The sequence below is a fragment of the Chengkuizengella axinellae genome (assembly GCF_030730905.1).
In the GTDB taxonomy this organism is placed as follows: Bacteria; Bacillota; Bacilli; order Paenibacillales; family KCTC-33759; genus Chengkuizengella; species Chengkuizengella axinellae.
Window position 1 is genome coordinate 1 of record NZ_JAVAMP010000010.1, and the last position, 115,343, is coordinate 115,343.

Annotated in this window: 110 protein-coding genes, 10 tRNA genes, 1 other RNA gene and 1 pseudogene (1 of these 122 running past the window's edge); 105 read left to right on the forward strand and 17 right to left on the reverse strand. The window is 35.3% G+C overall.

Translation table 11 applies throughout. From position 1 onward, the window contains the following. Nucleotides 1-37 precede the first annotated feature (37 nt). The 19 genes from Q5Y73_RS16905 (at nt 38) to Q5Y73_RS16995 (ending at nt 10,802) form a co-directional block, all read left to right on the forward strand. Nucleotides 38-128: transfer RNA gene (locus Q5Y73_RS16905), tRNA-Ser, on the forward strand. 17 nt (nt 129-145) lie between these two features. Beyond that, nucleotides 146-222: transfer RNA gene (locus Q5Y73_RS16910), tRNA-Met, on the forward strand. A 64-nt stretch (nt 223-286) separates the two neighbouring features. After that, a tRNA-Val gene (locus Q5Y73_RS16915) sits at nt 287-362 on the forward strand. A gap of 3 nt (nt 363-365) precedes the next feature. After that, nucleotides 366-441 (forward strand) — tRNA-Thr (locus tag Q5Y73_RS16920). Between the two features lie 10 nt (nt 442-451). Next, nucleotides 452-528 (forward strand) — tRNA-Asp (locus Q5Y73_RS16925). 154 nt (nt 529-682) lie between these two features. Next, a tRNA-Phe gene (locus tag Q5Y73_RS16930) sits at nt 683-758 on the forward strand. A gap of 21 nt (nt 759-779) precedes the next feature. Then, nucleotides 780-864, forward strand: a tRNA-Tyr gene (locus Q5Y73_RS16935). Between the two features lie 5 nt (nt 865-869). Next, nucleotides 870-945: transfer RNA gene (locus Q5Y73_RS16940), tRNA-Lys, on the forward strand. Between the two features lie 201 nt (nt 946-1,146). Further along, on the forward strand, nt 1,147-1,944 hold the full coding sequence (locus Q5Y73_RS16945) for a ParM/StbA family protein (protein WP_305993102.1): 798 nt from the start codon (nt 1,147-1,149) through the stop codon (nt 1,942-1,944). 68 nt (nt 1,945-2,012) lie between these two features. Next, nucleotides 2,013-2,183, forward strand: a complete 171-nt coding sequence (locus tag Q5Y73_RS16950) for a hypothetical protein (RefSeq protein ID WP_305993103.1) — start codon at nt 2,013-2,015, stop codon at nt 2,181-2,183. 82 nt (nt 2,184-2,265) lie between these two features. Next, nucleotides 2,266-2,350 (forward strand) — tRNA-Leu (locus tag Q5Y73_RS16955). Between the two features lie 402 nt (nt 2,351-2,752). Next, nucleotides 2,753-4,177: a dihydrolipoyl dehydrogenase family protein gene (locus Q5Y73_RS16960; RefSeq protein ID WP_305993104.1), complete on the forward strand. Its 1,425-nt coding sequence runs from the start codon at nt 2,753-2,755 to the stop codon at nt 4,175-4,177. A 15-nt stretch (nt 4,178-4,192) separates the two neighbouring features. Next, the gene (locus Q5Y73_RS16965; protein WP_305993105.1) at nt 4,193-4,849 is read left to right on the forward strand and encodes a TVP38/TMEM64 family protein; all 657 of its coding nucleotides are present in this window, start codon (nt 4,193-4,195) and stop codon (nt 4,847-4,849) included. A gap of 17 nt (nt 4,850-4,866) precedes the next feature. Continuing rightward, complete coding sequence (locus Q5Y73_RS16970) at nt 4,867-6,123, forward strand: ABC transporter substrate-binding protein (RefSeq protein ID WP_305993106.1); 1,257 nt, start codon at nt 4,867-4,869, stop codon at nt 6,121-6,123. Next, a complete protein-coding gene (locus Q5Y73_RS16975; RefSeq protein WP_305993107.1) occupies nt 6,107-7,000 on the forward strand; it encodes an ABC transporter permease in 894 nt (297 codons plus the stop codon). Before Q5Y73_RS16970 ends, Q5Y73_RS16975 begins: the two co-directional genes overlap by 17 nt. A 107-nt stretch (nt 7,001-7,107) precedes the next feature. Continuing rightward, a complete protein-coding gene (locus Q5Y73_RS16980) occupies nt 7,108-7,800 on the forward strand; it encodes an ABC transporter permease (protein ID WP_305993108.1) in 693 nt (230 codons plus the stop codon). A gap of 24 nt (nt 7,801-7,824) precedes the next feature. After that, on the forward strand, nt 7,825-8,919 hold the full coding sequence (locus tag Q5Y73_RS16985) for an ABC transporter ATP-binding protein (RefSeq protein WP_305993109.1): 1,095 nt from the start codon (nt 7,825-7,827) through the stop codon (nt 8,917-8,919). Nucleotides 8,920-8,965: 46 nt separating this feature from the next. Beyond that, nucleotides 8,966-9,553, forward strand: a complete 588-nt coding sequence (locus tag Q5Y73_RS16990; protein ID WP_305993110.1) for a CDP-alcohol phosphatidyltransferase family protein — start codon at nt 8,966-8,968, stop codon at nt 9,551-9,553. Between the two features lie 214 nt (nt 9,554-9,767). Beyond that, on the forward strand, nt 9,768-10,802 hold the full coding sequence (locus tag Q5Y73_RS16995) for an FUSC family protein (RefSeq protein WP_305993111.1): 1,035 nt from the start codon (nt 9,768-9,770) through the stop codon (nt 10,800-10,802). An 88-nt stretch (nt 10,803-10,890) separates the two neighbouring features. On the opposite strand, the gene Q5Y73_RS17000 is transcribed toward Q5Y73_RS16995, so the two are convergent. Continuing rightward, nucleotides 10,891-11,583 (reverse strand): hypothetical protein, encoded by a 693-nt coding sequence (locus tag Q5Y73_RS17000; protein ID WP_305993112.1) that lies wholly within the window; start codon nt 11,581-11,583, stop codon nt 10,891-10,893. A 449-nt stretch (nt 11,584-12,032) separates the two neighbouring features. On the opposite strand from Q5Y73_RS17000, the gene Q5Y73_RS17005 reads away from it, so the two are divergent. From Q5Y73_RS17005 to Q5Y73_RS17030, 6 genes are all read left to right on the forward strand, one after another. Further along, nucleotides 12,033-12,980 (forward strand): MraY family glycosyltransferase, encoded by a 948-nt coding sequence (locus Q5Y73_RS17005; protein ID WP_305993113.1) that lies wholly within the window; start codon nt 12,033-12,035, stop codon nt 12,978-12,980. Between the two features lie 553 nt (nt 12,981-13,533). Then, entirely contained in the window at nt 13,534-15,273 is a 1,740-nt protein-coding gene (locus Q5Y73_RS17010; RefSeq protein ID WP_305993114.1) for an ABC transporter ATP-binding protein, read from the forward strand. Nucleotides 15,274-15,287: 14 nt separating this feature from the next. Next, a complete protein-coding gene (locus Q5Y73_RS17015) occupies nt 15,288-17,312 on the forward strand; it encodes an ABC transporter ATP-binding protein (protein ID WP_305993115.1) in 2,025 nt (674 codons plus the stop codon). Nucleotides 17,313-17,348: 36 nt separating this feature from the next. Continuing rightward, complete coding sequence (locus tag Q5Y73_RS17020; RefSeq protein WP_305993116.1) at nt 17,349-17,510, forward strand: hypothetical protein; 162 nt, start codon at nt 17,349-17,351, stop codon at nt 17,508-17,510. Between the two features lie 122 nt (nt 17,511-17,632). Next, the gene (locus Q5Y73_RS17025; RefSeq protein ID WP_305993117.1) at nt 17,633-17,833 is read left to right on the forward strand and encodes a DUF378 domain-containing protein; all 201 of its coding nucleotides are present in this window, start codon (nt 17,633-17,635) and stop codon (nt 17,831-17,833) included. A gap of 145 nt (nt 17,834-17,978) precedes the next feature. Continuing rightward, a complete protein-coding gene (locus tag Q5Y73_RS17030) occupies nt 17,979-18,185 on the forward strand; it encodes a DUF378 domain-containing protein (protein WP_305993118.1) in 207 nt (68 codons plus the stop codon). 100 nt (nt 18,186-18,285) lie between these two features. Here the strand turns inward: Q5Y73_RS17030 and Q5Y73_RS17035 are convergent, their stop codons facing one another. Continuing rightward, nucleotides 18,286-19,515 (reverse strand): MFS transporter, encoded by a 1,230-nt coding sequence (locus tag Q5Y73_RS17035; RefSeq protein WP_305993119.1) that lies wholly within the window; start codon nt 19,513-19,515, stop codon nt 18,286-18,288. 200 nt (nt 19,516-19,715) lie between these two features. Next, the gene (locus Q5Y73_RS17040; protein ID WP_305993120.1) at nt 19,716-20,177 is read right to left on the reverse strand and encodes a MarR family winged helix-turn-helix transcriptional regulator; all 462 of its coding nucleotides are present in this window, start codon (nt 20,175-20,177) and stop codon (nt 19,716-19,718) included. Nucleotides 20,178-20,414: 237 nt separating this feature from the next. Here Q5Y73_RS17040 and Q5Y73_RS17045 point away from each other — a divergent pair, with 237 nt between their 5' ends. The 25 genes from Q5Y73_RS17045 to Q5Y73_RS17165 all read left to right on the forward strand — a co-directional run bounded on the left by Q5Y73_RS17045 (nt 20,415) and on the right by Q5Y73_RS17165 (nt 43,049). Next, nucleotides 20,415-21,488 carry a PucR family transcriptional regulator gene (locus tag Q5Y73_RS17045; protein WP_305993121.1) on the forward strand — a complete coding sequence of 358 codons (1,074 nt, stop codon included), beginning with the start codon at nt 20,415-20,417 and terminating at the stop codon, nt 21,486-21,488. 85 nt (nt 21,489-21,573) lie between these two features. After that, nucleotides 21,574-22,695: an ABC transporter ATP-binding protein gene (locus Q5Y73_RS17050; protein ID WP_305993122.1), complete on the forward strand. Its 1,122-nt coding sequence runs from the start codon at nt 21,574-21,576 to the stop codon at nt 22,693-22,695. 145 nt (nt 22,696-22,840) lie between these two features. Continuing rightward, nucleotides 22,841-23,776, forward strand: a complete 936-nt coding sequence (gene hprK / locus Q5Y73_RS17055) for an HPr(Ser) kinase/phosphatase (RefSeq protein WP_305993123.1) — start codon at nt 22,841-22,843, stop codon at nt 23,774-23,776. A 71-nt stretch (nt 23,777-23,847) separates the two neighbouring features. Then, entirely contained in the window at nt 23,848-24,753 is a 906-nt protein-coding gene (gene lgt, locus Q5Y73_RS17060; protein ID WP_305993124.1) for a prolipoprotein diacylglyceryl transferase, read from the forward strand. 42 nt (nt 24,754-24,795) lie between these two features. Further along, complete coding sequence (locus tag Q5Y73_RS17065) at nt 24,796-25,305, forward strand: acyltransferase (RefSeq protein ID WP_305993125.1); 510 nt, start codon at nt 24,796-24,798, stop codon at nt 25,303-25,305. 156 nt (nt 25,306-25,461) lie between these two features. Then, nucleotides 25,462-26,637, forward strand: a complete 1,176-nt coding sequence (locus Q5Y73_RS17070; RefSeq protein ID WP_305993126.1) for an ATP phosphoribosyltransferase regulatory subunit — start codon at nt 25,462-25,464, stop codon at nt 26,635-26,637. Nucleotides 26,638-26,664: 27 nt separating this feature from the next. Continuing rightward, the gene (hisG, locus tag Q5Y73_RS17075; RefSeq protein ID WP_305993243.1) at nt 26,665-27,273 is read left to right on the forward strand and encodes an ATP phosphoribosyltransferase; all 609 of its coding nucleotides are present in this window, start codon (nt 26,665-26,667) and stop codon (nt 27,271-27,273) included. Nucleotides 27,274-27,303: 30 nt separating this feature from the next. Continuing rightward, nucleotides 27,304-28,593, forward strand: coding sequence for a histidinol dehydrogenase (gene hisD / locus Q5Y73_RS17080; RefSeq protein WP_305993127.1), 1,290 nt, complete (start codon nt 27,304-27,306; stop codon nt 28,591-28,593). Further along, nucleotides 28,586-29,179, forward strand: a complete 594-nt coding sequence (gene hisB, locus Q5Y73_RS17085; RefSeq protein ID WP_371320228.1) for an imidazoleglycerol-phosphate dehydratase HisB — start codon at nt 28,586-28,588, stop codon at nt 29,177-29,179. The genes hisD and hisB overlap by 8 nt, the downstream gene beginning before the upstream one ends. A gap of 3 nt (nt 29,180-29,182) precedes the next feature. Then, nucleotides 29,183-29,812: an imidazole glycerol phosphate synthase subunit HisH gene (gene hisH / locus Q5Y73_RS17090; RefSeq protein WP_305993129.1), complete on the forward strand. Its 630-nt coding sequence runs from the start codon at nt 29,183-29,185 to the stop codon at nt 29,810-29,812. Nucleotides 29,813-29,830: 18 nt separating this feature from the next. Then, nucleotides 29,831-30,589 (forward strand): imidazole glycerol phosphate synthase subunit HisF, encoded by a 759-nt coding sequence (gene hisF / locus Q5Y73_RS17095; RefSeq protein ID WP_305993130.1) that lies wholly within the window; start codon nt 29,831-29,833, stop codon nt 30,587-30,589. Beyond that, nucleotides 30,586-31,269, forward strand: coding sequence for a bifunctional phosphoribosyl-AMP cyclohydrolase/phosphoribosyl-ATP diphosphatase HisIE (gene hisIE / locus Q5Y73_RS17100; protein WP_305993131.1), 684 nt, complete (start codon nt 30,586-30,588; stop codon nt 31,267-31,269). Before hisF ends, hisIE begins: the two co-directional genes overlap by 4 nt. After that, on the forward strand, nt 31,259-32,065 hold the full coding sequence (hisJ, locus tag Q5Y73_RS17105; protein ID WP_305993132.1) for a histidinol-phosphatase HisJ: 807 nt from the start codon (nt 31,259-31,261) through the stop codon (nt 32,063-32,065). Before hisIE ends, hisJ begins: the two co-directional genes overlap by 11 nt. A gap of 72 nt (nt 32,066-32,137) precedes the next feature. Next, nucleotides 32,138-33,088, forward strand: coding sequence for a ribose-phosphate diphosphokinase (locus Q5Y73_RS17110; RefSeq protein ID WP_305993133.1), 951 nt, complete (start codon nt 32,138-32,140; stop codon nt 33,086-33,088). A gap of 116 nt (nt 33,089-33,204) precedes the next feature. Next, nucleotides 33,205-33,603, forward strand: coding sequence for a peroxiredoxin-like family protein (locus Q5Y73_RS17115; protein ID WP_305993134.1), 399 nt, complete (start codon nt 33,205-33,207; stop codon nt 33,601-33,603). Beyond that, nucleotides 33,600-33,728 carry a hypothetical protein gene (locus Q5Y73_RS17120; protein ID WP_305993135.1) on the forward strand — a complete coding sequence of 43 codons (129 nt, stop codon included), beginning with the start codon at nt 33,600-33,602 and terminating at the stop codon, nt 33,726-33,728. The genes Q5Y73_RS17115 and Q5Y73_RS17120 overlap by 4 nt, the downstream gene beginning before the upstream one ends. 243 nt (nt 33,729-33,971) lie before the next feature. Beyond that, the gene (locus tag Q5Y73_RS17125; protein WP_305993136.1) at nt 33,972-35,663 is read left to right on the forward strand and encodes a tetratricopeptide repeat protein; all 1,692 of its coding nucleotides are present in this window, start codon (nt 33,972-33,974) and stop codon (nt 35,661-35,663) included. Between the two features lie 96 nt (nt 35,664-35,759). After that, nucleotides 35,760-36,713, forward strand: a complete 954-nt coding sequence (gene trxB, locus Q5Y73_RS17130; RefSeq protein WP_305993137.1) for a thioredoxin-disulfide reductase — start codon at nt 35,760-35,762, stop codon at nt 36,711-36,713. A gap of 312 nt (nt 36,714-37,025) precedes the next feature. Next, complete coding sequence (locus Q5Y73_RS17135) at nt 37,026-37,982, forward strand: ROK family glucokinase (protein WP_305993138.1); 957 nt, start codon at nt 37,026-37,028, stop codon at nt 37,980-37,982. A gap of 22 nt (nt 37,983-38,004) precedes the next feature. Continuing rightward, nucleotides 38,005-38,889 (forward strand): RNase adapter RapZ, encoded by an 885-nt coding sequence (gene rapZ / locus Q5Y73_RS17140; RefSeq protein ID WP_305993139.1) that lies wholly within the window; start codon nt 38,005-38,007, stop codon nt 38,887-38,889. A gap of 12 nt (nt 38,890-38,901) precedes the next feature. Next, nucleotides 38,902-39,876 (forward strand): gluconeogenesis morphogenetic factor MgfK, encoded by a 975-nt coding sequence (gene mgfK / locus Q5Y73_RS17145; RefSeq protein ID WP_305993140.1) that lies wholly within the window; start codon nt 38,902-38,904, stop codon nt 39,874-39,876. A gap of 5 nt (nt 39,877-39,881) precedes the next feature. Continuing rightward, nucleotides 39,882-40,811: a DNA-binding protein WhiA gene (whiA, locus tag Q5Y73_RS17150; protein ID WP_305993141.1), complete on the forward strand. Its 930-nt coding sequence runs from the start codon at nt 39,882-39,884 to the stop codon at nt 40,809-40,811. A gap of 127 nt (nt 40,812-40,938) precedes the next feature. Continuing rightward, nucleotides 40,939-41,208, forward strand: coding sequence for an HPr family phosphocarrier protein (locus Q5Y73_RS17155; RefSeq protein ID WP_305993142.1), 270 nt, complete (start codon nt 40,939-40,941; stop codon nt 41,206-41,208). 265 nt (nt 41,209-41,473) lie between these two features. After that, nucleotides 41,474-42,223 carry an SIMPL domain-containing protein gene (locus tag Q5Y73_RS17160; RefSeq protein WP_305993143.1) on the forward strand — a complete coding sequence of 250 codons (750 nt, stop codon included), beginning with the start codon at nt 41,474-41,476 and terminating at the stop codon, nt 42,221-42,223. 64 nt (nt 42,224-42,287) lie between these two features. Beyond that, entirely contained in the window at nt 42,288-43,049 is a 762-nt protein-coding gene (locus tag Q5Y73_RS17165) for an SIMPL domain-containing protein (protein ID WP_305993144.1), read from the forward strand. Nucleotides 43,050-43,324: 275 nt separating this feature from the next. Here Q5Y73_RS17165 and clpP read toward each other — a convergent pair whose 3' ends face one another. After that, nucleotides 43,325-43,909 carry an ATP-dependent Clp endopeptidase proteolytic subunit ClpP gene (gene clpP / locus Q5Y73_RS17170; RefSeq protein ID WP_305993145.1) on the reverse strand — a complete coding sequence of 195 codons (585 nt, stop codon included), beginning with the start codon at nt 43,907-43,909 and terminating at the stop codon, nt 43,325-43,327. Nucleotides 43,910-44,068: 159 nt separating this feature from the next. Next, nucleotides 44,069-44,143: transfer RNA gene (locus Q5Y73_RS17175), tRNA-Arg, on the reverse strand. 368 nt (nt 44,144-44,511) lie between these two features. On the opposite strand from Q5Y73_RS17175, the gene Q5Y73_RS17180 reads away from it, so the two are divergent. From Q5Y73_RS17180 to ssrA, 11 genes are all read left to right on the forward strand, one after another. Further along, nucleotides 44,512-45,534, forward strand: a complete 1,023-nt coding sequence (locus Q5Y73_RS17180) for a sugar-binding transcriptional regulator (protein ID WP_305993146.1) — start codon at nt 44,512-44,514, stop codon at nt 45,532-45,534. Between the two features lie 76 nt (nt 45,535-45,610). After that, nucleotides 45,611-46,615 carry a type I glyceraldehyde-3-phosphate dehydrogenase gene (gene gap, locus Q5Y73_RS17185; protein ID WP_305993147.1) on the forward strand — a complete coding sequence of 335 codons (1,005 nt, stop codon included), beginning with the start codon at nt 45,611-45,613 and terminating at the stop codon, nt 46,613-46,615. 104 nt (nt 46,616-46,719) lie between these two features. Then, nucleotides 46,720-47,901, forward strand: a complete 1,182-nt coding sequence (locus Q5Y73_RS17190) for a phosphoglycerate kinase (protein ID WP_305993148.1) — start codon at nt 46,720-46,722, stop codon at nt 47,899-47,901. 57 nt (nt 47,902-47,958) lie between these two features. Next, nucleotides 47,959-48,711 (forward strand): triose-phosphate isomerase, encoded by a 753-nt coding sequence (tpiA, locus tag Q5Y73_RS17195; RefSeq protein ID WP_305993149.1) that lies wholly within the window; start codon nt 47,959-47,961, stop codon nt 48,709-48,711. Next, nucleotides 48,712-50,250, forward strand: a complete 1,539-nt coding sequence (gene gpmI / locus Q5Y73_RS17200) for a 2,3-bisphosphoglycerate-independent phosphoglycerate mutase (protein ID WP_305993150.1) — start codon at nt 48,712-48,714, stop codon at nt 50,248-50,250. Between the two features lie 15 nt (nt 50,251-50,265). After that, nucleotides 50,266-51,549, forward strand: a complete 1,284-nt coding sequence (eno, locus tag Q5Y73_RS17205; protein ID WP_305993151.1) for a phosphopyruvate hydratase — start codon at nt 50,266-50,268, stop codon at nt 51,547-51,549. Between the two features lie 220 nt (nt 51,550-51,769). Next, nucleotides 51,770-52,531 carry a sugar phosphate isomerase/epimerase family protein gene (locus Q5Y73_RS17210; RefSeq protein WP_305993152.1) on the forward strand — a complete coding sequence of 254 codons (762 nt, stop codon included), beginning with the start codon at nt 51,770-51,772 and terminating at the stop codon, nt 52,529-52,531. Nucleotides 52,532-52,599: 68 nt separating this feature from the next. Beyond that, a complete protein-coding gene (gene secG / locus Q5Y73_RS17215) occupies nt 52,600-52,839 on the forward strand; it encodes a preprotein translocase subunit SecG (RefSeq protein WP_305993153.1) in 240 nt (79 codons plus the stop codon). A 177-nt stretch (nt 52,840-53,016) separates the two neighbouring features. After that, the gene (rnr, locus tag Q5Y73_RS17220) at nt 53,017-55,260 is read left to right on the forward strand and encodes a ribonuclease R (RefSeq protein ID WP_305993244.1); all 2,244 of its coding nucleotides are present in this window, start codon (nt 53,017-53,019) and stop codon (nt 55,258-55,260) included. Between the two features lie 80 nt (nt 55,261-55,340). Further along, nucleotides 55,341-55,820, forward strand: coding sequence for an SsrA-binding protein SmpB (gene smpB / locus Q5Y73_RS17225; RefSeq protein ID WP_305993154.1), 480 nt, complete (start codon nt 55,341-55,343; stop codon nt 55,818-55,820). Between the two features lie 174 nt (nt 55,821-55,994). Then, nucleotides 55,995-56,361: a transfer-messenger RNA gene (ssrA, locus tag Q5Y73_RS17230) on the forward strand. A 316-nt stretch (nt 56,362-56,677) separates the two neighbouring features. Here ssrA and Q5Y73_RS17235 read toward each other — a convergent pair. Continuing rightward, nucleotides 56,678-57,598 (reverse strand): DMT family transporter, encoded by a 921-nt coding sequence (locus Q5Y73_RS17235; RefSeq protein WP_305993155.1) that lies wholly within the window; start codon nt 57,596-57,598, stop codon nt 56,678-56,680. Nucleotides 57,599-57,796: 198 nt separating this feature from the next. On the opposite strand from Q5Y73_RS17235, the gene Q5Y73_RS17240 reads away from it, so the two are divergent. Continuing rightward, on the forward strand, nt 57,797-58,906 hold the full coding sequence (locus Q5Y73_RS17240; RefSeq protein WP_305993156.1) for a P-loop NTPase family protein: 1,110 nt from the start codon (nt 57,797-57,799) through the stop codon (nt 58,904-58,906). A 138-nt stretch (nt 58,907-59,044) separates the two neighbouring features. Here the strand turns inward: Q5Y73_RS17240 and Q5Y73_RS17245 are convergent, their stop codons facing one another. Together Q5Y73_RS17245 and Q5Y73_RS17250 are read right to left on the reverse strand one after the other, a co-directional pair. Beyond that, nucleotides 59,045-59,839, reverse strand: a complete 795-nt coding sequence (locus Q5Y73_RS17245) for an alpha/beta fold hydrolase (protein WP_305993157.1) — start codon at nt 59,837-59,839, stop codon at nt 59,045-59,047. Next, a complete protein-coding gene (locus tag Q5Y73_RS17250; protein ID WP_305993158.1) occupies nt 59,836-60,375 on the reverse strand; it encodes a PadR family transcriptional regulator in 540 nt (179 codons plus the stop codon). The genes Q5Y73_RS17245 and Q5Y73_RS17250 overlap by 4 nt, the downstream gene beginning before the upstream one ends. A 199-nt stretch (nt 60,376-60,574) precedes the next feature. Here Q5Y73_RS17250 and Q5Y73_RS17255 point away from each other — a divergent pair. Next, nucleotides 60,575-62,786 (forward strand): annotated as a pseudogene (locus Q5Y73_RS17255) (glycoside hydrolase family 3 C-terminal domain-containing protein). Nucleotides 62,787-62,926: 140 nt separating this feature from the next. Here Q5Y73_RS17255 and Q5Y73_RS17260 read toward each other — a convergent pair. Then, entirely contained in the window at nt 62,927-63,694 is a 768-nt protein-coding gene (locus Q5Y73_RS17260; RefSeq protein WP_305993245.1) for a helix-turn-helix domain-containing protein, read from the reverse strand. 2 nt (nt 63,695-63,696) lie between these two features. Further along, nucleotides 63,697-64,533, reverse strand: a complete 837-nt coding sequence (locus Q5Y73_RS17265) for a VOC family protein (protein WP_305993159.1) — start codon at nt 64,531-64,533, stop codon at nt 63,697-63,699. Nucleotides 64,534-64,749: 216 nt separating this feature from the next. On the opposite strand from Q5Y73_RS17265, the gene trpB reads away from it, so the two are divergent. After that, nucleotides 64,750-65,910 carry a tryptophan synthase subunit beta gene (gene trpB / locus Q5Y73_RS17270; RefSeq protein WP_305993160.1) on the forward strand — a complete coding sequence of 387 codons (1,161 nt, stop codon included), beginning with the start codon at nt 64,750-64,752 and terminating at the stop codon, nt 65,908-65,910. Nucleotides 65,911-66,243: 333 nt separating this feature from the next. Further along, nucleotides 66,244-67,293 (forward strand): bifunctional transcriptional activator/DNA repair enzyme AdaA, encoded by a 1,050-nt coding sequence (locus Q5Y73_RS17275; protein ID WP_305993161.1) that lies wholly within the window; start codon nt 66,244-66,246, stop codon nt 67,291-67,293. Between the two features lie 265 nt (nt 67,294-67,558). Here the strand turns inward: Q5Y73_RS17275 and fabF are convergent, their stop codons facing one another. Beyond that, a complete protein-coding gene (gene fabF / locus Q5Y73_RS17280; protein ID WP_305993162.1) occupies nt 67,559-68,791 on the reverse strand; it encodes a beta-ketoacyl-ACP synthase II in 1,233 nt (410 codons plus the stop codon). A 379-nt stretch (nt 68,792-69,170) separates the two neighbouring features. Here fabF and Q5Y73_RS17285 point away from each other — a divergent pair, with 379 nt between their 5' ends. Next, the gene (locus Q5Y73_RS17285) at nt 69,171-70,895 is read left to right on the forward strand and encodes a stalk domain-containing protein (RefSeq protein ID WP_305993163.1); all 1,725 of its coding nucleotides are present in this window, start codon (nt 69,171-69,173) and stop codon (nt 70,893-70,895) included. A 122-nt stretch (nt 70,896-71,017) separates the two neighbouring features. On the opposite strand, the gene Q5Y73_RS17290 is transcribed toward Q5Y73_RS17285, so the two are convergent. Beyond that, the gene (locus Q5Y73_RS17290) at nt 71,018-71,596 is read right to left on the reverse strand and encodes an LOG family protein (RefSeq protein WP_305993164.1); all 579 of its coding nucleotides are present in this window, start codon (nt 71,594-71,596) and stop codon (nt 71,018-71,020) included. 122 nt (nt 71,597-71,718) lie between these two features. Here Q5Y73_RS17290 and Q5Y73_RS17295 point away from each other — a divergent pair, with 122 nt between their 5' ends. Further along, on the forward strand, nt 71,719-72,252 hold the full coding sequence (locus Q5Y73_RS17295) for an AAA family ATPase (RefSeq protein ID WP_305993165.1): 534 nt from the start codon (nt 71,719-71,721) through the stop codon (nt 72,250-72,252). A 78-nt stretch (nt 72,253-72,330) separates the two neighbouring features. Here Q5Y73_RS17295 and Q5Y73_RS17300 read toward each other — a convergent pair whose 3' ends face one another. Continuing rightward, complete coding sequence (locus Q5Y73_RS17300; RefSeq protein ID WP_371320232.1) at nt 72,331-73,128, reverse strand: sulfurtransferase; 798 nt, start codon at nt 73,126-73,128, stop codon at nt 72,331-72,333. A gap of 246 nt (nt 73,129-73,374) precedes the next feature. After that, nucleotides 73,375-74,211, reverse strand: coding sequence for an MBL fold metallo-hydrolase (locus Q5Y73_RS17305; protein ID WP_305993167.1), 837 nt, complete (start codon nt 74,209-74,211; stop codon nt 73,375-73,377). Between the two features lie 113 nt (nt 74,212-74,324). Between Q5Y73_RS17305 and Q5Y73_RS17310 the strand changes: the two genes are divergently transcribed. From Q5Y73_RS17310 to Q5Y73_RS17325, 4 genes are all read left to right on the forward strand, one after another. Further along, the gene (locus tag Q5Y73_RS17310) at nt 74,325-75,266 is read left to right on the forward strand and encodes a helix-turn-helix transcriptional regulator (RefSeq protein ID WP_305993168.1); all 942 of its coding nucleotides are present in this window, start codon (nt 74,325-74,327) and stop codon (nt 75,264-75,266) included. Between the two features lie 100 nt (nt 75,267-75,366). Further along, on the forward strand, nt 75,367-76,209 hold the full coding sequence (locus tag Q5Y73_RS17315; RefSeq protein WP_305993169.1) for a DUF2785 domain-containing protein: 843 nt from the start codon (nt 75,367-75,369) through the stop codon (nt 76,207-76,209). Between the two features lie 18 nt (nt 76,210-76,227). After that, the gene (locus Q5Y73_RS17320) at nt 76,228-77,142 is read left to right on the forward strand and encodes a phosphotriesterase family protein (RefSeq protein WP_305993170.1); all 915 of its coding nucleotides are present in this window, start codon (nt 76,228-76,230) and stop codon (nt 77,140-77,142) included. 74 nt (nt 77,143-77,216) lie between these two features. After that, on the forward strand, nt 77,217-77,996 hold the full coding sequence (locus Q5Y73_RS17325) for an MBL fold metallo-hydrolase (protein ID WP_305993171.1): 780 nt from the start codon (nt 77,217-77,219) through the stop codon (nt 77,994-77,996). Nucleotides 77,997-78,106: 110 nt separating this feature from the next. Here the strand turns inward: Q5Y73_RS17325 and Q5Y73_RS17330 are convergent, their stop codons facing one another. Then, nucleotides 78,107-78,790: a L,D-transpeptidase family protein gene (locus Q5Y73_RS17330; RefSeq protein ID WP_305993172.1), complete on the reverse strand. Its 684-nt coding sequence runs from the start codon at nt 78,788-78,790 to the stop codon at nt 78,107-78,109. A 106-nt stretch (nt 78,791-78,896) separates the two neighbouring features. Then, a complete protein-coding gene (gene pdxR / locus Q5Y73_RS17335) occupies nt 78,897-80,375 on the reverse strand; it encodes a MocR-like pyridoxine biosynthesis transcription factor PdxR (protein ID WP_305993173.1) in 1,479 nt (492 codons plus the stop codon). A gap of 129 nt (nt 80,376-80,504) precedes the next feature. Between pdxR and Q5Y73_RS17340 the strand changes: the two genes are divergently transcribed. From Q5Y73_RS17340 to nagZ, 12 genes are all read left to right on the forward strand, one after another. Continuing rightward, complete coding sequence (locus tag Q5Y73_RS17340) at nt 80,505-81,098, forward strand: GNAT family N-acetyltransferase (RefSeq protein ID WP_305993174.1); 594 nt, start codon at nt 80,505-80,507, stop codon at nt 81,096-81,098. Nucleotides 81,099-81,295: 197 nt separating this feature from the next. Beyond that, on the forward strand, nt 81,296-81,562 hold the full coding sequence (locus Q5Y73_RS17345) for an alpha/beta-type small acid-soluble spore protein (protein WP_371320229.1): 267 nt from the start codon (nt 81,296-81,298) through the stop codon (nt 81,560-81,562). 200 nt (nt 81,563-81,762) lie between these two features. Continuing rightward, complete coding sequence (metK, locus tag Q5Y73_RS17350) at nt 81,763-82,971, forward strand: methionine adenosyltransferase (protein WP_305993175.1); 1,209 nt, start codon at nt 81,763-81,765, stop codon at nt 82,969-82,971. A gap of 281 nt (nt 82,972-83,252) precedes the next feature. Next, nucleotides 83,253-85,913, forward strand: a complete 2,661-nt coding sequence (locus Q5Y73_RS17355; protein WP_305993176.1) for a stalk domain-containing protein — start codon at nt 83,253-83,255, stop codon at nt 85,911-85,913. Nucleotides 85,914-86,103: 190 nt separating this feature from the next. After that, nucleotides 86,104-87,261 (forward strand): sensor histidine kinase, encoded by a 1,158-nt coding sequence (locus tag Q5Y73_RS17360; RefSeq protein WP_371320230.1) that lies wholly within the window; start codon nt 86,104-86,106, stop codon nt 87,259-87,261. Between the two features lie 9 nt (nt 87,262-87,270). After that, a complete protein-coding gene (locus Q5Y73_RS17365) occupies nt 87,271-87,993 on the forward strand; it encodes a response regulator transcription factor (RefSeq protein WP_305993177.1) in 723 nt (240 codons plus the stop codon). Nucleotides 87,994-88,117: 124 nt separating this feature from the next. Next, nucleotides 88,118-88,522, forward strand: coding sequence for a hypothetical protein (locus Q5Y73_RS17370; RefSeq protein ID WP_305993178.1), 405 nt, complete (start codon nt 88,118-88,120; stop codon nt 88,520-88,522). A gap of 230 nt (nt 88,523-88,752) precedes the next feature. Then, nucleotides 88,753-90,663 (forward strand): ATP-dependent helicase ComFA, encoded by a 1,911-nt coding sequence (locus tag Q5Y73_RS17375; protein WP_305993248.1) that lies wholly within the window; start codon nt 88,753-88,755, stop codon nt 90,661-90,663. Then, nucleotides 90,660-91,409, forward strand: coding sequence for a ComFC family protein (locus Q5Y73_RS17380; RefSeq protein ID WP_305993179.1), 750 nt, complete (start codon nt 90,660-90,662; stop codon nt 91,407-91,409). Before Q5Y73_RS17375 ends, Q5Y73_RS17380 begins: the two co-directional genes overlap by 4 nt. Before the next feature lie 87 nt (nt 91,410-91,496). Continuing rightward, entirely contained in the window at nt 91,497-92,228 is a 732-nt protein-coding gene (locus Q5Y73_RS17385; protein WP_305993180.1) for a DUF4184 family protein, read from the forward strand. A 24-nt stretch (nt 92,229-92,252) separates the two neighbouring features. After that, a complete protein-coding gene (locus Q5Y73_RS17390) occupies nt 92,253-92,753 on the forward strand; it encodes a GNAT family N-acetyltransferase (protein WP_305993181.1) in 501 nt (166 codons plus the stop codon). A gap of 34 nt (nt 92,754-92,787) precedes the next feature. Then, nucleotides 92,788-94,068 (forward strand): beta-N-acetylhexosaminidase, encoded by a 1,281-nt coding sequence (gene nagZ, locus Q5Y73_RS17395; protein ID WP_305993182.1) that lies wholly within the window; start codon nt 92,788-92,790, stop codon nt 94,066-94,068. A gap of 99 nt (nt 94,069-94,167) precedes the next feature. On the opposite strand, the gene Q5Y73_RS17400 is transcribed toward nagZ, so the two are convergent. Then, on the reverse strand, nt 94,168-94,929 hold the full coding sequence (locus tag Q5Y73_RS17400) for a glucose 1-dehydrogenase (RefSeq protein ID WP_305993183.1): 762 nt from the start codon (nt 94,927-94,929) through the stop codon (nt 94,168-94,170). 203 nt (nt 94,930-95,132) lie between these two features. Here Q5Y73_RS17400 and Q5Y73_RS17405 point away from each other — a divergent pair, with 203 nt between their 5' ends. From Q5Y73_RS17405 to argB, 22 genes are all read left to right on the forward strand, one after another. Continuing rightward, on the forward strand, nt 95,133-95,741 hold the full coding sequence (locus tag Q5Y73_RS17405) for a TetR/AcrR family transcriptional regulator (RefSeq protein ID WP_305993184.1): 609 nt from the start codon (nt 95,133-95,135) through the stop codon (nt 95,739-95,741). A gap of 158 nt (nt 95,742-95,899) precedes the next feature. After that, complete coding sequence (locus Q5Y73_RS17410) at nt 95,900-96,316, forward strand: flagellar protein (protein WP_305993185.1); 417 nt, start codon at nt 95,900-95,902, stop codon at nt 96,314-96,316. Between the two features lie 97 nt (nt 96,317-96,413). Continuing rightward, entirely contained in the window at nt 96,414-96,677 is a 264-nt protein-coding gene (gene flgM / locus Q5Y73_RS17415; protein ID WP_305993186.1) for a flagellar biosynthesis anti-sigma factor FlgM, read from the forward strand. Nucleotides 96,678-96,698: 21 nt separating this feature from the next. Continuing rightward, nucleotides 96,699-97,199, forward strand: a complete 501-nt coding sequence (locus Q5Y73_RS17420) for a flagellar protein FlgN (RefSeq protein WP_305993187.1) — start codon at nt 96,699-96,701, stop codon at nt 97,197-97,199. A gap of 38 nt (nt 97,200-97,237) precedes the next feature. Beyond that, a complete protein-coding gene (flgK, locus tag Q5Y73_RS17425; protein WP_305993188.1) occupies nt 97,238-98,806 on the forward strand; it encodes a flagellar hook-associated protein FlgK in 1,569 nt (522 codons plus the stop codon). 24 nt (nt 98,807-98,830) lie between these two features. Then, nucleotides 98,831-99,736 carry a flagellar hook-associated protein FlgL gene (gene flgL / locus Q5Y73_RS17430; protein ID WP_305993189.1) on the forward strand — a complete coding sequence of 302 codons (906 nt, stop codon included), beginning with the start codon at nt 98,831-98,833 and terminating at the stop codon, nt 99,734-99,736. A 17-nt stretch (nt 99,737-99,753) separates the two neighbouring features. After that, on the forward strand, nt 99,754-100,326 hold the full coding sequence (locus Q5Y73_RS17435) for a DUF6470 family protein (protein ID WP_305993190.1): 573 nt from the start codon (nt 99,754-99,756) through the stop codon (nt 100,324-100,326). Between the two features lie 133 nt (nt 100,327-100,459). Continuing rightward, nucleotides 100,460-100,906, forward strand: coding sequence for a flagellar assembly protein FliW (gene fliW / locus Q5Y73_RS17440; RefSeq protein WP_305993191.1), 447 nt, complete (start codon nt 100,460-100,462; stop codon nt 100,904-100,906). A gap of 1 nt (nt 100,907) precedes the next feature. Next, nucleotides 100,908-101,138, forward strand: coding sequence for a carbon storage regulator CsrA (csrA, locus tag Q5Y73_RS17445; RefSeq protein WP_305993192.1), 231 nt, complete (start codon nt 100,908-100,910; stop codon nt 101,136-101,138). 200 nt (nt 101,139-101,338) lie between these two features. After that, nucleotides 101,339-102,715, forward strand: coding sequence for a flagellin N-terminal helical domain-containing protein (locus tag Q5Y73_RS17450; RefSeq protein ID WP_305993193.1), 1,377 nt, complete (start codon nt 101,339-101,341; stop codon nt 102,713-102,715). A 212-nt stretch (nt 102,716-102,927) separates the two neighbouring features. Continuing rightward, nucleotides 102,928-103,329: a flagellar protein FlaG gene (locus Q5Y73_RS17455; protein ID WP_305993194.1), complete on the forward strand. Its 402-nt coding sequence runs from the start codon at nt 102,928-102,930 to the stop codon at nt 103,327-103,329. Nucleotides 103,330-103,344: 15 nt separating this feature from the next. Next, nucleotides 103,345-104,913 carry a flagellar filament capping protein FliD gene (gene fliD / locus Q5Y73_RS17460; RefSeq protein ID WP_305993195.1) on the forward strand — a complete coding sequence of 523 codons (1,569 nt, stop codon included), beginning with the start codon at nt 103,345-103,347 and terminating at the stop codon, nt 104,911-104,913. A gap of 25 nt (nt 104,914-104,938) precedes the next feature. Beyond that, nucleotides 104,939-105,334 (forward strand): flagellar export chaperone FliS, encoded by a 396-nt coding sequence (gene fliS, locus Q5Y73_RS17465; RefSeq protein ID WP_305993196.1) that lies wholly within the window; start codon nt 104,939-104,941, stop codon nt 105,332-105,334. Next, nucleotides 105,327-105,662: a flagellar protein FliT gene (locus tag Q5Y73_RS17470; protein ID WP_305993197.1), complete on the forward strand. Its 336-nt coding sequence runs from the start codon at nt 105,327-105,329 to the stop codon at nt 105,660-105,662. Before fliS ends, Q5Y73_RS17470 begins: the two co-directional genes overlap by 8 nt. A gap of 65 nt (nt 105,663-105,727) precedes the next feature. Next, nucleotides 105,728-105,958 (forward strand): hypothetical protein, encoded by a 231-nt coding sequence (locus Q5Y73_RS17475; protein WP_305993198.1) that lies wholly within the window; start codon nt 105,728-105,730, stop codon nt 105,956-105,958. A 520-nt stretch (nt 105,959-106,478) separates the two neighbouring features. After that, a complete protein-coding gene (gene hpf, locus Q5Y73_RS17480) occupies nt 106,479-107,033 on the forward strand; it encodes a ribosome hibernation-promoting factor, HPF/YfiA family (protein WP_305993199.1) in 555 nt (184 codons plus the stop codon). A 610-nt stretch (nt 107,034-107,643) separates the two neighbouring features. Then, the gene (gene secA, locus Q5Y73_RS17485) at nt 107,644-110,169 is read left to right on the forward strand and encodes a preprotein translocase subunit SecA (RefSeq protein WP_305993200.1); all 2,526 of its coding nucleotides are present in this window, start codon (nt 107,644-107,646) and stop codon (nt 110,167-110,169) included. A gap of 100 nt (nt 110,170-110,269) precedes the next feature. Continuing rightward, a protein-coding gene (gene prfB / locus Q5Y73_RS17490; protein WP_305993201.1) for a peptide chain release factor 2 occupies nt 110,270-111,377 on the forward strand; the annotation gives its coding sequence in 2 pieces (ribosomal slippage) (nt 110,270-110,341 and nt 110,343-111,377; 1,107 coding nt in all). 83 nt (nt 111,378-111,460) lie between these two features. Next, a complete protein-coding gene (locus Q5Y73_RS17495) occupies nt 111,461-112,357 on the forward strand; it encodes a YitT family protein (protein ID WP_305993202.1) in 897 nt (298 codons plus the stop codon). 96 nt (nt 112,358-112,453) lie between these two features. After that, the gene (gene argC, locus Q5Y73_RS17500; protein ID WP_305993203.1) at nt 112,454-113,503 is read left to right on the forward strand and encodes an N-acetyl-gamma-glutamyl-phosphate reductase; all 1,050 of its coding nucleotides are present in this window, start codon (nt 112,454-112,456) and stop codon (nt 113,501-113,503) included. 16 nt (nt 113,504-113,519) lie between these two features. Continuing rightward, complete coding sequence (gene argJ, locus Q5Y73_RS17505; RefSeq protein ID WP_305993204.1) at nt 113,520-114,749, forward strand: bifunctional glutamate N-acetyltransferase/amino-acid acetyltransferase ArgJ; 1,230 nt, start codon at nt 113,520-113,522, stop codon at nt 114,747-114,749. A gap of 55 nt (nt 114,750-114,804) precedes the next feature. Continuing rightward, nucleotides 114,805-115,343, forward strand: the 5' portion of a protein-coding gene (gene argB / locus Q5Y73_RS17510; protein WP_305993205.1) for an acetylglutamate kinase. 262 nt of this gene lie beyond the right edge of the window; the window shows 539 of its 801 coding nt (coding positions 1-539); the start codon lies at nt 114,805-114,807; its stop codon lies off the right edge, out of view.

Sequence of the window (115,343 nt, forward strand, 5' to 3'; positions counted from 1 at the left end):
TAATACCTGTATATGTATATGTTTGATTTGACTTATTGGAGAGATACCCAAGTGGCTATAAGGGGCTCCTCTGCTAAGGGAGTAGTCGTGTAATGCGTGCGTGGGTTCGAATCCCACTCTCTCCGCCAGATCAATAATTGGATTTGTCGGTGTAGCTCAGCTGGCTAGAGCGTACGGTTCATACCCGTGAGGTCGGGGGTTCGATCCCCTCCACCGACACCAAAAAAATACTTGATTTAATGGACAAGATTGTGATAATATAAAAAAAGTCTTGTCTAAGAAATGAGGACGCTTAGCTCAGCTGGGAGAGCATCTGCCTTACAAGCAGAGGGTCGGCGGTTCGATCCCGTCAGCGTCCACCACACGCCGTTGTAGCTCAACTGGTAGAGCAACTGACTTGTAATCAGTAGGTTGGGGGTTCAAGTCCTCTCGACGGCACCATGTAATACTAGGAGCTGTGGTGTAGAGGCCTAACATGCCTGCCTGTCACGCAGGAGATCGCGGGTTCGAATCCCGTCAGCTCCGCCATTAAAGAAACACATAAGGGGTGATGAACCCAGCAGGGTTCGTTGAAGCATAAGCTTCGTAAGGAAATACTTCGCAGTCTCGTAACAAAGTGAAGAGTATCCCGTCAGCTCCGCCACTAAAGATAATTTAAACCTCACTTTAAGGGGTAAAGTTTGGCTCGATAGCTCAGTCGGTAGAGCAGAGGACTGAAAATCCTCGTGTCGGCAGTTCGATTCTGTCTCGAGCCACCATTTGCAAATTGAATATTTTGTGGAGGATTAGCGAAGTGGCCAAACGCAGCAGACTGTAAATCTGTTCCCATCGGGTTCGGTGGTTCGAATCCATCATCCTCCACCATTTGCGAGCCATTAGCTCAGTCGGTAGAGCACCTGACTTTTAATCAGGGTGTCGAAGGTTCGAATCCTTCATGGCTCACCATTTAATTAATAAATCAACTTCCTATAAGGAAGTTTTTTTGTATCTTCAATTAACAGTACAAACTAACAAATTTCCATATATCATCACATAACTTCATTCTCATAAATGTAGCATGTTGACCAATCCATCGATCATAAATATTAATTATACTCATAAAAAAGGTATGTTATTGTATTTATTTTAAAGATGGGAGGAATTTAGATGAGTGCTATTATTGGATTAGATTTAGGCAGAAGTTATGTAAAAGCATATACAGGTTCTAAAATATTTCATTTTCCTTCTATTATTGGAGAATGGCGTGACCGTAGATTATTAACTGATTATGGTGAGAATGCGATAGAATGTTATTTTAATGATGAGAAATTTTTTGTTGGTACCTTAGCGCAAAATGAATCAGAATTTTATAGAAGTATGATGACAGATAATAAATCTCATACGGATGCACGTTTGTTGGCATTAATATCAATTCACCGTGCAGCATTATCAGATAATATCTTAGTGGTTACAGGTCTGCCTGTTGCACAGCATAACGATACAAATAAAAAGAAATTGCAGGAGTTATTAGTGGGTTATTGGGAAATTGAAGTAAACGGTATTGAAAGAAATTTTCACATATCTGATGTAAAGGTGGCTGTTGAAGGTGGAGCTGCTTTTTGGTCATCACCTAAAGACGGTTTAATTAGAGTGGTTGATGGTGGAAGCAAAACGATTAATTATGTAACTATGATCAATAGACGATATGTTGATAGAGAATCTGGTTCGCTTCCTTTTGGGTTTGGAACCAATAAATCGGGTAATAATAAGGAGTTAGCAAATCGAATTGCTGGTGAAGTAAGTAAAAAGTGGGGAGATCTCGATGAAGTATGGGTTGTTGGTGGAAAAGCACGTGAATTAACCGCATTACTACAACCTTACTTTCCAAATGCTAAGCCAATGCAAAATCCACTTTATGCGAATGCCATTGGTTATTATCGAATTGGCAAAACAGTTGAGTCATGAGCTATAAGAGAAGAACGGTGTGTTTTAATCTGGAGAATCGTAGTGAAAATGACTTATATGAGTGGTGTATGGCTGAAAGTGATAATTTTAGTAAATTTGTAAGAGATATTTTATCCTTATATAAGGATAACCAAGCGTTAATAGAAACTAAACGAAATGATGCTTCAATTATTGATGAATTTATGATAAAGAATAAAATGAATGACGATGATAAGATGTATATGAATGATATTTTATAGCACGATCATTTTGAAATGTAAACCAGTAGTTGACACTTAGCTAAAAAATATGATAACATCAATGAGTCAATAATTTAATCATGCGCGTGTGGCGGAATTGGCAGACGCACTAGACTTAGGATCTAGCGTCTTACGACGTGGGGGTTCGACTCCCTTCACGCGCACCATCTTAAAAAATGATGATAATACAAATACAATTATCCTGAAGTCACCTATGGGTGATTTTTTTATTTTATTACTTCCAATACCATCACAACTCTGCTGAAATAGAGGAAAATAAAATTCTAGTTTTTCACGTAAAACAATTAATAACTTTTCTGCTCCTCCACCGGTTAATGAATGAACACGGTTTATGAGAAAAAATTCTCAGTCCTCTTAATTATCTTTGAAAAGTTTGATTTTTTCAATTAATTCCTATAACCCTGCTACTCTTCCTAAATTTTATACTGGACAAGTTTTTAAATTAATACATAATTAATATGAATGTAATTTATATTACAGATAAATGTAATGATTGTTTGTTACATTAAATGAAGAAAATATCCTTTGAGGAAAAGGTGTGAAAATAAATGAAGAAATATGATCTAATTGTAATTGGAGGAGGAGCAGGTGGTTTAACTGCTGCTGCTGGTGGAGCTAATTTTGGTGCGAAGGTTGCCTTAATTGATAAAGCATCTTTTGGTGGAGACTGTTTATGGACGGGATGTGTACCCACCAAATCTTTAATTCAATCCGCTAAAATAGTACAAACGGCGAAAAAAGCATCTCATCTTTTTGATTTGGAAGTAAGAGGTGTACCTAATTTTAAGGCAGCTAGAGACCGTTTAAATGAGTCCATCGCTACCATTCAAAAACATGATGATGATCAAAGATTTATTGATATGGGAATTGATGTTTATCATGGTTCAGCAACATTTAAAAATGAAAATGAAATTAAAATTAATGGTGAAACAACCATTAAAGGTAAACGTATTGTTATTGCAACAGGCTCAAGACCTATGATTCCTCCAATTGATGGTATCAAAGAAACAGGATATCTTACAAATGAAACTGCATTGCAGTTAGACAAACAACCTGAATCTTTATTGGTGGTAGGTGGAGGACCAATTGGTTTAGAATTTGCACAATCTTTCACCAGATTTGGAACGAAAGTCACTGTAGTGGAAATGGGGGCTACGATTTTAGGTAAAGAAGATTCCGACCTGGTTCCATACGTAATTGATTCTTTAAAAAGTGAAGGTGTGCAATTTATTACAGGTGCTAAAGTAGTGAAAACCGCTTTAACAAGTGCTGTCAAAGAAGTTACAATCGAACAAAACGATCAGCAATTTGTGTTAAAATTTGATGAGATTTTATTAGCTTCAGGCAGAGTTCCTAATTCAGATAAGCTTGAGCTTGAAAATACAGACATTAAGACAAATCGTGGGTATATTACAGTAAACAAAAAGCTGCAAACAAGCGTTCCTCATATATATGCAATTGGAGATGTAAACGGGTACTATCCTTTTACGCATAAAGCAGGTTATGAAGGTAAGTTAGTGGTTTCTAATGCCGTATTTGGCTTGAAGAGAAATGCTGATTATACTAATCTGCCATGGGTAACATATACAGATCCAGAGCTCTTCCACTTAGGATTAACAGAGGAAGAGGCAAGGAAATCTGGTAAAAAAATCAAAGTATATAAAACACCATTAGATGATGTGGATCGTTTTGTTTCAGATCATGAAACAAAAGGGTTAATTAAAATCATTGCAGATGAAAAAGGAGTTATTTTAGGAGCACATGCTGTAGGTCCTGGTGCAGGAGACTTTATGCAAGAGGTTGTTTTTGCTAAGCAGTTTGGACATAAAATTGGCTCCATATCCAATGTGATTCATCCTTATCCAACTCATGTTGGTGGTGTTCAAAGAACTGCGGATTTATATTGGAGAGAGAAACTGGCTTCAAGTTCTATAATGAATGTATTAAAAAATTATGTGAAATGGTTTAGATAAATGGAGGGGCTATAGATGAATAGGTCTATCAAAAAATTATTATTGTTTGCACTTCTTGTTGCTGTAGGAATTACAATATTATTTGTGTTTGATCTTCGACGATTTACACCCGAAAATATTAGAGATTTCATTTTATCATTTGGTGTATGGGCTCCTATATTATATATTTTTCTATACACAGTACGACCACTCATTTTTTTCCCAGCTATCGTATTAACCTTATCCGGAGGTTATACTTTCGGTCCATGGTGGGGAACTCTATACGATTTAATAGGAGCAACAATGGGAGCATGTTTGGCGTTTATTATCGCTAGAACCTTGGGGAGAGAAACTATAGAGCGTTGGTTAGGTGATAAAATAAAAAAAATGGATGATATTTCAGAGGAAAAAGGGTTCAAAACCATTTTATTTATTCGCTTAGTTCCACTAATTCCTTTTGATGTGATTAATTATGGAGCAGGTTTATCTAAGGTGAAACTGAAAGACTATGCACTAGCTACTTTGATTGGTATCCTGCCAGGTGCTTTTGCTTACAATTATCTCGGAGCCTCTTTTCATAATTTTTCAACTGAATTTTATTTTGCCATTGCACTAGTCCTTATATTAATGTTGGTGCCTACCATCTATAAATGGTCAAAAAAAAAGAAAAAATTAGCGAATATTAAAGGTTAGAATAGGGGATGTAAGCTTTGAATAAAAGGGTTATTATTTTATTGCTCCTGATCAGTATTTTAATGATTGTTTTATCTGGATGCGGTAATCAAAATCAAACAGAACAAACACAAACCAGTTCGGAAAATTTATTAGAAACTGAAACTGATTGGGAAACCATTTTGAAAGAGGCTGAAGGGCAGACTGTTAACTTTCATATGTGGGGTGGAGATGAGAGGTACAATCGTTATATTGATGAATTCATAGCACCGAAATTAAAAGAGTCAACTGGTGTTGTTTTAAATAGAGTAGCTATTCAAGATACAAAAGATGTCATGAATAAATTGAATAATGAGAAGTCTGCAAATAAAACAGATGGAACTGTAGATATCATATGGATCAACGGTGAGAATTTCAAACTTGCAAAAGAGAATGAACTGTTATGGGGTTCATTTGCATCACAATTGCCTAATGTGAATCAGTATGTAGATATTAATGCACCTGACATACAATTTGATTTTGGGCAAAATACAGAAGGGTATGAAGTTCCTTGGGGAAAAGCTCAGTTTGTTTTTATTTATGATGAGTCTAATATAACTCACCCTCCTACATCCTTTGAGGAGCTTGGTGAGTGGATGGAAGAAAACCCAGGGAAGTTTACGTATCCTGCGCCACCTGATTTTACAGGGAGTGCGTTTGTAAGGCAAGCACTATATGAAACTACAGGTGGATATGAACAATACTTGGAACCTGTAAACGATATAGAACAAGATTTCACTCCATTATGGAATTATTTAAATGAAATTGAGCCTAATCTATGGCGTAACGGGGAAACTTACCCTGAAAGCTTGGCTAAATTAGATCAGCTGTTTAGTAGTGGTGAAGTGTGGATGACAATGGCATATGATCCTGGAAAAGCATCCAGCCATATTGAACAAGGGTTGTTTCCAGACACGACTCGTACGTTTGTTTTAGATGGAGGTACAATATCGAATACACATTATTTATCCATTCCATATAATTCTAACCATCAAGCAGGGGCAATGGTAGCCATTAATTATTTGTTATCACCTGAGGCTCAGCTAGCAAAAATGGATCCAGAGCATTGGGGAGAAGGGATGGCATTAGATCCTTCTAAATTAGATGATGTTGATCAAAAGAAATTAGAGGAGCTTGATCTTGGTATAGCAACTTTGCCTGCGGAACAATTGGCTGAATTTAAAGTACCAGAGATTCCAGCAAATTATGTAAAAGTATTAGAGGAAGGTTGGTTTGAGTATGTTGCAAAAAGGTAATCCATATCTTTATGTATTACCTGCAGTACTTTTTATCTTAATATTTTTTTTCGGTGGGTTGTTTCAGGGTTTGCTACAAAGCTTTGGTATCACACCATATAATAAAGACTTGGTTTTTACTACCTTAGCTTATCAGGAGCTGCTTCAATCAGCAGACTTTTGGCAATCTCTCTTACTCACCTTTAGAGTATCATTTTTATCTACTATGTTATCTGGACTTCTTGGAATACTTTTTGCATTTATTTTATTTATAATGGCATTAAAGGGATATGATTCTAATACAGCTTCATTATTTTATCGTATTTTTCAGTATCCTTTAGTTATTCCTCATTTAGCTGCTGGGTATTTATTTTTACTGCTGCTGATGCAGAGTGGCTGGATTTCTAGAATTGGTTATCACTTTGGTTGGGTTGAAGAAATTCACCATTTTCCTATTCTTGTGAACGATACTTTTGGGTGGGGTATGATTTTAACTTACACATGGAAAGAAGCACCATTTATTACCTTGATGATCTATCCAGTTTTATTTAGAATTCATAAATCATGGTATGAAGTTGCAAGGTTGTATGGATCCAATACGAGAAAATTTATAAGCAATATTGCAGTACCACTTATTTTACCTGCTTGGTTGTCGTCTTTATTTATCGTATTTGCGTTCACCTTCTCCGCTTTTGAAATTCCATATTTGTTGGGTGTGACCTATCCTAGGCTGCTGCCCGTTTACTCATTTGAGTTATTTACACATGGAGGATGGATGGAACGTTCACAATCACTGGCATTAAATATTATATTGGCCTTCATTACAGCGATATTAGGCGGTTTATCTTATAAAATAAGCAAGAGATGGTTATTGAATGAAAGGAGGGGGTGGGAATAAGGCTAAAAAATATATGGACTCTATTTATCATCTTTTTTTTAATCTTGTTTTCATTCCCATTATTTGCGCTTATATTTACTAGTTTTGCTAAAGGCTGGAGATGGCCGATGCTTTTGCCAAGCGATTTTAGCTTGAGGGCCTGGGAGTATGTTTTTTCTCCTTCTGCAGGAACATGGGGAGCGATTGGAAGCAGTTTATGTATTGCTTGTATAGTAACACTAGTAAACATCTTAATCTGTTTACCAGCAGCAAATGTAATTGCACGAGTGAATTTTAAAGGAAAGATATGGGTAGAAGGCATTTTATACTCTCCTTTAATTATCCCGCCATTCATTACAGTGATGGGTATTCATATTACATTTATTCATTTAGGTTTAACTGAAACGATTTTGGGTGTTATTTTAGCTCATATTGCACCTACCTTACCTTATATGTTAAGGGCGCTCGTGATTAGTTATCAGACTTTGGGATTTAGCTGGGAGGAACAGGCTAAGATGCTTGGAGCGGGAACTCTAAATCGACTTCGATTTGTTTTGCTTCCACACCTTCTTCCAGGTATAGTTGCAGGTTCGAGTTTAACTCTGTTAGTTTCTTTAAGCCAATATTTAATAACGTTTCTAATTGGAGGAGGGCAGGTTGTTACACTGCCAATTATTTTATTTCCATTTATCAGCGGTGGGGATATAGCTATAGGTTCTGCGTATACGATTTTATTTGCTGGAATTGCATTGTTCTCTCTTTGGTTGATGAATAGTTTATTAAAAAGATATTATAAAACGCGTATCTTATTCATTAGATAGTGCAGGTTTTAGGTGGAGGATGTAATGGGTGACTTAGTAATTACAAAAATGAGCAAGAAATTTCAACATCAGATTACAGCAAACGATTCTAGTTCTAATCCTCCGTTTCAATTGCGATCCGCAGATCTAAAGATCCATGAAGGAGAATTTTTTGGAATAATAGGTCCTTCAGGATGTGGGAAAACTACACTTCTAAAATGTATCGCTGGATTAATTTCTCCAGATAAAGGCGAAATATTTTTAGGAAAAGAAAATGTAACACATGTCCTACCAGAGAAAAGACAGTTTTCTATGGTGTTTCAACAACCTTTGTTATTTCCACACATGAAGGTGATAGATAATGTTGCATTTGGATTAAAAATGCAGGGTATTAATAAAAAAATGCGTTGGAATAAAGCTAAAGACATGCTTCAATCTGTGGGTTTATCAGGTTATGAATATAGACATCCTTCCGAGTTGAGTGGTGGACAGCAGCAAAGGGTTTCATTAGCAAGGGCACTGCTTATGAATCCAAAAGTACTTTTTTTAGACGAACCATTCAGTGCATTAGATCCAGACTTACGTGAAGAGATGCGAGAATTGGTCAAACTGCTTCATCAAAAATTAAAAGTAACCGTATTATTAGTTACACATGACCGAGAGGAAGCCTTTCAATTAGCAGATCGACTAGCAATCATGGACGAAGGCAAGGTCTTGCAAATAGATAGTCCTAAACTATGTTATGAAAAGCCTGTGAATGTTCAGGTAGCCAAGTTTTTAGGTTCCAAGAATGTGATTGAAGGTGAAGTATCAGACGGAATATTTAGGGGAAAACATTTAGAAATAGCTTATACAAATTATGCTTTTTCAGAGAATAAAGGATGGATTATTATTCGTCCAGAGTTGTTAAAGAGAATACATTCTGAAATCATAAGTCGTGAAGAAGGAATATTTAACTTTACAGGTCGAATAACAGAAGTATCTTACCGTTCTGGATTTGTTCATTACAAAGTAAATGTACACGGACAAACACTTTATGTGATTGAATCAAACCAATCTGATCTGCCTGAAGTAAATGAACAGGTGACCTTGCAATTAAACATGAAAAAAGTACACTTTATTCCACAAATGGGGTCTTAAAAATTGTGGTGGTGGTTGAACAAAAAAAGTGTGAGGAGTGAGGATGATGTTAGATACACATGCTCGACATGTTGTGCAGCCATTCATTAAACGAACGGCCCAGTTATTATTAAATTTAGGATTAACAGCGAATCAAGTGACATGGATAGCGTTTCTTATAGGTGTAAGCACAGGTGTTTTCATCTATTTTGAGTTTATGGTTACAGCTGTGATTTTACTCTGGGTTTCAGGGTTTCTAGATGCAATTGACGGATCAATGGCTCGTGAGCAGAAGAAAACAACGGCTTGGGGTACGGTTATGGATATTACATTTGATCGTATTGTAGAGCTTTCTGTAATCATTGGATTAGCTGTAGCCTTTCCAGAGGCACAGTTTGTATTGTTGTTATTAACAGCATCGATTGTGTTTTCAATGACCGTATTTTTAACCGTGGGCGCCTTATCTGAGAAAAAAGGAATAAAATCTTTTTATTATCAAGCGGGTTTAGCTGAACGAACAGAAGGCTTTATTTTATTTTCAATGATGATCATATTGAATCATTGGCTGATATGGATCACCGTATTGTTTTTTATCGTTGAAATGTTTACGGCAATGCAACGTTTGCTGGAAGCTAGCAAAATATTGAAGGAATAGGTGTTTACTTAAAATAATTGGTAATTATTATAGTGATGCAATTTTTTTCTAGACCTATGATCATAAAAGTAGTAAATTTATATAATAGAAAAATGAATCTAACTAAGTGCTGATTTGAAACTGAATTCAAGTCAGCACTATTTTCATCTTCGAGAGACACCGATAGGAGTTTTTGTTCGTATGATATTGTAGAAGGAATTGAAAGGATTTAGTTATGAATAAAGTAAAAAATTGGCTTGCTTTGTTATTTGGCAAACGAATCTTTAAAACTGGATTATCGGTATTTATAACTGCAACCATATGTGAGTTATTAAATTGGCCAGTATTGTTTGCCATCATTGCAGCGATTGTAACAATTGAACCTACAGTTAACGCTTCAATCCAAAAAGGAAAAATACGTTTACCAGCAGCTGCTATGGGAGCTGGAGTGGCTATGTTTTTTGATTTTGCACTAGGACAAACCCCAATTTCCTATGCCTTAGCAGCTGTGATTACCATCTTATTGTGCCATAAGTTTCGTTGGGATGATGCTATTATCGTTGCTACATTAACCGCGGTAAATATGATAGCAATAACGGAAAACGATTTTTTTGTTAGTTTTATAACAAGAGTTGGAACTACATCTGTAGGCATTATTACTTCTGTTATAGTAAACTTTTTTGTGCTTCCACCTAATTTTATGGGGCAAATATCCAAGGCCAAAATTAATTTAATGTCGGATACTAAAGCGCTAGTAGATAAGATCATATCCTTTCAATTGGACCAAAAAGGAAATCTTGAAGATTTGGAAAAAACATTGTCTTCATTACAGAAGCGAGTCAGTCATACGATAAAATTAATAGATTACCAGAAGGAAGAATACCGCTATCATCGTTTCAAGAAAACAGAATATAAACTTTTAAAAAATTTACAAACAAAAATGAATCTTTTAGATAAAATAAATCATCATGTAGCGGATCTATTGTATTTAACTTCTGAGCATCAATGTATTCAGAAAAATGATAAGGATGTTTTAAAGAAGGCTTGGCGTGATATAGCGTTATATTTTGATTGGCAGCAAAAAAACGGTGAAAAGACGTATGAGATTCATCAAAATATTTCAGCTCTCTTTTATATATTACATCGACAGATTGATGTTGAGAAAACGGAAGATTATATGGATAAAAGCAGCTCCATAGCGTATGAGTTGCTGGCGATTCATTCTTTGATCTGCAAAAAGTCATTTTTTAAACCAACCGAAACAAGTTAAAAACACCTTACTTTACCTTCGCAAATGTAGTCAAAAAAACCGTGATGCTTTATGATGAAAGCAATATTCACGGTATGAAATTGAAATATCATTCATTTCCAGATATAAATTGATTTGAATCACTTGTTAGGGGATTTACAGGAAAATATACTTGAGGTTTTTGAGTTGTGTATATATCGTTTCCTCTTAATATTTTTAATTGCTCCCATTCTATTTGAATGATAGAAAAGAAGTTGCTCATCATAGCTTGAATATCAGATTTATTTAGTTTCATGTTTTGTTTGGCTTCATTTATTAATAAAAAAACGAGGGTTCGTAAATAATCTTTAACACTTTCATCAGCATTCATACCTAATTTAGTTGCAATAAAAGTATGCGTGGCAGCTAATGACAATCGGCTGTTATCGTCTGCTTCTACTTTAAAGAAACTAAAATCCAACCAAGGATATAGTTTTTTAGACAATGTCAGCAATATTTTTCTTAAATGAAAAGTTGAGGGATCATTTTCATTGAGGGATTGGCACAAATATTTATTTAGTTTCCATACATTATTTAAATCATTTATTTGGAAAGATTCATACATACATTTTATCATTAATCCATGAAACTTAATAAAATGATGATCGATTAAATGTGACAAATATTGCTGTAAATCAGTTAGGGAATGCAATTCATCTTTTTGTAAATATTTAATGATCTCGGAATAATAAGGGGTTAATTCCACAGCTGCTTCTGGTTTTAATGTTCGGACATAAAACAATAGTTTTGTATCATTCCTCATTGCTCTCACCTCCTATATATATGACATTTACATAACATAAAACCCAAGGGTATATTTATATGTCATTAATATTAACATTAACATTTGGTTATTACACTGCGCCAAACTAAAATTCCATAAAAAAACCTATCAATTAACACATATGCGTTATGTTATATAACATGTTGTGCTGAGGGTAATGAAACACCTGCTGTATGACAGTCCCTTTTCTTCAAGGAGGAGGCAACAGCTTAATTTCAAAGTGACTAGCGATATATCAGTACTTCCTGTAATAGTCTAACTTTCAGCGGGTACTGAAAGAAAGATTCTATTTATCATATTCAAGTTTGATTTATTTGAATGTGTACTTGTCTTAGTGTGATTACATCAATTTTTATGTTATCGTATGAGCTATTGTTATTTCGGAAAAACTAACGATCATTGAGATGTAAGAGGATGTGATCGTTATTTTGTTTTACCTTCTCCCATTTATAGTAGCGTTTGGAACAGTATATGCATTGGTGCCAGTAATGAAGGATGCTGCCATAAAAATAAAGTTTGTGGATCAACCGAGCAAAAGAAAAATACATCATTCCCCTATTCCTTTAATGGGTGGGGTAATCATATATGTTGGTTGTATATGTTCCATGTTGATTTTTGATGGGCTTTCGACTAGAACTTTATCTTTGTTGATTGGAGGAACAACCTTATTATTGGTTGGGCTATTGGATGACTGGTACAAAACAAAAGGGTTAGATTTTCCTGTAATGCCTAGAATTATTATTTATCTTTTGGCATCGTCCATTCCAATTTTTTTCGGATTAAAAATTGAAGGGATCACAAATCTAACGGGGGAGGGTATGATTTTTTTTCCAAACTGGATTGGTTGGATAGTGACGATAACCTGGGTTTTTTGCATCACAAATATGGTCAACTTTATTGATGGAGTAGATGGTTTAGCGACAGGAATAGTTACGATTTCGGCAAGTACTTTGTTTGTAGTATCTATCCTAATAGATCAGCAGGGATCAGCCACTATGGCCATCATCATCGTGGCATGCTGTTTAGCTTTTCTTGCATATAATTTTTATCCTGCAAAAATTTTTATGGGGGATGCAGGCGCTATCTTCTTAGGTTATGCACTGGCTATTCTTTCATTGGATGGAGCATTAAAAAGTGCGACCATGGTATCCATTATTGTATCTGTATTTGCAATTGGCGTTCCTATATTTGATACGATTTTTGTGTTGATTAGAAGACTAATTCAGAACAAAGGGCTGCACAAAGCAGATAATCTTCATACTCATCATAGTTTAATGAAATGGGGACTTACTCAGATCCAAACGGTATCTTTTTTATATTTAATTGGTGTTGTTTTTTCCCTAATGTCTATTATAATATTCTTAGTTTTCAAATAAGAAATGTTCAGTACCGGCAAAAGTAATAGGACTTAACATTATACTTTTTTGCTTTATTTTTGTGGTAATTAAAAAATGGATTGACAATATTCTTGTTTCAGTGTTAAGGTTATATAGAATTTTTAATATGAAATTTTTAGTAAAGGAGGGTTTTTAATGAACTTCATGACAATGTTATTTCAAAAGTTTGATTCAAGAGTTGATTTTAGAACATATCATATCGATTTAGAGACCTCTCCATCGGTGGATTTATTTTAATAAATAAATAATCCATTACACTCAAATAAACGATGGCGCAGGTCACTATTGATCTGTGCCTTTTTATTTTCTTTTTTAAAAAAAGGCATTATCATCCATTGGTATTGCCTTTTTTGTTTTTTCTAAAATAGTAAAATTATAGAAGAAAAATGTTGAATTTAACAATAAAGGAGTGATTGTATTTTTTAAGGGGGTGGTTTTAAGGAAAAAGAGCTTGAGTTTATGGATTTGTATGGTAACATGAAATATGAAAAAACAAACATATGTTCTCATTATTGAGAAAGGGGGATAAAACTTGTTTTCTGTATTAGTGAAGTTGGGATGGTTTTTTAAAAGACATTGGATTCGTTACACTATTGCGATATTTTTGCTCATCTTAGTAGGTGTATTGGAAATCATTCCACCAAAATTGTTAGGGGTAGCCGTAGACTATATTCAAAATGGTACTCTGACATTCAATAAATTGCTTGAATTGATTTTAATTTTAGGTGGATTGGCAATTGTAATCTATGTGATTACTTATGTATGGATGTATCAATTGTTTGGTGGTTCATTTCTTGTTGAACGTACAAAACGCTCTAGACTTATGAAACATTTATTGAAAATGACGCCTACATTTTATGAAAAAAATAAAACAGGGGACTTGATGGCTCGAGCAACAAATGATTTAAAGGCAATATCCATGACGGCTGGTTTTGGGGTTCTGACACTAGTGGATTCCTCTATTTATGCCGCAGTCATCTTATTGTCAATGGGTTTTATGATTAGCTGGAAACTCACTTTTGCAGCCATTATTCCGTTGCCGCTAATGGCGCTCGCAATGAATAAATACGGTAAGGTTTTGCATGAAAGATTTACAGAAGCTCAAAATTCATTCGGTGAGATGAATGACCAAGTGCTTGAATCGATTGCAGGTGTTCGTGTAGTTCGGGCTTATGTGCAGGAAAGAGCGGATCAAGGAAGGTTTGCTGCAGCAACAACCGATGTTTACAACAAAAATATATCCGTAGCGAAGGTTGATTCACTGTTTGAGCCAACCATAAAGATATTAGTAGGATGCAGTTACTTGATTGGATTAGGTTATGGGAGTTACCTAGTATTTCATAATGAGCTTACTTTAGGAGAGCTTGTTACATTCAATATTTATTTAGGTATGATGATCTGGCCGATGTTTGCGATTGGTGAATTGATCAATGTGATGCAACGTGGGAATGCTTCTTTGGATCGTGTGAGTGAAACACTTTCATATGAGCCGGATGTTAGGGATAAGGAGCAGACGATAAAAGTAGCTGAAGCTAAAGATATTAAATTTAAGAATGTTACTTTCAGATATCCTTCATCAACTTTTGATAATTTAAAAGATGTATCATTCTCACTTGGACGTGGAGAAACACTGGGTATTGTAGGTAAAACAGGTAGCGGTAAAACCACTTTGTTAAAGCAGTTGCTGCGTGAATATCCTCTTGGAAGAGGCAATGTTACAATTTCTGAAACCTCCATTGAAGATATGTCACTCCATGATTTAGGGAAATGGATTGGATATGTGCCACAAGAACAAATTTTATTTTCAAAGACAGTTCGCGAAAATATCTTGTTTGGAAAAAGTGAGGGGAATGAAAGAGAGATTGAAAAGGCGTTGGAACTCGCTTCATTTAAAAGTGACCTTAATACCCTACCTGAAGGACTAAAAACATTAGTTGGAGAGAAGGGGGTTGCCTTATCAGGAGGTCAGAAACAAAGAGTTTCCATCGCTAGGGCGATTATTGCAAATCCAGAAATACTTATTCTTGATGATGCATTATCCGCTGTAGATGGCAAAACAGAAGCGAGAATTATAAGCAATTTACAAAGAGAACGAAAAGGAAAAACAACGCTCATATCTACACATCGATTATCAGCTATCCAGCATGCGGATTGCATTCTTGTATTGGATAATGGAGAGATTGTACAACAAGGTACACACGAACAATTAGTTAAAGAAGATGGTTGGTATAAGGAGCAGTACGAACGTCAACAGCTAGATGGCGAGGAATAGAAAGAGGTGGGAATGTGAGTACTGGAAGAAGATTATTTGCCTATGCATTAAAGTTTAAAAAGACGATCATATTGGCTTTGTTAATGTTAACAGTGGCAGTAGTAGCTGAATTGTCAGGTCCTTTAATTGCAAAGCAAATGATTGATAAACACATTTTAGGAATTGAATATAAGTGGTATGAAACTTCTTTACAAGATGAATACTCAGTTCAGTATGAAGGTCATTGGTACAAACGTAGTGATCATTTTGAAGCAAACGAAGAGAGAGGTACAGAAATTCGAGTGCTTCAAGTGGATAGAGATTATTATTTTATATCAGAATCCCTTTTGTATGATGGCATCAGGAGCATGGATAACAATACACTAACTATTACTAAGGGGGAAGAAACAGCATCTTATCCTGCTGTAAAGTTGACAGCAGCTCAGTTGTTTGAGTTTTATAAACCAGAAACAAAAAGCTTAATTCAATTGAGTGGAATATATATGGTATTAATCTTAATTTCAGCTATATTCCATTATGGTCAGACTTTTTTCCTGCAAAAATCAGCGAATCAGATCATTCAGAAAATGAGGTCAGATGTATTTGAGCATATTCAAAAGCTGCCAGTTCAGTATTTTGATCATCGACCCGCAGGGAAAATAGTATCAAGAGTAACGAATGATACTGAATCTATTAAAGAGCTGTTTGTAAATGTGTTAGCCAACTTTTTTACAAGTGCCGTATATATGGTGGCAATCTTTGGTTTTGTCTTTATTATAGATTATAAACTTGCACTTGTTACTTTAATTATCATTCCTATCTTAATCATATGGATTGTTGTGTATCGAAAATTTGCATCTAGGTATAATCACGTCATTAAATCTAGATTAAGTGAAATCAATGGAATAATTAATGAATCGATTCAAGGGATGACAATTATAAGAGCTTTTCGTCGTCAAAAGAAAACAACAGAGGAATTTGAATTTTTAAATGAGGAGTATTTTAAACATCAAAACAAATTGCTGAATTTAAACTCTCTCACATCTCATAACTTAGTTAACCTGCTAAGAAATGGATCATTTGTAGCTATCATATGGTATTTTGGGGGTGCCTCATTAGGTGTTGGTACAGTAATTTCAGTAGGAGCATTGTATGCTTTTGTTGATTATTTAAACCGTTTGTTCCAACCTATTACTGGGGTGGTAAACCAATTGGGTCATATGGAGGAAGCGATTGTATCAAGTCAACGAGTTTTTCAATTGTTAGATGAAAAAGGAGAGTCTTTCTCTGATGGTCAGATGGAGAGATATCGTGGTCATGTTGCTTTTGATAAAGTGTCGTTTGCTTATAAAGAAGAAGAGTATGTCTTGAACAACATTTCATTTGAAGCAAAACCTGGGGAGACCATTGCACTAGTTGGACACACAGGTTCTGGTAAAAGTTCGATCATGAATTTGTTATTGCGATATTACGACATACAAAAAGGGAAGATCAAAATAGATGGTCAGGACATTTCAGAATATCCAAAACAGCTGATCAGACAGCATATGGCCATTGTGTTGCAGGAGCCGTTTTTATTTACAGGAACGATTGCTTCTAATGTAAGTTTAAATGATCCATCGATTGATCGAGCAAAAGTGGAGAAGGCATTAAAAGATGTTGGAGCAGATCAATTAATTCAAAATTTATCAAAGGGTTATGATGAGCCTGTTATTGAAAAGGGAAGTACCTTATCTGCTGGTCAGCGTCAGCTCATTTCATTTGCTAGAGCTCTTGCTTTCAATCCTGCGATTTTGATATTGGATGAAGCAACAGCAAATATAGATACAGAAACCGAATCCATTATTCAAAATGCTTTAGATATATTAAAAAAAGGAAGAACAACTTTTATCATTGCACATCGACTTTCAACGATTAGAAATGCAGATCAGATTATTGTATTGGATCGTGGAACCATTTTAGAAAAAGGGAATCATGAAGAGTTAATGAATAGAAAAGGAAGTTATTACCAAATGTATCAAATGCAGCAAATGAAAAAGAAGATCGCTGCAGTATCATAACAAATTTAAAAATGATAAAAATAGGGAGAGATTAAATTGAGTACATTATTTATTTTTATTATCGGTATGTTGAGTGGTGCGGGTTTAACCGCAGGAAAAAATAGTAGTGGTGAATTGAATAGAATGGTCTATATAAGGGATGGCTATAACTCCTTTCCTTTTGGAGATGATAACCTAATTCGGAAACATGATTATTAGTTGTGAATTTATATATAGTCCATCGATTAAAATTTAAAAAATAGATATATCCAGTTTCTTTCGCAAATATATATGGTAATGAAAGTAAATTCATTAAAAGGATGATTGGGAGGAAAGTACCTATGAAAACTTTAAATGTAATTGCTCTGTTATTAGTCATTATTGGTGGTTTGAATTGGTTGTTGGTTGGTATATTTGAATGGGATCTAGTTGCTGAGGTATTTGGAGGTACGGATTCAGTTTTATCTAAGATAATATATATTGTGATTGGGTTATCTGCTATTTACTCTTTATCTTTCTTCAACAAAATTACACAAGATTAAACAGAAAACTCAAAGTTAAAACCTGCTTCTTAGCAGGTTTTTCTTTTTTTTACGCGGTAACAGAATTTTTATTCATAAAATAACATTAATTGGGAAAGTTAAGGTTGAACAAAAATTTAAGAGAAATGATAGGAGGTACTTTCTCATGAAAACACTAAACGTAATCGCATTGCTTTTAGTTATTATAGGTGGTTTGAACTGGCTGTTATTTGGGCTCTTTCAGTGGGATTTAGTTGGTGGGCTATTTGGAGGTATGGATTCTGGACTCTCTCGTACAATTTATGTCATTGTAGGAATTGCTGCCGTATATTCGTTCAGCTTCTTTAATAATGTAACCTATGCGAGAGATTAGTGTATAATATACGGATTGATTTTTTAGAGGACGTTCGATATGAATCGGGCGTCCTCCTTCTATTTATGACAATATTACATTGAATGTTCGAAGTGATTCTTCACATTTGTTTAGCTAATTCATTTGATTTATGCGGTTCGGATGTAGGTAAGTGTTTGAACGAAAGTTCTATACTGATCATTGCACCAATGAAAATGATGGTTGCTGATATAAAATAAGTGGCAATGAGTGATGTGAAAGTGACTAATGGACCTGCTGCAGCGGAGCCTATTAATATACCTCCAATAAACAATGGTGTTAAGATCCCATTAGTTCTTCCTACAAACTTTTCATCTATTATTTTTATAATGACCATCCCCAGCATCGTTTGCCACATGGCCAATATTAATCCTGTTATGAAATTCATGGTCGCAGTTAACACGAACCAAACGGATAAAACTTCAACAATAAGTGATATGGATAAAAAACATAAACCTCCCACGACAACAACTTTTGTATTTAATTTGTTGCTTAAGATAGATGCCAAAATACTTCCAACAAACATCCCTATTCCAGCTAACATGTAAAGCCATTGAATGTTCTCTTTTTCTATACCTAATCGATCAATGACAATAAAGATATCAAGGGGTTGAACGATTCCTGCTCCTAACCCTATGAAAACAAATGCGAAGGCAATAATGCTCAAATTTTTAGAGTTCTTAACGTATCGAACACCTTCTTTCATCTCTTCAATAAATCTTGAAGTGGAATTCTCCTCTTTCTTTTGAACTTTTGGAAGGAGGAATAGTATTGCCGAGGAAATGAAAAATGCAATTGCAATACAAATTAATGAAGCTGTAATCCCTAACCAGCTGTAGATTAAGGTTCCGATAATGGGACCTACAATCAAGAATAGAGCTTGCAAGCTTTGAATGATCCCAATTGCTGGAGCCACCATTTCTTCAGGTATGTGTTTTTTAAACATGATAGAAGATGAGGGTTGAGATATTTGACTAACAATGCTGGAGACAAGTGTTGCTAGGAAAATAGCCTGCCAATTACCGTTGGTAACTAGTAAAATAATAATGAATATGGAAAGAGCACTGGCAAAATCTCCTAAAATCATTGTTTTTTTAGGATTCCATCTGTCTGCTAGTGCTCCTCCAATGAAAGAAAAAAGAAAGATAGGAGCATATTCAATCACGGTTAACAATGATACATAAATTGGATCATTGTTTGTTAACTCCATTACAAAAAATAACAATGCAATATTTCGTATCCAAATGGCACCTTGTTGAATTAAATCAGTTAAAAGAATGATTTGAAAAACTCTATTTTTTAATAACTGCATAGGTATGTGTACCTCCTAAAAAAGATTTATTATACCAATAATTTAGTTATATATATAATTAAGAAAGCTTAATTATATATCAAAAAAAATGGTTTTGATTATCTTAACAAGTGTTATCTTCTTGAATACTTTTGTTGTATAAAAAGTTTAATAATATTTATATTTAATCTAGCTTAATTATATGACAAAAAAATTTGATGTTACGTTTCTTCTTTTTTTTGAATTTCAATTGCGACCTTATAAAGCTTTTCCTGCAAATCCACTAAATTTTCCAAATCCTTTTCATCTAGTTTTGAATAATATTTTTGGATGAGATGCAATTCAAATTTAGTCATCAATTGATTGAGTTCAATTCCTTTTTCATCAAGTTTTACAATGATTTCTCTTCGATTATTTAAATTAATCTCTCTTTTTAAATATCCTTTTTTTTCTAATTTGCTGACTAGTTGCGTGGATGCACTAGGTGTGATAGAGAAATGATGGGCAATTTCACTATTTGTAAAAGACCTATCCTTTAATAATTCTAATAACATATTTTGCTTTGCAGTAAGATTTAGTGCCTCTTTATCAGCTAATTTATGATATTCTTCTAAAAAAATTGCATTAAGAGCATCCGAAGAGTGTTTTAATTTTTTGTAATAAAAAGCAGTTATGTCATCCACAAAAATCACCTTTACAGTTTGATTATATTCATTATAAATGAATGCTAATAGTTAAGCAACCTAAAATGTTAATTTGATTCAAACAATGTGCGTCTTTTTTAATACAATGATAAAGGAAGGGGTTTGGTTATTCATGATGTAAAAGGTATAATTATTTTAGAACATAAAACAAACTAATGTTTTGGCAGGCTTCGATACGATTTTTTGTTATGATTTTGATGTCAAGGAGTTCACACAATGAATTGGGATGAGATGAAAATAAAACTAGAGCAAATTCTAAATGTTCAAATTCAGTTGGAAATTTTACATAATATAGATTGGTTTATGGATAGGAATGTAGTAGTTAAAAACAATCGAATTTATTATTTCTTATACTTCGAAGATCATTCTTATTTTACTTATGCCATAGAGGAAGCAACCCTAACCAACACTGAGAAAAGCTTGATTGGAATGACCATAGATGCAAATCGTGCTAGTCATAGTCAGCTAGCTCCAGAATATAAGCAGCAAACAGCGCTTTCTCTTCGAGATTGGATTATGCAGCAGCTTCAACTTGATTTAGATCATGAACATATGCCTTTACCACTGTTAAATATTCCCCAGCTTTCGAATCATAATATTCCGATCCTAATACAAACTGACATTGCTGATAAAAATATAGGTGGCGATGACGAACTTTTGAAGCTATTAGAATCCTTTTACGACACAAAGGTCATATTTGTTCCCTTATCCGAAAAAGAATATTTATTGTTGTGTTCAGTTGAATTATTAGAAGAAGAAATAGAGGGTCAAGGTAAAGATCTAGAGTTGGAAATAGAGGAATTGTTAGTAGCATTTAGCTCAAGTCTACATGAAATGCTTATAAGTGAATGGGTTGGTAAGTGTCATGTTTCAGTGCATTATCCAATAGTGCCTAGCGAATCAGTGTTATTTACAATAAAACAGTTACGAGAAATTATGGAATTAGGGCGAAATTATTATATCAATGAATATGTCTATACTCCATGGAATTTATACTTGGAGGCACTCTTGGATGTCTTGCCTGATGATTCAAAAAAACATTTTATCCAGCGTGTATTTAAACAAGTAGACTTTGTATTCGATCCTGAGATGAAAACAACTTTAGAACAATTTTTCAACACGGGCTGCAATATAAGTGAAACGGCAAAGAAACTTTATATTCATCGCAATACTTTAAATTATCGTTTAGATAAGTTTAAACAAGAAACTGGACTTGATGTTAGAGTATTTAACCAGGCGATTTTAGTCAAGGTATCTTTGTTGTTGTATAAAGTTACAAATGAAACTTAACTATTTTGTACAACTTGCACATAGGTTTTTTTCCCAGTCTAGGCTAAAATAACAGTACACAAATAATATCTAGGAGGAACATATAATGGCAGGTTTAAGTTTAAAAAGCATTTATAAAATATACCCAGGTTCAGAAAAACCATCTGTAGCTGACTTTAACTTAGAAATTGAAGATAAAGAATTTTTGGTGCTTGTAGGACCGTCTGGTTGTGGAAAATCTACTACGCTTCGTATGATTGCTGGATTAGAAGAAATCTCTAAAGGTGAACTTTACATTGGAGACCGTCTGGTGAATGACGTTGCGCCAAAAGACCGTGATATTGCAATGGTATTCCAATCTTATGCATTGTATCCACATATGACAGTTTATCAAAATATGGCCTTTGGATTAAAATTACGTAAAATGAAGAAAACAGAAATTGATGAAAGAGTTCGTGAAGCGGCAAAAATCTTGGATATTGAACATTTACTAGAGCGTAAACCAAAAGCATTATCAGGTGGTCAGCGTCAGCGTGTTGCTTTAGGTCGTGCAATTGTTCGTGAACCGCAAGTATTCCTTATGGATGAGCCATTATCCAACCTAGATGCAAAACTTCGTGTACAAATGCGTACAGAAATCGGTAAATTGCATAAACGTTTAGAAACAACGTTTATTTATGTAACTCATGACCAAACGGAAGCAATGACAATGGGTACTCGCATTGTTATTATGAAGGATGGAATTGTGCAACAAGTAGACTCTCCTACACAAGTTTATCATCATCCTGTTAATATGTTCGTAGCTGGATTTATTGGTTCTCCATCAATGAACTTCATTGATGGGAAATTAGAAGAGAAGGGTAAAGATGTACATTTCACTGCTGAAGGAGTAGATATTGTGATTCCTGAAGGAAAAGCAAAAACACTTCGTGAAAAAGGATATTTAATGAAAAATGTTTTACTAGGTGTGCGTCCAGAAGATATCCACCAAGAGCCGGTTTTCTTAGAAGCATCTCCTAATAGTATAGTGAATTCTCATATTGATGTAGCTGAGAACTTAGGACATGAAATGAACCTATACCTTTCAGGGGTTGGCAGCAAAATCCTTGTAGCACGAGTTGACGGGCGTGCAAATATTAAAGAAGGTTCAAATATTCAATTAGCATTTGATATGAATAAAATTCATATTTTTGATAAAGAAACTGAATTAAATGTTTTTGAAGACTAATTTTAAATTTTAATCATAAAAAGGTCAGCTTATGCTGGCCTTTTATCTTGTTTTTTTATATCATTTCCATTACGATAAAATGGAAGAACGTCTTCGACAACATATTCGAAAAGTCATTGATGGGGGATAGAAGGAGAACATACATATGCCCAAAAAAGTGAAAGTAAAAGAGCTGGTAAAGAAACTAGATTTAGAAGTAGTATGTGGAGAAGAAGGATTAGATCGATACATATCGGTTGCAGACATTTCGCGACCAGGTTTGGTGATGGCTGGATTTTATGCTTATTATCCAAAGGAACGTGTTCAGATTTTAGGGATGACAGAGTTAACTTATTTTGAAACCCTAAGTGATGAAGAAAGATTTCAACGGATGCATGAAATTTGTCACGATGAGACGCCATGTATTTTTATAACTCGCAAATTGGAAGCGCCTAAAGAATTGGTGGATATCGCAGAAGAGAAAAGAATTCCAGTTATTCGGAGTGACTACTCAACAACAATTTTGATTAGCAGGATTACAGGTTTTTTAGAAAATAAGCTTGCGCCAACGACTACCATCCACGGTGTATTGGTTGATGTCAACGGGGTAGGGATGCTCATTACAGGGCATAGCGGAATTGGTAAAAGTGAAACAGCATTAGAGTTAGTTAAACGTGGGCATCGATTAATTGCCGATGATGCAGTAGAAATTAGACAAACTGCAGATCATGATTTATACGGAAGTGCACCTGATTTGATTAAACACTTATTAGAAATTCGCGGAGTGGGCATCATTAATGTGATGACGTTGTTTGGTGCTGGTGCGATACGAAATATTAAAAAAATTACCCTTGTTGTAAAATTAGAAACTTGGGATCAGGAAAAGCAATATGATCGTTTAGGTTTAGATGAAGAAACAACACAAATTATTGATACGAAAGTTCCTTTAGTTACTATTCCAGTCAGACCTGGACGGAATCTTGCGGTTATTCTTGAAGTGGCAGCGATGAACTATCGTTTAAAGCGTATGGGATATAATGCGGCATTGCAATTTACAAATAAGCTAACAGAAACAATAGCAGATGAAGATGATATCGATTAGAGATGTCACATCTTCTCGGTACTGAAAACTGAACTATTTGAACTTGAATGAACTGAACAGGAGGAAATTGAATGAGTTATGTTATTGATCCCATCGCGTTTTCCATCGGACCATTGGATGTGAATTGGTATGGGATGATATTGGGAAGTGCGGCTATAGCTGGATTGTTGCTAGCCATTTTGGAAGGAAAAAGATTCAATTTGTCTTCGGACTTCTTTTTAGACTTATTGTTAATTGGTGTTCCATCTGCAATTATCGGTGCAAGACTATACTATGTATTGTTTAAATGGGATAGTTATAAAGATAATTTGTTGGAAATTATTATGATTCAAAATGGTGGACTAGCTATACATGGTGCTCTAATAGGTGCTGTAATTGGAGCCGCTGTATATTTTAGAGTGAAAAGAGTAAGCTTTTGGCGAATTGCAGATATTTGTGCTCCTTCTTTGATTTTAGGACAAATGATTGGTCGTTGGGGCAATTTTATGAATCAAGAAGCACATGGTGGTCCAGTTGAGGAAGCTTTTTTAAGAGAAACACTCAATCTACCTAATTTTATTGTCAATCAAATGAATATCAATGGTGTATTTTATCATCCAACTTTTTTATATGAATCGATTTGGAATTTAGCTGGTTTGTTATTACTATTCGTATTACGCAGAAGAACTTTTGTGAAATCTGGTGAAGTCTTTTTCACTTATATTATGTGGTACTCGTTAGGACGCTTCTTTATTGAAGGATTGCGTACAGACAGTTTAGCTTTTACAGGTCCACAGTTTTTGGCTGATTTCATGGAAATATTATGGGCTCCGATGTTACTGGTTTTTGGTGATGCTGGAAATATGGCATATGGAAACATTAGAATTGCACAATTTATAAGCTTATTGTTGATTGTGTTTGCCATCATTATGATCTTCATAAGAAGAATTAAAAATCCAGATCTACCTAAGTATTCAGATCCAATTGAACGGTACTAGCGTTTTTGAACAGGCAATATCATAGATAGTGAGGAATCTAGTTTGAGAAATACAGAACGTTATCCTATACAAGGAAATAATTCACTATGGCAAATATATAAAACAGTAAGCAAATGGAAGGGACTTAAAAATTTTATCTTTATTCAAATTACACGTTATTCTCCTTCCTTGCGTCTTAAAAACTGGATATACCGAAATATATTAGGAATGAAAGTCGGAGAACAGACTGCTTTTGCATTGATGGTTATGGTAGATGTGTTTTTTCCAGAAAAAATACATGTAGGCAAAAACTCTATCATCGGATATAATACGACCATTTTGGCCCATGAATATCTTACCCATGAGTATCGTTTAGGGGAGGTTCATATCGGTTCAAATGTGCTGATTGGTGCAAACAGCACCATTTTGCCTGGAGTTACGATTGGCGATCATGCTGTAGTTGCTGCAGGTTCAATTGTACATAAAGATGTAGAAGCAGGTAGTTTTGTAGGGGGAAACCCTATTCAAGTTATAAACAAAACACCGCAAAATAGTGAGGGTAAATCCCTTTAGTTGTTTTGAGGTCTATAGATATTTTAACAAATGAAGGAAAAGGGCAGTAACCGTTGACGTTATTGCTCTTTTTATGTTAAAATTGATTATTCTTTAACTTGGTAGTACACTAAAGCATTTTTTTGGTTAAAGAAAGTATTTAATGAGGTGAAGTCGGTGTCAAAACCAAAAGTATTTGAAAAACCATCAGGTGTAAGAGATTATTTACCTTATGCTGTGTATGGATTGAGAACAATAGAGAAAAATGTCATACAATGCATGGAAAATTGGGGGTATCAAGAGATTATTACGCCCACACTAGAGTATTACGATACAGTAGGTATGGCAAGTTTAACATCAGATCACAAGCTTTTTAAGCTGCTAGATAAAAGAGGTACAACCCTCGTGTTAAGAACAGATAATACTGCACCTATAGCTAGAGTTGTGTCTTCATTATTAAAAGATGAACCCTTGCCAATGCGGTTGTCATATCATTCCAATGTTTTTAGAGCCATGAAGGACGAAGCGGGAAGAGATGCTGAGTTCGTACAAACAGGTGCGGAATTGATTGGTGATGGTTCACCAGATGCAGATGCTGAAATCATAGCACTTGCTATTTCATCAATCAAAGCTGCTGGGATCGAAAATTTCAAAATTGCTTTAGGTCATATGGGGTTTCTACAAGGTTTATTTAAGGGGACTTCAGTAGCTGAGCAAGAAGAGCAAAGGATGCTTAAAGAGCATTTATTAAATAAAAATTATGTGGGTTATAAACAGGCGATTAAACAGCTGTCGATTACTAAGGATGCAAAACAGGAATTAGAGGGTATATTAAAACTTAGAGGCGGCAAAGAAATATGTGAGCAAGCAAAATCTTATGTTAATGATCCAGCAACTCAACAATCCATAAATCATTTATGTGAGGTTTGGGAAGTGTTGGAGGCTTATGGAGTTTCTGAACATGTAGTCATTGATTTAACAATGCTAGGAGACTTTTCTTACTATACAGGTATGACATTCGAAGGTTATGCAGGTGATCTAGGTTTTCCAGTATGTAGTGGGGGAAGATATGACAACTTACTAACACAATTTGGAAGACCTGCGCCTGCAACGGGATTCGCCTTAAAAACAAATCGTATTTTAGAAGTTGTGAGTCAAAATTCAAATATTGAATTGTCTCGAACATTAATTTTATATGATGAACATAATCGAATAAATGCATTAAAACATGCCCAAATGTTAAGAAACGACGGTCAAATTGTTGAGACTAGAAAAGTAAATTCAACTTTTGAAACAACAGCACAATTATTAGAAAGCTACACAGATATTATTAATATGACTAAAAGGGGGTAGGTACAGGTGGAGATACTAAAAGTAGCTATGCCGAAAGGAAGAATATTCAAGCAAGCATCAAACCTTTTTCGTGCTGCTGATATACCGATTCCTGATGATTTTGATGATTCTAGAAAATTAATCATTCCGATTCCAGAGGCGAATATGGAGTTTATTATGGCAAAACCAGTGGATGTTCCGACCTATGTTGAATATGGAGTAGCGGATGTTGGGATTGTGGGTAAAGACGTATTAATGGAAGAAAACCGTGACGTTTATGAGTTGATAGATTTAGGCATTGCAAGATGTAGAATGTCTGTTATTGGACTTCCAGATTGGAAAGAAGTCATGAACCCAAAGGTTGCGACAAAATATCCAAACTTAGCTAGTCAATATTTTAGAGAACGAGGACATCAAGTAGAAGTAATCAAGTTAAACGGTTCTATAGAACTTGCCCCTTTAATTGGATTGTCCGATCGTATTGTAGATATGGTTGAAACTGGTCGAACCCTGCGAGAAAATGGCTTGATAGAATTGGAAGAGATGTTCTCCGTTACAAGTCGATTAATTGCAAATCGAGTAAGTTATCGGATGAAAAATGATTCGGTTCAACAACTTTGTGATCAGCTTCAATCTGTAATAGAAATGAAAGTATAGACCTGTGAACGGAAAAAATGAGGTGTTATGATGAGAATTTTACCTGCAAAAGAGTTTGCTATAAAAAGAGAAGTAGAATATGGGACAGTTGAGCAAAATCAAGCTGTTAAAAATATCATCCAGACAGTGATGAAAGATAAAGATGTGGCATTAATCAAATATACAGAGCAATTTGACGGTGTGAGATGCTCGGACTTGAAAGTAACGGCTCAAGAATTGGATGATGCACATGAACAAGTTGATGCAGAATTTCTTACCGCTTTAAGAAAAGCTTCATACAACATTCGAAATTTTCATGAGAAACAGAAACGAAACTCTTGGATGGATTTACAAGAGGATGGCAGTTTGTTGGGGCAGGTTGTACGACCCTTAAAAAGAGTGGGTATTTATGTGCCAGGGGGAACGGCTGCGTATCCTTCATCCGTATTGATGAATGCAATTCCTGCACAGGTTGCAGGGGTTTCCGAAATTGTTATGGTAACCCCTCCTTCTACAAATGGTCAAGAAGGGATTAATCCATATATTTTAGCGGCAGCAAAGGAACTTGGGATTCATGAAGTGTACAGAGTAGGTGGGGCGCAATCCATTGCTGCACTGGCATACGGAACTGAATCTATTCGCCCTGTAGATAAAATATGTGGACCAGGCAATATCTATGTGGCTTTAGCAAAACGTGAAGTTTATGGAGTTGTAGATATTGATAGTATTGCCGGACCTACAGATATTACCATCATGGCTGATGAAGCAGCAGATGCTGGTTATGTTGCAGCGGATCTTTTATCTCAAGCAGAACATGACGAAATGTCGTCCGCTATCTTAGTTACAGATTCTGAAAACTTAGCATTACAAGTTCAGAATGAAGTGGAGAAGCAATTAAAAGTTTTGCCGAGAAAAGATATTGCTAGTAAATCTATCAGTCAAAATAGTGCCATTTTAACGGTGGATCACATAAAAGAAGGAATTGAGGTCGTAAATCAATTGGCTCCAGAACATTTAGAAGTCATGATAGAAGAACCAATGAGCATTCTTGGACAGATTGAAAATGCAGGAGCTATCTTTTTAGGCCGATATAGTGCAGAACCAGTTGGTGATTATTTTGCGGGACCCAATCATATTTTACCTACCAACGGAACAGCTCGTTTTTCTTCTCCTTTAAATGTGGATGACTTTATCAAAAAATCAAGCGTCATTTATTACAGTAAAGATGCTATTTTGCAAAATGGAGAATATATCATGGAGCTTGCAAGACAAGAAGGTTTTGAAGGGCATGCTAGATCTATTCAAATTCGTTTAGAAAAGGAAGGAAGACATGATGGATAACATTCGAATTTCAGATATCAAAAGAAAAACAAATGAAACGGATATTTCTCTCCAGTTTGCCATTGACGGTACAGGGAATACGGAAATTGAAACAGACGTACCATTTTTAAATCATATGCTGGACTTATTTACGAAACATGGGCAATTTGATTTAAAAGTACAAGCAAATGGGGATATAGAAATTGACGACCATCATACGGTAGAAGATATCGGGATATGTTTAGGGCAAACGTTATACAATGCTCTAGGTGACAAGAAGGGGATAAAACGTTATGCCAGTGTATTTGTTCCGATGGATGAAGCGTTGGCGCAAGTTGTGATAGATGTGAGTAATCGTCCGCATTTTGAATATCGCGCCGAATACCCTTCAAACTTAGTGGGTAGCTTCAATACTGAGCTTGTGCATGAGTTCTTGTGGAAATTTGCACTTGAGGCTAGATTGACTTTACATGTGATTGTGCATTATGGACAGAATACACATCACATGATTGAGGCTGTATTTAAAGCTTTAGGACGTGCTTTAGATGAGGCAACAGCAATTGATCCACGAGTTCAGGGAGTTCCTTCAACGAAAGGAGTGCTTTAGCCATTGATTGCTATCATTGATTATGGGATAGGCAATTTGCATAGCGTAAGCAAAGCCATTGAACGATTGGGATATGAAACATGTGTTACTTCTAGCGAAAAAGAAATACTAGCTGCTGATGGTGCCATTTTACCTGGGGTTGGAGCGTTTGGAGATGCAATGAAGCATTTAAGAGAAACAGGTCTCCAAGAGGTTGTATATAAGTTTGTAGACACTGGCAAACCACTACTAGGAATTTGTTTAGGTATGCAGCTCCTTTTTTCAAGCAGTGAAGAGTACGGTGAACATAAAGGATTAGACTTGCTTCCAGGACATGTGGTTCGTTTTCAAGGAGATTATAAGATTCCGCATATGGGTTGGAATCGTTTGGATGTTAAGCAGCCTACTCATTTGTTGTTTGAGGGGATAGAGTCAGGTTATGTTTATTTTGTGCATTCGTTTCATGTTAAGCTTGATGATCCTGCTAATTTACTGGCTACAACTGATTATTATCAAGAAGTGACAGCTGTTGTAGGGAAAGATAATGTATTTGGAATGCAGTTCCATCCTGAAAAAAGCAGTGATGTAGGAATAAGCTTACTAAGTAATTTTTTGAAGACAACAGTTGTATCTGTCAGTTTGTCTAAAGATTAAAGAAGGGTTCTGATTTGTATGTTGGCAAAACGAATTATTCCTTGTTTAGATGTAAAGGATGGTCGAGTTGTAAAAGGTGTGAATTTTGTAAACTTAAAAGATGCGGGAGATCCTGTTGAATTAGCTGAAATATATGATAAAGAAGGTGCGGATGAACTAGTATTTTTAGATATTTCAGCATCAGTTGAAGGAAGAGCTACAATGGTAGAAGTTGTTAAGCAAACAGCTGGAGAAATCGCAATTCCTTTTACAGTAGGCGGTGGAATCAGCAGTGTTGAAGATATGAAAAAATTATTGCGAGCTGGGGCAGACAAAATCGGAATGAATACAGCAGCCGTTAAAAATCCTAATCTAGTGTCGGAAGGTGCTCAAAAGTTTGGTTCACAATGCATTGTTGTTGCTATTGATGCAAAGTATAATGAGGAATGGAAAGAATGGGAAGTTTATACACATGGTGGTCGAAATGCTACAGGCATTAAAGCTTTACAATGGGTAAAAGAAGTTGAAAAATTGGGTGCTGGTGAAATTTTATTGACAAGTATGGATGCAGATGGCACAAAAGATGGATTTGATATACAATTAACAAGAGCAGTTTCAGATCTTGTGAACATTCCAGTGATTGCATCAGGAGGCGCAGGGAAGTCTGAGCACTTTAATGATGTGTTTTCTGCGGGTAAGGCAGATGCTGGTCTTGCAGCTTCTATTTTTCACTATAAAGAATTGTCAATTGAAAATGTGAAGCATGATTTGAAGCAAAAAGGGGTGGAAGTTCGTTGACTGAGCAACAGTTAAAACCATCAGAACAATCAATAAATGATCTAATTGAAACTATAAAATGGGATGATCATGAGCTTGTCCCTGCTATTGTTCAAGATCAGAGCAGTAAAGAAGTACTAATGATGGCTTACATGAGTAAAGAATCATTGAAACTTTCATTAGAAACAAAGGAGACTTGGTTTTGGAGCAGATCACGTCAGAAGTTATGGCATAAAGGTGAGACTTCTGGTCATACTCAATCCATTGCAAATTTGAAATATGATTGTGATGCAGACACTTTGTTGGTATTAGTCAATCAAAAGGGACCTGCTTGTCATACAGGGGAGCAAAGCTGCTTTTTTAATGAAGTTGCTGCAACTTCAGAAAACGATAAATTAGATGCTCCAAGGAATCAAACTTTTAATATTTTGGCTGAATTGCAATCTGTCATTGCAAAGCGATATGATGAAAGACCGGAAGGGGCTTACACTACCTATTTATTTGATAAAGGAGTAGACAAGATCCTTAAAAAAGTCGGTGAGGAAACTGCTGAAGTCATTATTGCAGCCAAAAATAAAGATAATGATGAGTTGACGTACGAAGTTAGTGACTTATTATTCCACCTTATGGTTTTGTTAAAAGATAGAGATTTACCAATTGAAAACATTATGAAGGAGTTAGAAAAACGCCATGCTGATTGATTATCATACTCATCATGAACGCTGTGGACATGCTTCTGGCTCTTTGGAAGATTACGTTAAAAAAGGCATTGAGATCGGTTTGCAGCAATTAGGCTTATCGGATCATATGCCTTTAATTCATGTAGATCCAAAAACGTATCTTCCAGGAATGGCAATGCCCTCAGATGAACTTCCTAGATATGTTGAAGAATGTTTTTTACTGAAGGAAAAGTATAAAAATCAAATTGATATTAAAGTTGGGCTTGAGGCAGATTATATTGAAGGCTATGAAGAAGAAATTGAGAAGATCATTTCTTCGTATACATGGGATTATGTCATTGGATCTGTACATTTCTTAGAAGAGTGGGATATTTCGGATTTCAGACAGTTAGATCAATGGGAAAATAAAGACGTTGATGAAGTATTTAATCAGTATTATGATGCTGTACAAAAAGCAGCCAAAACAGGGTTGTATGATTATATTGGTCATTTAGATGTCATAAAAAGGTTTGGTCGAAAGCCAAAAAATGATATGATAGAGGTAGAGAGGCAAACGCTAAATGTAATTAAGGAATATGATTTAGCAATAGAATTAAATGCCTCTGGTTTACGCATGCCTGTTGAAGAAATGTTTCCAAGCGAGCGTATTTTAACTGAATGTTATAAGCTTGGCATTCCTCTAACAATTGGTTCAGATGCACATAAACCAGAACAGCTTGGTTTATTTCTGGATCAGGCGCGAAATTTGTTGAAAAAAGTAGGATTTACACAATTAGCTACGTATGATAAGCGTAAGCGAATCATGGTAGGATTATAACTTTCAGTCGGAAATGATGGAATTTCCCACTGAAAAAAAGGTTCACTTTTTAAATATTTCAGGAGGTCAATCATGAATTATGAATGTGTGAAAGTATTCACAGGATCTGCCAATCCTCAGCTGGCACAACAAATATGTAACAATCTTGGAAAAACATTAGGGAAGATAAAACTTTCCAGATTTAAAAGTGGAGAGATTTATGTTCATTTCGAGGAATCCATTCGTAATTGTGATGTTTTTCTCGTTCAATCCATTTCTCATCCGATTAATGAACATTTAATGGAGCTTCTTGTTATGATCGATGCTGCAAAAAGAGCATCTGCGCGAACTATTCAAGTTGTACTTCCTTACTATGGATATGCTCGACAAGAGAGGAAAGCTGCTCCGCGTGAGCCGATCTCTGCAAAGTTAGTTGCAGATTTATTAACTACAGCAGGAACTAGTCGTGTGATTACAATTGATTTACATGCTCCTGCAATCCAAGGATTTTTCAATATTCCAGTGGATCATTTAACAGCATTGGATCACATCACTCACTATTTAAAAGCACAAAATATACAAAACCCAATTGTTGTTTCCCCAGATGCAGGTAGAGCATCCACGGCTGAAAAACTGGCGAATTATTTAGATTCACCATTTGCGATCATGATTAAAAAACGTCCTGCACATAATGAATCAGTCATTACTCACATTATTGGTGATGTTCAAGGACAAACACCAATCATTATTGAAGATATGATTGATACAGGAACAACCATTGTAAATGTAGTGGAAGGTTTAAAAGAGAAGGGTGCTAACGATGTATATGTATGTGCAACACACCCAGTTTTCTCTGGTCCAGCATTAGAACGATTAAATCATCCAAATATAAACGAAATTGTCGTTACGGACTCCATTGCGCTACCTGAAGACCATCCAACGAAATTTAAAGTGATTTCAATGGCTGGATTACTTGCAGATGCAATTAAAATTATTATGGAGGGCGGCTCCATTAGTACTTTATTTAAGTCGCGAGGAGTATAGACTATTTTATATATAAACGATTCGATGGGGTTTACCTTATCTAATCATGATTCAAAAATCCCGACAAGTGAAGGAATAGGTAAGCCTTTTTCTAACTTTTTGGGGTTTTCTTTTATTTGCTCATTCCACAAAAGCTTACTTCCTTATATATTCTTTCCTTACATGATGCTGCGGGAAAAGAAGTGAATTTATATATGGAATTAAAAAAAGGGCCTGTTATATTAACTTTTTACCGTGGAAATTGGTCTCCGTATTGCAATTTAGAGCTTCGTGCATATCAACAAGCTTTACCAGAAATTAAAGCGTTAGGCGCTCAATTGATTGCAGTAAGTCCGCAAACACCAGACAATTCATTATCCATGAAAGAAAAACATGAATTAGCATATCCTGTATTAAGTGATTTAGGATCGAAAGTAATAGAAGAGTATAACTTGTTATTTCGATTACCGGACTATCTAATCGATGTATATAAACTCCGAGTTGATTTAGAAAAATATAACGATAGTGACGCGTGACATTACCAGTCCCTGGGACGTTTATTATCAATACAGACGGTCAAATTAAAAAAGCATCGGTAGTCCCTGATTATACGAAACGAATGGAACCTTCAGATGCAATTAATGTATTAAAAACATTATAAGTGATCAGAATGGAATAAGGTATGAACAAATAATAAAAAGGCTGTAGATGGAAAGATAGTCACAGCCTCTTTTTTAATTCTCAGAGATTACTGGATACTTATTTGTTTAAAAAGACACTTACTTTTGTACCTTTTTGGTATGTATCTCACTTTTTTAGGTAACATAGATGTGTTATACTTTGTTTGATTCTAATATAAAGTGTTGCAAATATGAAATACGGGAAAATGGAGGTGCCTGCAAAAATGCAAAGAAAAAGAACAGTGGTTGAAAGCAGTAAAACTAATATTGTATCACTGAATATGAATGCCACATTCTTTTACGAAAAGGCTGTCCATTTTTTGGACCGTTATCAATATACAAAGGCACTAAAATATTTTCGAAGAGCGATGGAGTTAGAACCAGAAAATCCAGTTAATCATTGTAATATGGCCGGTGTATATTCAGAATTAGGCAATTATACCGAATCGAACAAAATTTTAAAAAAGGTACTCGATGAAGTGGATCCTTCTATGACTGAGTGTTATTTTTACATGGCTAATAATTATATGAACTTGGATTTGTTTGAATCAGCAGAAGAGGCGTTAATTTCTTATCTAGAAAAGGATGTTGAAGGGAATTTTTTAGAAGAGTGTGATGAAATGATCGAGCTTCTAAGTATTGAACTTCAAAGAGATATTCCAATCAAAAAATTAAAATCTAAAGAGAAGTTTTTTGATCATGATCGTGCAAGGCATTTATTAGAAGAGGGAAAGTGCACGGAAGCTATTCAGCTTTTGGAAAAAATCCTTAGAAAATATCCGGATTTTATTGCAGCTCGTAATAATCTTGCACTTGCTTATTATTATATAGGTGACTATGAAAAAACCTCCAAACATATTGATGAAGTCTTAAAAGAGGATCCTGGAAATTTACACGCGTTATGTAATCTAGCCATATACTATAGACAGACTCAAAACGAGTCGGAATTATCATCTCTATTAAAATTATTGAGTAAAACTTATCCTTATCTTCCAGATCAGCTTTATAAACTAGCAATGACTTTAGGGTTATTGGGGAACCATGAAATGGCATACCATCATTTTTTAAGATTGATCAAATCAGGAGACGAGGTATTAGAACCTTCATTGTTTCATTACGCAGCTGTTGCTGCTTTTAATACACATAGATATGATAAGGCACTTCGTTTATGGAAACAAGCTCGGAGTTTAAATGAAGATGATATTGTGCCGATTTTCTTTATAAATGAACTAGATGATATACTTGAGGATTCAAACGTGAAACTGAGTTATCATTACTTTTTACCTTATGAAGAACATTTTCAAATGCTTGGCAAGTGGAAAGAAAATGTGATATACGAGTGGGAAACGAATCATTTAGTTCGAGTCTCATTAAAATGGGCGTTGCTTAATGGTAGTTTGACAAATAAACTTCAGGTGTTAGAAATTGTAAGTTTTATTCAGAACAAAGAAGTGGAAAATATATTGAGAAATTTTCTTCTTAAACCCAATGAAAGAGATAAATTAAAACATATCGCTGTTTTTCTGTTACGTGTGATGAAAGCTGATGAACCATATCAAGTAAGCTCAGATGGGAAAACGATGTCTTCTGTTGATATGCTGCCATTATCTAAACATCTCCCAAATTGGGATGATAAGTGGCATGACATTATTAATGAGACTTTAAATCAGATGGAAGATCGATTTGACGTTCAACAAAAATTTGAAATGTACACACTTTGGGTTAATTTTGTAACTGAGAAATACCCAAACGTTCCGAAAATAAAAAAAGTAAATGGCTGGTCTGCAGCACTTGAGTATCTTATAGCTAAAATATACAGTATTGAGATTACCTATCGAGAGGTTTCTGAGAAATATAATGTATCTGTATCTACGATTAGAAAGAATGTTGAAATAATAAAAAAATCAGTTTTGTAATATAAATTACTTTCTTTTTTTATTATTTGGTTTATAATGATTATTAAATAATAATTATTATAAACAAACCAATTGTTTATATGAGGAGGAATTGTAATGCATAAAGCAGTCGTAATAGGAACAGGACCATCAGGATTAACTGCGGCTATTTATTTGGCTCGTGCAAATCTAGAACCATTAGTCATAGAAGGACCTCAGCCTGGAGGCCAATTGACGATCACTACTGATGTAGAAAATTTCCCTGGATTTCCTGATGGGATTATGGGTCCAGAATTAATGGATAATATGCGCAAGCAAGCTGAAAGATTTGGTGCGAAATTTATGACAGGGTGGGTTAATAAAATAGATCATACTAACCGACCTTTTAAATTATCCTTGGAAGGTTCTGAGGAAATTGAAGCTGAATCCGTTATTATTTCTACTGGGGCGTCAGCTAAATTGTTAGGTATTCCAGGTGAAACGGAAAATATGGGACGTGGAGTTAGTGCTTGTGCAACATGTGATGGGTTTTTCTTTAGAGGTAAAAAGGTCATTGTCATTGGTGGGGGCGACTCTGCAATGGAGGAAGCAAATTTCTTAACTAAGTTTGCAACCGATGTGAAGATTGTTCATCGTAGAAATGAACTTCGAGCTTCTAAAATTATGCAGGATTATGCTCGCAAGAATGAAAAAGTTAGTTGGGGATTAGACAAAACACCGATAGAAGTGGTAGCAGGTGAACATGGGGTAACTGGTTTAAAAGTTAAGGATAATGAATCTGGACAAGAGGAAATTATTGAAACGGATGGAATTTTTGTAGCCATTGGTCATCGCCCAAATACGGATTTCTTAAATGGGATTTTAGAAACAGATGATGTGGGTTACATTCAAGTAAAACCTGGTACAACTCAAACGAATGTAGAAGGTATTTTTGCATGTGGGGATGTACAAGATAAAATTTATCGCCAAGCTATTACAGCTGCAGGATCAGGTTGTATGGCAGCTTTAGATGCTGAGAAGTTTTTAGAAGGAAATGTAGTACACGACTGGAGTCAATCGATCGGAAGTTAAAAATGATTTAAATGGAAGTAATTTTAAAACAAGAACTCGCCTTTAGGCGGGTTTCTTTTTGCTTTGGCAAAAAGATTGAACATTGTCGGAAAAAAGAGGATTTTGACATTAGATTTGTATGAACTTCATGGTAATATAGACCATAGTGCTTTTTGCTGCAGATGGTGTCTTGACCTAGTTTAATGCATAGCTTATAGTTGGAGGTAAAAGATTGTTTGAATAAACCGTAAAAAACGCTGAAAATGGAACTTTTTTAAATATAGAATCAAGTGAAAATTGAATTCAATAAAATTAAAATTCGAGGTGTAAAGAATGTCAGAGCAAATTTATATAGGTGTAGATTTAGGAGGAACAACTGTCAAAGTAGGAATTTGTGACAAGGATGGCAAGCTAGTTCAAACTTATGAGGGTCCTACGGAATCTGAGGGCGGTTACGAACTAGTTACAGATAATATCAATACCTATGTAAAAAAAATTGTTGAGTCCTCCACATACAGTTGGGACAATGTTGCTGGTATTGGAGCTGGGATCGCAGGATTTGTAGATAAAAATGGATTTGTAAAAAAAGCAGCTAATTTAGGTTGGGAAAATGTCCATGTAAAAAATGTTTTAGAAGAGAAAATAGGAAAACCAGTGATTGTAAATAATGATGCAAATGTTGCTGCATTAGGAGAAGCATGGAGTGGTGCTGGTGCTGGTGCTGGTGTGTCAGACGTTGTTTGTTATACATTAGGGACTGGTGTTGGCGGCGGAATTATTATAGAAAATAAAATACATCAAGGATTTAATGGAATGGCAGGGGAAATCGGACATATGTCGGTTGTGCCTGATTTAGAGGCTATTCAATGTGGTTGCGGACAAAAAGGTTGCCTTGAGACGGTATCCTCTGCAACAGGAATCATACGGATGGCTAAAGATGCAGTGGAAAGAGGAGATCGAACTTCATTGTCTTTGCTTGAGACGATTACAGCGAAAGATGTATTTGATGCTGCAAGAGTGAATGATGAAGTTGCTATTCGAATTGTAAAAAGAGCTGCATATTATTTAGGAAGGTCGATGTCTGCGCTTGCGGTTGTTTTAAACCCTCAACGATTTATTGTAGGCGGTGGGGTGTCTAAAGCCGGGGATATTTTATTTGATCAAGTGCGAGAAAACTTTAAGACATTTACACCGGGTGCATTGCAAGAAGGTGTAGATATTGTTCCTGCAAAACTTGGGAATGATGCAGGTATCGTCGGTGCTGCAGGTTTGAACTTATTTAAAATTTAGCTTCTCTAAAGGGGGAGGAAAGATGGAGAGCTCTACTCATATAGCTAAATTAGTGATTATTACGGGGATGTCAGGTGCAGGTAAGACGGTAGCTGTTCAATGTTTAGAGGATTTAGGTTTTTTCTGTGTTGATAATTTACCTCCTGTATTAATTCCTAAGTTTGCTGAACTGATCGAACAATCAAATGGTAGAATTGGAAAAGTTGCCTTAGTTATTGATTTAAGAGGAAGAGAGTTTTTTGAAGCTTTATCTGATTCTCTTAAATATATCAAAAATAATTATACAATAAAATGTGAAATTCTATTCTTAGATGCAACAGATACTGTACTTGTACAAAGATACAAAGAGAGCAGAAGACGTCATCCTTTAGCACCTGAGGGGTTACCCCTAGATGGAATACAAATGGAACGTAAATTGCTTGAAGAATTAAAAGGTTCATCTACCTTGGTTATCGATACGAGCCATTTAAAATTAGCCGAGTTAAAAAAGAAGATTTCATCTAGTTTTACAGAAAATAAACAGGATGGAATTCATATTAATGTGATGTCCTTTGGTTATAAGTACGGTACACCTATTGATGCTGATTTAATTTTTGATGTACGTTTTTTGCCTAACCCACATTACATTGAGAATCTTAGACCAAAAACAGGGAAAGATACAGATGTTTATAACTATGTCATGAAGTGGAATGAAACACAAACCTTTTTAACAAAATTACTAGATTTATTGCAATTCTTGATTCCTCAATATATCAAAGAAGGTAAAAGTCAAATTGTAATCGGCATTGGATGTACTGGAGGAAAGCATCGATCCGTTGCTATAGCAGAATACTTAGGGAAAATGATAAGCAATAGCGAATCTGAACGTATTAGAGTAAGTCATCGTGACTCACATCGAGATCATTAGGGGGAGCGCATAATGGATAACATACAGCTTCCTAAAATTGTTGTCATAGGTGGCGGCACAGGTCTTTCTGTTATGCTGCGGGGTTTGAAAAAAAAGCCGCTCGATATTACAGCGATTGTAACCGTAGCGGATGATGGAGGCAGTTCAGGAATTCTTAGATCTGAAATGCAAATTCCTCCTCCAGGGGATATACGTAATGTAATTACTGCATTAGCTGATGCAGAACCTATTTTATCTCAAGTATTATCTCACCGATTTACAACTGGTACTGGATTAGCTGGACATAGCATGGGGAATTTAATCCTTGCTGCCATGAAGGATATTACAGGCGATTTTGTGACAGGGATTAAAGAGTTGAGTAGAGTTTTAGCCGTTAGAGGCAGAGTTCTGCCTGCGTCAGGTCAGGCCATAGTTTTGAAAGCAGAAATGGAAGATGGGTCTATTGTCACAGGAGAATCTCAAATCCCTAAAGTTGGAAAGAAGATCAACCGAGTTTTTATAGACAAAAGTGAAGTTACTCCTTTACAAGAAGCAATTGAAGCGATTAAGGAAGCAGATGCTATTTTGATCGGACCAGGTAGCCTATATACAAGTATCATTCCTAATCTTTTAGTTCCACAAATTTCGGATACTATCATTCAATCCACTGCGATCAAGATCTATGTCAGTAATGTGATGACACAACCAGGCGAAACGGATAACTATAGTGTGAATGATCATTTGCAATCCATTTACCGGCATGTAGGAACTCATATTTTTGATTATGTCATTGTAAATAATGAAGATATTCCACCACATGTTCAACAAAAATATGCTGAAAAAGGTGCTGTGCCAGTAAAGTTAGATTTAGAAGAGATAGTGAAAAACGGTTTTGAAGTGATTTCTGATCAACTTGTTTTATATCGAACCTATTTAAGGCATGATGCTGAAAAATTAAGCATGCATATTTTCCATTTAGTTGAACGTTGGATGTCTAGGAAGAGGTGATTCGTTTGTCCTTTGCGGCACAAACGAAAAAAGAACTAACCATGATTGAAGTGGATCGCAATTGTGCAATGGCTGAGCTTTCCGCTTTAATACGTATGAATGGGACAATTAAAATAACCAATCAAAGAGTAGTGTTGGATATTTTAACAGAGAATGCTGCAATCGCTCGAAGAATGTATTCTTTAATTAAAAAGCAGTTTAACATTCATACTGAAATTTTAGTTCAAAAGAAAATGCGATTAAAGAAAAATAATGTTTATATTGTTCGTATACCTGATCAAGTTCAATTGCTATTGTCAAAGCTTAGCATAGTTTCAGAGGGTTTTATTTTTAAAACCAATATTGATGAACAAATCATTCAAGACACGTGCTGTAAAAGATCATACTTAAGAGGTGCTTTTCTTGCGGGTGGATCGGTAAACAACCCTGAAGGCTCATCCTACCATCTTGAGATTGCATCCATGTATGAGGATCACTGTAATGCGTTATGTGATTTAGCCAATGAGTTTGAATTGAATGCAAGATGCATTGAGAGGAAAAAGGGTTTTATTTTTTACATTAAAGAAGGCGAGAAAATTATCCACTTTTTAAATATCATAGGTGCACATCAAGCTTTACTTAAGTTTGAAGATGTTCGGATTATGAGAGATATGCGTAACTCTGTAAATAGATTGGTGAACTGTGAGACAGCAAATTTAAATAAGACCATCGGCGCTGCCATGAGACAAATTGATAACATTAAGTTGATTCAGGAAACGATGGGATTGGATCATTTGCCTGAGAAATTAAAAGAAGTTGCGGAATTAAGATTACAGCACCCAGATTTAAATCTAACAGAATTAGGAGAACTACTGAGGGATAAGGTTAGTAAATCAGGTGTTAATCATCGCTTAAGAAAAATAGACAAGATAGCAGATCAGATTAGACATTCATAATGCAGTTTTCAAGAGTTTCATCAATTGAAATAGAACAGAACTTTTTGAACATGCACTTATAGAATTAAAATCTTAATAGTGGTATAATATATTTTATAGAAGTTGTATATAGGGGGGTAAAGTAGTTATGGTAAATCACCCGGTCGTTGTAAAATTAAAAACAGGATTACATGCAAGACCAGCTGCTTTGTTTGTACAGGAAGCTAATAAGTTTTCTTCAGAAATCTTTGTTGAAAAAGATGATAAAAAAGTAAATGCAAAAAGTATTATGGGAATTATGAGTTTAGCCATTAGTTCAGGTACGGAAATTAATATTAGTGCTGGAGGTTCTGACGCAGAACAAGCTGTAAACGCTCTAGTTGACTTATGCAGCAAAGAAGAATTAGACACTCAGTGAAATAATGAAATAATGAAATAATAAAAAGGTAAAATCCAGTATTCAACTTCTCATTAGGGAGTTTATATGCTGGTTTTTTTACAATATTAAACTCCTAATCTATGATCCCATATTAGATGAAGGACTTGACGACATCTTTAAGGGCAATAAAATCAAAAAGAAGTCACCACTAGGTGATTTCTTTTTTTATGTATAAACTGCAACCTTTACTTATTACCTATCGTCTATGAGTTTGAAAATAAAATACAGAGGAGAAAATGTTACGATGAATATGACAATGAAACGGATAACAGCTTTATTACTGGTTTCGTTAGTTGCACTCACTTATTTTGTGTTATTACAAACTAAAGATGTAAATGGTAGAGTGCAAGCAGAAGATATTAAAGAGAAGCTTAATACGATTACGGTTTTAGGTGAAGGAGAAATAACAGTAAATCCTGACGTTGCATTTGTGACTATAGCAGTAGAAACAAAAGGAGATACAGCAAGTGAAGCGCAAGAAGAAAATGCTAAAATCATTAAACAAGTGGAGTCAGTCATATTGGATACTTATAAACTAAAAGACGAAGATATACAAACAACAAGTTTTAATGTTTATCCTAGGTATCAGTATACTGAAAAAGATGCTCCTAAATTACTAGGTTATGAAAGCAAGCATTCTTTACAGATTACTTATCGAAACATAGATCAAATTGGAGAATTAGTTGATGATTTAACGAAAGCAGGTGTGAATCGAGTGGATCATATCAGCTTCAATACGGAAATAGCAGATGAATATGAATTAGCTGCAATTGAAAACGCGATGGCAAATGCAGAAGAGAAAGCAGGTGTGATTGCAAAATCTGAAAATAAAACGATTAAAGGAATCATCCATGTTGTACAAGGAAATCCTACATTCGATAGTCCGATCAACTTTGCATCTCAAGAATTATCATATGATGCTTATAATAATACTTCAATAGCAAGTGGACAGATAAAAATTACAGCGAATGTAAGTGTTCAATATGAATACTGATATACTCACAAAAGTGAGCAAAGCATAGAGGTTTTAAAATAAAAGAAATAAGGAGAGAGTGACAATGCAAATGACAAGTAAAAAATTATCTATTATTTTATTGACAGTAGTATTAGCAGCTGCAGCTTGGATTGGTTTTTTTCAACCCACTAATGTAAATGGGAATGTAAAGGCTCAGGAGAATGGGAGTGCAAACAACCAAACGATAACAGTTACAGGTAATGGTGAAATCATGGTGGACCCTGATGTGTCTTATGTTCAAGTAACAGTTGAAACAAAGGGAGAGACAGCTGAACAATCTCAGAATGAAAACGCAAAAATTATGGCAGACGTTGAGAAAGTGTTGTATGAAACATATAACTTGGATGAGGAAGATGTGAAAACTGCAAGATATAATGTACAGCCTCAATATCAGTATATACAAGACAAAGAACCAAAATTGTTAGGTTACAAAACAAGCCACAGCTTGCAAATCACTTATAGAGACATTGATGAGATTGGTAAGCTGGTAGATGATCTTACAAAAGCAGGTGTTAACCGAGTAGACAATATTCAGTTTGGAACAGAAAAAGCAGATGAGTATGAATTAAAAGCAATTGAAAAAGCAATGGCAAATGCAAAAGAAAAAGCAGCAACGATTGCAAAGACTGAAAATAAAACAATTAAAGGTATCGTGCATGTAGTTCAAGGCGGAGCTTCATCTATAGACCCACTCTATGGTGCAACTGCTAAAATGTATGCACTTGAATCTGAAGCTGCACCTACTTCCATTTCAACAGGACAGATTAGTATTAAAACACAAGTTACAGTTCAATACGAATTTTAATCGTGGGGTAAAGATGAAAAGAAAATTAGGTACAGTTCTAAGTTTTAGCTTTAGCTAGTGGAATATTTATGGTCGTAGCAGTGAATGCCAGCTCAATTTATCTCCCGGAAGAATAGAAAAAAATAAAGAGGCTGGGACATAAGTTGAAATCTAGCTGGTTTTTGTACAATAAGCATAATTAAAACCGCATGAAATCAAGGTTTATAAATTTGATTTCATGCGGTTTATTCATTTTCGCTGGGTTTTGTCCCAGCCTCTTTATTTCATTTAAAGCTTTATTTTATCTTCTCAATCACTTCATCAATTAAACCATATTCCTTGGCTTCATCCGCACTCATAAAATAATCACGGTCTGTATCCTTTTGAATCTTCTTTAAAGTTTGACCTGAACGATCAGCTAAAATACGATTTAATTTGTCTTTCATGTTGATAATTCTTTTTGCTCTAATTTCTATATCACTAGCTTGACCTTCTGCACCACCAAGCGGTTGGTGAATCATTACTTCACTATTTGGTAAAGCATAACGTTTTCCCTTTTCACCAGCTGTTAAAAGGAATGCACCCATGGATGCTGCCATACCAACACAGATCGTAGAAACGTCTGGTTTAATAAATTGCATAGTATCATAGATGGCCATACCTGCCGTAATAGAACCTCCTGGACTATTAATGTACAAGCTGATATCTTTGTCTGGATCATCAGAAGCTAGGAATAACATCTGTGCGATGATGGAATTAGATACAGCATCATTTACGGGGCTACCGAGAAATATAATACGATCTTTAAGAAGTCTAGAGTAAATATCGTATGCGCGCTCTCCACGATTGGATTGTTCTACAACCATAGGTACGTAATTCATAAAATATATACCTCCTAATTTATAATTAAGTTTAAAATAAATATCATGTAATATACATCATAACTTAAAATGATACTAAAGGTCAAGGAAGGTCAAACAAAGATCAAAAAAAATGTTTTGACTCAATTGGAATAGCAGATTATATTACTGGTTTAAGTTTGGCGCGCTCGCGAGGAATTGAACCTCGATCTCAGGTTCCGGAGACCTGCGTCATATCCATTGGACCACGAGCGCAAAAAAACACATAGTACTAGATATTATATGATATGCATGCCATAAAATCAATTAAATTCATAACAGCATTTATATTCTTCATTTAATATATTATATAGGTGTTTAATATCTTTACATTCTTCCGCTAAAGAGTTATAATGACATCGAGGCAAATAAGCCGCTTATTTTTTTACCATAGTGGGACTTAAAATGTTTATGCGGGACATATAAAGTCCAAATATGCAAAACATGGTTTAATTAATTAGGTTTGGTCAAACCTGTCCAGTATTATTTAAAATCTGGTAAGACTTCATTTCTAATGAAAGTGTAATATAAGATGAGGTTTTACGGAATGTTAATACAGGAGAATCGATTTGGAGTGAGCAAGTTTGCGAAAAATTTTAGACATTCAAAAACAGCTATTGCCTGATTTAACGGAAGTTTTAAATAAACGGTATACGATTTTACATCACATATTATTGTCAGGTGTAGTTGGTCGAAGAACGTTAGCTTCATCGTTGAATATGACAGAAAGAGTGTTAAGAGCTGAAGTTAATTTTTTGAAGGAACAAGGACTTCTAGAAATTGAGACTATAGGTATGAGAATAAGTGATTCTGGAAAACAGCTTATGGACCAGCTTCGTCCCATTATGAAAGAGCTATTAGGATTAACTGATCTAGAAGAGCAAATCCAAAATCGATACGGATTAAAACAGGTTGTTATAGTTCCAGGAGATTCAGACTTCTCAGAATACACAAAAAAAGAATTGGGTCGTGCTGGAGCAGCGATGTTACTCAAATACGCTGCAAAAGAAGATATTATTGCAGTGGCTGGTGGCTCAACGACTTCAGAAATTGCAAATCAATTATCGGCATCAACTCATTTAAAAGGGAATTTATTTGTTCCTGCCAGAGGCGGATTAGGTGAAATGCTTGAACTTCAAGCCAATACGATAGCCTCAAATATGGCTAAAAGGACAGGTGCAGGATACCGCTTGCTTCATGTACCAGACCATCTAAGTGAGGACGCATATCAATCATTAATTCAAGAACCTAATATTAAAGAAATTATTGATGTTATACGAAAGTCCCGCATGGTTGTTCATGGAATAGGTGAAGCTATGGTTATGGCTGAAAGGCGTAAAGTAGATGAAACAACCATACGTATACTTGATTCCGAAGGGGCACTTGCAGAGGCTTTTGGGTACTACTTTAATGATAAAGGAGAAGTAGTTCATCAAATCCCTACAATTGGTCTTCGAATTGAAGATATTGAACAAACAGAAGTTGTCATCGGAGTTGCAGGTGGAAGTAGTAAATCTGAAGCTATATCTGCTGTATTAAAATTTGGACATGAGGATGTTCTAATTATCGATGAAGGCGCCGCTGTGAAAATGGTAGAAAAAATGTAAATTTGTGACTCATGATGTGCTTATAAGCCATCTTGAAATATAATATTTTTTTAAATTTTAAGGAGGAAATTTTATTATGGTAAAAGTAGGTATTAATGGATTTGGACGTATAGGACGTAACGTATTCCGTGCTGCATTAAACAATCCCGAGGTTGAAATTGTTGCAATTAATGATTTAACAGATGTGAACATGCTTGCACATCTTTTAAAATATGATACAACTCATGGAAGATTAGACGCTTCAGTTGAAGTGGGAGAAGCATCATTAGTTGTTAACGGAAAAGAAATCAAAGTATTTGCAGAGCGTGACCCTGGAAATCTTCCTTGGGGAGATTACGGAGTAGAGATCGTTGTTGAATCTACAGGAATCTTCACAGAGAAATCAAAAGCAGAAGCACATTTAAAAGGTGGAGCGAAGAAAGTTATTATTTCTGCACCTGCTAAAAACGAAGATGTAACTGTTGTTCTAGGTGTTAACGAAGAGCAATATGATCCAGCGAATCATACAGTAATTTCTAACGCATCTTGTACTACAAACTGTTTAGCACCATTTGCAAAAGTACTTAGCGACAACTTTGGTATTGTTAAAGGAATGATGACAACAGTTCACTCCTACACAAATGACCAAAACACACTAGATTTACCTCATAAAGATGCTCGTCGTGCACGTGCAGCTGCTGAGAACATTATTCCTTCCACAACGGGAGCAGCAAAAGCAGTTTCTCTTGTGTTACCAGAATTAAAAGGAAAATTAAACGGAATGGCAATGCGTGTACCAACACCTAACGTATCTGTAACAGATTTAGTTGTTGAATTGGAGAAAAACGTTACAGTTGAGGATGTAAACAATGCGCTTCAAGCTGCTGCAGAAGGCCCTCTAAAAGGAATTCTTAACTACTCAGATGAGCCGCTTGTATCTAGCGATTACAATGGTGATCCTGCTTCTTCTACAATTGATGCACTTTCTACAATGGTAGTTGGAGACAACATGGTGAAAGTTGTTTCTTGGTATGATAACGAATGGGGATATTCTTGTCGTGTAGTTGATCTTTGTAGCTATGTTGCAAACAAAGGACTATAAAAAATAATAAATTGAGATAAAAAAAGAGGAGAAGTATGATTTTCTCCTCTTTCCCAATCCTAAAATTATAGAGCTTGTTCAAAATACATAAGGAGGTTATCTTTATGAATAAAAAAAGTATTCGCGATGTAGATGTAAATGGAAAAAAAGTATTTGTACGTGTTGATTTTAATGTGCCTTTAAAGGATGGCAACATAACGGATGATACTCGTATCCGCGCCACTTTGCCAACGATTCAGCATTTGGTAGAACAAGGAGCAAAAGTAATACTTGCAAGTCACTTGGGACGTCCAAAAGGGAATGTAGTTGAGGAAATGCGTTTAACTCCTGCTGCAGAACGTTTATCAGAGCTTCTTGAGAAACCAGTGAAAAAGCTGGATGAAGCGTTTGGACCTGCGGTCCAAGCGGAAATTGATAAATTAAATAATGGCGAAATTGTTGTACTGGAAAATACACGTTTTTATGCTGGTGAAGAAAAAAATGACCCTGAACTAGCAAAAGCCTTTGCAGAGTTAGCAGACTTATACGTGAACGATGCTTTTGGAGCAGCCCATAGAGCGCATGCTTCGACTGAAGGTATAGCAAAGCATATCCCAGCTGTTGCAGGATTCTTAATGGAAAAAGAGCTGGAAGTATTGGGTAAAGCATTGAATAATCCAGACCGTCCATTTACTGCTATTGTAGGTGGAGCTAAAGTAAAGGATAAAATTGATGTTATCAATAAATTGATAGAAATTGCTGACGACATCATTATTGGTGGAGGACTTGCTTATACGTTCATCAAAGCACAAGGAAACGAGATCGGTAATTCTTTAGTTGATAATGAAAAGTTAGATCTTGCTTTAGAGTTTATTCAAAAAGCGAAGGATAAAGGCGTTAATTTCCATCTTCCTGTTGATGTTGTAGTTACTGATGATTTTAGTGCAGACGCAAACACAAAAATTGTGGACAATGATCAAATACCAGCGGATTGGGAAGGTATTGATATTGGACCAAAAACACGTGAAAAATATAAGGAAATTATTTTGAATTCTAAATTAGTGGTATGGAATGGACCAATGGGTGTATTTGAAATCCAACCATTTTCACATGGTACAAAAGCTGTAGCACAAGCATGTGCAGAGACGAATGCTTACACTGTAATCGGTGGAGGAGATTCTGCAGCGGCAGTAGAGAAGTTTGATTTTGCTGACAAAATGAATCACATTTCAACAGGTGGAGGCGCTTCTCTTGAATTTATGGAAGGAAAAGCACTGCCAGGTGTAGTTGCTTTAAACGATAAATAAACCTGTTCATTCATTGTATTATTGTTTATTAATTATAAAATGAAGGAAGTGAATAGCATGAGAGAACCTATTATTGCTGGAAACTGGAAAATGTTTAAAACAGTCAGCGATGCGGAAATTTTTATCAACGAGGTAAAAGGGAAGGCGGAAGTTGAAGGTGTAGAGAGTGTTATCTGCGCTCCTTTTACAAACCTACCAGCTTTAGTTGATGCGGTGAAAGGTACAAAAATAAAAGTAGGTGCACAGAACTTCCATTGGGAAGAAAGTGGTGCTTTTACAGGCGAAATAAGCGGGTTTATGCTAAACGATTTAGGTGTTGACTATGTTATCATTGGTCACTCCGAAAGAAGAGAATATTTTGCAGAAACAGATCAGACTGTTAATAAAAAAGTACATGCTTCTTTTAAATATGATCTTACTCCAATTGTTTGTGTAGGTGAGAAATTAGAAGAAAGAGAAGCGAATCAAACAAAAGAGGTTGTAAAACTGCAAGTGAATGAAGCTTTACAAGGACTTACAAAAGATCAAGCTGCGAAAGTTGTTATCGCTTATGAACCGATTTGGGCAATTGGTACAGGGAAATCTTCAACTGCTGAAGATGCAAACGAAGTCATCGCTTATATTAGAGAACAAATTGCTGTATCTTTTGATGCAGAAATAGCAAATCAAGTACGTATTCAATATGGTGGAAGTGTAAAACCAAATAACGTTCGCGATTATATGGGTCAATCTGATATCGATGGAGCGCTTGTAGGAGGAGCAAGTTTAGATCCAGCTTCCTACACTCAATTAGTTGAGGGGGCAAAATAAATGTCAGCACCTAAACCTGTTGCATTAATTATTTTGGATGGATTTGGACTAAGAAATGAAACAGTAGGGAATGCAGTTGCACAAGCAAACAAACCGAACTATGATCGTTATTGGAACACTTACCCACATACGACACTAACAGCTGCGGGTGAAGCGGTAGGACTTCCTGCAGGGCAAATGGGAAATTCAGAAGTAGGACATTTGAACATTGGGGCAGGTAGAATTGTTTATCAAGATCTTACACGTATCACAAAATCTATAAAAACGGGCGAGTTTTTTGAAAATGAAACATTGCTGAAAGCTGTTCGACATGCAAAGGATAACAGCCGAAAATTACACTTGTATGCTCTTCTTTCAGATGGCGGTGTGCATTCACATCAACAGCATCTATATGCTATGCTGCAAATGGCAAAAAAAGAAGGCTTAGAGGATGTATATATACATGCCTTTTTAGATGGTCGTGATGTAGCTCCTGATAGTGCAAAAGCCTACATGGAAGCATTGTTGAAAAAGATAAGTGAAGTTGGTATAGGAAAAATTGCAACGGTACAAGGTAGATACTTTGCGATGGATCGTGATAAACGTTGGGACAGAGTAGAAAAATCCTATCGTGCGATGGTTTATGGTGAAGGGCCAAAATATCATGATCCGATCAAAGCGATTGCAGAGTCCTATGAACAATCTGTATACGATGAGTTTGTTCTACCTACTGTTATTGTTGACCGTGAAGAAAACCCTCGTGGACTTGTTGAATCCGATGATGCAGTTGTCTTTCTAAATTTTAGACCAGATCGTGCGATTCAATTATCTCAAGTGTTTACAAACAAAGATTTTCGTGGATTTGATCGTGGAGAGCATTTCCCGAAAAATATCTATTATGTAAGTTTAACTCTATTTAGTGAAACCGTTGGTGGTTATGTTGCGTATAAACCAAAGGATTTGGATAATACTTTAGGAGAAGTATTGGCACAAAACAATAAGAAACAGCTTAGGGCAGCTGAAACTGAAAAATATCCTCACGTTACGTTTTTCTTTAGTGGGGGTCGTGATGTTGAGCTTCCAGGTGAAACACGTTTGTTAGTTAACTCTCCAAAGGTAGCAACCTATGACTTGCAACCTGAAATGAGTGCTTATGAGTTGGCTGATGCGGTAGTTAAGGAAGTAGAATCCGACAAGTTTGATGCCATTATATTAAATTTTGCCAATCCAGATATGGTTGGACATTCGGGTAAATTAGAACCAACAATTAAGGCTGTTGAAGCTACGGATGAATGCTTAGGGAAAGTTGTTGATGCGATTCTGGCAAAGGGTGGGGCTGCAATCATTACAGCTGACCATGGAAACGCGGATATTATTGTTGATGAGAATGGTCGTCCTCATACTGCACATACAACAAACCCAGTACCACTTATTGTGACAGACAACAATGCATCTTTAAGAGAAGATGGAATTTTGGCAGATATTGCACCAACCCTACTAGAACTATTACAATTAGAACAGCCTGAAGAAATGACAGGTTCATCAATTATCAAAAAATAAGGAGTGTTTTTTAAAATGACGATTATTTCTGATCTTTATGCTCGTGAAGTATTAGATTCACGTGGAAATCCAACTGTAGAAGTAGAAGTTTATTTAGAATCTGGAGCGCTTGGAACAGCAATCGTACCTTCTGGTGCATCCACAGGTGCTTATGAAGCAGTTGAGCTTCGCGATGGGGATAAAAGCCGTTACTTAGGTAAAGGTGTTACAAAAGCAGTGGATAATGTAAATGAAATTATTGCACCTGAATTGATTGGTTGGGATGCACTGGATCAATTAGGTATTGATAAAAAAATGATCGCGCTTGATGGTACACCAAATAAAGCAAAACTTGGTGCAAACGCTATTCTTGCTGTTTCTATGGCAGTAGCACGTGCTTCAGCTTTAGCTTTAGATCTTCCGTTATATGCTTACTTAGGTGGTTTTAATGCAAAAACTTTACCAGTTCCTATGATGAACATTGTAAATGGTGGAGAGCATGCTGATAACAACGTAGATATTCAAGAATTTATGGTTCTTCCAGTAGGTGCACCTACTTTTAAAGAAGCATTACGTACAGGTGCGGAAATTTTCCATGCACTTAAAAAGGTACTAAAAGATAAAGGTTTAAATACAGCTGTTGGTGACGAAGGTGGATTTGCTCCAAACCTTGGATCTAACGAAGAAGCTATTACAACGATTATTTCTGCGATTGAAGCGGCAGGTTATAAAGCTGGAGAAGATGTAATGATTGGTATGGACATCGCTTCTACAGAATTTTATAGAGACGGTAAATACGAATTATCTGGAGAAGGTAAATCCTTTACTTCTGAAGAATTTGTAGATTACTTAGCTGGGTTAGTTGAAAAGTATCCTATTATTTCCATTGAAGATGGTCTTGCTGAAGACGATTGGGATGGATGGAAGTTACTTACTGAAAAAATCGGAAACAAAGTTCAATTAGTTGGAGACGATTTATTTGTTACAAATACAGAACGTCTTTCTACAGGAATTGAAAAAAGCATCGGAAACTCCATTTTAGTAAAAGTGAATCAAATCGGTACACTAACTGAAACTTTTGATGCAATCGAAATGGCTAAGCGTGCTGGTTACACAGCGGTAATTTCACACCGTTCTGGTGAAAGCGAAGATACTACGATTGCTGATATTGCAGTAGCTACAAACGCTGGACAAATTAAAACAGGTGCTCCTTCACGTACAGATCGTGTTGCGAAATACAACCAATTGCTTCGCATTGAGGACGAGTTGGCAAACATCGCAATTTACGGGGGAAAAGAAGCATTTTATAACTTGAAATAAAATCAACTTTATATACGGTTACCCCATAGTGAGATTTGTTAAAAATCTCACTATGGGGTTTTTGTTTTATATAGGCTCTCTGCTTCCTCCTCTTCCCTAACCCCAAAATAACATAAAACTGCACCTATAATCGCAATATCATTGTAACAAGATCATCGATATAATTCAGTTACAACAAGGTAAAACGAAATAATTACATTATCTTAGGAGGTAGTTGGTTATGTCGATACCAGTAGGATTACAGTTATATACACTTCGAGAAGAAACGGAAAAAGATTTTGTTGACACTTTACAATCAGTCGCAGATATGGGGTATCAAACCGTTGAATTTGCAGGTTATGGTGGGATAGAAGCAAAGGAAATGAAGAAGATCTTAGACGACCTTGGTTTATATGCTCCTTCAAGTCATGTTCCAATTGAAGTGCTGCAGCATCAGCTGGAAAATCAAATAGAATACAGCTTGGAAATTGGATCTAAGTATATTGTTTGTCCATATTTAGACGTTCAGACATATCTTAGAGGAGAACAGAATTTAAAAACAACACTTGAAAGTTTTAAGGAAATTGCAGCGAAATGTAGAGATAACGGTTTGCAATTCGCGTATCACAATCATGATTTTGAATTTGAAAAAACGGAAGAGGGAAGCTACATTTTAGATCGTATATACAAATCCATCGATGCTAACTTATTAGTTGCTGAATTAGATTTGTTTTGGGTGAAAAAAGCAGGATTAGATCCAATCGAATACTTATCGTCTTTTAAAAATCGATGTCCAATCATTCATATCAAAGATATGACAAAAGATCATCGAGAAACATTTGCAGAAGTAGGACAAGGAATCATTGACTATCTTTCTATTTTTAAAATGGCTGAAAACATTGGTATTGAGCATTTTATTGTAGAGCAAGATGTATGTGAACGTCCTCCACTTGAAAGTATAAAAATGAGCATAAATTATTTAAAATCAATCGGTGTTGCTTAAGACATGCTCCTATGATATAATATGAACATTGATTTCTGTGCGAAAGCCAACCTTTTAGGAGGAACATTATGGGAACATTTTTAACTATTTTACTAATTATCTTCTCTTTGGGATTAATTGCAGTTGTGCTTTTACAAAAAGGGAAAAGTGCTGGATTATCCGGAGCGATTAGCGGTGGTGCTGAACAATTATTTGGTAAACAAAAAGCTAGAGGAATAGATTTGTTACTACAACGTTTAACATTAGTGTTAGCTGTAGGTTTTATTGTTTTAGCGCTATTAGTTTCTTATATTTTTGGCCCAATTTGATTATTACTTATAACGAATCCAAACAGCAGGAGACAATTCCTGCTGTTTTCTTTTTGTTTTTTATGATGTTAATACATGGGACTCTTTTAAAAATAAGGGCGATTAGTAGGAGTTATGTTTAATTGTTTATTTACAGAGAATACTATGAGATAGAAATTGAAGTTTAGAGGTGAACATATGGTAGTAGCAGAAGAACATTTACTTAACTTTATGCGTGAAGATGCATATAAACCGATGAGTTATAAAGAACTAGAACAGCATTTTCAAGTAGAAGGTGCTGAAGAGTTCCGAAGTTTTTTAAAATTATTAAATGATTTAGAAACAAGGGGCATCATTATTAGGACGAGAACGGATCGATATGGTGTTCCTGAAAGAATGGATCTAATTAGAGGGAAAATTCAAGCACATGCAAAAGGTTTTGCTTTTCTTATCCCTGATGACAAGGATCAATCTGATGTTTATATTCATGCCAATGATCTTATGAGTGCTATGAATGGAGATGTTGTGTTTGTTCGTGTGAACAGCAGAGGTCCATCAGGAGGGAAATTAGAAGGTGAAGTTGTTCGTATAATAGAACGCGCGATTACACAAATAGTAGGTATTTTTCAAAATAACGGAGCATTTGGATTTATTCTTCCGGATGATAAACGTCTTACCAGAGATGTTTTTGTTCCGAAGGAAAGTTTTTTAGGTGCGGTTGATGGGCAAAAGGTAGTAGCAGAAATTGTGAAATATCCAGAAGGAAGAGCCTCTGCGGAAGGTAAAATTATTGAAATTCTTGGACATAAGGATGATCCAGGAGTAGATATATTGTCCATTATTCGCAAATTTAATTTGCCTGAAATGTTCAACGATGAAGTGATGGATGAAGCTGAAGCTGCACCTGATGCCATTACGGAGGAAGAAATACAAGCACAAGGAAGAAGAGACTTGCGGGATAAAACGATTGTCACCATTGATGGTGCCGACGCAAAGGATCTAGATGATGCCGTAAATGTTGAAAAATTGGAAAATGGGAACTATCGTTTAGGTGTACATATTGCTGATGTTGGTTACTATGTGAAGGAAAATTCCAAGCTGGATCAAGAAGCTTTCAATCGAGGCTGCAGTGTTTATTTGGTTGACAGAGTGATTCCAATGCTTCCACATCGATTATCAAATGGGATATGTAGTTTAAATCCACAGGTTGATCGATTAACAATGTCCTGTGAAATGGAATTTGATACTACAGGCAAGTTGATTAAACATGATATCTTTACGAGTGTGATTAATACGACTGAAAGAATGACATACACCGATGTAAGAAAGATATTAGAAGATGAAGATGCTGAATTAATGGATCGATATAGCGATCTTATTGACTTTTTTAAGCAAATGAAAGAACTCGCGCTGATTTTAAGGAAAAAACGTATGAAACGTGGTGCCATTGATTTTGATTTTCAGGAGTCTAAAATTATTGTAGACAATCAAGGCGTACCTGTTGATATCGTGAAAAGAGAAAGATCAATTGCTGAACAAATCATTGAAGAGTTTATGTTGGCTGCGAATGAAACGGTAGCGGAACATTTTTACTGGCTAAAAGTGCCTTTCTTATATCGAATACATGAACATCCAGATGCAGAGAAACTCATGAACCTAATGACATTTATTAATAATTTTGGATATGTCATTCGAGGCAGAAGCAACTCTATTCATCCAAGAGCGCTGCAAACTATCATTGAGGAGATTAAAGGATCCAAGGAAGAAACTGTCATTAGTACCTATATGTTAAGGTCAATGAAGCAGGCAAAATATGATGCAGAAAGCACGGGTCATTTTGGTCTAGCAGCAGACTTTTATTCTCATTTTACTTCACCAATACGAAGATATCCTGATTTAGTCATTCATCGTGTGATGCGCGAAATCATTACAAGTGGTGCTTTATCTGAAAAAAGACATGAATATCTAGCTAGTCGAATGCATGACATAGCGGTGCAATCATCAGAGAGAGAAAGATTAGCTGTTGATGCAGAGCGTGAAACAGATGATCTTAAGAAAGCTGAATTTATGTTGGATAAAGTGGGAGAAGAATTTGAAGGGATTGTCAGCAGCGTAACAAGCTTTGGCATGTTTGTAGAGCTAGATAACTCCGTAGAAGGTCTTATTCGCTTGAGTGATTTAACAGATGATTATTATCATTATCATGAGGCGCAGCTTGCACTCATTGGAGAGAGAACATCTAAAATATATCGCATTGGAGACGAAGTGAAGGTAAGAGTCTCCCGTGTAAACATTACGGATTACACCATTGATTTTGAGCTTGTAGATATGAAACCACGAAAAAGTAAAGTGAGTTTGGTAGATGATAAAAAGGGAGAAAAAAAACAAAGTTACGTAAAAGCAAAAAGAAAAAAGAAAGAGAAGAAAAGACCTAAGATTTAATATTGATTTCAAATAGGGTTATTGATAAAATTGATTTCTAGCCATAAAAAGCAACACGCATTGGGAGAAGTGATAAAGATATGAGCAAAAAAAGTACAGATAGGCCATTAGCTCAAAATAAAAAAGCATCCCATGACTATTTTATTGAAGAGACATTTGAAGCGGGTCTTGTGTTGACAGGAACTGAAATCAAGTCAATTCGTGGGGGAAAAACGAATATGTCAGATAGTTTTGCTACGATTCGTAATGGGGAAGCGTTTATTCATAATATGCATGTTAGCCCATTCGAACAAGGAAATCGCAATAACCCTGATGATCCTACACGTGCTAGGAAGTTACTGCTCAAAAGGAAACAAATTGATACTCTTTACGGAGCTTCTAAGCAGCAAGGATATGCGTTAGTGCCACTCAAAATTTATATAAAAAATGGATTTGCAAAGCTCTTGCTTGGATTGGGTAAAGGTAAAAAACAATATGATAAAAGAGAAACAGCGAAGAAAAAAGATGCACAACGAGACATCCAAAGAGCACTTCGTGAAAAGCAAAAAGTGGCTCGTTAATTTTTTAGCAAGTGTTTGATTTTCATCCAATCACGACCACGCTTTCCAACAATTAATTTTAGATAAATACGTGTCATTGTGGTATACTATGAGTACAGCAACAGAGAAACACTTTAAGTTATACTAATGTGTTTCATTTATGAATTAGCTTCTCATGAAGCTTTTTTCTATCCTGGGGGCGTTTATGGATTCGACGGGGATAGTTTGAGCATGAGTAGCGGGTAGTGGGGACGCGTCCACTTCATCAACGCTAAAGCCTATTTAAACGGCAAACAAAACAACAACTTAGCTTTAGCTGCTTAATAACCAGCGGGCTAGCTCTAACCTTCCATCGCCCATGTGGCAGGATTAGGGCTCAACTTTAGTGGGCTACGCCGTTTGATCTCCGTCTGAGGTCAGCGGAAGAAGACAATCAGACTAGTTTAAACAGTAGCGGGTTGCTTGGCGGCTGTTTAAGCGAAACTTTCTCAAGCAACTACACCCGTAGAAGCTTATGTGGCGATATTTTCGGACAGGGGTTCGACTCCCCTCGCCTCCACCAAACGTAAAGGCTCTGACCGCAAGAGGTCAGGGCCTTTTATTTTGTTAGACGAGACATAAGAACCCAAGGGTTTAGACCGCACGGACCGCAGCAAAGCGGAGGGAGTACGGCATTTCATTCAACCGATAAGATTGTCATCAAAAGGAAAGCATCGATAGCAGTTATAATAAGAGAATGAGATACTCCCCTCGCCTCCACCAAACGAGAAAAAAGAATAGAATAAAAACCATTAAGATTGAAACAGGAAACCCGTAAAATAAAAGTATACATACGGTAATAAAACGAATAAAAATATCATTCAGCTAAAGTGCTTAGCTTAGATGTTTACCTTGTCAAGGATACCGACATTCTTCTTTTTTTGTGGCAATTCAGAACAGATCATACCAACAAAGATACATATACATCCTATAATCGCAATATGAGATAACTGTTCATTTGCCCAAAGGTATCCTGCGAGAGCAGCGAAGACAGGCTCAGTAGCAAAAATTAATGCCACTCTTGTAGGTGTTGTTGATTTTTGAAATGTGGTCTGTGCTAAAAAAGCAAGTGCAGTTGCAAATATAGATGTAATTCCTAAAGCTATAAAAACCTCGTTTTTAAATAATATATTAAATTGAAGTTGAGATTCCCAATCTTCAAAAAGAAAGGCTAATAATAGCGATAAAATAGATACAGTAAACACTTGTATGACGGTTAATAATAGGCTTGAGTAACGGTTTGTATATTTTCCAGTCAGAATAATGTGCATAGCAAATGATATGGCACAAAAAAACACAAGAACATCACCGTTATTCATAGATATTCGATCCCCGATCGTTAACATGTAGAGACCAACCGTTGCTACTAATGCACCTATGATTCCATTACGGGTCAATTTCGATTTTGTTAAAAAGACTGCAAATAATGGAACTAATACAACACTTAAACCGGTGATAAAACCAGCCTTGGATGAAGTAGTATAAAGCAATCCGAAAGTTTGAAAGGCATATCCTAAAAATAACCAGATACCTAATACCATGCCAGATATCAATAAAGAACGATCTATTTCCTTCAATAGCTTCAATTTATATAGGAGAATAAACAAAAGTAAAAAAAGTCCTGCTATCAAAAAACGGATTCCATTAAATGAAAATGGATGTAAAAATGAAATTGCATTTTGAACGAGTACAAAGGTTGTACCCCACACGAAGGCTACGAGCAACAAAACTCCATCTGCTAAAACGGATTTCTTTAACAATGATCAAATCTCTCTTTCTTATAAAAATACTAGTATTTTACGTAATTTTAAATTGAAACCTTTGAAAATGGGTATATCGTGAGATTATAAGATATGTTATAATTGCTGTCAATTTTAATTGGGAAATAGTATTTTGTTAAAAGAATGATTAGTGTTTCAATATTTAAATGTGTTATTGTTTTTTTGGAGGCGTTTTTGATGCTTGTTTTTTTGGAAGGATTACCTGGAGTTGGAAAATCAACAAACTCAGGTTTATTATATCGTCAGTTTGAACGAAATGGGTTTAATACAAGATGGGTACCTGAATTAGAACGATCTCACCCGGTTTTGTTTTTCCATGAAGCTTATTTTAGTAAGGAAGAATATCAAAGTTGGAAAAATGGGCAGGATCAAGATGTATCATTTATGGATCGAATTGCTCAAGTACGTGAAGACAGTGTGGGTATAGATTTGCTTGAGTTATCATGGAATCATCAAGAAAATTTACCTGAGGCAGCATTTCAAAAACTTCGAGAAAAAAATGTGTGGAATTTTTCACTTGAAAAATATATTGAGGTTGCATTGGAAAAGTGGAAATGTTTTGCCAAAAGCGTTGCAGAAAAACCTGAGCAGGTCGTTATATTAGATAGTTGTATTTTCCAATATCAAATCTTTAGTTTTCAACTTGAAAATGCCCCGAAACAAGCATTAGATTACTTTATAGAAACTTTATGGGGTATTGTAAAGCCTTTAAATCCAAAACTAGTTTATCTGCACCGTGAATCTGTAACAGATGCGATAGACCATCTTATAAAAGCTCGTGGAGAGTCATTTATACAAAGTATTTGGAAAAGGGATAGACAAAGAGCTTACTACAACTCTCGACCAGATCAAGTTGAAACTTATTTTGAGTTTTTAGCTGATTATCATCAAGTGGCGCATGAGTTGTTTGAAAAGGCACCCTGTCCTAAGCTTTCGATAGAAGTAACATCAGCGGAATGGGGAGAATATGAACATCAGTTGCTAACTTTTTTTGATCTAACACATCTTCCTGATCCTACAGTGAGACTTCAAGAAGGTGAATTTTCCAATCAGGATCTTGTATTAACTATGAAAATAAAAAAAGATTCAGAGGGTTTTACTATGACAGATCCTGAAGGGAATAATCATAGATTACATTCCCGCTCTGAAGAGGAGTTTTATATTCATGATATGCCGGTTATTCTTAATGTGCCCGATGGAAATCATGTTTTGATCAAGGGTATCAGTCTAATCAATCGTTGGACAGAAACGGGTATCGTGTTTAAAAGGATAAGGGGACGAATTTAAGAAATAAACAGAAAAAAGACACCAAGTTGGTGTCTTTTTTGGAAGAGTCGGCTGTTATACTTTATCGTACAGCAAAGTTATTGGGCATTAAATATGAATATAAACAAAGTAGACATTGAAGCTAGTGATAAAATAAGCTCATGGGCGCAAATTTTCAATAAAGTCTAATAAAATTAGATCAAACTTCTCTGGCTGCTCCATATTTACACAATGACCTGCATCCTCAACAATATGCAGCTTCGATTCTGGGATTTGTTTATGCCAAAGCTTTGCATGATTTTTTCCTATGTCTAAGTCATGTTCACCATAGACGATAAGTAAAGGATAGGGTATTTTCTCCTTAGTTTGATGAAATATTTTTTGCATACCTTGCATGTATTTAAGTGATTTTCTTGTATAGGATTTGCTTGAAGAATAGAAGCGTTCATATGCATGTTTATGGTAGGTTGAGATTTTGGAAACGTAACGTCTTAAACTGTTCATGTTAAAAATGATCCTAAATAGTACTTTGAATATTGCTTTTTGCTGTGCCTTTAAAATATCTTGATTGTAATTGTGAATACTATATCCACCAACTACGGTTACGCTTTTGGTTATATCAGGATGTTTTTCAGCAAAACCTTGTGCAACTAAGGAACCTAAAGAAACACCAACAATATGGCAGGTTTTTAAATGATTTTCAGTTAGTATATCCTTCATATGTTGTATGGTAGCTTCTATATCATCTGTTGTTTTTTTAGGCTGAGTTTTACCATGACCGATCATATCCAAGGTTATAAGATTAAACTGATCAGATAAAGAATCGAATTGATCCACGAAAGCAGTATGGTCGCTAAAAGCTGGGTGTAGGAAGAGAACTGTCTCTTTTTTGTTTAAATCATTCGTGTAATAGTATACATCGTACTCATTATAAGTTAACGTTTTTTCATTCATTTTCGCTCTCCTTTCATTTTTTCCAAAAGCTCCTCATAAAAGGTTAAATCAAAAGAGTAGTGCTTTATAGCATAATCTAATGTTTCAAATTGATAGTTTGCAATTTCTTCGTATTTTTCGGGTATATCCATATCTAAAGCATTAGATTGATAAGTTGTATAATTGTTTATTTTGTCTTTTAAAACATGTATATATTTTTCTAATAAATCAATGCGCTTCTGGTTGTCAAGAAATCCATAAAAATAAAGCTTCAATAATCCATCATTTTTAGGAGAATCAATGTCGATTTCTGAACTTAGCCAAGACATGAACATTTGTTTTCCTTTTGGTGTTATTTGATATACTTTTTTGGCTCTACCGTTTTCAATGGATTCAGTAAAAGTAATTGCCTCTTCATTTAATAGCTTTTTTATTGCATTTTGAATGCTTCCATAACTTGCGGCGTAAAAAGGTGAAACTTCTCTTTCAAGCGCATTTCTCATATCGTAAACGGTCATATTTCTAAGCATGAGTAGTCCTAATAGTACATAAATCAATGAATAATCACTCCTTTAGATATATACCTAATAGTAATATATGATGGAATAACAATCAATATGATTCAATCATTTTTGGTGTTATAGATGTTGCCATGTGCATCTTGTTATTATTAGCATTATAATAATATAAAAGTAAGCGCTACTATTTTTCCAATCAGGATTTGTTTAAATAATTTTTTGGAGGTCCCATTTTATGATGAAAGAAAAAATACAAGCACTAATATCCGAAATGACAGTAGAGGAAAAAGCTAGTTTATGCTCTGGTTTAAATTTTTGGCATACAAAAGGAATTGAAAGGTTAGGCATTCCTTCCATAATGCTCGCAGATGGACCGCATGGGTTGAGAAAACAAAGTGGAAGTGCGGATAACCTAGGGTTACATAATAGTGTGCCTGCCACTTGTTTTCCTTCAGCTGCTGGATTAGCATGTTCTTGGGATCGTGATTTAATTGCAAAAGTTGGGCTTGCCCTAGGAAAAGAGTGTCAAGCAGAAGATGTTGCAGTATTGTTAGGTCCTGGTGCAAATATTAAACGTTCTCCGCTCTGTGGCAGGAATTTTGAGTATTTTTCTGAAGACCCATATTTATCTTCTGAGCTTGCTGCCAGTCATATACAAGGTGTGCAAAGCCAAGGTGTGGGTACTTCTCTTAAACATTTTGCTGCTAACAATCAGGAGCATCGGAGAATGTCTACAGACGCTGTCATAGATGAAAGAACATTAAGAGAAATCTATCTTGCGAGTTTTGAAGGGGCAGTGAAGAAAGCAAAGCCTTGGACAGTAATGTGTTCATATAATCAAGTGAATGGTGAGTTTGCTTCAGAAAACAGGACGTTATTAACAGAGATTCTAAAGGATGAGTGGGGGCATGAAGGATTTGTAGTATCAGACTGGGGTGCAGTGAATGAACGACACGAAGGATTAGCGGCAGGGTTAGACCTTGAAATGCCTTCAAGCAATGGAACGGGTGATCGAAAAATTGTAGAGGCCATCAAGAAAGGTCATCTTTCCGAGGAGTCGTTAAATAGAGCCGTAGAAAGATTGCTCTCTATTATTTTCAGAGCAGTTGAACTAAATCAAGAAGATGCATCTTATGATCAGGAAGCTCACCATCAGCTGGCTAGAGAAGTCGCTAGGGAAAGTATGGTTTTGTTAAAAAACGAAGGTCGAATTTTACCTTTGATAAAATCAGGTTCTATTTCAGTAATTGGAGCTTTTCTGAAAATCCAAGATTTCAAGGTGGAGGAAGTTCACATGTTAATGCAACAAAGCTAGATAGCGTATTGGAGGAAATACGAGAACTGCCTTTTCAGCATGCAGATATTTCCTATGCAGAAGGATATGATATAAATGCAGATAAAGTGGATCAAAACTTAATTCAAGAAGCAGTAGAGGCTGCCTCAAAATCTGATATTACGATTCTTTTTGTTGGACTGCCTGAAAGATATGAGTCAGAAGGATATGATCGTGAACATTTAGACATTCCACACAACCAACAAGCACTGATCCATGCAGTTGCAGAAGTACAAAGTCAGGTTGTTGTAGTGTTAAGCAATGGAGCTCCAGTGGAAATGCCTTGGTTAAGCAAAGTTAACGGACTAATTGAAGGTTATCTAGGAGGACAGGCATTTGGTGGTGCAATTGCAGATGTATTATTTGGTGAGGTAAATCCATGTGGTAAATTAGCAGAAACCTTTCCAAATCAGTTAAGCCATAATCCATCTTATCTTCATTTCCCTGGTGAAGGAGATCGAGTTGAGTATAAGGAAGGGATTTTTGTTGGATACCGTTATTATGATACCAAACAAATTCAACCGTTGTTTCCTTTTGGATACGGACTAAGTTATACCCATTTTGAATATTCAAATCTAAAAGTAAGCCATGAACAAATCAATGATAATGAAAGGATAGAAGTTCAAGTCACGGTGAGAAACACAGGTCATGTTCCTGGAAAGGAAATTGTTCAACTCTATATTAAGGATGTTAAAAGCTCAGTGGTTAGACCTGAACAGGAATTAAAGGCATTTGAAAAGATTGAACTTTATCCTGAAGAAGAAAAAGTTGTAACTTTTACACTAGATAAACGTGCATTTGCTTATTACGATATAGAGTTAGCAGATTGGTATGTTGAAAGTGGAGAATTCCAAATACGAATTGGGAAATCTTCTAGAGAGATTGCACTATCTGAAGCGGTTCAAGTACTATCAACAACAAAGAGGAAAGTAAAAGAAATTACTAGAAATACTCTAATCGGTGATTGCCTCTGGATGCTCTAGAGGATAATCCTGAAATGATGGAAGCTATGATGAAGTATTTGCCTCTGAGGGGGTTAGTCGCATTTAATGCTGATAAATTTTCGGAGGAAATGTTAAATCAGTTGATCGAAAAATTAAATCAGGCTGTTGTTTAAAAAGAAAAGCTTGATCAGTATAGGGCTGCCATTGTAGCCCTATACTTTTTTTTATCCCAAAAAGTGCAGAAAATGCAAGCAGATATCTCTGAGTACTATTTGGGGAACCCGAATCATAAGAAAGGTTTGACCAACGCTTTCTACTTTTGCATCAGTGGAATCATGAGTTGAAAGAAATGATGATCAGCAGAATTAAATCGTTCCAGCTTCAAGCCTATAGGCAAAAAACCATACTTTTGAAGGAGCTGCATATAGTTGAAGCATAGAAATTCGTTATGTGCAGAACATTCCCAAATGGCAAAAAGGGAAGGTTTTATTTTTTCAATATAGACTTCTTCGTGTTGAGCTGTGTTGTGATTGTTGTTCTCATTTTCTAATAAAAAACCGATTTCACCTTTCATATGCTTTGACTTAGCATCAAGAGTTCTGACATAAATTTCTGGGTGAATTTTGTATCCCCATTTTTTTGCTAATTGGGCGTCTCTTTTCATTAGATGTTGGAAGGGATGTATTTTCCTAGGGACCGTATGTTTGAACCATAAAAATGTTCTCTCATTCTCCCATTTTGTGAGGTGTATATGATTTTCTTGCGCTGTCATTCCTCCTAAGTACTGCTTAGCAATTGTAATGGATGAAAGCTTTGCCTCAACTTCAGAACGCCATTTATGAATCAACTGCTGTTTTACTTGTTCATTGGCATCAAGAAAGTCACTAATGTCTTGGATTGAAACATCAGCTTGGCGCAGAGAATGAATCATTAAAGCAGCTGATATTTGTTCTTCAGTATAAACTCTATATCCATTGTTTAGTCTTTCAGATGGACTCAAAAGATTTTTTCGATCATAATAACGAAGTGTACTAGGGGGCAATCCAGTCCTTGTTGAAAAAACATTGATTGTCATTGACATTTTTAAAAGATTGGATACGACCAAACGTTTAATCGGTTGCCATCTGGATCAAAAAAATGAAATCCTGCAAACCCCTTTTCTGGTTCACCAGCAGTTTTAGACGTTTCGATTCCTTTTTCAGCTAGTAATTGATGGGTACTTCTGAATAATTCAGGTTTAACATAAAAATAAGTTCTAACTGAAGGATTGGACTTTTCGACCTTAGATCCTTGTGGAATCGGTTCGAGCCATACATCATCAATATATTCTTTTTTAACTGCTTCCGCTCCATACTTAGATAGTTTAACATCCATTCGAGAATAGCCATAAGGAAGCTCTTGATCAACTTTCTTCTTCATTCCGATAATGTCCTCATACCATGGTATAGCGTTGTCCAAATTTGTCACACCAATACGTGTATACCCAAACCCTATCAATCTTGAATCTGGATAAAGTCCATCTTTTCTTGAATCTTCTGTGGCAGTGATTCTTGTATTTTCAAAACCATAAAAATCAAATGTTCTAATGCCATTTGGAAGCTCCGTGATTTCAGAAACTTCAATGTCATGCTTTTGAAAATAAGCATAATTTGCTTCCAAATCAGCTAATCTGAATCCTAAACGAATATGACCTTCAAACCCATCCTCTTGTTTAAAATGGTCAAATTTCGACTCAAATGATTTCAAAGTAACCTGCCCACCATCAGGTAGCGGGAAAAAAGCCTTTTTACCTAGAGGTGAGAGAATGACATCAGCACATTTCCATCCCATATGTTTGGAATACCATTCTATCCCTTCATCAAATTTATCCCAAGAAACCATAATAAATCCTCCGTCACACTCAAAAACAGGTAATTTCATTATAATCACTCCTCTTTCATGAAAATATATCCATCTCTATCATAAAGGTTAAACCTGGTTTAAGGTCAAGCGAAATTTCATTTTTATCTAAAAATTATTTTTAAATTGTATTTGTACAACTTATTATACTAGTTGACAAAATATAGTTGTCAGAATATTCTTTTAATATATTCATTTATTTTTTAATATCTTTATACAGTTGAGAGGAGGATTTAGATGAGTGAAGTTAGAACAGAAGCAGGTTATTTTGGTCAATTTGGTGGGAGTTTTGTTCCCCCTGAATTACAGGAAGTATTGGATTATTTAGCAGAACAATTTTTAAAATACAAGGATGATCCAGTATTCAATGAAGAATTTAAATATTATTTAAAAGAGTATGTGGGTCGTGAAAATCCTCTAACGTATGCAGAACGTTTAACTGAACATCTTGGTGGTGCTAAAGTTTATTTAAAACGAGAAGATTTAAATCATACAGGTGCTCATAAAATTAATAATGTTATAGGTCAAATATTGTTGGCTAAAAGAATGGGGGCAAAACGTGTCATAGCAGAGACTGGAGCAGGTCAGCATGGGGTAGCAACGGCTACAGCATGTGCAATGTTTGGCATGGATTGTGTTATTTACATGGGTGCAGAGGACACAAGAAGGCAAGCATTAAATGTATTTAGAATGGAACTCTTAGGTGCAGAAGTTATCTCCGTACATAAAGGACAAGGCCGCCTAAAGGATGCTGTTGATGAAGCATTGGGAGATTTGGTGCAAAACTATCAAAATACATTCTATTTATTAGGATCTGCTGTAGGTCCTCATCCATTTCCAACTATGGTCAAACATTTTCAATCTATTATTAGTGAAGAATCAAAACGACAAATTTATGAAAAAGAAGGTCGATTGCCTGATGCGGTGATTGCATGTGTTGGTGGTGGATCAAATGCTATTGGAGCTTATGCACATTATCTCGAAGAACCTTCCGTCCGTATTATTGGAATAGAACCAGATCAGGCAGCTACTTTATCAGAGGGAGTGCCATCAAAGCTTCATGGATTTAAATGTTTGGTTCTTTTAGACGATGAGGGTAATCCAAAACCGACATATTCTATTGCGGCAGGATTAGACTATCCAGGTATTGGTCCAGAGCATAGTGATTTGAAGGAGTCTGGACGAGCAGAATACTATACGGTGACCAATGAAGAAGTATTGGAAGCGTTCCAAGTATTGTCAAAAACAGATGGGATCATACCGGCTTTGGAAAGTGCACACGCGGTTGCATATACAATGAAAATAGCACCAACTATGGACAAAGACCAGATTCTCATTGTCAACTTATCTGGTCGAGGTGATAAAGATGTTGAGCAAGTATTTCAAATGTTGAAATAAAGTATATGTCCGATAGGGACAAGTGGGTACAGCAGGATTGGCGCGTTTCTCTAACAAGAGATGCGTCTTTCTTTTTTTCTTGGAATAACTATAAAAAAATAAGTGTTCATTTTTCGTGTTCTCTATTTCAATAAATCTTCTATAATTTCAATATAAACAAGTAAAGGAGAAATATAATGAAAACTTGTAAAAAAGTAAGGGTTTTTAGATAATTACATCGTAAAGAGATACAAACCTTGATAAGTTTTATGAAGTTGTTATCTTAAATCATTTATACAGCTATCTGAAGAATGATCAAATCAAATTTTAATGACCTAAAATGAGGGATGCCGAATGATTAATGATGAAACTTTAAAAGAAAAGTATTACAAAGCATTGTTAGAAAGAAATTCAAATTATGATGGTATTTTCTTTGCAGGAATAACGACGACGGGAGTTTTTTGTCATGCGACTTGCCCAGCAAGAAAACCTAAATATGAAAATTGTAATTTTTATAAAACAGCTGAAGAAGCACTTTTATCTGGGTTTCGCCCTTGTAAAAGATGTCATCCAATGTCCTATCCTAAAGAAATATCTCCACTAGTACATCAAATGATACATCTTGTTGAGGAAAATCCAGAAAAAAGGTGGAAAGATTCCGATTTCTCAGACCTAGGAATTCACGCAGCTACTGCTAGAAGACAATTTAAAAAAGTCTATGGAATGACATTTGTACAATATGCAAGGGCTAGAAGAATGGGGCTTGCTTTGAAATCCATAAGAACAGGAGAGAAAATAATCAATGCTCAAATAGATGTAGGATATGACTCGTCTAGTGGATTCCGTGATGCATTTTCCAATATCATGGGTAATGCACCTATTAATTCTCAAAAAGTAAAAATCCTTTATGCAAGCTGGATAGATACTAAATTAGGACCGATGGTAAGTATAGTAGATGACGAATCTTTATATTTACTTGAATTTGTTGATCGCAGAGGGTTGGAAAGAGAAGTTGAACGCATGCGTAATAAATTAAATGCTTCAATTATTCCAGGGAAAACTAAAATTTCAGAACAAATTGAAAATGAATTGAAACATTATTTTACTAACAGACTTAAAAAATTTGAAACGCCTATTATATTTTTTGGTTCTGATTTTCAAAAATCTGTATGGAACGAGTTGTTAAAAATTGAAATAGGAAACACCACTTCTTATAAGGAATTAGCGACTTTATTGAATAATCCAAGATCTGTCCGAGCAGTTGGTAATGCCAATGGAGCAAATCAATTATCGATCATAGTACCATGTCATAGAGTCATTCAATCTGATGGAGAACTAGGTGGTTATGGTGGAGGACTCGAAAGAAAAAATTGGTTGCTTAATCACGAAAAGTTGTATAAATAATTTTAGAAATAAGTACGGTTATCTGATTTAAAGAGAGAAAGTGGAGATTTAACACAATGTTCTCTTAAATATATAGACATGAGAATGAAGGGAATGGTAGAGGTTTGAATCCAATATGTAAAAAAATAAAGGGAATTAAAGGTCTTATTGGCTCCCGATTTATCACCTTTGTGGTTTAACCAAGATATAAGACCCTTATATTCCTCTATATAGTAGTATAGTAGTTCCAATGTTTTCATTTGAGAATCATCTTGTAAATATGTTTCTAGCTGTATTTTTTCATGGCGATTACAGCATTATGTCCGCCAAAACCAAAACCATTGGATAAAGCGATGTTGATAGATGTTTCAATTGCTTCATTGGGAACACAGTTTAAATCACATTCAGGATCTGGGTTTTCATAGTTAATGGTAGCAGGCGCAATATTCTCAGAGATGCTCTTCAATGTAATAATGGCTTCTACTCCTCCTGCTGCACCAAACATATGACCCGTCATGGATTTCGTTGCACTTACTTTTAGATTGTATGCATGATCGCCAAAAACAGATTTGATGGCTTTTGTTTCTGATCGATCTCCTTCAGGCGTGCTGGTTGCATGTGTATTTATATAATCTACGTCCTCTGACTGAATTCCTCCCATATCCATGGCGATTTTCATGGCATTGGCTGCTCCTTCGTAATCAGGAGTTGTAATATGATGAGCATCAGTGGTTGCCCCATAACCAACAATTTCCCCTAAGATCGTAGCTCCACGTTTTTTTGCATGTTCATATTCCTCAAGAAATAGTGCGCCTGCTCCCTCGGACATCACAAAACCATCCCTTGTTGCATCAAATGGGCGACTTGCTGTTGTTGGTGTTTCATTTTGAGTAGACATGGCTTTCATTCTTGAAAAACCAGCAAAAGCTAAAGGATTGATCGTAGCTTCAGCTCCTCCTGCTAAGATAGCATCAGAATATCCGTTTTGAATATTTAGAAATGCTTCTCCAATCGCTTGGTTTCCAGTTGCACATGCAGATACAGGAGAAAAGCTAGGTCCTCTAAAACCTGTTTTAATTGAAATAATTCCCGTAGCCATATTGCTGATCATCATCGGAATCATAAATGGAGATACTCGTCTAGGTCCCCTATCTAACATCGCACTATGATTGTCTAGCAATGTGTTTAATCCTCCAATCCCAGATCCCATGTAAACTCCGACTCTTTGTTTGTTTATTTTTTCCATATCTAAATTTGCTTGAGTTAGTGCTTGTTTTGTAGCAGCATACGCATATTGAACAAATAAATCATACTTTTGCATCTCTTTTGCATCGAAATATTCCTCAGCAGAGAAATCTTCGACCAACCCACCAATTTGGGTGTTTATACCTTTAAATTTCTCAGTGTCCAATTTGCTGATTCCAGATTTTCCTTGTTTAATATTTTCCCAGAATGTATCTATATTATTTCCTAAAGGTGACACGATACCATAACCTGTAACTACAACTCTACGTTTCATTTATTCTCCTACTTTCTTTTTATTCTCAATGGAAGGCTGTCATATCCATTTCAAGGTTAACTTTAGGTTGTCGATTTCTACAATTTATATTGCGTATTATTTTTACGGTTTTACTAATGATCTGTATATTATTATACCACTTAGTATTAGAACTTGGTACTAAATTAATGCATTTCTGTATATTTAAATGCGAATTGTCTGTACTCCATTGTAACCCTTTGCCTTGAAAAAGAGAATAAAATAGACATAATTAAATTTGGAATAATATTTTCTTTTTAACAATATGTAATCAGTTTGTAACTCTTTGTCACCCTTTATAAAAAAGAACAAGTTATGATAGTCATATAAACAAAAACAAATCTAACAGGAGTGAACATAAATGAAAAAAACAGCCCTAATCTTAACTTTATCAGGTACTTTGTTATTAGGAGGAATCCAACCTTCTCTAGCAAATTCAACTTCTACAGTTCAACCAGCAGCGATTGAATTAACAAATTTTGATTTGCAAGAGTTATCAAAAGCATCTGTGCAACCAACTGATTATTCCTTTGAAAATGAATATGTAACGGTTACAGGGAATTTGCCAGAAGTCAAAGGATTAAAGGATGAGCAGCTTCAAAAAGAAGTGAATGAACAAATTAAACTATTCGTGGAACAAAAAACAGCAGAAGTAGAAAAAGAATCTAAAGTGTTTAATGATGAACAGAAGGCATTGGGTGATGATGCAATCTCAGGTCCTCATGAATCACCGACTGGACCATATTATTTAAACATAAGTTATGAGGCAAAAATCTCAGGCAATATGATTTCTATTGTATTTAATACTTATACAATGGGATATATTGCAGCCAATGGAATAAACGAAACAGATTCCATTAACATTATTGATGGTGAAGAAGGACATGTTTTAGAGCTAGACCAATTCGTTTCGGATAAAGAAAAATTAAATGAATTGATTCAAAAAGAAATAGAAGCTACTGAGTATTTGTTTAATGATGAGTTTGAATCTATTAGAGCAGATCAGGCGTATTATGTAGAACACAACCAGTTGAATGTAGTGTTTAATGAATATGAAATAGCAGCGGGTTATGTAGGTACACCAACGGTTACAATTCCTTTAGAGCAATTGGAGATAGCTGATGATTTTAAGAAGTCAAACATTACGGTTGAATCTAAAAAAATTTCATTTGAAGATGATTTAGTGGTTATCTCAGGAGAACTTCCTGTATTAAAGGGTATTGCAGATGAAGAGCTTCAAAAATCAGTTGAAGAACAAATTGAAGAAATTTATCAGACCGCAAAGGATGAAATTGAAAAGGAAGCAAATGAGCTTATAGAAAATAAAATCGATACAAGGGGAAGTAAACTAGCTCTGGAGATGACTTATGATGTTAAGGTAAATCAAGATATGGTATCTATTATCATGACAACATCAAAATACACATTAGCTGGAAGCGGTATTTCATTAGTTCAATCCATAAATATTCTAAATGATGTTCAAGGAAAACAAATTCAGCTTGATGATATTGTGAAGGATCAGGATCAGCTAGTAAAATTGATTCAAGAAGAAATAGATCAAGATCCAGAAAAGTACTTTCAACAAGAATTGACTTCAATCAGAGAGGATATAGCTTTTTATACTGAAGGTGATCAGTTAGTGCTCATTTTTAATGAATATGAAATAGCAGCAGGTTATGTGGGTACACCAGTGATGAAGTTGGCGTTAAGTGAACTAAGTGTAGAGTCTGATCATGGTGAAGATGAAGAGGGTAAACCTAATGAAGATAATAAAATTTCCTATTATACAAAAACCGTTGGGGAAGATGAGGTTGAAATGGTTTCATTAAGAGATTTAGGTAAACATTTTGACTTCAAAATAAAGTGGGATCCAAAAACAAAATCGGTTGTCTTAACAAAAGATGCGCTTGAAATCTCTGTTCGTGTTGGAGATAACAAAGCCATTGTAGCTGATGAATCTGTGGAATTGGATGCTGTTGTAGAATCCTACAAAAACAAAGTATATGTGCCGGTATCATTTGCAGAAAAAGTACTCGGAGAAAACGTATTATTAGATGAAAAAAATGAAATTTCCATAAAGAAATAACTTAGGAATGAAAAAATAGGGGGCAGTTCAGTCGATTTTTCGACCATTGGATGCCCCTCTTAATGTTTATAGATATCAACTTTATGTAAAATTTTAATGTACTCACCCTTTTCAGATAGGGTTTAATCTAATTCTTTCCACTTGTTACCCATTTCAGGTCGGGTAAAGTTGTCCATACCTTTAACTAATGCTTCCGCGTTATCATCCGAGACCATTAATTTTAAACTTGAATTGTTAGAAAAACCCTCTCTGACACTATGTTTCACCATTTCTACTAAAGGATCAAAGTATCCTTTAACATTGAATAGACCAATAGGTTTTTGATGTATGCCAATTTGAGACCAGCTTAAAACCTCGAATAATTCCTCAAAGGTTCCTAATCCTCCAGGTAAAGCAATGAATCCATCTGATATTTCTCCCATTTTAGCTTTTCGTTCATGCATTCCATATACTTCAACTAATTGTGTTAATTCCTGATGAACCATCTCACCTTTAAATAAACCCTTTGGCATTACACCAATGACTTCACCGCCTTGAGATAGTACTTCGTTTGCGACTGCTCCCATTAACCCTATTTTGGAACCTCCATAAACGAGGCTGTATCCATGATCGGCAATAAACTTCCCTAACTCTAATGCTTTCTTCTCATAATCCGAATGAACTCCTACATTTGAACCCGCAAATACACATATAGATTTCATATTATTCAACTCCTGCTGCATTTTATAATTTAATCATTAGTTTATACTACCAAATAAGAGATTAAGCAGTATAATAATATAATATAAATCGAGCTATTTAAAGTTAGAGGTGTGTTTTTACGATGAATAGAATACATATCACAGGTGCTGCAGGATCAGGTACCTCAACACTTGCGAGTGCTTTAACAAATCGAATTCCTCACGTTCATCTGGATACAGATGATTACTTATGGGAAACAAAATATACTCAGTTTAGAAGCATAGACGAGAGGGTTCAATTATTAAAGGAAGAATTTAATCAATATCCACAATGGATACTTTCTGGTTCATTAACTGGTTGGGGAGATCCTATTGTTCCTTATTTTGATATTGTGATTTATTTATGGGTTTCAAAGGAAATTAGACTGGAAAGGCTGAGGAAAAGAGAGTTTGAAAGGTATGGAAAAGAGATTTATTCAGGTGGTAAGAATTATGATTCCTTCCATACATTTATGGATTGGGCTTCACAATATGATGAAGCAGGATTAAATATCCGAAGCAGAAAGTCTCATGAGAAATGGATGTCTGAATTAACCTGTCCAATATTAAGAATTGAAGGGGATTTTACGATAGAAGAAAGAGTAAATAAAGTTTTAGAATGTTTAGATACAAAATAAGAAAATCAATAGCAACAACAATAAAGAAACACATCAATGTTAAACTGATGTGTTTCTCGTCTTTCGAAATGAGTATAATTATTCATTTGTTCCAACTGGATTATCATTATAAGTGATCCAATCACTCCAGCTGCCTAAGTATAATTTAACATTCTCATAATCTGCTTCTTTAAAAGCTAATATGTTTGGACATGCTGTGACACCGGAACCACAATAGACTACAATTTCTTTTTGTTTATCGATCTGGTTGAAACGGGCTTGTTGTTCATCTTTATTTTTCCATGCCCCTTGCTCATTTAATCCATCTTTCCAAAAAGCATTTATAGCAGATGGAATGTGACCCCCAATAATATCAATAGGCTCTTCAATGCCATCATAACGAAGCTGTTCTCTTGAATCTACAATGGTAGAATTTTTATCACCAATGCGATCTTTTACTTCTTGCATGGATATAAGAAGATCATCATGGATGTCAGAGATGAACTGTTTTCTTTCAATCATTGGGATTTCAGAAGTAACAGGATATTTATTCTCTTTCCAAGCGGTATATCCTCCGTTTAAAACACTTACTTTTTTGTGACCAAGATAATTTAACATCCACCAAAACCGAGAGGCAAAAGCACCTCCTTGATCGTCGTATACAACTACAGTTGTATTTTGATCAATGCCGGCTGCAGATAACTTGTCACAAAACTCATCAAGATTAGGCAGTGGATGCCTGCCACCGTGCTTCTCCACTTTTCCAGACATATCCTGTTCCAAATCAAAGAATAATGCTCCAGGAATATGATCACCTAAATAACTTAGAAGTCCAGCAGTTGGATTACCTAATTGAAATCTGCAATCAATAACACGCACATCTGTAATATTGTCCATTAACCATTTGGCTTCAACAATATGATTCAAACTCTCTCCACCTTTCACTGTTTTCTATATCGCAGCAAAGAATGGTTGTCTATGGGGAAATCGCTAAATTTCTCGACAGTATCTCTATTGCTGCATTTTTTGAAAGTAAAAGTTTTACAAACGATATAGTTTATTCTTAGTTTTATTGTAACATACCACCTGTATCTTACTACAAGAAAATGGAAGGAGTGGGTCGTTCAGTTAATCTAGGTGTTATTATGCCTTTATTTGTATTTTTTCTTTTTCCAGCTCATTTTTAATTTGATTTAAATTATTTTCATGTTGTGATTTCATTGTTCTATAAAGAGGATAATGTTTTACTAAATCATAACTTTCTTCTTCTCTATTCTCTAACACCGCTTTTTTAGTTTCCTGCAAATATTTGCTTGATTCCTCAATACGGTTATTCATTTCATGTTTATTTGTTGTTGTATTTCCGTGTCCAGGAATGAGACAGGTTATTCTATGTTTATTTATAATCTCTTTTGCCTTTGACAAGGTTTGTTCATAGGCAGTGCATTGGTCGTAAATAAAAGGAAATTCTACATCGCATAGATGATCTCCAGTGATGAATATACCTAAGGATTCAACGATAGCAAATACGCCATCATTTGTGTGTCCAGGTGCTTTATAAAAAGTGATCGTTGTGTTTCCCACCTTTAATTCTTGCCCATCTTTTTCAATAATAAGGTTAAGTTCAGGATATTCAATTTCGTAATCACGTTGAAAGTAAAATTGACTATCAAAATTTTTAACATTATCTACTTGCTGATCTTTATCATCTCTTTGATCCATTTCAATACTTCCTATTGAAATTGCATCTGGAAAAGCATTGTATCCAAGGATGTGATCATAATCTGAATGGGTAAAAAATAAATAAATTGGTTTATCTTTTTTAATAGAATGAACATAATTTCTTATTTCCTCAACTTCAATTGGCAGTAGTGCTGGATCAACTATTAGGATCATATCTTTTGTATGTATGACTGTAGAGGTAGTATTATAAATACTACTTTCAAAAACGGTAACATGTTCTGTTTTAAATTGAATCATATGACATCCCTCGAATCTTTTTTATAAATTATCTTTTTTTAGTATATCAAAAGAAATTTAAAAATGTTAAATTTAACAAGTACAAAAGTGTATTTAAGGAGAAGTTATGGCATATGAAAAAGATGGAGCGGTTAGTTGGCATTATATATGCTTTAAAGGAACATCAAAAGCTGACAGCAAAACAGATTGCAAATAAGTTCGAAGTAAGTGAAAGAACGATATACAGAGATATTGAAGCGTTAAGTCAGTTGAATATACCTATCGTTGCCCTAGAAGGATATGATGGTGGTTACCAAATAGATGATAAATATTTTGTGCCGAGTGTTGCTTTTAGTGAGAACGAGATTTTATATTTGTTGATGAGCTTGAGATTGGGTGAGATGATAAACGTCCCTAATATGAAAGAAGACTATGAATCACTCAAGTATAAGCTGTTGAATATATTGGACGAAAATAAAAAAGAGAAATATCTTCAATTATTAGATCGTGTTCATTTTTATATTAATGATATAGCACCTGAAGCTTATAAACAGGATATCATGCAGCATGTGATTGAAAGTTTTTTTGAATACAAGAATTTAAACATCAAATACTATACACCCAAAAAAGATGAGCTAATTACGAGAGAAGTTAGTCCATATGTCATTTCCTTTGATAAGGGTGGATGGTATCTTAATAGTTATTGCCATGTTAGAGAAGAAAAACGTACCTTTAGATTTGATCGTATCCATCACATAGAAATGAGTAAAAATACATATTCTCCAAAATTAATTCAAGACTACTTTGAGGAACGAGAGGGCAATTCAGGTATATATGTTACATTGGAAATGAGAAAGTCTTTATATGAAACTATGAAACAAGATTATGTATTTGAAAATGCTGTAGTAAAAGAAATAGGGGAACACGTGCAGTTAACATTTTGGTCCTACGATGAGGAAGTTTTAAAACTATCTATTATGAATGTGGAAGAAGTCACAATTCTTGATCCACCAGATTTAATTGAACAAATGAAGTCGGCTTGCAAAAAAATATTAAACAAATATGAACAACTCTGACAGGTATGTGTCAGAGTTGTTTTGATATGATCACTATTGAAAAGGTTAGATATAAAAAAATATAAATGGATGAATACATAAGAACAGGAGACAAAGAGATATGAAAACGGAAAAAAAACTTAAAGAATGGCTAAGAGAAATCAAAAATAATGATTGGCGTATTCCAAAGGATATAGATCCATACCAGTTATCTGTAGAAATGATGCAAAGTATAGGTTCAACTGATCCAGAGTTGAGGGATAAACTGATTTATTCAGGTCTTTGGGCAATGATTAGTAAGAAAGTTTTAACTGAAAAACAGATAAAGAAAGTATTAGCGCTGTCTTTAAGTGAAGAGCATTTGTTTTACAAGGTTGGTCAAAAAGAGGATGATTCTGTTTTTAATCGTGCTTTTTCAATTTTAATCGTTGCGGCAGTGATCTGGGTTCATAATCAAAATGGAGAAAAACTGTTAACAGATGAAGAAGTGCTTAAAGTACATAGAGATGTTGTTCGTTATACTAGGCTGGAGCAAGATGTAAGAGGACATGTAGATGATAAAGGTTGGGCTCACTCTACAGCACATGCAGCGGATGCACTTGATGAACTCGCTCAATGCAGCTCAGTACAGGATGACGAGTTGTTGGAAATATTAGAGGTCATTAAGGAAAAAGTGAACATCCATGATTATTCTTATGTACATGAAGAAGATGAAAGATTAGTCACAGCCGTTATCAATATTATGAAAAGAAATCTGATTCATGAGGATGAGCTAGTCCGTTGGATTGAAAGCTTTAAAAACTATGAAGAAACCAATCATTATCTAAGCGATTATCGTCTTAAAGTGAATCTAAAGAATTTTATGAGAAGTTTATATTTCAGACTTAAAGGACAATTACAGAGTGATTCATTACAAAGTGCTGTAGAAGGCGTACTGGATCATTTAAATGTACATTATAAATAAAAAAAGCAGGTGCATCCTATGATTCACACAGTTCTTGGTGAAATTGAATCAGAATCTTTAGGAGTTACTCTTATGCACGAGCACATTATGTATAGCAGTGCTGGAGCAGATTTAGTAAAATCCATTGATTATGATAGAGAACAAATAGTAAAGCATATGCTGCCCTATCTACAAATGTTAAAGAAATCAGGATGCAATACTTTAGTTGACTCTACTCCTCCAGAAGAGGGAAGGGACGCTTTATTGTTGCAACAATGTGCCAGTAAAACAGGGTTGAACATCATTACGAATATTGGAACATTCCATGGAGATAAGGTATTTAAGGAGATTCGAGAGGGTAGTATTGATGAAATTACTTCATATTGGATCGAAGAGTATCATACTGGAATTGATTGTACCGGAGTGAAACCTGGATTTATCAAAATTGCACTAAATGATTTCGGGGATCTCACTAGTCTTCAAGAAAAAATATTACGGGCAGCAGCTAGAGCTAGCTTAGTTACTGGGTTAACCATTCAATGCCATATTAAATTGACAAAATCAGTATTACAAGCAGCTCATATTCTAATAGAAGAAAAGTTGCCATTCCATAAGTTTATTTGGGCTCATGCCGATTATGAATCGGATGTAAGTACAATAACAGATCTTGCAAGGAAAGGGATGTGGATTGAAATAGACCAAATTGGTCGGGTTCCATATATCAAGCCTATTCAATTATTAAAGCGGTGTATAAATGTGGACATACTTGATAGAGTGCTTATTTCACAAGATGCTGGCTGTTATCATGTAGAGGAACAATGGGGAGGCAGCATTGTTCCTTTCCATAGATTGTTTACAGAATTTATTCCTTTGTGTGAGCAATATGGTATAAAGCGATCTGTTTTCACTAAGCTGCTGCAAGAAAACCCAGCAGCGTGTTTAGAGATAGAGTAAGAATAATGTAAATTCAAAATGATTTGTAAACCTTATATCAGAGTGGGAATTTTAAATAGATTGGAGGAATTAGAGTGACAGTAAAAGAGATATCAGATCATTTCTTTATGTTTAAATTTACTTACAAAGGGAGTTTTGACAACCATATATATGCTTTCATTAATAATAATAATGAAGCATTAATCATAGATACAGGCTACAAAGAAGATATGAAAAGGTTATTGAAATATTTCGAAGAGAAAAAGATAAAAATAAATAGAGTAGTGCTTACCCACTATCATGAAGATCATTTTGAAGGATTAAAGCTGCTGAAGGATGTTCAAATTATAGCTAGTAGAGAATACACGCATGCAATCAACCAATATTATTTAGATGATCCTATCAATGACGAACAATATTTTCCTGATATCTTTACAGAGGATATTGATTCAGTACAGCACGGTTCATTTGAATTGAAGTTTTTTAACGCTCCTGGACATTCAAAATGTAGTATTCACATTATCATTAACAATGACTATATCCATGTTTCGGATAATATTATGCATTCTGATCAAGGAATGCCACACGTTCCTTTACCTTATTATAGCTTCACTCAATTTATTGAATCATTAGTGAAACTCAAACCATATTCATTTCATAAAATGATTGCTTCTCACAGTGATGACGTATTTTGTGAAAATATTACACCTGAAGTAATTCAAGTGATGATAAAGTACTTAGAAACGTTTATGAAGTCAGAAAAAGAATTAACTTTAGACGAAATGATGACGGAAATAAACCCAAACAATGAAATTCAGTTTGATCCTAAGTGGCATAAGCGAGCATATGAATTATTTCGTGAGTTGGGACAATAAATAAAGAAAGGCCAGCATTAATTTATTAAAAAATAAAGTAAACAAGAACCTTTATTATGGGGGTTCTTGTTCATCCATCCATATTCACATTTTTACATGGACTATTTATATTATTCAATCATACCTAACCGTCTATATTCCCTTTTCGTTGTTACTCCTGTTACTGGTAATCCGTAATCTTTTTGCATTTTCTTTACTGCAATTTCAGTTGCTTCATCAAATATGCCGTTTGCTTTCCCTTTATAATAACCATGCGATTTTAAGTTTTGCTGTAGGATTAAGACCAAGTTGCCAGACGTTCCTCTGGCTAATTTTTTAAATTCTTTTTTATCAATTCCATCTATTGGTCCGTCAATTTCCACTTTTGTTCCAACAGGGATCATTTTATATAGTTTTTCCACATCTTCATTTCTCATTCTAATGCATCCGCTGCTTACACTTGTGCCAATCAACCAGGGTTTATTTGTACCATGAATTCCATATTTACCCCAAGGAACATCAAGTCCAAGCCATCTAGTACCAAAACCACCACCCCAATTCAACGCTTTTTCAGCCACTTTAAACGTACCGACAGGTGTAGGATTTTCATATCGTCCAGGGGAGATGGGGAATTTTTCAATGATTTGGTTTCCTTGATAAACTAAAAGCTCATTTTTCCATAAATTTATGTAAATTTTAATGGGTTCATTTTCTTCTGCTGCAATTCCATTTGTGTTTAGAACGAATAATAATAACATGAAAATGCATATTTTTTTCATTAAGCTTGGCTTAGAAGCAAGGCGATATCGAATCATTGCTCTCCCCCTTCATGGCATAATTTGCGTTTTGTCAGATGAATGGTCGATTTCTGAATGTTATTTTAACTTCAATTTACCCTATCCAAGATTATCTTATGCGTTATCAGCATGAGTCTAGATTTTCACTTGCTGCTGCAGCAAGTTTGATTCCTAATTTGATTTGCTCTATGGACAAGTGAGAAAAACCAAAACATGCTGAATTTTGCTGATTTTTTATGTCTAATGCTGTTGAATCTGCCCAGTACACTCCACTTACAGCACATTTCTGTTTGAAATGTTCATATTTCTCATCACTTAAAAGCCATTTTCCATAAACATGCAATCCAGCATCAGATTCAATGAAAGAAAATAGATGTGATAATGATTGTTTTAGTAATTTTAAACACGTTTGTTGTTTGTTTTGGTATAATCGTTTCATTTTTCTAAGATGACGATCGTATAGTCCTTGATTTATAAAAGAGGTTAGTGTTTTTTGCTCCATTAATCCTGTGGCGTGTGTTTCATATAACTCTTTTGCTAATTTAAAAGGACGTATAAGGGACTTTGGCAATACAACATAACCTATTCTTAATTCTGGTCTCAATGTTTTAGAAAAAGTACCTATATAAATCACTCGATCCTTATGATCTAATACTTTTAAAGGCTCAATTGGTCTCCCTTTATAACGAAATTCGCTATCATAGTCATCTTCAATAATCCATGTATTATTTTGGTGTGCCCATTCCAATATTTTTTGTCTTTTTGATAAATTTAATACAACACCGGTAGGGTATTGGCGACTTGGGGTTAAGAATGCAAGTTTGGTAGATGGCCATGCCTTCAAATCGGATTGGATTCCATTCTTCTCTATATCCATAGACAGAACTGTTCCTCCGGCTGTTTGAATAGCTCTATGAATGCCTGTATAACATGGATTTTCAACGATGACTTTATCTTTTGGATTGATGAGTAATTGTGTTAATAATGCAATGGCCTGCATCGATCCATTTACTATGGCAATATTTTCAGCATTTGATTCAACACCTCTTGTTTTAAGTAGATGACGGGATATTGCCTCCCTTAAGGGAAAGTACCCTTCTGTATTACAGTTTTCTGCCTGTGATTCTGTGCTTAGCTGCCTAATTTCTGCATGTAAACATCGATTCCAATCCTGAAAAGGAAAGGAAGACAGGTCTGGTGATCCTACCTTGAAGTTGATTTGAGATATGCCTTTATCAATGCGAGATGAGGTTTGAGAAAGAGATGCAAAGTTTAATTGAGTAATACGGTTACCCCAGTTAGAAAGTCGTATAGAACAGTTAAGTGATTGTTCATTTTTTTCTTTTTGTTGAGCTTCATATGTAACAAAAGTTCCTCTTCCAATTTCTGAAGACAAATACCCTTCAGCTGTTAACATTTCATATACTTGATTTACAATGCCTCTCGAAATTTCATAATTCATAGCTAATTCACGAGTAGCTGGGAGTTTGACTCCGTGTTGTAATTTTCCATCTATTAATGCATCACGGATGGCGTGATATAATGCAGCGTATTTGTAACGGTATTTTTGTAAGTAAACATTAAAAGGAATATGAAATTCCATGAAATCATCTCATCTCATCAAAATTGGTCTATAAAAAAGATTATAAATTGGAACTATGAATAGATCAATTTTGAAGGTAAACTCATTATCAAATAACATGAGCTAAAAGCTTTGCAAGGAGAGAGATAGATGAGACTAAACAATATAGAACTAAAAGGAGAAAGAGTTAAACTTATACCAATGTCAGAAGAGCATGCCTCTGCATTGTATGAAGCAGGTAAGGAAGAGAAGGTTTGGGATTACATGCCGAGAAAAGTTTCAAATTATAAAGATATGCAAGCGTTGGTAAAGGAAGCTTTAAAGGATAAGGAAAACGAATCATCACTGCCCTTTGTCATTGTGGATCTTCAAACTAAACAAGTTGTAGGGAGCACTAGATTTACTCATATTGAGATGGGACATCGTCATTTAGAAATAGGCTGGACGTGGTTAAATCCAGCAGTATGGGGAACGAGGGTGAATACAGAATGTAAATATTTGTTGCTTAAGTATTGTTTTGAAGAATTAAAACTTGTTCGTGTTCAGCTTAAAGCTGATGCAAGGAATAGAAGGTCTTTGCAAGCCATAGAACGTATTGGAGCTAAAAAAGAAGGGGTTTTGCGAAAAGAAAGAATACTGCCTGACGGATTTATTAGAGATGCAGTTTACTACAGTATTATACAGGAGGAATGGGATGAAATAAGTAGTCAATTAAAATCCTATTTATCCAAAATTTATACATAAAGAATATCAAAATTTACTTGTTTACCGTATATCTTCCCTAAATGACAACATCTTATGAGTGTGCAGCCAATTCTGAATGGTGATACTACATTTATCACGAACTAGTGATAATGATGATTTTTGATTCCGATTATTTTATTTTAATACTGTTTATGTCGGATGTCGAATCACGAACCATTTAGGAGGTGAAAATAACTATGGCTAATAAAAAAGTTGTGCCTGGATGCGAGCATGCGATTAATCAATGGAAGTATGAGTTTGCTTCAGAGCTTGGATTATCAGTGGGTCAGCAAGGAGCGGTGGATTATTACAGTGAATTTGCTTCTGAGTTAGGGACAGTCCCTAAGCAAGCGTTAAAAGAGGATTATTGGGGACATATTTCATCAAGAGAATCAGGAGCTGTTGGCGGAGCTATTACTGCAAGGTTAATCCAACAAGCTGAACAGGTTTTATTGAATTCTTAGCCTATATTTATCATTATATTTTTACAAATAAATGCGTTTAAATCAGTGAAAAACACGTTTGACACTCCTTATCAATTCAAGTAATATAATATTTTGAAGGTCTAATTATAATATCAGCCTTTTCCTCAGGGAAAAGGTTCGTTTTTTGTATATGATAATAATTTGTAAATTTGTTATTTATAGTAGGAGGTTGAACTGAATTGGCAACTCAAAAAAGTCGTCGTTTATTTACGTCAGAATCTGTAACGGAAGGACATCCTGATAAATTATGTGATCAAATTTCTGATTCCGTTTTAGATGCTTTTATGAAACAAGATCCAAATGCTCGTGTAGCTTGTGAGGTTTCTACTACAACAGGATTAGTATTAGTTGCGGGTGAAATTAGCAGTGATTTCGCTACATACATTGACATCCCAGGTCTTGTTAGAGAAACAATTAAAAATATTGGTTATGTGGATGCAAGGTACGGGTTGGATTACAGAACTTGTGCGGTATTGTCATCTATTGATGAGCAATCCCCTGAAATTGCGCGTGCAGTAGACACTGCGCTTGAAGCTAGAGAAGGCCAAATGAGTGATAGTGAGATTGAAAGCATTGGAGCAGGAGATCAAGGATTGATGTTCGGATTCGCAGTGAACGAAACGCCTGAATTGATGCCATTGCCAATTTCATTATCCCATAAATTAGCTCGTCGTTTAACAGAAGTAAGAAAAGAGGGCATTGTAGAATACCTTCGTCCTGATGGAAAAACACAAGTTACAATTGAATATGATGAAAATGATCAACCACAACGTGTGGATACTATTGTTGTTTCTACACAGCATCATGAGAATATCAGCTTAGAACAAATTAAAAAAGATGTATTGGAGCAAGTGATTAAACCTGTTGTTCCAGCACAATTGTTAGACGATGAAACCAAATATTTTATTAATCCAACTGGAAGTTTTGTTGTCGGTGGACCTCAGGGAGATGCTGGTTTAACAGGTCGTAAAATCATTGTTGACACGTATGGTGGATACGCTAGACATGGTGGAGGCGCATTTTCAGGTAAAGATCCTACAAAAGTGGATCGCTCAGGTGCTTATGCTGCAAGATATGTTGCGAAAAATATCGTTGCTGCTGGTTTAGCTACAAAGTGTGAAGTACAGGTTGCTTATGCAATTGGTGTTGCACAGCCGGTGTCCATCAGTGTAGACACATTTGGTACTGGAGTAGTGAGTGAAGAAGAACTTGTTGAAGCGGTACGTAAACACTTTGATTTAAGACCTGCTGGAATCATCAAAATGTTGGATTTACGTCGACCAATCTATCAACAAACTGCAGCCTATGGACATTTTGGACGTTCAGATGTGGATTTGCCTTGGGAGCGTACAGATAAAGTAGAAGAATTGAAAAAAGAACTTCTTTAAAATAAACACATAACGTTTTATAAAAAGCACTGATGTTTGCAAAAAACATCAGTGCTTTTTTCTATACCCTAACAATTTAATGAAAACTCAACCGTTTACCCTCACAATTATCCGTACTGAAAAATCCACAGTTCCAACCCTATAACAGGCTTCATTTTACATATATTTGCTAGTTTCTCAACTTTTCATAAAATCTCACAAAAAAAACGTAACTTTTTGTCACCTTTTGTAGTCTAACTAATTAGAAGAATAGAATCTATTAAACATTTGGGAGAGAAAAGATGAAATCTAATCATAAAATAAATGGTAGTTTTTTTAATAAAAAAGTCGTTCCTATTGTTGTTAGCAGTTTTTTAAGTGTACAGCTTTTATTATCGCCTATTCCAGGAATCAATATATCAGAAGTACAAGCAGCGTCCGCTAAATTGCTAAGTGAGGAAGTTATCACTTCAGGTGCTGTTTTGCAGGAATATACCTTTACAATGGAAAGAGACGGAGAATATATCAATACGGATGTTAATGTGATCAAACTGGACTTGAATAATCCATATGTAAAATTAGATGTAATGACTGGTGTGAATGGGCAGTTTACAGAAAGGTCCTCAGTACATCAAATGGCGGAAAATTCAGATGCAGTTGCTGGAGTGAACGGTGATTTTTATGCAATGAGTTCAGAGGGAGCCCCGCTTGGAGCTCAAGTGACAGATGGAGAAATATATTCTTCACCAAGTGAATTGGTAGGCATGTTTAGTTTTGGAATTACAGAGAACAATAAGCCTGTCATTGGACAATTTGCATTTGAAGGATTCGTGACTGCTGAGAATGGGGAGAGTTATCCACTTAGAGGAGTGAACAAAACCTACTCATGGATTGTACCAGGTCAAACTCACAGCCATGTTGATTCTTTATACGTTTATACTTCTGCTTGGGGCAGTAATGAAAGAGCTGATGATGGTGCAACAACTCCAACTGAAGTTTTAGTTGTGGATGGTATTGTTGAAGAAATCTCTGAAGGTGAATATTTATCGATGACTCCCCCAGAAAATGGGTATATTTTGAGAGGTCACGGCAAAGCTGCCAAGTATATTACTGAAAACATGCAAGTAGGTGACGAGATTGACACTGAATATGATCTTTTAGCTTTAAGTGATGGAGGTAAAGTATCAGAAGCGGATGATTTCCAAATGTTAATCGGTGGTCATACCGTATTAATAGAAGATGGGAAAAAGGCGGATTTTTCAAGAGATGTATCTAGTATTTTAGGTAATAGATCAAGATCGGCTATCGGGTATTCCAAGGATGAGAGATATGTATACATTGTTACAGCAGACCATTATGGTGAAAGTGATGGTTTGAGATTAAGCGAGCTGCAGCAATTGATGTTGGAACTTGGCATTTACAATGGCATTAATTTAGATGGTGGGGGTTCTACAACACTTGTATCACGTCCATTAGCTGAATTTGATGTTGAGCTTGTCAATAACCCAGAATACGGGAGCCAGAGGAAAGTTGTTAATGGTGTGGGAGTTTATTCTACAGCCCCTGAAGGTGAATTAAAAGGGATGTTTTTGGATGGGAAAACTACGCTATTTATAAACGAAGAAACTACTTTTGCAATGAAAGCCTATGACAAGTACTATAATCCACTAGATGTTAGTGAATTGGAGATAGATTGGTTGGTTTCCGATCCGATTGGACAATTTGAAGGAAATGTATTTATACCAAATCAAGCTGGTGCTTTAGAAATTACAGCTTCATCTAGTCAAGTAAATGAAAGCTTGGAAATCGAAGTAGTGGGTAGACATGAATTAGATAGGATGGGTATTGATGCCTCTACTTCTAATATGTTAGTTGAAGGTGGAACATATAAACTTCCTGTTTCTGTGACTACTGAATCAGGAGTGAAGCGTACGATACCAGCTGAATTAGTAGATTGGGAGTTTATCGGTTTTTCAGGTGCGATGGATGGCGATACTTTAACGGTTCACAACCTTGAAAATAAAGGGATTGGAAAAATCATTGCAAAATATGATGGTTATAGCTCGATGTTGACCTTAACTGCAGGAATGTTAGAGGGATGGGAAGATTTTAATAAAGAAGAGAAGCCAGTATCCTTTACAGTTTATCCTTCCTTTGTGAGCGGTGATTTATCCTATCAACGTGAATCAGGAGACAATCAGAGCTTGAGGTTAGATTATGATTTTTCTGAAGGAGAAACCGTGAATAAAGCTGCATACGCTGTATTTAACGATGACGAGGGCATTGAAATAGATGGAGAGCCTCAGTTTATGAAGCTGGACTTGTTCGGAGACAATAGTTATAACTGGGTTAGGGCTGAAGTAATAGATGGAAATGGTGAAACTCAAAAAATAGATATTTCAAAAAATGTGAACTGGGAAGGTTGGGAAACGTTAAATGTGAATCTAGCAGAATACAATTTAACTTATCCTATTAAAATGAAGAGACTATATATCGTAAGTCCTGATGTTGGACAGGATGAACGTGAAGTTACTGGTTCAATTTCTTTTGACAATATATTTTTTATGTACAAAGGTGAAATTCCACCGATTATTAAACCAAAAGTAGAAATGATCTTAAACGAGCAATTGCTTACTGTTGACGATTCTTCCATTGAATTGGATCAAGCACCTGTACTAATAGATGGTAGAACGATGGTTCCTCTTCGATTCATTGTAGATGCTTTAGGAGGACAGGTTGCATGGGACGCTGCAGATAAGAAGGTAACTTTAATCAAAGAGGATCAATTAATCGCTTTGTGGATTAATGAGAGAGATATTAATTTAAATGGGGTTAAAGTAAATTCTGATGTCCCCCCTTCCATTATTAATAATCGGACGATGGTGCCATTACGATTTGTTTCAGAATTTTTTGGCTGGAAAGTAGGCTGGGATCCAACTACAAAAACAATTACAATGGAATAACAAACGAATTTACTTTCATTCTTGCTTAAATATGGTAGTATAATAATATAGGCGTGTTTCGACAATATTAGACTTCTATTGCGATCTTTTCGCTCTAGAAGTCTAGTATACATACTAAAGATTTTTCTCTATAGAGAATTACTAACAATACATTTTCGACTTGAAATAAAGGACAGGGAGTAGGATATTAGTGGCAAACTTGGATGCTATCGATAAAGTCATAACGAAAACGATGGAAGTCATGGATGATAGCAAATATCAAATTTATGAAATCTCTGAAAGTGCTCGCACTGAATTAGAAGTTTTAAATCAAGATTTGAGTAAAGTGATGTCAGAGATTGATAAAGTCATAAACATTGTTGATGATTTTGAAATTAAATTCAGAGATGCTAGGAATAGACTCTCAGAAGTTAGTCGAGATTTACATCGTTATGGAGAAGTAGATATTCGAAAAGCCTATGAAACAGCGAATAGTTTTCAAATTGAGTTAATTATTTATCGGGAAAAGGAAAAGAATTTAAAGGACAGAAGAGATGATTTGCATCAAAGAATCAAAAATATTGAAGGTACCATACATCGTGCAGAAACAGTAGTTTCTCAAATGAATGTAGTACTGGATTATTTACAAGGTGATCTGAATCAAGTTTCTCGAATTCTTGAAACAGCAAAAAACAGACAACTTATCGGTTTGAAAATTATTTTGGCGTTAGAGGAAGAACGAAAGAGGATTTCCCGGGAAATTCATGATGGAATTGCTCAATCTATGGCGAATCTAGTATTACGTACAGAAATCGTGGAACGGATGTTAAGTAAAGAGAAGTATGATTCATTAATGGGTGAGTTTGTAGATTTTAAACATCAAATGAGAACAGGGCTTGAAGAGGTTCGAAAAATCATATTTAATTTACGACCGATGGCATTGGATGACTTAGGACTTGTTCCTGCATTAAGGAAGTATCTACAGGTTTTTGAGGAAAAATATGCGATCAATACCTCGATCGATGTCCATGGACAGGAAATTCGAATATCTTCAGCTATGGAAGTAGCCATTTATCGATTTGTTCAAGAGTTTTGTTCAAATACGTATAAACATGCCAACGCCTCTCAAATTAAGTTGGGCATTTTCTTCGAAGATGAAACGATCTCTATTTCCTTACAGGATGATGGTATAGGATTTGAAATCGATCAAATGGACCAAAAAATTCTTGAAGGTAATCATTACGGCATTATTGGTATGCGTGAGCGGGTTGAACTTCTAGAAGGTGATTTTGAAATCCGTTCAGCATCAAATCAAGGAACACAAATTACGATGAAAGTGCCCGTCAATGAGAATGAAGAAAAGGAGTGAGATTTTAGTATGAATAATGATCATAAAGTAAGAGTGATCATTGCGGATGATCATGCTCTTTTTAGGGAAGGGTTAAAAAGAATTTTAGAAATGGAAGATCAGCTGGAAGTTATAGCTGAATGCTCTGATGGCAGTGAAGTGCTCGAGTGCTGTAAGAAAAATAAACCTGATGTATTATTGTTAGACATTAATATGCCTAAAGAGAATGGTGTTGTAACAACTGAAAAGGTGACGCAACATTATCCATTTGTGAAAATAGTGATTTTATCTATTCATGATGATGAAAGTTATGTTTTTGAAACCCTAAGAAAAGGGGCATCAGGTTACCTGCTTAAGGATATGGAATCCAATGAGTTGATTCATGCGATTAATTCTGTCGTGAAAGGTTATTCATATATCCATCCGAAGGTATCTGGAAAATTAATCAATCACTTAAGAAGAATGACATATTTAAATGAAACAGGGATTGCTAAACCACAAGAAAAGCAACAATCTACAACAACTTCAAATGTTCGATACATATATGATTTAGAAAATCCGCTTACTAAACGTGAAGCAGAGGTGCTTTGTTTGATGGCAGAAGGTAGAAACAACAAAGCAATTGGTGAGCAATTATTTATTAGTGAGAAAACAGTGAAAAACCATGTAAGTAGTATTTTGCAGAAATTAGAAGTAGAGGATCGCACACAAGCGGTAATTAATTCGATTAAAAAAGGTTGGGTAACTCTTTAAATTAGATTCTTGTCTTAAGACATTTGACTTATTTTATTCCCTCAGACCTCTTTGTCGATGAACTATGTGGAACTCTACAATCCCTTATGGCATATGATGGCGTATAAGGGAGGTAGAACATGTGATGATTTCAGGAATCCTAACGATTATAGGAGTTTATGCTTTGTGTGCATTAATCGTTCATGTTTCCCATTATTTTCACCTTAAAAAAAAGGGAGAGATCGGACTTCATAAAGTTCATTATGTTATTATTTCATATCAAAATGAAAAATTGATTGAGTGGGTTCTTCGTTCCATCTTTTTCTTTTTTTGGCTGCATGGCAAAGAGGTAAAAATAACCGTTGTGGACAAAGGATCAACAGATGATACGCTTGCCATAACAAGTCGAATGATTTTGCATAAGGATTTGCAGATAAAAAGTTATCAAATGATTGAAGAATACCAAACAGGAAAAAAAATATTTGATGAGAATGTAACCGTTATCGATTTGACAAAGGATATTCGCTTGCAAAATATCCCACTGTTATAATACAAAACGCTCTACAAAATGAGAATAAAATGAAAAAGATTTTCGGAGTGAAGAACACCCGATCAGTAATGAACTGATGGGGTGTTTTTTTGCACCCCAAAAAGTGAAGAGAAGGCCAAGAAGTAAATTCCTAGTACTTTTCGGGGACCCCAGAATCATAAGAGTGACATGGAAGTGGATGCTTTTAGTAAGGGTACAAGAATAATCTTAATGAGGTGAAAAATTTGAAAGTGATTTTATATGCAGTTCACCCTAAAATTCATCATATTGCAGAACAAGTCGGTTGGAGGTGGTATATTTCTTTAAATATGAAGGTTGATTATCAGTATTGGTTTAAGAAAATGAAACTTCCCTATATTGTGTTACTCCATCCACCATTACCTCTCGGTGCAGCTTTGACGTATTGTAAAGTATTTAACTCCAATCATGATGCATACACGCGAATGTCTCAGAATTTGAAACAAGTCCAACTAAAGTGGATTCAATTCATGTATCAGCATCGTAAAAAAGTACGGCTAAATGAGAAGGTATACAAACAGCTGTATTTTGAAACGATCCAACCTTATCAAGTACTAGGTGAAATTGATTTTCAGATTACTACATCTATAGAACGCAAATGGATGCATTCTATACAAGGTAGAGGATTATTACAGTCAGAATTTATTCAAGTAATACAAAGTGAAGACTACATGAATGATAGTTGGTGGACATTGGCAGCTCAATATTTATATATAACAGGGAAAGTTCAAATAAATAGCGGTATAACAGTGTGCGCTCAACAATCTTTGTTGCAGCAAAAACAAGAATATATATGCAATCGTTGCGGGAGTGGTCAGGATGCTATGTATGAAAACAAGTGTTTATATTGTGGACAAGACTGTATTTATTGTGAAAAATGTATCACAATGGGGAAAAGCAGATATTGTACGCCACTAATTCAAGGGATAAAAAAAGCCTCTCTTCAAACTGCACTTCAGCCATCGGTTCATTCTTCTTATAAAGTAAACGATTTTTCCCATTGGAATTTAAGTGAACCTCAGACTGAAGCTGTTCGATCAGCCTTAACATTTTTAAGAGAATCCACACAAATCAACAGAATTGATGAACCTCTTTGCTATTTAATTTGGGCCGTTACTGGAGCGGGCAAAACAGAAATGATATTTCCTTTAATCGAACATGAAATAACGTTGGGTCGTCAGGTGATGTTGGCTACACCACGAAAAGATGTAGTGCTTGAGCTGCAACCCCGATTACAGAAAGCTTTTCCTCATTTACAAGTCGTCACCCTATATGGAGGAAGTACACAAAAATGGGAAGAGGGGGACCTGTTTATAGCAACAACCCATCAATTGATTCGTTTTTGGCAGAAGTTTGATCTAGTTATCATTGATGAACTAGATGCTTTTCCTTATCATAACAATGCGATGTTGCAATATGCTGCAAAAAAAGCTTGCAAAAAACAAGGAAGATATCTATTTTTGTCAGCGACACCACCTAGTCAATTGATTAAAGAAATAAAAAGAGATAGATTACCTCATGTAAAAGTACCGGTTCGGTATCATCGGAATCCGCTGCCAGTTCCACAAAGAGTATCCTTCCCTTCATTAACTCACTTGCTTAAATCTGAACAGTCATTTTTAGGGGATTTTAACAGACTGCGTAAAGAAAAAGTGTTGATACACAGAATTAAAGATACGTTGAATCGAAGCGGAATTTGTTTTATCTTTCTTCCAAAAATAAAATACATATCACCAATTGTACAATTTTTAAGCAGCAAATTTAAACATGTAAATGTGCAAGGGGTCTCTTCAATAGACAAAGAACGTGAGCAGAAAGTACAAGCCTTTAGAAAACGGGAAATTCACATCCTGATTACAACAACGATATTGGAAAGAGGAGTCACCGTCCCTAATACAGATGTATATATAATGGATGCGGATTCAAACCTATTTGATGAGGCAGCACTGGTGCAAATGGCGGGACGAGCAGGAAGGTCTGCACAATATCCAAATGGGAAAGTATATTTTTTTTCTAAAGAAAAAACAAAACATCAAGTAGAGGCGATAAAACAAATTAAAGAAATGAATGCGTTAGCTGATAAAAAGGGATATTTGAAAAATGCTGGGGAGGGTGTAAATTGATGAAAGAGCCTGCTCTAATTAAAAACCATATCCAATTCCTACGTTCGCTATTTCTCACTAATGAAACTAAATGTGTGATCTGCAGCATGAATTTAAAAACCTACTCAGCTTTACGTTTATGTAAAACTTGTACAGATGTTATTCCGTGGATTAACAAAACGATTTGTCCTAAATGTGGACGTTTTGAAGTTTGTTATGATTGTGTACGTAGATCAGCTGTCTATTTTGTATACAATCGAAGTGCAGTCGAATACAATGACACAATGCGAGAGTGGTTGGCGTTGTACAAATATAGAGGGAATGAGAGGATGTTGAACTTATTTATCGAAATGATAGATTATGCTTACCAAATGCTTCTAACCAAATTGGAAATCCAAGTAAATCATGTAGGTTATTTAACTTATGTTCCTTTAAGCGAACAAAGATTACAAGAAAGAGGATTTAACCAAGCGGAACAATTCGCACGGGGTTTGGGTAGAAAATACAAAATCCCTGTGATATCTCTTCTAGATCGGACAAAACATACTGAAAAGCAAAGTGTAGGATCTTGGTCAGAACGTTTTTCTAATATACAAGGGGCCTTTACATTAAATAAAATGGTAGTGCAACGAGTAAATAAAAAACCACCATTGAATATTATAATCATCGATGATGTGTATACAACAGGAAGTACGTTAAATGAATGTGCTAGAGTGATCACTTCTTTTTTGCCTGCTAAAGTGTATGGAGTGACTTGGGCTAGGTGAATACAATTTCCAATAAAAGTATTTACAACTTACCTATAAAAGGGTAAAATGTTAACCCCTGATAGAATAATAAAAGGATGATAAAATATGCCATTTACTTTTGCACATCCTCTATATGCAATTCCTTTAAAATGGATAAAACCAAAATATTTTTGTATAACAGGTCTTGTGTTAGGCAGTATGTCTCCTGACTTTGAGTATTTTTTAGCTTTGGAACCACATCAAACCCTAGGTCACTCACTACTCGGATTATTTTTTCAAGCGATTCCTTTAAGCATTTTATTTGCTTTGCTTTTTCATAAGATTATGATCAGATCTCTTTCATTACATCTACCTAGTTTGTTTGATGTAGATTTAAGATTTTATCATTTATTACACACATGGCAATTGAATACTTTCCGTCAATGGTGGGTCTTTCTTACTTCGGTCATTATAGGTTTTTTTTCACATATTTTTATAGATGCTTTTACACATGCAGGAGGGTATTTTGTATTAAAGCTCCCTTTTCTAACAACAACAATATTTTCAATACCCATATATAAATGGTTGCAGCACTCTCTATCCTTATTTGGTTTAATATTCCTAGCATTCATTCTCATTCAAGTATTACGTAAGAAAAATAACATACATAGAAAAATAGTCATTAGAAAGCATCAGAAATTGAAATATTGGGGTATCGTGATCTTAACAGCTATGATAGTCACTATATTGAAGCTTCTTTTTACATCCAGCACAAATTTAATTGGCATTCTAGTCGTTTCGCCCATTTCTGGTACCATGTTAGGTATATTGATCGCATCGTTGTTTTATAGAGAATAAAAAAAAGTGATAAGGAGAAATAAAATGATAGAAACAGATCGTCTCATTTTTAGGAAATACACAATGGAAGACTTAGACTTTTTAACCTCAATGACCTCTGATCCTGATGTGATGAAGTATATTGGTAAGGGAACAACCTGGACAGAGGAATTTACAAAGGAACGATTGAAGTTATGGATGAGCAGATATGAAGAAGGTCATATAAGCTTAATGTTAGCGATTAGAAAGTCAGATCAAGCATTTATCGGACATGCAGGGCTCCTTCCACAAGAAGTAGAGGGACAACATGAACTAGAGGTTGGATATTGGATTTCCAAACCATATTGGGGTCTAGGTTTTGCTTCTGAGGCAGCTATTGCTTGGAAGGAATACGGATTACACCAACTAAGGAAAAATAAATTAATATCACTCATTAAACTTGGTAATACTGGTTCACAAAACGTAGCCAAGAAGAATGGAATGTCGTTGGAAAAACAGATCGTTTTTCATGGAGTAGAAGCGGAAATGTGGTCTATACATCGATAAATAGTTCATGGAAAAGGGAGGAGTAACCATTAATATGCGAATTCTATTTTCATTTATATTGATCATTGTTTTATTATCATCTTGTCAGCAAACGAATCATACTGAAATAAGTTTAAATCCACCAACTGAGATTACAGCACCAAATGTAGAAAATACTGAAACATCAGAGCAGCAAAACCCATCATCACAAGATAATGTTGAACAAAATCAAGATCCCATCAAACAACAGCTTGCAAATATGACATTGAAACAAAAAATTGGACAGCTTTTTGTAGTAGGTTTCGATGGATTGAAGCCAAACCATAAAATTAAAACCTTAATTCAAGAGTATCAAGTAGGAGGCATTATTTTATTTAGCAGAAATATAAAAACAAGCGAGCAGCTTTTACAATTAACCAATGATTTAAAGCAACTCAATCAAACCAATCAAGTTCCTTTATTCATCTCTGTAGATGAAGAAGGGGGAAGAGTTTCTCGTTTGCCAGATAATGCGACAAAATTTCCTTCGAATCTTTTTATAGGTGGAAAGGATGATCCAACCCTGACTCCTCATATAGGTTTTACTATTGGAACTGAATTGTCAGCTCACGGATTTAATATGGATTTTGCTCCTGTTATTGATATTTTTAGCAACCCAAATAATGTAGTTATTGGAGACCGTGCTTATGGCAAGACACCAGAGATCGTAGAAAAACATGGATTACAATTCATGTCTGGCTTGCAAAAATCGAATATCATTCCAGTGGTGAAACACTTCCCAGGTCACGGTGATACTCTTGTTGATTCACATAAGGGATTGCCTGTTGTCAATAAAACAATAGAAGAGTTGAAAACACTAGAGCTTCGACCATTTCAACAAGCTATACAAGAAGGTGCAGATGTAGTCATGGCTGCACATATCCAATACCCGAACATAGATAAAAGTGGAAAACCTTCATCCTTATCTAATGTACTTATTACTGAATTATTACGAAACGAAATGGATTTTGAAGGTGTTGTCATTACAGACGATATGGAGATGGGAGCGATCAAAAAACATTACGGATCGGGTGAAGCAGCCGTTAATGCCATTCAAGCAGGTGTAGATTTATTGCTGTATTCACATCAATATGATCTACAAGTTGAAGCGATTCAAACTATTGAGAATGCATTAAATTTAGGAGATATTACCGAACAGCAGTTAAATGAAAGTGTTGAAAGAATATTGAGATTGAAAGAAAAGTATGGTCTTAGTGATCAAATTCTGGATGTGGAAGGACTTGATGTTGTGGGTTCAGAGGAACATCAAGCTATTCGAGATAAACTGTTATATTGAGAGAATACAATGTTGAACATGAAATGAGTCTTCATTGTGGAGGGGTTCATTCAGAAGAAGTTGTTGTTCCCTTCTGAATGAAATGAATGATAATAAATATTAGAAAGCGGACCAACCTGCATCAGCAACAATGGTAGTCCCATTGACAAAACTAGATTCATTGGAAGCGAGGAATAAGGCAACTTGGGCGATTTCCATAGGATCAGCTGAACGAGGCATAGATCCTTGAATACCTCCAATGGCTTCTAAACCTAGTGGATCTGGATTTTGTATGTGGCTATTAATATTTGTGTCAACACCACCTGGTGCAATGGCATTGCATCGAATTCCTTTTTTTGCATAAACGGCGCCGATATTTTTAGTTAATCCTACTAGTCCATGTTTGGCTGCAACATAGGCAGAACCACCTCGTGCTCCATAAAGACCACCTACAGATGCATTATTGATGATAACACCACCCTGTTCTTGTTTCATCATGAAGTCAACTGCAGCTCGAGATATTTTCATAGGTGCTGTTAAGTTAATAGAAAGAACACGATCCCAATGCTCATCAGAAACATTCGTAATCGTTTTGAAATCATCCATAATACCAGAATTATTAACTAGGACATCTAATGAACCGAATGTTTCAACAGCTGATTGAACCATGCGTTCAATATCCTCTTCGTTTGTGACATCTGTTTTAATCGCAGCGGCCTGTCCACCGCTCTCAGTAATTTGACTTACTACTTCCATTACTGCTTCTTCATTGATATCTGCTGCCACAACTTTAGCACCTTCTTGTGCAAATAATATCGCCATTGCTTTTCCCATACCGGAGCCTGCTCCTGTGATGATTGCCACTTTATCTTGTAATTTCATTTCATTTCCTCCTCGTGGTAAAATATATTTAAAATAAAAACGCTTACACTTGTGTGTTACGGTCATTATATGAAGTGAGACAAAGGAATACAATCATTAGAATAGTTGATTGTGTTGACTAAACAACAAGTGGTAAGGATGTGTTGTTAAAAATCCTTTTTTTTAGTTAAAAACTACGAAATGGAGAATAAGGGGAAGGGAAAATGGACCCACGTGTGAAGAGAACGAAAAAGGCATTGAGAGAAGCTTTGTTGATTTTATTGGAACATAAGTTATATCATTCGATTACGATTACTGATATTATGCGTACTGCTGAATTTAATCGAGCAACATTTTACGCTCATTATATGGATAAAGATGATCTTTTAACAGATGTGATTGAGAATGCAATGAATGAACTATTAGATTCATTGAGAAATCCTTTTGCACATTCAAATGAAACCATAGATCTACAACAATTAACACCTATTAAAATTGGTTTATTTGAACATATTTATCGAAATATAGATTTTTATCGTTTGATGTTAGGCGACCCTAAAATCCCAGAATTTACAGAGCGTATGTTTGAAGTGGTCAAACAATTTTATGCTAGTGAGATTTCAGTTGTTTTAGAAGGGGATGAGGATTCGAAAGATCAAGTAATTAACAAAGATTTATATCATCATTATTACGCCTCATCCATACTTGGGATGATCATATTTTGGGTGAACAATAACTTTCAATATACACCTGAATATATGACAGAACAATTGTTATTAATTATTAAACATAAAGTGAATAGGGTGACTCATTTTGGTAAAAGAGATCTATAACTTCACTGCAAATAAATTAATTTTCCATCTATTTCATATTCATACTAAGTAAATCATAATACGGTTTTAAAGCTATACACACGAATCTTTCTCTAGTATGATAGTAAATAATAATATGATATAAATGTATTATCAGGATTAAGAGGAGAAAATTCATCATGTCATTAGATCAGTTAAGCAATTGTATACAATGTGGTCGTGTTTTCGTGAAAAATATCAATAGCATCTGTCCAAGATGTGTAGAAGATATGAACCAGCAATATGAAAAGTGTGCAGAATATTTAAAAGATAATCGAGGATGTACAATATATGAATTAAGTGAAGCAACAGATGTGTCTGTGCGGAACATTACACAATTTATTCATGAAGGACGTATATTAGTTGGTGATTTACCAAACTTAGGATATCCTTGTGATACATGTGGGGAATTAATAAAGATTGGGAAAATATGTGAGAGCTGCAGTTTAAGAATTACCAAAGATGTTTTAGATGTAACAAGTCGAACTTCTGAGGTAGAGGAAGAGGAATTGAACGCCTATCTCCATAGAAGAAATCAGAATAATAAGAAAATATAATATTTCTAATACTATAAAGTTTCTCAGTATTGTTGCCGATAATAATAGTAAATGATTATCGGCTTATTTGTATGTAAAGATTTGCGAGGTGATTCATATGAAAATTAATAAAATCAATCCAGTGAATGCGATTCAAAACTACCGCCAACAGCAGGATATCCACCAGGAAAAGAAAACAAGCAAAAAATCAATGCAAAGGGATGAAGTGCAAATTTCACCTGAAGCTAAGGAATTGCTGAATACAAAACCAACTGGACGGGAAGAGAAAATTGAAAGTTTGAAAGAAAGTGTATCGAATGGGACGTATCATGTAGATGCAGGCAAAATCGCTGAGAAATTATTACCGTATTTCAAAAAATAAGAATGAAAAAGGTGAGGGAGTATGTCAGTTGATGACATTGTACAACATTTAGAAGTATTAGATCAGCTTCACTTTAACTTATTAGAACTTGGCAAACAGAAGAAACAAGTGATTATAGACAACAATATCGAAGAACTAAAGGAAATGATGAATCAAGAGTCCATGTTAATTAAACAAATTTCAGATATAGATTCAAAACGAGTACAAGCTGTGATCAATTTTGCAAGACAAAAAGGGGTACAACCAAATCCAAACATCACCATAACAGAATTATCAAGATTTATCATAGACCCTGAGGAAAAGAAAGCCTTAATTACGGCTCAGGGCAAGCTGCTAAAAACGATGGATGAAATGAAACATATCAATCAATTAAATCAGAAATTAATAGAGCAATCGTTATCTTATATTAATGTCACAATGGAAGCTGCTTTAGGCACATCGAATGATCATGCAACATATCAAAATCCATTAACAAGTCAGCAGCAAGGTTCACGTAAAGGTATTTTTGATGTAAAAGGATAAATTCAAATATCGGATTAGCTAACAAAGGAGAATTGATCATGGGATCTACATTTGGAGGAATTGAAATTGCCAAGCGTTCATTAACTGCACAGCAAATAGTAATGAATACGATTGGACATAATATAGCAAATGCAAATACGGTTGGTTATACTAGGCAGTCTGTTAATCTTGTAGCCTCTAAACCTTTAGAAGCACCAGGATTAATGAATAGTACAAACCCAGGTCAGATTGGACAAGGGGTAGAATATGATTCTATCAATCGAATAAGGGATAGCTTTTTAGATGACCAGTATCGAAACGAGCAAAAGTATTTTGGAGAATGGTCAATTAAAGAAGACACATTGCAAAAACTAGAAGCGATATTTAATGAACCTTCGGAAACTGGAATTACTCAAGTGATTGAGAAGTTTTGGAATGCATGGCAGGATCTTAGCGGAGACCCAGAGAATATAACTGCACGTGCAGCGTTGAAAGAAAATGCATTGGCTTTAACCGATACATTGAACCAATTAGATAAACAATTATCTGATTTTGCAAGCGACCTAACAGAGAATATTAATGTAAAAGCCACAGAAGCAGACAATATGCTGACTCAAATTGCTAGCTTAAACAATGAGATTTTTAGAATTGAAGGATTAGGTAACAATGCGAACGATTTACGTGATCAAAGAGATGTGTTAGTTGATGAACTTTCAAAAATAGTGAATATCGATGTTGAAGAAAAAGATAGTGGTTATTCCATCACAATGGGAAGTGTCAGCCTTGTGAATGGAATTAATAAGGAATTTACATTTGACGAATCGTCCATAGAGAGCAGTATTTCATCAGGACACCTGAACAGTGGTGAGATATATGGCATGGTGTATTCTAGAGATGAATATGTAGCGGACTATTCCTTTCAATTAGATGCCATGGTAAAAGCTTTAGTAGAAGGGGATATACAAATTACACTTCCAGAAGGAGCTGTTATTCCAGAAGGGACTACATTAAATGGAGTGACTTATACAGGTACTGTAGAGGAAAGAACACTAGATGCAGATACTGAAGTCACAGTACAAGGATTGAATGGTTTGCACGCATTAGGTTATTCACTTGAAGACCCTACTCAATCTGGTATACCGTTTTTCACTCTAAAAGACGGAGCAACAGAATGGGATGCAAGCAGCATTACTTTAAATCCAGACATCGAAGCGAATCCATCGTTAATTGCTGCTTCTTCAAGAGTGGACGAAAATGGGGATGTCGTTTTCGGAAATAATGATATCTCACTATTGATTGCAGGAATAAGAAATGAAGATCTAAGCTACGACTCTGGTGCAGCAGGAGATCCTGTTTTATCCAATGGTACCTTTGATGAATTTTTCCGTTCCATGATCGGACAGCTTGGTGTTCAATCCCAAGAAGCAAGTCGACAAGTAGACAATCAGGAAGTGCTTGTACAACAAGTTGAAATAAATCGCTTATCTGTCAGCGGAGTATCGTTAGATGAAGAATTAGCGGATATGCTCAAATTTGAGCAAGCTTATAACGCCTCTGCACGGATGTTAACAACCATTGATGAATTGTTAAATAAATTAATTAACGGAACTGGACGAGTAGGACTATAACGGATTAAAGGAGACTAACTAAATATGAGAGTCACCTCTGGAATGATGAATACACAATTACTTAGTAATTTAAATAAAAACTTAGAGAGAATGACGAATTACCAAGAGCAGTTATCTTCTACGAAAAAAATAAATAAACCTTCAGATGATCCAGTTGGTGTAACCTATGCTTTACGTTATCGTGCGGATTTATCTGCAAATGAGCAGTACACAGATAATGTAAACTCTGCGCTTTCTTGGTTGGATTATTCTGACTCTATATTAGATCAAGCAAATGAAGTTATGGATCGTGTACGTGAACTTACGGTACAAGCATCAAATGGAACAAATGATGATTCAGCACTTGATTCCATTAAAGAAGAAATGGAAGAACTTTATGGTCAATTAGTCACAATCGGGAACAGTGAATTTAACGGAAAGTATGTCTTTAATGGTCAACAAACAAATATGAAACCTTATACTGAAGACAATGCAAAGATGGAAACAACAGATTCAGGTCAGATTTTGTTTGAAATAGGGGAAGGATCAACGATTGCTGTAAACGTCACAGGTGAAGAAGTATTTGGAGGATTAAATCCGGACGGAACAACAGAAGAGGATAATGCTTTTAAAGTGATCCAAGACATCATTACACAGCTTGAAAATGAAGATTTTGAAGGACTTACTAATAGTTTAGGAACACTTGACTCCAGAATAGATAAATTATTAGTGCTTCGTGCAGAAGTAGGTGCTAGAACCAATAGAGTTGAACTAACCAAATCAAGACTAGAAGACAATGATATCAATTTACAGACGTTGCTTTCCAAAACAGAGGATGCGGATTTAGCACAGGTCGTGACAAAAATGACAGAGAGTGAATATGTATATCAAGCGGCGCTTTCTGTAGGAGCAAATATGATTTCTGTTAGTTTGGTAGATTTTCTAAGATAAAAAGGTGGTAGGTTCACATGGTCTCCATTCCACGAATTCAAATTTTTCAGCAATATGCTCAAATTGGCTTGGACATTACGCAAGGTAAAGCAGAGATGAAAATGCCTAAAGCTACATTTGAAATGGATGCAAAAAATCCAAAAGTACTTGTTACTTCAAGTGGTAAAGCAGAAATGAGAATAAATCAAGATAGAGCATGGGATGCGTTAGCGATAGGTGATCATTTGCCATACATGCAAAACATTTATCAACAAGGGAAGCAGATTTCACTTGAAGGGATAAAAAGAAGAGTGCAGGATGGGGACAGACTTGCAGCCATTCATCTTGGAGGAAATCCAATCGCTGAAAATGCAAAACAGCACGCATTTGCTGAAGTTCCTATTTATAAAACAGGGCCTGCATCTACGTTAAATGTAGATGTAAAGGTGACACCTAATACACCAAAAATAGATTCACAACAAGGAACTGTGGATGTACAATCTCAACAGATTCCATTTGAAATCAATTTTACGTTTGGTAAAACGGATGTATATCTATTGCAGAAAAACGCTCTTGATGTGCAGTCTCCACAAATAGATATGCAAATTTAATGATTTTATTAGACTGTAGGATTAAGATATTTCCTATAGTTTTTTTATTTTATAATCAGTATTTCAGTCTCTAATGATATAGGTTTTGATATAATGAGGGTAAGATGAGGATAATATAGGAGTGAGTTTTTTAATGAAAATAAAGACAAAACATTTCGGAGAGATCGATATAGATGAAAGTAAAATCATAAAACTTACACAAGGGTTATTGGGATTTGATGATGTAAAGGAATATGCACTGATTCAATTAGATCAAGAGATTCCTTTAACTTATATGCAGTCTATAGAGGATCAAAACATTAACTTTATTATTTTAAATCCATTTCAGTTTTTTAAAGATTACAATGTAGAGCTTTCTCAAGATGTTCAAGATGAACTGGAGATTAAAGAACCTTCTGAAGTAGCCATCTGGTCATTAGCTACGATTCAAGAAAATTTAGAAGATGCCACTTGTAATTTAATTGCCCCTCTTGTGTTTAATATAAGAACAAAACTAGGGAAGCAAATCGTGCTTCATAATACGGATTACACAACAAAACATAAATTTGTTCCTCAGACTGAAGAAGTGGAGGGTGGATAATATGTTAGTACTGACAAGGAAAACAGGGCAATCCATAATGATCGGTGATGAAATTGAATTAACGATTATCGAAGCTGAAGGAGAAACAGTGAAGGTTGGAATTTCAGCCCCTAAAGAAATACAGGTATATAGAATGGAATTGTATGAGTCTATTAAACAATCTAATCAAGAAGCGGCAAGTATAACAATAGATCCAACAATATTAAAGAATTTATTTCAGAAAAAACAATAATTTGAATGATTTAAGTACATAAATCGACACCATTTACAAAAATATTTAAATTTCCTCCAAAAAAATTGAAAATAGGACTAAAGTTTTTAGGTCTACTGTTCGATATATATTATAAGCTGTTTTTTTGGGCGGCCGACCTGTAAAACAGCCACCACATGGATGTGGGAAAAATATTACATATTTCAAGGAGGAAATTACTTATGATTATTAATCATAATATTACAGCTTTAAACACTTACAACCAATTAAGTAATGCAAATTCAAGCGCTTCAAAATCTATGGAGAAATTATCTTCTGGTCTTCGTATTAACAGTGCTTCTGACGATGCAGCAGGTCTTGCGATTTCAGAGAAAATGCGTGGACAAATTAGAGGTTTGGAACAAGCTTCTCGTAATGCTCAAGATGGAATTTCTTTAATTCAAACTGCTGAAGGTGCATTGGAAGAAACTCAATCTATTTTACAACGTATGCGTGAACTAGCAGTACAATCTGCTAATGATACAAATACGGATGATGATAGAGCAGAGATTCAAAAAGAAATTGACCAATTGACAGAAGAAATTGATAGAATTTCAGAATCAACTCAATTTAATACTAAGGGTTTGTTAAATGGGGATTCAGGTACTAAAGTAACTGAAAATATTGGTGATGTATCTGGCGCGGTCTCAACAAATGATAATATTCAGGAAGGCATGTACAGTGTATCAGTTACGCAAATGGCTACACAAGCATCCTTAGGTGATGAAGGTGCTCTTGGTAGTATAGGAAATACTGGTGCACTTGCTGTAGAAATTAATGGAGAAATAATCTCTTTTGATAGTGGAACAACAGATGCTGAAGCTCAAGCCAACTTTATCGCAGCAGTTAACGAATCAGATTTAGGAATAACCGCATCTGTTGGTGTAACTAATGGAGGAACGGTTTTAACAGCTGATGAATATGGATCAGAAACAATTACTGTAACAGGAAATGCTACAGCTTTGGGATTAGGACTAACAACCGGTGCTGGTGCTAATAATACTGATACAGGTCTAGATATAGCAGGTTCAATTGGTGGCGACACAACAACAGGTACTGGGCTAACTCTTACAAGTACTGATGGAGACTCTATAGGTTTACAAGTTGACATATCAGAAAATAACACAAATACAAGTACTAGTTTGGGTGATATTATTGTTGATAAAAATGATATTAAAACTCAAATTGGTGCGAATAAAGACCAAACAATGACGATTACAATTAATAGTATGTCATCAGCAGATTTAGGCGTCAATTCTCTTGACTTAAATAGTCAATCTGGGGCAAACTCAGCAATCGAGTCTATTGATAATGCTATAAAGTCTGTTTCTGGAGAAAGATCTAAATTAGGTTCATATCAAAACCGTTTAGACCATACTATTAATAACTTGGGCGCTGCATCTGAAAACTTAACAGCTGCAGAATCTCGTATTCGAGACGTAGATATGGCAAAAGAAATGATGTCTTATACAAAAGACAACATTTTAGGACAGGCAGCAACAGCGATGTTGGCACAAGCGAACCAATTACCTCAAGGTGTACTTCAACTTTTAGGTTAATTATAAATAATTTTAACAATGTAGAAGACCTTAGATTAAATTCAAGGGTCTTCTTTTTTTATGGTTAAAATTGTAATGTGCGACTCTGACTTAAGCAGTACCATTAAGTAAAAATAGTACAGAATTTTAATATATATTTAAATTAACATTAAAAAATGAGATTTATTTACCGATATAAACTATATAGAAGAATTGATCTAGGAGGTTTACATATGAGTATGAATATTTCATTTGATGCAAACTCCTCTCAAGTTACTCCATTAGCAAAGATAGAACAAAGAGCGGTACAATCACAAACGAATGTAAGTCCTTCATTAGAAACCGACAGATTAGTTCAGACTGTACAGGAATTAAAAAGAAAAGAAGATAAAGGAGAGTTGTTTTCACCAAGTGAAAAACAATTAGTGAAAATGGTAGAGCAAGCGAATAATGCTTTAGCCTTGTCATCCACATCATTTGAATATATTATGCATGAGAAAATGAATGAGATGATGGTGAAAGTGATAAATAAAGAGACGGGAGAATTGATTAGAGAAGTTCCTCCTGAAAAAATGTTGGATTTAGTAGCTAGAAGTTTAGAAATGGCAGGAATCATCATAGATGAACGCCGCTAAGAAAGGGGTAGTTGTATGTCAACAATAAGATTCAGTGGTTTGGCTTCGGGGCTTGATACCGAATCAATTGTTAAAGAACTAATGAATGTAGAGCGTTTATCAGTAACTCAAAAGGAACAAGATTATCAAAAGGTAGATTGGAAAAGACAAGAATACTTAGATTTAAACTCTAAAATATTAGAATATAGAAATAATAAACTATATTCATTTACTTTAGAAGGTCCCTTATCATTTAAATCGATACAATTAAAAGGTGACACAAATGGGGTTAGTGCCACAGCAAATAGTAGTGCGGTTAGTGGTTCATCCTTGCAAATTGGAGTATTATCTTTAGCAACTCCAGCAAGTAACTATAGTAATGGTAAGATTGGTTCTGAGAACTTTGATTCAAGTGCTTCTTTACTAAATCAACAATTGTTAGGGAATTTAGATTCGGAGTCTGATTCACTAGAGCCTGAAACCTATAAATTCAGGATTAACGATTCGGAAGTAATTGAAGTTAATACAGATGTGGATTCATTAGATGATGTTATTAATGAAATTAATGAAAATACAGATGTTACTGCATTTTATGATGAAAATACTGGTCAAGTTTCTTTTATATCTAAACAAACGGGATTGACGAATGGTGATGGTAAATCAGCAAATATCCAATTTGAAGATGTTGACTCAGAAGAAAATTTAAAGTTTTTAGAGGATATATTAAATGTAACAACAGATGGTCCAAACAAGGAAGATGCTCAAAATGCACAGGTAACAATAAATGGTATGACTACGGAAAGAGAAAGTAATAACTTTGAAGTGAACGGAATTAATATTACTCTACAAGAAACTGGGACTACGACTACGATTGAAGTCAAAACGGATACGGATCAGATGGTGGAAAAGATTCAACAGTTTGTAGATGATTATAATGAAATATTAAATTTACTTCAAGAAAAAGTAGGTGAAGATAAATATAGAGATTATGATCCACTTACAGATGAAGAAAAGGAATCATTAACGGATGACGAAATTGAACTATGGGAAGAAAAAGCAAAAAGCGGCTTACTGAAAAATGATGATTACCTTTCTCAAGCTATTAGTGAAATGAGAACAGCTATTAGTTCGGTTGTAGATACTGGAAATTCTACTTTTTCTACTCTAAGTTCGATTGGAATTACAACAGGTTCTTATGAAGAGTTAGGGAAATTGTATTTAGATGAAGATAAGCTTAGAGAAGCAATTGAAGGAAATGAAAGTTTAGGAATAGAAGGGGATCCAGATGCAGTGATTAGTTTATTCGCTTTAAATGGATCAGAAGATAATTTAGAAGGTGCAGGTATTGCTGAACAGATTTACAATACAATAGGTAATACTTTAAATCAAATTACGGAAGTCGCAGGAAGTGGAACTAGTACAACCTTTGATGAAAGTATTTTAGGCAAAGAACTAAAAAGAATAGATGATGATATTTTAGACTGGGAAGATAGACTTATAGATATTGAAGATCGTTATTATTCTCAATTTACAGCAATGGAACAAGCGATTGAAATGTATAATAGTCAACTTGAATACATATTAAGCGCTTTTGGTGGACAATAAGCATAATAAGTTAGGAGGAGTATATATGTATCGAAACCAACAAAACAAATACCTACAAACATCCATACAAACGGCATCACCAGCAAAACTACTAATCATGTTATATGATGGGGCAATCAAATTCAGCAAATTGGCAATCGTAGCAATTGAAGATAAAAACGTTGAAGCTGCCAATACAAATATCGTGAAAGTACAAAACATCATTAACGAATTCATGGTTACATTAGATCAAAAAGCAGATATCGCAGAAGATTTAATGAAATTATATGAGTACATGATGCACCGTACAACAGAAGCGAATGTAAAAAAAGATGTACAAGCAATGGAGGAAGTTATAGGATTTCTTCAAGAATTAAAAGAAACATGGGTAGAAGCAAGTAAGTCACTGAACACGAATTCAACAGAGGTTCAATATGGATAGTTTGATTCCGCAGCTAGAGAGTCTAACAAAACAAACTTATGATCAACTTAAATCAATTACATATAAAGAGCTAGAACAGTTTGTAAACAAACGTGAATCAATAATCAATCAAATGAAAAATTCTGGCATTACTGATGAACAGAAACAATTATTTCAACAAACAATAGTTAACATTACGCGATATGATAAAGAAATCCTAATGAAAATGAAACAACTAAAAGATGAAGCTTCACAAGAATTGAACAAAATACAATCTGGGCGAAAACAAAAGTCAGCATACCAAAATGCATATACTGCGGATAGTGTATTTTTTGATAAGAAAAAATAATGACTTTCGTTTATTTGAATTTTGTAATAGAATAATAAAATAGATTGAAAATAGGGAGCTCTAATATGGATGAAGAAAGCAAGCAGTTAATAAAAGCACTGGTTGAAGGCCACAGGGAAATAAAGGCTCAATTGGACAGTATAGAGTTAAAACTTGCTCATGAATCAGGTTCAATTCGACAAGAGATGAGAGAAGGGTTTGAACGTCTCGAAAGAAGTGTTGATTATCTGGCAGGAAGATCTGGGAAACATGAAATGGAAATAGAACTATTAAAAGCTCGCCAGTTTCAAGATTAACAATATATACGACTATATTAGCAAAAGCTCTTAAAGGGCTTTTTTGTTTACGATACTTTAACAAATACCCTATTGTTTAATAAATGAATATTATTATTTCCGAGTTATTTATTCATATCAATTTCCTTCAAAATCTGCCTCTCTCCACTTGTTTTAACCTTCTAATAGACTCTCTTGTATATACCCGCTAAATTTATAAATTTAAATACCCAATACCCTAGTTCTTAACTCATGTTTGTTATCTTTTTCGCATAAAGGAATATTTTTATCTTAATTGTGAATAAATTAGCCCTTTTAACATTAAATTTCAATAAATTAATCCACATTATCCACAAAATATATATAAAACCCTGTGGATAATGTGGATAACATTGTGAATAACCAATGAAAATAAGCTTTCATTGGAATGTTAGATTGTTTATATTGAAATTTTCTAAAAACTTTAACATTTTGAGCTCTAGGGATTTTGAACAGGCTATGTGAATATGATAAAATATAGTTATGAAGGAGGAGATACATTATGAAATATAATATCCGTGGAGTAAATATCGAAGTGACCAGCGCATTAAGAGACTATGTTGAGAAAAAGATAGGTAAATTGGAAAGATATTTTGATGCTCCCCCTACATCAGATGTACATGTAACATTAAGTGTTTTAAAGGATTTGCAGAACGTTGAGGTAACCATTCCATTAACTGGTGTGATTTTACGTGCAGAGGAAAAAAGCGAGGACATGTATGCTTCTATCGATTTAGTATTAGATAAATTGGAGAGACAAATTCGAAAGCATAAAACCAAAGTGAATCGTAAATTCCGTCAAGAAGGCAGTTTAAGAACACTATTTAAAGAGAATGGAAACTTATTCTCTCAAACAAATATAGAGGAAGAGGATGACCTCGAAGTTGTAAGAAACAAAAAGTTCACCTTAAAACCGATGGACTTAGAAGAAGCGATTTTACAAATGAATATGGTTGGACATAGCTTTTTCGTATTCTCAAATATGGATACAGAAGAAGTTAACGTCGTATATAAAAGAGATGATGGCAAGTATGGTTTAATTGAACCAGCAAGATAATATCAAAAAACTAAATAATAAATGCATGAAAACAAAAACTTGATCCTTTTGGGGGGTCAAGTTTTTTGGTTTAATAGAGGTATTATGCTGTTCCGACTTTTGCGGTTTTTGCAAGTGGAGGACAACAGCAATCTTTTAATGTTATTTATGTGTTTTTCTCTTTTTTTATTTGTTCTTTTTTATTCATCTAGCTTTTGACACAAGATGTGTCAGAATTCTAGATGGATTTTTTCCTTCTTCACATATACGTGATGGTTAGTTTTGTGAATGACTTTTGCGGGGTATGCAAGTGGAAGAACAAAACTAACCATCACGTATATTAATCTTAATCTTATTTTAATCTTTCGTTAAGGAAGCATTCATTTTCATTTCGTACAATGAATTTGTGAACAACAACCATTCCCATTTTAAAAAAGGAAAATGAAAAGGCAAAGAAAAACTAAATCAACCACCTTTTATTAAGAAGCTCGCCCTCCCATGGCGGGTTTTTCTTTTTATATATCAAAATTCGCTGATTGTATTGCTTTTCATGTCCATTTTCTTGAATGCAATACTACAAACTGATACAATTTATATATTATGTAATTTTAGGGAAAGGGGTTCTTCAACCATGATAGGACTCGTCAAAAAAATATTAGGGGATCCAAATGAGCGCGAACTGAAGCGCATCATGAAAAAGGTCAACCAAATCAATGACTTAGAGCCAAAATTTGAAAGCTTATCAGATACCGAATTAGCAGGTAAAACTATAGAATATAAAGAAAGACTAACTAAAGGTGAAACATTAGATGATTTACTTCCTGAAGCCTTTGCTACTGTAAGAGAGGCATCTAAACGGAAATTAGGAAAACGTCATTTTGATGTGCAGCTTATTGGTGGTATCGTCCTTCATGAAGGTGAAATTGCCGAGATGAAAACTGGGGAAGGTAAAACATTAGTTGGAACACTACCTGCTTACCTAAATGCGTTGTCTGGAAATGGTGTACACGTTATTACCGTAAATGATTACTTAGCCACAACGCAAAGTGAGGAAATGGCGCAAATTCATGAGTTTTTAGGATTAACAGTCGGTGTTAACCTAAATGGACTTTCACATGATGAGAAGAGAGCAGCTTATGCGTGTGATATTACCTATGGAACCAACAATGAATTTGGTTTTGATTACTTACGAGATAATATGGTGTTATACCGCCACCAAATGGTGCAGCGACCATTATTCTATGCCATTATAGATGAGGTTGACTCCATACTAGTAGATGAAGCCCGTACTCCGTTAATCATTTCAGGACAAGCTGCAAAATCTACAGAATTGTATATTACAGCCAATCGTTTAGTAAGTACGTTTAAAATAGAAGAAGATTTTACAGTAGACATTAAAGTTCGTTCCGTTACTTTAACAGAAAACGGAGTAGCCAAGGTTGAAAAAGCTTACGGCATCGAAAATCTATTTGATCATCAGCACGTAACTTTAAACCACCATATTACCCAAGCCTTAAAAGCGCATGCCATTATGAAACGAGATACAGATTATGTTGTGCAAGAAGGCGAAGTGGTTATCGTTGATGAATTTACAGGTCGTTTAATGTCTGGAAGAAGATATAGTGAAGGTTTGCATCAAGCCATTGAAGCTAAGGAACATATGGAAATTCAAAAAGAAAGCATGACTTTAGCGACGATTACTTTGCAAAACTTCTTTAGAATGTATCAGAAGTTATCTGGTATGACTGGTACGGCTAAAACAGAAGAAGAGGAATTCGGTAAAATCTATGGATTAAATGTAGTCGTGATTCCTACAAACAGACCGATGGTTCGTAAAGACATGCCAGATGTGATTTATAAATCAGAAGCAAGCAAGTACAAAATGTCAGTTGAAGAAATTATAAAACGTCATCAAACAGGTCAACCTGTACTTGTTGGTACGGTATCTATTGAAAACTCTGAGCTTATCTCAAACCTTCTTAAGAAAAAAGGAGTCCCTCATCAAGTGTTGAACGCAAAACACCATGAAGAAGAAGCGGAGATTGTTTCCCGTGCAGGGCAAGAGGGCGCTGTTACGATTGCAACAAATATGGCAGGCCGTGGTACGGATATTATGTTGGGCTCTGGGGTTGCAGATAAGGGTGGTTTGCATATTATAGGTACAGAACGTCATGAAAGCAGACGGATCGATAACCAGCTGCGTGGACGTTCTGGTCGACAAGGGGATCCTGGTTCTACACAGTTTTATCTTTCACTTGAAGATGAACTTATGCGTCGGTTTGGTGCAGAAAACATAATGAGCATGATGGATCGTTTAGGATTTGAAGAGGATCAACCGTTAGAAAGTAAAATGATATCTAAAGCTGTTGAATCTGCACAAAAAAGAGTGGAAGGAAATAACTTTGACGTTCGTAAAATCGTTTTACAATTTGATGATGTTATGAACCAGCAGCGTTTGATTATATATAAACAACGTAGGGAAGTATTGGAATCTGAAAACATTCGTGAAGTCACTATAGAAATGATTTATTCCGTAATTGATCGAATTACAGAAGCGCATTGTCCTCCAGACTTAGTACCAGAGGAATGGGATCTTAAAGCGATTATTGATTATGCGAATGGAACCTTTTTACATGAAGGTCAGCTTACAGAAAAAGAACTTAAAGGTAAAGAAAAAGAAGAAATTGTTGAAGTCATGAGAGACCTAGTGAAACGATTGTACGATGCACGTGAAGAGCAGCTAGGTGAAAAAATCATGCGTGAGTTCGAAAAAGTTGTCGTGCTTCGTGCAGTAGATCGAAAATGGATGGATCACATTGATATGATGGATCATATGCGTCAAGGGATTCACCTGCGTGCCTATGGAGGTACAGATCCACTTCGTGAATATCAATTTGAAGGTTTTGAGATGTTCGAGAAAATGATTGGAAGTGTGCAAGAAGAGGTTTCCACCTACATTATGAAGGCGAATGTACAGGCGAATGTACAACGTGAAGCTGTGGCAGAAGGTCAAGCGCAAGATCCAAAAGCAGCTAGAGAAGAAAGGAAAAAACCAAGAACACACCGTCGCACTGAAGCAAAAATTGGACGCAATCAACTTTGTCCATGCGGAAGCGGTAAGAAATATAAACAATGTCATGGTAAAGAACAAGCTTAAAAAAGTATAATAAAAGAGAAAGAGAAATGGATTGTCGTAAGAGTGAATTGAGGCAATCTTTTCTCTGCAGCGACTTAATAGAAAAGGGAGAAATTTAAAGATGATTGAACCTGAAGTAAAACAAGACCTGCGAGAAATCGCAAACCGAATTACACAATTACGGGGGTCTCTTTGACTTAGATCTAAAACAAGAGCAAATTGCAGACTATGACGAGAAAATGTCAGCACCCGATTTTTGGGATGATCAGAATAAAGCGCAAAAAGTGATCTCTGAAGTGAATGCGATTAAATCCGTAGTAGAGCAATTTGAAGGTCTAGCACAAGAATCTGAAGACACCGTTTTAATGATGGAGCTTGCTGAAGAAGAAAACGATGAAAGTTTAGTAAGTGATATTATAGAGAGCATTAAACAGCTCCAACAAAAACTGGAAAGCTATGAATTGCAATTATTATTAAGTGAACCATATGATAAATTTAATGCCTTCTTAGAGCTGCATCCAGGTGCAGGAGGGACAGAGTCTCAGGATTGGGCAGAAATGCTGTTAAGAATGTACCGAAGATGGGCGGAGAAAAAAGGCTTCAAAGTAGATACCATCGATTATTTACCAGGGGATGAAGCAGGGGTGAAAAGTGTCACCCTTTTAATCAAAGGCCATAATGCCTATGGGTATTTAAAAGCAGAAAAAGGAGTTCATCGTTTAGTCCGCATATCTCCATTTGATTCATCAGGCCGCAGGCATACATCATTTGTATCGTGTGATGTAGTCCCCGAAATCGATGATGATGTAGAAATTGAGATTAATACAGAAGATCTTAAGATAGACACTTACCGAGCTAGTGGTGCAGGAGGTCAGCATATTAATACAACGGATTCAGCTGTACGTATTACACACATTCCTTCAGGCATCGTGGTGACTTGTCAAAATGAACGTTCTCAAATTAAAAATAGAGAGCAAGCCATGAAGATGTTAAGATCTAAATTGTATGAAAAGAAAATTGAAGAGCAGCAGCAAGCACTTGCAGAAATCCGTGGGGAACAACAAGAAATTGGTTGGGGCAGTCAAATTAGATCTTATGTATTTCATCCGTATAGTATGGTCAAAGACCACCGTACTAGTGTAGAAACAGGAAATACAGATGCTGTAATGGATGGAGAACTTGATCCATTTATTGACGGGTATTTAAGAAAACAAATTGATCAAAACTAACTGTAACAAACAACACAACTTTTAACTTATAAACAAACCCTGCATATCAATGTAGGGTGTTTTTCATGGTAAGGAGAAATTATATGCAAAATAACATACTAAATAATCGTTCACGCAGAAAAAAACCAATCATTCAATATGGATCACCTATGTCACAGATATTAGAATATCTTCATTTAATTATAGGATCCTTTATCGTAGCATTTAGTTTTAATTTACTGTTAAATCCGAATGAAATTGCATCAGGTGGGGTTGTTGGAATCTCAACTATTCTGTATTCATTGTTTAATTTTGAACCGGCGATTACTCAATGGTTAATTAATATTCCATTATTTTTAGCAGGGATCGTTTTATTAGGTAAGAAATTTGGTATAAAAACAGCTGTAGGTTCTGTTATTATGCCTTTGTTTGTTTTAATGACAAGTGACTTAACCCCTCCTACGAATAATTTATTGTTAGCGACCATTTTTGGAGGCATTGGAATTGGACTTGGATTAGGTATCGTATTTCGTGGACGTGGTTCAACAGGAGGAATAGACTTAGCTGCGCAGATTATACATAAATATACAGGATTAAGCTTGGGATTATCCTTAGCTATTTTAGATGGATTAGTTATTTTAACAGCAGGAATTTTGATTTCTCCAGAAAAGGCGATGTATGCCTTGATTGGCTTGTTTGTGACTAGCAGAACGATTAATGCTGTACAAATTGGTTTTTCATATTCAAAAGTAGCATATATTATTACGAAAGAAACCGAAGAAGTTCAAGAAGCGATTATAAATCAATTAGACCGAGGTTTAACAAAGCTTTCTGGATATGGAGGATATACCGAGGAAGAGAAAATCGTTTTCATGGTTGTAGTTGGTCAAACAGAGGTTACAAAGTTAAAGACATTGGTTAGATCGATTGATCCAAATGCATTCATTATTCTTAGTGATACGAATGAGGTATTGGGGGAAGGATTTAAATTAACCCCATAAAAAAAATTTTTTTTAGAAGAATTGACCATTGAATTTATATAACCTAAAATGTATAATAATACATATCATTGAATAAATAGACGGGGGAATTATTAGATGAGCAAGCAAATCAGAGCAGCTATCATCGGTTCAACAGGATATGGTGGGGTTGAACTGATTCGTTTTTTACTTCATCATCCCAAGGTTGAGATTACTTCGGTGGTTTCTTCCTCAAGTGCTGGAGAATCGATTGCAGTTGGTTTTCCTCATTTAAATCATGTAATGGAACTAGACTTAGATCAAGTTGATATAGATGTTATACAAAATAAAGCAGACGTTGTGTTTACGGCTACACCTTCAGGAGTAAGTTCGGGATTGATTCCTGATTTATTAGCAGCAGGATTGAAAGTGATTGACTTATCAGGTGATTATCGCTTGAAGTCAGGAGAATTATATGAAAAGTGGTATAAACATACACCACCAACAGAAGCCCATTTACAGCAAGCTATTTATGGTTTGTCCGAAGTTTTTAAAGAGGAAATTAGAGAAGCGGAATTGCTTTCTAATCCAGGTTGTTATCCGACGGCTGCTAGTTTAGGTCTAATCCCGGCTTTATCGATGAAACGAATTGATCCAAAATCGATTATCATTGATGCAAAGTCAGGAGCTTCAGGGGCAGGAAGAAAATTAGGATTATCTGTCCATTATGCAGAGTTGAACGAAAACTTAAAACCGTATAAAGTGAATCAGCATCAGCATATACCTGAAATTGAACAAACTTTAAGCGGTATTGTTAACGAGCAAACAACCATTACCTTTACAACTCATTTAGTTCCGATGACTCGAGGTATTCTATGTACCATGTATGCGGATCTTTTAGAACCATGTAATGAACAACAGTTAATTAATGAATATAGAGATTATTATAAAGGTCGCCCTTTTGTACGAATCCGAAATAAAGGCAGCTGGCCATCTACCAAAGAAGTATCTGGATCAAACTACTGTGATATTGGATTTTCTATTGATGAACGCACTGGTAGAGTTACGATTCTTTCAGTTATAGATAATGTCGTGAAGGGTGCGGCAGGTCAAGCAATACAAAATTTGAATTTAATGATGGGATGGGATGAAACAACTGGGTTACAAATGACACCAGTGTACCCATGATGAGGAGAAGAGATCGATGAGTTCTGAACAATCTTTTAAGATCATGCGTGATGGCTCCATTACAACACCTAAAGGTTTCAAAGCGTGTGGTTTACATTGTGGGATCAAAAAATCAATGCGTTATGATATTGGTTCCATTGTATGTGAAGTACCGGCTAATGCAGCCGCTGTATATACATTAAATAAAATTCAGGCAGCTCCAATTGGTGTCACTAAAAATAGCTTGCAAGTAGAAGGTAAGCTTCAGGCAGTTGTTGCAAATAGCGGGAATGCCAATGCATGTACTGGAAAACAAGGCAATCAAGACGCACTAACCATGAGAAGTGAAACAGCTAAGTTGTTGGGACTTCCAGAGCATCATGTTGCAGTAGCTTCTACAGGAGTAATTGGTGAGTGTTTGCCAATGGAGAAAGTAATAGAAGGAATAAAGAAGCTCCCAGAAAGCATAAGTGATGGTGGGGGCAATGATTTTGGTCAATCCATTTTAACGACAGATTTAACAGAAAAAAATATTTGTGTAGAAGTAGAAGTTAACGGAAAAAAAGCTTACATCAGTGGAGCAGCAAAAGGATCAGGTATGATTCATCCGAATATGGCTACAATGCTTGGGTTCATCACAACGGATGTGAATATAGAACATACCCAGTTGCAATCCTTATTAAATGAAGTAACAGATGAGAGCTTCAATATGATTACCGTTGATGGAGATACAAGCACGAATGACATGGTTTTAGTGATGGCAAGTGGATTAGTTGACAATGTAACTTTAGATCCAAGTCATCCAGATTGGTTTGCTTTTAAAGCCGCTTTTCAACATGTGGCAGAGATACTAGCAAAAGAAATTGCTAGAGATGGGGAAGGTGCTACGAAACTTGTAGAAGTTGAAGTTGTCGGAGCAGAAACGGATGAGGATGCTAGAAAAGCAGTAAAAACGATCATTGGTTCAAGTTTAGTGAAATCTGCGATTTTTGGAGCAGATGCCAATTGGGGGAGAATCATTGCAGCCGTTGGAAGAGCAGATATTCCAGTAGATCCGGATACCATAGATATCCGACTTGGGAAAATAGAGATGATGGTACAATCTACACCCATTCCATTTGATGAGCATCAAGCTGAGTTTTACTTGAAAAAAGCGAATGAAATTCACATTCATGTCAACTTGAATATAGGTAATGGATATGCAAAAGGATGGGGTTGCGATCTAACCTATGAGTACGTTCGGATCAATGCAGCCTATAGAACCTAGCGTTCCCTAAAAGTGAGAGAATTTGTCGTAACTTATTAAATAGAGGAGGTGCAACATGAGGTGTATCATAAATCCCAAAAATTTTGTGCTTAAATGTGGAGGCAGTACGTTGACTGGTCTGCCCATAACCTTTTTCCAAGAGTTAAAAAGACTTCAAGACGAAGGTTTTTCACCTGTAATCGTCCATGGTGGGGGTCCAGCTATCTCAAATACTTTGACAAAATTAAATATAGAAACAGAATTTATTGATGGATTACGAGTAACAACGAATGAAGTTTTAGATGTTGTTGAAATGGTTCTCTCAGGAAAAATGAACAAAGAGATCGTACGCAAAATTCAAATGAGTGGAGCGATAACCCTAGGCCTTTCTGGTGTTGATGGTGACTTGCTTGAAGCAGAACCTGTTCATAATGTAAATCAAATAGGATATGTAGGAGATATCAAAAAAGTGAATTCGGAACTTATCCTCAACTTGATTGATGCGGGTTATATACCAGTCATTGCTCCTGTAGGAATAGATAAGAATGGTCAAAGGTACAATGTGAATGCAGATACAGCCGCAGGTGCCGTAGCTTCACATTTAGGGGTAAGGCA

Coding starts and splice junctions, on each gene's coding strand:
- Q5Y73_RS16945 (WP_305993102.1), top strand. CDS start 1,147: ATGAGTGCTATTATTGGATTAGATTTAGGCAGAAGTTATGTAAAAGCA.
- Q5Y73_RS16950 (WP_305993103.1), top strand. CDS start 2,013: ATGGCTGAAAGTGATAATTTTAGTAAATTTGTAAGAGATATTTTATCC.
- Q5Y73_RS16960 (WP_305993104.1), top strand. CDS start 2,753: ATGAAGAAATATGATCTAATTGTAATTGGAGGAGGAGCAGGTGGTTTA.
- Q5Y73_RS16965 (WP_305993105.1), top strand. CDS start 4,193: ATGAATAGGTCTATCAAAAAATTATTATTGTTTGCACTTCTTGTTGCT.
- Q5Y73_RS16975 (WP_305993107.1), top strand. CDS start 6,107: ATGTTGCAAAAAGGTAATCCATATCTTTATGTATTACCTGCAGTACTT.
- Q5Y73_RS16980 (WP_305993108.1), top strand. CDS start 7,108: ATGCTTTTGCCAAGCGATTTTAGCTTGAGGGCCTGGGAGTATGTTTTT.
- Q5Y73_RS16985 (WP_305993109.1), top strand. CDS start 7,825: ATGGGTGACTTAGTAATTACAAAAATGAGCAAGAAATTTCAACATCAG.
- Q5Y73_RS16990 (WP_305993110.1), top strand. CDS start 8,966: ATGTTAGATACACATGCTCGACATGTTGTGCAGCCATTCATTAAACGA.
- Q5Y73_RS16995 (WP_305993111.1), top strand. CDS start 9,768: ATGAATAAAGTAAAAAATTGGCTTGCTTTGTTATTTGGCAAACGAATC.
- Q5Y73_RS17000 (WP_305993112.1), bottom strand. CDS start 11,583: ATGAGGAATGATACAAAACTATTGTTTTATGTCCGAACATTAAAACCA.
- Q5Y73_RS17025 (WP_305993117.1), top strand. CDS start 17,633: ATGAAAACTTTAAATGTAATTGCTCTGTTATTAGTCATTATTGGTGGT.
- Q5Y73_RS17030 (WP_305993118.1), top strand. CDS start 17,979: ATGAAAACACTAAACGTAATCGCATTGCTTTTAGTTATTATAGGTGGT.
- Q5Y73_RS17035 (WP_305993119.1), bottom strand. CDS start 19,515: ATGCAGTTATTAAAAAATAGAGTTTTTCAAATCATTCTTTTAACTGAT.
- Q5Y73_RS17045 (WP_305993121.1), top strand. CDS start 20,415: ATGAATTGGGATGAGATGAAAATAAAACTAGAGCAAATTCTAAATGTT.
- Q5Y73_RS17050 (WP_305993122.1), top strand. CDS start 21,574: ATGGCAGGTTTAAGTTTAAAAAGCATTTATAAAATATACCCAGGTTCA.
- hprK (WP_305993123.1), top strand. CDS start 22,841: ATGCCCAAAAAAGTGAAAGTAAAAGAGCTGGTAAAGAAACTAGATTTA.
- lgt (WP_305993124.1), top strand. CDS start 23,848: ATGAGTTATGTTATTGATCCCATCGCGTTTTCCATCGGACCATTGGAT.
- hisG (WP_305993243.1), top strand. CDS start 26,665: ATGCCGAAAGGAAGAATATTCAAGCAAGCATCAAACCTTTTTCGTGCT.
- hisD (WP_305993127.1), top strand. CDS start 27,304: ATGAGAATTTTACCTGCAAAAGAGTTTGCTATAAAAAGAGAAGTAGAA.
- hisB (WP_371320228.1), top strand. CDS start 28,586: ATGGATAACATTCGAATTTCAGATATCAAAAGAAAAACAAATGAAACG.
- hisF (WP_305993130.1), top strand. CDS start 29,831: ATGTTGGCAAAACGAATTATTCCTTGTTTAGATGTAAAGGATGGTCGA.
- hisJ (WP_305993132.1), top strand. CDS start 31,259: ATGCTGATTGATTATCATACTCATCATGAACGCTGTGGACATGCTTCT.
- Q5Y73_RS17110 (WP_305993133.1), top strand. CDS start 32,138: ATGAATTATGAATGTGTGAAAGTATTCACAGGATCTGCCAATCCTCAG.
- Q5Y73_RS17125 (WP_305993136.1), top strand. CDS start 33,972: ATGCAAAGAAAAAGAACAGTGGTTGAAAGCAGTAAAACTAATATTGTA.
- trxB (WP_305993137.1), top strand. CDS start 35,760: ATGCATAAAGCAGTCGTAATAGGAACAGGACCATCAGGATTAACTGCG.
- Q5Y73_RS17135 (WP_305993138.1), top strand. CDS start 37,026: ATGTCAGAGCAAATTTATATAGGTGTAGATTTAGGAGGAACAACTGTC.
- rapZ (WP_305993139.1), top strand. CDS start 38,005: ATGGAGAGCTCTACTCATATAGCTAAATTAGTGATTATTACGGGGATG.
- mgfK (WP_305993140.1), top strand. CDS start 38,902: ATGGATAACATACAGCTTCCTAAAATTGTTGTCATAGGTGGCGGCACA.
- Q5Y73_RS17155 (WP_305993142.1), top strand. CDS start 40,939: ATGGTAAATCACCCGGTCGTTGTAAAATTAAAAACAGGATTACATGCA.
- Q5Y73_RS17160 (WP_305993143.1), top strand. CDS start 41,474: ATGAATATGACAATGAAACGGATAACAGCTTTATTACTGGTTTCGTTA.
- Q5Y73_RS17165 (WP_305993144.1), top strand. CDS start 42,288: ATGCAAATGACAAGTAAAAAATTATCTATTATTTTATTGACAGTAGTA.
- clpP (WP_305993145.1), bottom strand. CDS start 43,909: ATGAATTACGTACCTATGGTTGTAGAACAATCCAATCGTGGAGAGCGC.
- gap (WP_305993147.1), top strand. CDS start 45,611: ATGGTAAAAGTAGGTATTAATGGATTTGGACGTATAGGACGTAACGTA.
- Q5Y73_RS17190 (WP_305993148.1), top strand. CDS start 46,720: ATGAATAAAAAAAGTATTCGCGATGTAGATGTAAATGGAAAAAAAGTA.
- tpiA (WP_305993149.1), top strand. CDS start 47,959: ATGAGAGAACCTATTATTGCTGGAAACTGGAAAATGTTTAAAACAGTC.
- gpmI (WP_305993150.1), top strand. CDS start 48,712: ATGTCAGCACCTAAACCTGTTGCATTAATTATTTTGGATGGATTTGGA.
- eno (WP_305993151.1), top strand. CDS start 50,266: ATGACGATTATTTCTGATCTTTATGCTCGTGAAGTATTAGATTCACGT.
- Q5Y73_RS17210 (WP_305993152.1), top strand. CDS start 51,770: ATGTCGATACCAGTAGGATTACAGTTATATACACTTCGAGAAGAAACG.
- secG (WP_305993153.1), top strand. CDS start 52,600: ATGGGAACATTTTTAACTATTTTACTAATTATCTTCTCTTTGGGATTA.
- rnr (WP_305993244.1), top strand. CDS start 53,017: ATGGTAGTAGCAGAAGAACATTTACTTAACTTTATGCGTGAAGATGCA.
- smpB (WP_305993154.1), top strand. CDS start 55,341: ATGAGCAAAAAAAGTACAGATAGGCCATTAGCTCAAAATAAAAAAGCA.
- Q5Y73_RS17240 (WP_305993156.1), top strand. CDS start 57,797: ATGCTTGTTTTTTTGGAAGGATTACCTGGAGTTGGAAAATCAACAAAC.
- Q5Y73_RS17245 (WP_305993157.1), bottom strand. CDS start 59,839: ATGAATGAAAAAACGTTAACTTATAATGAGTACGATGTATACTATTAC.
- Q5Y73_RS17260 (WP_305993245.1), bottom strand. CDS start 63,694: ATGTCAATGACAATCAATGTTTTTTCAACAAGGACTGGATTGCCCCCT.
- Q5Y73_RS17265 (WP_305993159.1), bottom strand. CDS start 64,533: ATGAAATTACCTGTTTTTGAGTGTGACGGAGGATTTATTATGGTTTCT.
- trpB (WP_305993160.1), top strand. CDS start 64,750: ATGAGTGAAGTTAGAACAGAAGCAGGTTATTTTGGTCAATTTGGTGGG.
- Q5Y73_RS17275 (WP_305993161.1), top strand. CDS start 66,244: ATGATTAATGATGAAACTTTAAAAGAAAAGTATTACAAAGCATTGTTA.
- fabF (WP_305993162.1), bottom strand. CDS start 68,791: ATGAAACGTAGAGTTGTAGTTACAGGTTATGGTATCGTGTCACCTTTA.
- Q5Y73_RS17285 (WP_305993163.1), top strand. CDS start 69,171: ATGAAAAAAACAGCCCTAATCTTAACTTTATCAGGTACTTTGTTATTA.
- Q5Y73_RS17290 (WP_305993164.1), bottom strand. CDS start 71,596: ATGAAATCTATATGTGTATTTGCGGGTTCAAATGTAGGAGTTCATTCG.
- Q5Y73_RS17295 (WP_305993165.1), top strand. CDS start 71,719: ATGAATAGAATACATATCACAGGTGCTGCAGGATCAGGTACCTCAACA.
- Q5Y73_RS17300 (WP_371320232.1), bottom strand. CDS start 73,128: ATGGACAATATTACAGATGTGCGTGTTATTGATTGCAGATTTCAATTA.
- Q5Y73_RS17305 (WP_305993167.1), bottom strand. CDS start 74,211: ATGATTCAATTTAAAACAGAACATGTTACCGTTTTTGAAAGTAGTATT.
- Q5Y73_RS17310 (WP_305993168.1), top strand. CDS start 74,325: ATGAAAAAGATGGAGCGGTTAGTTGGCATTATATATGCTTTAAAGGAA.
- Q5Y73_RS17315 (WP_305993169.1), top strand. CDS start 75,367: ATGAAAACGGAAAAAAAACTTAAAGAATGGCTAAGAGAAATCAAAAAT.
- Q5Y73_RS17320 (WP_305993170.1), top strand. CDS start 76,228: ATGATTCACACAGTTCTTGGTGAAATTGAATCAGAATCTTTAGGAGTT.
- Q5Y73_RS17330 (WP_305993172.1), bottom strand. CDS start 78,790: ATGATTCGATATCGCCTTGCTTCTAAGCCAAGCTTAATGAAAAAAATA.
- pdxR (WP_305993173.1), bottom strand. CDS start 80,375: ATGGAATTTCATATTCCTTTTAATGTTTACTTACAAAAATACCGTTAC.
- Q5Y73_RS17340 (WP_305993174.1), top strand. CDS start 80,505: ATGAGACTAAACAATATAGAACTAAAAGGAGAAAGAGTTAAACTTATA.
- Q5Y73_RS17345 (WP_371320229.1), top strand. CDS start 81,296: ATGGCTAATAAAAAAGTTGTGCCTGGATGCGAGCATGCGATTAATCAA.
- Q5Y73_RS17355 (WP_305993176.1), top strand. CDS start 83,253: ATGAAATCTAATCATAAAATAAATGGTAGTTTTTTTAATAAAAAAGTC.
- Q5Y73_RS17365 (WP_305993177.1), top strand. CDS start 87,271: ATGAATAATGATCATAAAGTAAGAGTGATCATTGCGGATGATCATGCT.
- Q5Y73_RS17370 (WP_305993178.1), top strand. CDS start 88,118: ATGATTTCAGGAATCCTAACGATTATAGGAGTTTATGCTTTGTGTGCA.
- Q5Y73_RS17385 (WP_305993180.1), top strand. CDS start 91,497: ATGCCATTTACTTTTGCACATCCTCTATATGCAATTCCTTTAAAATGG.
- Q5Y73_RS17390 (WP_305993181.1), top strand. CDS start 92,253: ATGATAGAAACAGATCGTCTCATTTTTAGGAAATACACAATGGAAGAC.
- nagZ (WP_305993182.1), top strand. CDS start 92,788: ATGCGAATTCTATTTTCATTTATATTGATCATTGTTTTATTATCATCT.
- Q5Y73_RS17400 (WP_305993183.1), bottom strand. CDS start 94,929: ATGAAATTACAAGATAAAGTGGCAATCATCACAGGAGCAGGCTCCGGT.
- Q5Y73_RS17405 (WP_305993184.1), top strand. CDS start 95,133: ATGGACCCACGTGTGAAGAGAACGAAAAAGGCATTGAGAGAAGCTTTG.
- Q5Y73_RS17410 (WP_305993185.1), top strand. CDS start 95,900: ATGTCATTAGATCAGTTAAGCAATTGTATACAATGTGGTCGTGTTTTC.
- flgM (WP_305993186.1), top strand. CDS start 96,414: ATGAAAATTAATAAAATCAATCCAGTGAATGCGATTCAAAACTACCGC.
- Q5Y73_RS17420 (WP_305993187.1), top strand. CDS start 96,699: ATGTCAGTTGATGACATTGTACAACATTTAGAAGTATTAGATCAGCTT.
- flgK (WP_305993188.1), top strand. CDS start 97,238: ATGGGATCTACATTTGGAGGAATTGAAATTGCCAAGCGTTCATTAACT.
- flgL (WP_305993189.1), top strand. CDS start 98,831: ATGAGAGTCACCTCTGGAATGATGAATACACAATTACTTAGTAATTTA.
- Q5Y73_RS17435 (WP_305993190.1), top strand. CDS start 99,754: ATGGTCTCCATTCCACGAATTCAAATTTTTCAGCAATATGCTCAAATT.
- fliW (WP_305993191.1), top strand. CDS start 100,460: ATGAAAATAAAGACAAAACATTTCGGAGAGATCGATATAGATGAAAGT.
- csrA (WP_305993192.1), top strand. CDS start 100,908: ATGTTAGTACTGACAAGGAAAACAGGGCAATCCATAATGATCGGTGAT.
- Q5Y73_RS17450 (WP_305993193.1), top strand. CDS start 101,339: ATGATTATTAATCATAATATTACAGCTTTAAACACTTACAACCAATTA.
- Q5Y73_RS17455 (WP_305993194.1), top strand. CDS start 102,928: ATGAGTATGAATATTTCATTTGATGCAAACTCCTCTCAAGTTACTCCA.
- fliD (WP_305993195.1), top strand. CDS start 103,345: ATGTCAACAATAAGATTCAGTGGTTTGGCTTCGGGGCTTGATACCGAA.
- fliS (WP_305993196.1), top strand. CDS start 104,939: ATGTATCGAAACCAACAAAACAAATACCTACAAACATCCATACAAACG.
- Q5Y73_RS17470 (WP_305993197.1), top strand. CDS start 105,327: ATGGATAGTTTGATTCCGCAGCTAGAGAGTCTAACAAAACAAACTTAT.
- Q5Y73_RS17475 (WP_305993198.1), top strand. CDS start 105,728: ATGGATGAAGAAAGCAAGCAGTTAATAAAAGCACTGGTTGAAGGCCAC.
- hpf (WP_305993199.1), top strand. CDS start 106,479: ATGAAATATAATATCCGTGGAGTAAATATCGAAGTGACCAGCGCATTA.
- secA (WP_305993200.1), top strand. CDS start 107,644: ATGATAGGACTCGTCAAAAAAATATTAGGGGATCCAAATGAGCGCGAA.
- Q5Y73_RS17495 (WP_305993202.1), top strand. CDS start 111,461: ATGCAAAATAACATACTAAATAATCGTTCACGCAGAAAAAAACCAATC.
- argC (WP_305993203.1), top strand. CDS start 112,454: ATGAGCAAGCAAATCAGAGCAGCTATCATCGGTTCAACAGGATATGGT.
- argJ (WP_305993204.1), top strand. CDS start 113,520: ATGAGTTCTGAACAATCTTTTAAGATCATGCGTGATGGCTCCATTACA.